Source organism: Pseudoclavibacter sp. AY1H1 (assembly GCF_002931055.1).
In the GTDB taxonomy this organism is placed as follows: domain Bacteria; phylum Actinomycetota; class Actinomycetes; order Actinomycetales; family Microbacteriaceae; genus Pseudoclavibacter.
In genome coordinates this window covers 1-109,538 of the sequence record NZ_PSXX01000013.1, presented here as the reverse complement: position 1 = coordinate 109,538, position 109,538 = coordinate 1, and the positions used below count along the sequence as shown (strand labels likewise).

Here is a 109,538-nt window from a genome sequence, read left to right as displayed (position 1 = left end):
GACGTGCGTGGCGGGGTCGAAGCTCACCTCTGGGGCGGGGGCTAGGCGCTCTCGCGGGCCACGATCTCGAAGCCGAGGTCGACCGTCTCCCCCTGGGGAGCATCCGCGCCACCACGACTCATGCGCGCCAGCAGCAGCTCGCCCGCCTTCGTGCCGATCTCACGGTTCGGCACAGCAACCGTCGTGAGCGTGGGCGTGAGGTGCGATGACAACTCGAAGTCGCCGAACCCCGTCACCGCGAGCTCACCCGGCACGGAGACCCCGCGGCGAGCACACTCCAGCACGGCACCCGCCGCGAAGACATCGCTCGCGAACATGAGCGCATCGGTCTCGGGATGCTCGCGGAGCGCCGCGTCGAGCAGGTCACGGCCAGTCTCGAGGTCCACCGACGCGACCCCGGAGTCGACGACCCGCACCGGCTCGCCCGGGTACAGCTCGGCGACCGAGGCCTCGAAGCTCTCGCGTCTCGCCGCGGCGCGGAAGTCGCCGGACTGGAAGGAGCCCGCGAACGTCGGATGCTCGTACCCCTTGCCCTGCACGTACTCGACGAGCGCGCGGATGGCGTCCTCGTTGGAGAAGCCGATCAGGTTGTCGACGGGGTTCTCGCTCGAATCCCACGCCTCGACGACGGGGATCCCGGATGCACGCAGCAGCGTCGATGCCGCATCCGTGTGCTGGGCGCCGACGATGAACATGCCATCCGGCCGACGCCCCAGGAACGCGCGGACGAGCTCCTCCTCATGCTCGGGGCTGTACCCCGTCGTGCCGATGAACAGCTGATAGCCGAACGGCGAGAGCATCGCCTCCAAGCCGTGCAGCGCATCCGCGAACACGGACGCGGAGATCGACGGGACGATCGCAGCGACGGTCATCGACCGGTTCGACGCGAGGTTCGACGCGGCCAGGTTCGGCACGTAGCCGAGCGCGCCGATCGCCGACTGCACCCGCTCGAGCGTGTCAGCGGACACCAGCTCCGGCGTCCGCAGCACCCGCGACACCGTCTGCGGTGAGACGCCCGCAGACGCGGCGACGTCGGTGAGCGTCACCTTCTGCGTCGACCGCCTGGTCACAGCAGCCTTCTGGCCGCCAGGTTGCGCATGAGCGCTGCGATCCCGAATGTCCACGGCGCACACCCCTCACTGCTCTGTACCTGGCCCACCAGACTACCGAGGGCAGGTGAGGAGATGCGCACGACGTCCCCGGCGTGGTGCGTGAAGCCATGGTCGGGCTGATCGCGGTCGACGATGGGCGCGAACATGGTGCCGAGCATCAGCACGGCCCCGTCCGGGTACTGGTGGTGGGGGCCGAGCAGCTGGGCGGCGAGGTCGGCGGGGTCGCGGGAGATCTGGGCGAGGTCCGACGACCCGTGCAGCGTGAAGCCGTCGAGGCCCACGATGTCGAGCTCCACGGTCATCCCCCGCACCGAGTCGAGGTCGAAGTCGCCGTCGAACAGACGGATGAACGGGCCGAGTCCGCACGACGCGTTGTTGTCCTTCGCCTTCGGCAGCAGCAGCGCCGAACGGCCCTCGATGTCGCGCAGGTTCACGTCGTTCGCGAGCGTCGCGCCCACGATCGCGCCCGTGGATGCGATGAGCAGCGCCACCTCCGGCTCCGGGTTGTTCCACTCAGAGGAGGAGTGCACGCCCACCTGGACGGCCGTGCCCATCGCGGACAGCGTCGGGCCCTTCGTGAAGATCTCCGCGTCGGGTCCGATGCCGACCTCGAGGTACTGGCTCCACAGGTCCTCTCCCACGAGGTACGCCTTGAGGGCCGTCGCCTCCTCCGAACCCGGCTTGAGGCTCGCGAGGTCCGTGCCGATCTCGGCGAGGATCTGCTCGCGCATCCGTGCCGCCGCCTCGATGTCGCCGCGCACCCGCTCCTCGATGACCCGCTCGATCATGGAGACCGCGAACGTCACGCCGGCTGCCTTCAGCACGTGGAGGTCGACGGGGGCGAGGAGCCACGGCTTCGACTCGTCGCGGGTATCGGGCTCCGTGTTCGCGAAGAGCTCCTCGAGCGACCCAAGGCTGGGCACATCCGTTGCCGCAGCCCGCACGGCCGCGGCCGGGTCGGGGGCCTCGGTGATGTCGCTCACCGTCGCGAACGTCCGGCTCAGGTCGAGCACGCCCGCCTCGGTCACGAGAACCGGAGACGGGCCGCCGACAGCGGGGTCCCAGACTCGACCGACGAGGGTGCCGGTCGTGCCGTCGGCCGGGAGCGCCTGGGCTGCGCTGCCCGACCATCCTGCGGCCGCCTGCTGGCCTGCGGCCGTCTGCTGCGATGTCATGTGAGCTCCTGAGGTTCTGGTCGTGAAGATTGTGTCGTGAGGCGTGGGGCGTGGGGCGTGGGGCGTGGGGCGTGAGGCTCGGGTCTCGGGTCTCGGGTCTCGGGTCTGCACCCCACCCGATTCGGGATGGGTTTCACGCTTCGGGATGGTTTGCATCCCATCCCGAAGCGTGAAAGCCATCCCGAATCGAAAGTGGGCGGGTCAAGCGAGGTCCTCGAGTTCGGGCCGGAGGTGGAGTGGCGTGCGGTGGCGCGGCGTGGCGTTCCGTGGCGAGGCGTGCGGTGGCGAGGCGTGCCATGCGCCACCCGATTCGGGATGGGTTTCACGCTTCGAGATGGTTTGCATCCCATCCCGAGGCGAGGAAGCCATCCCGAATCGAAAGTGGGCGGGTCCAGCGAGGTCCTCGAGTTCGGGCCGGAGGTGGCGTGGCGAGGCGTGGCGAGGCGTGCCGTGCGCCACCCGATTCGGGATGGGTTTCACGCTTCGGGATGGTTTGCATCCCATCCCGAGGCGAGGAAGCCATCCCGAATCGAAAGTGGGGCGGGGTCTGGTGGGGTGGACGAGGACTCGGAGACGGGACGGGACGGGACGGGACTGGACGGGACTGGACTGGACTGGACTGGACGGGACGGGACGGGACTGGACGGGACGGGACGGGACGGGATAGACGAGACGAGACGAGACGAGACAGGACGAGACGAGACGAGGTGCGGCGGGGTGGGACAGGACGTGCGGCAGCATGGCGCGAGCCGTGGCTAACGGCGGCGGAAGGTGCCCTGGCGCTTCTCGGCGAAGGCGGCGCGGCCCTCGTCGGCGTCGGCGGTCGCGAAGGTGATGGTCTGGAGGTCGCGTTCGTAGGCGACGGCCGCGTCCTGGCCCATGTTGAACGAGGCGCGGAGGTTGGCCTTCGCCGTCTCGGCGGCGATGGGCGGGCGGGATGCGATGGTCGCGGCGAGCTCACGGGCGCGTGCGAGCAGCTGCTCCCCTGGCAGCACCTCGGACACGATGCCCCAGGCCTGAGCCTGCTGCGCGGAGATGGGGTCCCCGGTGAGGAGCATGAGGGCGGCGTTGCTGGCGCCGGCCGAGTGGGCGAGGAACGAGGCCATGCCGCCTCCGCCGATCCAGCCGAGCTTGATCTCTGGGGCGGCGAGCGACGCGGTGTCGGCGGCGAGGCGGATGTCGCAGATCATGGCCGTCTCGAGTCCGCCGCCGAAGGCGTAGCCGTTGATGGCGGCGATGATCGGCTTGCGCAGCGCTCGGAGTGCGTCGCAGTAGTCCTCGCGGTTGCGGAAGTCCCACGGGGTCGCGTACTTGTCGAGGGAGCGGATGTCGCTGCCCGCACAGAACGAGCGCTCGCCGGCCCCGGTGAGGATCACGACGCGCACGTCGTCGCTCTCGTTGGCCCAGGTCGCGACGCTGACGAGGGCGTCGGACATCTCCTGCGTCACCGAGTTGAGCTTCGCGGGGCGGTTGATGGTGACGGTCGCGGTGAAGCCGTCGAGGTCGACGAGGATCTCGTCGGTCTCCAGCTGGGGAACGCTGCCGGTCATGGGGTGACTCCTGAGGTGGTTGGGGTGGCTGGGTGGATGCGCGTGGCTGGGGCATCGATGCGCGTGGATGCAGCGAAGGCCGCATCCAGCGCGTCGAGGCACCGCTCGGCGGGGGCTGACGAGGCTGCAGCGTCGGTCGACGAGGAGGCATCGCCGAGCAGCGCGTCGCGGAGCAGCGCGGACGCCGCGGTCTGGAAGGCGATGTACCCGTCGTAGCGGGGCCGCACCCAGGACTCTTCGATGGTCGTCGCGGTGTTGGCGTAGAAGTCGTGCGAGGCCTCGTTGACGGCGTCGTCGTGCCAGGCGGAGCGGAGGCCGGGCTGGCCGTCGTGCTCCGGGATGAAGGTGCGTTGCGTCTCTGCGTCGAGCAGCCACGCGAGGTGGGCGGTGAGCTCCGGGGTGACGCGGCAGCGTCTCGAGATGGCGATGCCGGTCCCGCCGATCGTGGAGCCGAGGCGGGCGGAGGTGCCCCAGCGGGGTGCATCCCGGAACTGGAGGGTGGGTGAGGAGGAGGTGACGTAGCCGTAGACGAGCGGCACGTAGGCGAGCGAGTCGGTGCTGCTCATGCGCTCGAGGAGGGCGATGGGGTTCTCGCTGTGCGTCGCCGCGGGTGAGCGGCGGGCGATGGTCGCGAGCAGCTCGAAGGCGTCGCGGGCGAGGCGGCGGGAGGAGAAGAGGGAGCCACAGTCGGGGGCGTCGGCAAGCGGCGCGCCAGCCCCCGCGAGCACGGACGCGAAGGTGAGGAAGGCGTGGGGGCCAGCCAGCGAGAGGGCCACGCTGGTGCGCTCCGAGAGGGCGAGGACGTCGTCCCAGGTGGTCGGAATCTCGCCCGCGAGGAGGTCGGCCCTGGCGGCCGAGACCTGCGTCGCGGCGTCGAGCGGCAGCGCCCACTGCGAGCCCTGGAGCGAGTAGGAGGTGAAGCTCGGGCCGATGGCGTCGGCGGCCACGCGGTCGAGCAAGGCGGCGTCGAAGATCTCCTCGAGCGGCACGAACGAGTCGCTCGCGAGCGCTTCGCCGAGGTGGGGGTGGTCGAGCACGATGAGGTCGTAGCGCTCGGCCAACTCGGCGATGGGGGCCGATTCGAAGCCTTCGAGCGGATGCGCGTCCCACTCGATCAGCGCCTGTCGGCTTCCAGGGGCTGCGGCGGTGAGCGCTGCCGCCGCTTCGAGCGCGTTCCGGCCGCGGGGGTGGTCCCAGGTGAGGCCCCGGTAGCGGGCCCCGCCCGTGCTGGTGTCCGGGGAGGACGGCGAGCTCTCGCTCATGATCGTTCGCCGGCGGCTTCCGCGTGGGCCGGCGCTGGGGCGGCCGCGGGGGCGGCCGCGGCGACGCTCTCCACGGCGACGCTCTCCGGTGCGCCTTCTCCCGGCAGCGCCGCGTCCGATCCGCCCGGCAGGACGGCGCCGTCGGCGAGCACGGCGCCGTCGAGGTGCTCCTGCACGTTCGTCAGGGTGTCGCGCACGGCGATGGCGCCGCGCTCGGCGAGCTCCGTGATGTGCGCGGCGGCGTGACCGAGCTCGCCCAGGATCTCGCGTGTGTGCTCACCGGTGAGGGGCGCGCCACGGTCGATGCGGGCGGGCGTCTTGGAGAACTTGTAGGGGAACCCCGGCGTCTTGACGAGCCCTTCGGTCGGGTGCTCGTATTCGACGAAGGTGCCGTTGTGCGCGATCTGCGGGTCGGCGACGAGGTCGGCGTAGCCGTACACGGGGCCGGCCCAGATCGAGGTCTTCGAGAAGGCGTCGAGCCAGTGCGCGCTCGTGTTGGTCGCGAGGCGGGCGGCGGTCTTGGCGAAGACCTCGTCGCGGAGGCGCCACGAGTCGTCGAGCGTGTGGAGGCCGATGAAGCTGTCCTCCCCGATCGTGCGGCCGAGCTCTTCGAGGTCGGGCATGGCAAGCACGATGAAGCCGTCCGAGGTCGCGAAGGAGCCGTAGGGCGAGCGGATATAGACGTGCGCGTGCGGTTCGGCGCTGCGCTGCTGGGGCACGCCGCCTGCGGTGAACACGGACAGCTCCTGCATCTGCAGGGTCGTGATGGCGTCGAGCATGTTGACGGTCACGAGCTGGCCTTCGCCCGTGCGCTCCCGGTGGAAGAGCGCCGCGAGCACGCCTTCGAAGGCCGTGGATGCGGTGATGGCGTCGACGAGGTACTGGCCGGCGGCCTGCGGGGGTTCGCCGTCGCGGCCCGTGGAGAGCATGGCACCGCTCATGGCCTGGAGCAGAAGGTCCTGGCCCGGGCGCATCTTGTAGGGCCCGTCCTCGCCGTATCCGGAGACGGACACGTAGACGATGCTGGGGTTGATGGCGCGCAGCGTCTCGTAGTCGACGCCGAGGCGGGCGGCGACACCCGGCCGGTAGTTCTGGAGGAAGACGTCGCTCGTGGCGACGAGCTCTCGCAGCACTTCGCGGCCGTCGTCGGACTTGAGGTCGAGCGCGATGGAGCGCTTGTTGCGGTTGAGGGAGAGGAAGGAGACGTTGATCTCGTTGCCCGCCGCGCCTCCGGCCGGTGCGTGGCGCTGCCATTCGCCTGCTGGTGGTTCGACCTTGATGACGTCGGCGCCGAGGTCGCCGAGGCGCTGCGCGGCGAAGGGGCCGGCCATGGCGATCGAGCAGTCCAGCACGCGGATGCCGGAGAGGATCCCACCGCCTGCCCCGGAGTCTGCTTGGTGGGTGTCGCTGGTGCCGTCTGCGCCGCTCATGGTGTTCCTCGTTTCGGTGGATGCGCCGCTGGCAGCGCTAACATGTCAAGTGTAGGACGCCCGGAGCCAACCTCGTCGTCAGCCCCGGGCATGGAGGTTCATTCCGGCTGATCGCCGATAGCGCGAATAGCGGCCTCGGCCGCACTCGTCTCCGCGACACCGTCGAGCACGCGGATCGTCGTCGAGTAGCTGCGCGACTCCCCGTGTTCGAGGAACAGGGCCGTGCCATCCTGGCGCGAAGCCGCATCCCCGGACACGTGGTGCGTGCTCGGCTCGAGCCCGATGCCGTACTGGCCGCTGCGCAGGTTCTGCCACTCGAAGAAGTGGGGCATGCCCGCAGCCTCCCAGCTCAGCTCGATCCCCCGCTCGCCACCGGCCGTGATGAGCGCGACGCGGTGCCTGCCGTCGTCGCCGGCCACGAGCTCATGCTCGGTGACCTGCTCCACGAACCCGTCGATCGGAGCAGGCATGACCCGGTAGCTCGTGCCCTGCTCGGCCACCGAGTCCGACTGCCAGAGGTGCTTCGTGATGGGTGCGACGAACCTCGCACCCTCATCCAGGAAGGGCCAGCCGACGTTGATGTGGTACAGGAACATGTGAGGCGTCGGGTCGAACCCGAGGTTGTCGACGACATCGTCGAAGCGCACCTCGCGACCGTCGAAGTCGAGCTCGATCGTGCGCGTCAGGCGCAGATGCTCGCCGAACGCCGTCGCCTGGATCACCTCGCCGACGACCCGCAGCACCACTCGACCGTCACGCTCGAGCTCACGCGCCTCGAGCAGCCGCGCCGGAATCGCGGTCAGCCGCCCGTGCAGCCCGTGCGTGACGGTCTGCTTCGGCGGGTAGTTGTAGCGGGTCGCATCCACCTCGCCGCCGAAGAGCGTGTGGTCGAGCCCACCGGAGACGAGCAGCCCATCGAGCGCCCGCAGCCAGGAGAGTCCGCCCTCGTCGTTGTGCTCGTGCAGGCCGGGATGCCGGAACCCGTTGCCACTGCGCCACCCGATGGGGGCACCGCGGAAGCGCATCGAGCCGAGGTCGAACGCCCGGTCGACGAGCACCTCGAGCTCGAGGCCGGCGGAGGTGCGCAGGTCGATCGCCCGCACGCCGCGCTCCACGCCGTTGTCGAGCACCACCTGGCGGATGCCCGCCACGGCGGAGAGGTCGCCCGTGCGCCTGCGGAGATCGGCGATCGACAGCTCGGCGCCGAAGACGTCGACCCCGTCCGTGCCACCGGCGCCCGCCGCCCCGGTCCGTGCCGCCGCCCCTGAAGTCTGCTGCTCGCTCACATCATCACCCATCCGCCATCGACGTTGATCGTCTGCCCGGTCACGAAGCTCGAGTCCTTGCCCACCAGGAAGGAGATGACGCTCGCGACCTCGTCAGGGTCACCGCGCCGCTTCAGCGACTGGTGGTCGAGCACGAACTGCGTGTACTGCTCGGGGTTCTCGTGGATCTCCTCGGCCTTCGTCGGGAAGGCCCCCGGAGAGAGGAGGTTCACGCGGATCCCGAACTCGCCGAGCTCACGGGCGAGGGCCCGCGTCATTGCGACGGCGGCGCCCTTCGTCGTGACGTAGCTCGCGAGCTTGTCCCACCCGCCGCTCCACGTGATGGAGCCGATGTTGACGATCGCGCCGGTGCCGCGCTCGCGCATCAGCTCGGCCGCCGCCTGCGCCGCAACGAAGTAGCCGCGCTGGTTCACCGCGACGACGTCGTCGAACTCCTCCACCGTGATGTCGAAGAACGGCGTCGGCGGGTAGATCGCGGCATTGTTGATGAGCGCGTGCACTGGCCCGAACTCGGTTTCCGCCTCGCGCACGGCCGCCTTGATGGCGGCGGCGTCGCGCAGGTCGACCTCGAGCACGTAGGTGGGGATGCCCGCAGCCCGCAGCTCATCCGCCGTCTCCGCCAGCGTCGCGCCGCCTCGCCCGAGCACGGCGACGGCGTAGCCGTCGCGCCCGAGTCGCAGGGCGGTGGCCCGTCCGAGCGATCCGCCAGCACCGGTCACGATCGCGACCGGCTTCTCACCTGTTTCCGTCATGGTTCCTCCGGCCGAAGCCCGTTGTTGTCTGCTGACCCTGCGTGCACCGCCGCCCGCCCCGTCCAATCTCCGTGACAACTCGGCCGGACGCCACCCTCTTCGGGCGATCCGGCTCGAGTCATCACGGAAGCTGGCCGCTGCGCGCCGCGCCCCGACGGGCGCGAGCGCCGGCTAGATCGAGTACTTGCGCAGGATGTCGTCGATGAACTTCTTCGCGCGCGGGATGTCCGACTCATCGAGGTGCTCGATGATGAGCGGCGCGTTCGGGCTGCGCTCCGCGAGTCGCTGCAGGTACAGCTCGTAGTCGAGCGAGCCGAGGCCCGCGGCCGGCAGCTCGATCTCGCCGACGCCGCGGAAGGTGTGCGACGCGAGCGCGTCGTCGTCGCCGATGTCGGCGTGCTTCTCGCTCTTGTCGTCGCCCGCCCGCTTGACGTCCTTGGCGTGGGCGACGCGCACCTTGTCGGCGAGCGTGTCGAAGACCTCGTTGAGCACGCCAGCCTGGTCGTCGATGTTCGACGCGTCGAAGTAGTTGGTCGGGTCCATGAGCAGCTCGATGCCGGGCGAGCGGATGTCGTTGAACACGCGCACCGTCTCGCGGACCGAGCCGATGACGTTGTTGACGTACGTCTCGAGCAGGAAGATCGAGCCGTGGTCGTACGCTTCCTGGGCGAGCTCGGCGAGCACGTCGCGCACCTGCTCGTAGGCGTCCTCGGTCTTGTTGTGCGGGTCGCTGTCCCACTCGCTGTCCGGGTTGAAGGTGCCGGATTCGCTGATGACGTACGGCGTTCCGAAGGAGCGCGCGTTGCGGATGATCTCCTTCAGGTAGTCGACGTTCGCGCGGCGGTGGTCCGGGTCCGGGTGCACGATGTTCGTGTATCCCGAGATCGCCGAGATGGGGAGGTTGTTGTCGCGGAAGGTGTCGGCGACGAGCTTCGCCTTCTCCTTCGTGATCTGGCCCGCCGTGAGGTCGAGGTCCTTGAAGTGCAGGTCGAGCTGGACGGTGTTGAAGCCGAGCTCGCGCGCCTTCTGGGCGGTGGTCTTGAGGTCGTAGGGGAAGTATCCGCTGAAGATGCCGACTTGGATCATGAGCTTCTTTGCTCCTTCGCTTGGGGCCGTTGGCCCGTTGAGGGGTGGTGAGTGGATGCGGGGGTCGAGGTCAGAGGGGGAACTCGTCGAGGCGCACGGGGCGCCGTTCGGCGATGGAGCGGTAGCCGGCCTCGATGAGGGCGACGGTCTTGACGTTGTCTGCGACGGTGAGGGCGGGCTCGCTGCCGGTCTCGACGGCGTGCTGGAGCTGCTCCATGACGCCGATGAACGCGTGCGGGAACCAGTGCGTGTCCCAGGTGGGCGTCACCCACTTGCCGTCGGTCGACGGTCCCCCGTCGGCGCGGGCGGCCGAGGCGTACGTGATGGTCGACGGCGTGCCGCTCGGCCAGCCGATCGTGCCCTTCGCGACGCCGCGTGTCCCCTCCACTCGCCAGGTGATGGAGAAGTCGTCGTCGAACCCCTCTTCGCGCGGGCCGCCCCACACGTCTTCCGTCGAGAGGGCGAGGAGCCCGCCGGGGAAGCGCAGGGTGGAGACGACGATGCCGTCGGTGTGCGGGAACTGGGTGCGCGGGTCGGAGCGGGTGACGGTCATGATCTCGTCGGGGTCGCCGAAGAGGAAGCGGAGGACGTCGAGGTGGTGCACGCTCATGTTGGCGAGCGTGAGGCGGTCGTAGCCCTCGAGGAAGCCCTGCCAGTGGGGCACGGCCTTCATGTCGATCTCGACGAAGACGGGCTCGCCGAGCTCGCCGCGCTCGAGGAGCTGCTTGAGCACGCGGATCGACTGGTCGTAGCGCATGTTCTGGTTGACGGAGAGGATCTTGCCGGCAGCCTCGGCCTCGTCGCGGAGGGCGATGGCCTCGTCGAGCGTGAGGGCGAGGGGTTTCTGGGCCAGCACCGCCTTGACGTGCGGCTGCGCGAGGGCCTTGCGGATGAGCGCGGGCTGCAGGTCGGGCGGGTACGCGATGTCGACGATCTCGACCTCGGGGTCCTCGATGAGCTGCTCTGGGGTGTCGTGCACGGTCGGGATTCCCCACCGCTCGGCGACGCACTGGGCGTTGGCCTTGGTTCTGGAGGCGATCGCGACGACGGGGAAGCCGGCTTCGCCGTAGGCCGCGAGGTGCTGGTCTGCCATGATGGCGCCAGCGCCGATGGCGCCGATCTTGGCGGAGCGGGCCCGCACGGGGCCGTCCGGCAGGAGGGCGGCGCTGTCGGCCTCGGCCTCTCCGGCCTGCGTTTCAAGGGAACTCGTGGACACTGCGACTCCTTCGCGCCGTTGCGTGAGCGTGTGCGAACCGGATGGGAACCCGGTCTATGTGAGCGCTACTGGTAGCGCTGCCATTGCACCCAATGTACCGATGCGAGGACCCCGCCGCAAGTCCTCACGGCAGGTTCTTCGCCCGCCGATGTGATCGCACCCCAAAGGCGCCCCCACCGCGCCGAGTTGTGGCCCGACGCGCTCGTCCTGGCCGCCAGCGACACCTGCCCACAACTCTCGCGCGCCAACCGCAGCGCCCGCCGCCCACCAGGCGCCAGCTCAGCGCTCGACGCCATCGAGCACGACCCGCAGCCCAGCACGAGACGGGCGCATGTGCGGCCCGGCCGGGTCCGCCCAGCCACGCCCCGCATCCACGATCGCAGACTCGTCGATGCTGATGCCGGACCCAACCTGATCCCCGAGCACGATGCCACCGTCGGCGAACTCCTGATCGACGCTCATGCCGTGGGCCCAGTGCAGGGCCTGCACCTCGGTCGTCAGGTGATTCGGCACCGCGGTCATGGCGGCGGCGACGGCCGGATTCGTGTTGTAGCCCACCGGGCTCACGGGGAGGTTCCTGGCATCCGCCGCGTAGGCGAGGCGGAGCACGTGCGTGACCCCCCAGATGGCGCCAGCCTGCACGATGTCGGGCGCCCCCGCGTCGAAGAGCGGACGGAACTGGTCGACGCCCGTCAGGTTCTCTCCCGTCGCGACCGCCGCGCGCACCGCCGCAGACAGGCGCGCGTGACCGAGCGCATCCCAGCGCCGCAGCGGCTCCTCGACCCACAGGAGGTCGATCTCGCTCTCGATCGCGGAGACGTACCTCACCGCCTGCTTCACCTGCCACGACTCATTGGCATCGAGCATGAGGCCCGGACTCGGGGTGTTGCGAGCGAGCACGCCGCGCAGGAGCCGCAGCCGACGCAGATCGGCGACCGGGTCGACGCCGCCCTTGAGCTTGCCGGCGACGTAGCCGCGCTCGGCGAAGTCCTCATAGAAGGAGACGAGCTCGCCGTCGTCGAGTGCGATGTCGAGACCGGATGCATACCCGGGCACGAACCTGTCGCGTCCGCCGAGCAGGCGCCAGAGGGGCTCGCCGGCGAGCTTCGCCTTGAGGTCCCAGAGCGCGGCATCGAGCGTCGCGACCCCGCCGTAGGTGGCACCCGCGTGACCGGACTTGAAGACCTGCGCGAGCATCCGGTCGAAGAGCGCCGAGACACCTCGGGGGTCTTCCCCTTCGAGCGCCGGGAAGAGCCTGGCGACGTCGGCGTGCGAGCCGATGCCGACCCCCTCGACCCCCTCGTCGGTCTCGAGGATCACGATCGGGACGTCGGTGACTGCGGCGCGGATGTGGCCGTTGACGTCGCCGATCGACCGCCCCCAGTCGTGCCGGGTGGTGAGCAAGCGGAAGCCGGTGATCTTCATATCGTCCTTGATCTTCAGATGGGAGATTCAGCATACATCACACGATTTATTCGTCATACGTTTTTCTGGCTTTTGCTCGTGTGCGCGGATTCGCGGGCCACTTCGTGACTACAATCACCGCATGTCCAGCACCACGACGCCCCGGCTCGGCACCCACCGCACGCCCGCCGCGAGGCTCGGCGTGCAGGTCGTGCACGACCTCGTCTCCGCCATCGTCACCGGAGAAGTCGCACCAGGCGACCTCCTCCCCACCGAGACCGAGCTGTGCGAGAACTTCGGCGTCAGCCGCACCGTCATCCGCGAGTCCATGAAGCGCCTCGAGGAGAAGGGGATGGTCTCCGTCGTGCAAGGACGCGGAACGCAGATCGCCCCGCAGTCCGAGTGGAACATCCTCGACAAGGTCGTGCTCGGCACCATGATCGAGAACGACGAGACGCTCGGCATCCTCGACGAGCTCGCCGTCGTGCGTGGGCAGCTCGAGTCGAGCATCGCCGCGGCCGCCGCCACGAGCCGGAGCGACGACGAGCTGCGCGTCATCCACGACCACCTCGAGACCATGCACGCCACCGCCGACGAGCGCGACGCGTTCGCCGCCGCGGACGTCGCCTTCCACTTCTCCGTCATGGACACCGCCGGCGACCGCCTCGCCTCGGGCATCGCCCGCAGCCTGTCGAAGCGCGCCGGCGAGAGCAGCCGCTACTACGGCGCTCCGGGTGCCGACGCCGTGCGCCTCACCCTCGAAGAGCACGAGCGCGTCTACGCCGCCATCGAAGCCGGCGACGGCGAGGCGGCCGCCAGAGAGATGCGCGAGCACATCGCGCTCGCGTGGGAGCGACGCCGCATCCGCGACTAGCGCGGCCGGCCCCTGGGGCTCGCGCGGGCGCCGGCGCGGGCTCTGCGGCGGGCCCTGGCTCGGGCTCCGGCTCGGGCTCGGCGGGCCCTGGCTCGGGCTCCACTGCAGCAGCAGCAGCAGCAGCGGCAGCGGCAGCGGCAGCGCGCCTCGGAGTTGTGGCCAAGTGCTCCCCACCCCGCCCCCGACCGCACCAAGCCACAACTCTGTGGGAGCGGACGCGGTTCCACAGAGCGCGAGCGATCAAAGAGTTGTGGGCAAGCGCTGCCCATCCCGCCCCCAACCGCAACGAGCCACAACTCCGCGGACGCGGATGCGCACACGGACGAACCCCGGCCGCCACGCAGACGCCCCTCCCGCAGAGAGTTGTGGGGAGATGCCGCTTACCCCGGCCCCAACCGCACCAGGCCACAACTCTGGCGGGCCGGCGCGCGCGGCCCGGCACGCAAGACTCGGCACACAACCGCGCGCGGCCCGGCCCGCGAGAATCCGCACGCGAGACCCGGCCCGCCAGGACCGGCCCCGCCAGGCCCCGCACGCGAGACGCTGCCCGCCAGGCCCGGCCCGCGCGACTCAGCAGCCGTGCCCCGTGTGGCCGCGTGCCGCGTGGTGGACGTGCGGCGCGGGGTCGCTGGCGTGCGCCGCGGCGAGGAACTCCGGCAGGTCGACGCGCGCCCCATCCACCCACGTTCCGAGGACCTGCACACGCTCCGCGAGGTAGCGGGGCGTCACCTCGTACGGGTCGGCGCTCAGCTCCACGAAGTCGGCGAGCTTGCCCACCGCGATCGATCCGACGAGATGCTCCCGGTGGAGGGTGCGGGCCGCGTCGATCGTGTGGGCCTTGAGGGCCGCATCCACCGAGATCGCCTGCTGCGGGGCGTGGATGCGCCCGCTGCTCGTGCGCCGGGTCACGGCAGTCTGCACGTTCAGGATGGGTGCCGGCGGGGACACGGAGCCGTCGTTGTGCAGGGACACCACGACCCCCGCCTCGACCGCCTCGGTGAACGCCTGCCAGCGCGCGCCGTGCTCGGGCGCGAACATGTGCCCGTCGAGGAGGTCGCCCCAGAAGTAGTACTGGAACGGCGCGAGCGAGACGTGGACGCCGAGGCGCGCGGCCCGCTCGAACTGCTCGCGGCGCCCAGCCCCCGCGTGCTCGATGCGCCAACGGTGGTCGGTGCCGAGCAGACCGTGCTCGGCGAGCGCGCGCTCGTATGCGTCGAGAGCGAAGTCGATGGCCAGGTCGCCGTTCGCGTGGAACGACATCTGCCAGCCGAGCGGCGCGCAACGGTCGAGGATCGCATCCACCTGTGCTCGCGAGTAGTTCATGGCGGATGCGCCACCCGCCGTCGCGGGGTCGATGCCCGCTCGCTCGGTCGCCTCGCTCGCGACGTAGGGGAAGGAGGTGGCGACGTTGCCGATCCACGGGGACCCATCGGTCCAGAGCTTCACGCCCTGCTTGACGAGTCGCTCCTCCCCCGCGGAAAACGTTGCGGAAGCCCCCGGATCTGCGGCGGTCGACACCTCCCACAGGCTCACGCGCAGAGGCGAAGACGGCATGACGGCGAGCGCCTCGTAGGCGGGGGCGAGGTCGGCGGAGAACGTCATGTCGGACGTCGAGGTGATGCCGGCGCGCGCCATGAGGGCGTAGTACTCGGCTGCGCTGCCGAGAGGGTTGCCGCCGAGCTGCTGCATGACGGGGCCCAGCACGGCCGTGTTGGCGGGGATCTCGTACGAGATGCCGATGAGCGCGCCGTCGGCGTCGCGCGCGAACGATCCCCCGATCGGGTCGGCGGGCGGATGCGCGTCCCAGCCGCGACTGCGAATGAGCGCCGACGTGAACGAGCAGGCGTGCCCCGAGTTGTCGACGACCACAGCGATCCGGTCGCCGAAGATCTCATCGAGGTCGGCGGCCGTCGGGGCCGGGCGACCGTGCAGGAGCGCATCGAAGCCGTTGAAGAGCAGGGGAAGACCCGCGTCGTTCTCCGCCATCGCCTGCGAGAAGATGCTGAGCACGTCGCTCCAGCGCGGCGCCTTCCACGGCGCGATCGACAGCGCCGGGAGCTGCGTGGCGAGTCCGCTCAGGAACGGGTGGCTGTGCGGGTCGATGAAGCCGGGCATGAGCACGGGCGCGCCGCTATCGAGCACCGGGGCGCCCGGCAGAACCTCCGAGCACTCGGCGAGCGTGCCGACGGCGACGATCTTCGCGCCGGCGACCGCGACCGCGGATGCACGCGGCAGCTGCGCATCCATCGTCACGATCGTGCCGGCGGTGAGGATGAACGCGTCAGCGTCAGCGTCAGCGTCAGCGTCAGCGAACGCGGGAACGGGCTGCCCGGGAACGGGCTGCCCGGGAACGGGCTGCCCGGGAACGGGCTGCCCGGGAACGGGCTGCCCGGGAACGGGCTGCCCGGGAACGGGCTGCCCGGAGTCGGGCACCGCGGGAACGTGCTGTCCTAAAACGGGGTGCCCGAGAACCTGCTGCTCCGGAACAGGTTGCCCGGAAACGGGCTGTCCCAGAACAGACTGCCCGGAGTCGGGCACCGATGGTGAGCTGGACGCGGGTGAGGGCACACCCGCGGTCTCGTCGGGGGCTTCTGGCTCGGGCATGCGACTCCTTCGGGCGTCGCCCTTGGTGACGGGCGACGAGTGCGGGGTGGAGCTCGGGGGCGGAGCAGGCGCCTCGCGGCGACGCCACCAGTATGCCGCGCACCGGCATCGCTGCCGCGCGCGTCGCTTCTCCCGAACTCGCGCTGGCGACCGCGCCGTCCGCACCAAGCTGTGCGCACCAAGCAACCCGCACCCCGCCATCCCCCAACCCGCGCCCGGGCATCCGGCGTGCCCGCCAAGCTCGGCGCGCACGCCCAAAGCGCAGTTGTGGTCGTCAAGATCGCGCCAGAACGACCACAACTCAACTCTGGACAAGTGGGGGAAGCACACGAGGCATGGGCAGAAGGGGCCCGCGCAGGGCGGGCGGACCGGGAGGGGCACGCGAAGTCGTGGCGCAGCGGGAGAACTGCGGCGGATGCGGCGGCGGGCCGCGCGCACGCCCAAAGCGGACTTGTGGTCGTCAAGAACGCGCCAGAACGACCACAACTCAACCCTGCGCGGAACGGGGAGGGACGCGCATAGCCAGGAAGCAGCGGAAGGGCACGCGGAACGGGGAGGGACGCGCGAAGGCCGGGCGAAGACGGGCAGGCGCAGCGGGAGAGCGGCGGCGGACGGGGTCAGGCCGCGCGCAGGCGCACCATCTCGGCGTAGCCGTCACGGTAGCCGGGGTAGTCGAGGGCGCCGAGGAATGCAAGCATCCGCTCGCCGCTCAGCAGGGTGCCGCCGGCCTCTTCCGGGTGGATGCGCGGGGGCGCATCCACGCCCAGCTCGCCTGCCACGAAGGTCGCGACCTCGCCGAGGGAAACCGGGCTGGCGTCGGTCGCGTGCAGCAGCTGGGGCGCGTCTGCCCGCTCGAGGAGCGCCTCGATGGCACGCACGAGGTCGGTCTCGTGCACCCGATTCGTCCGACGGGCGTACTGGATCGGGTCGCCAGCGAGCACACGCCGGATGAGGCTGTCCCGCCCCGGGCCGTAGATTCCCGATGGCCGCACGACGGTGGCGCCGAACAGCTCGACCGCGCGTCGCTCGCCGTCGACGAGCGCGCGGCCCCGGTCCGAGGTCGGTTCCGGCGCGTCCGTCTCGCTGATCGAGGAGCCGTCGCCCCTGCCCTCGAACACGCGCGTCGACGACACGAACACGACCCGCTCCGGGATGCTCGGCAGGCCCGCTGCGAGCGTCTCGAGGGAGCGCCGGTAGCCGTCGGGCGCGACGACGCCGTCCACAGAGGGCGGCGGGAGCGTGATGACCAGCGCGTCGACGCCGGGCAGGCTGAGGGGCGCGGCGCCCGAGTCGGCAAGGTCAGCGCGGATGAGCTCGACGCCTGCGCCTGCCACGCGCTCGCCGCGCCGCACGCCGAGCACCTCGGTGCCGCGGGCCGCGTACCGCTCCCCCAGCCGCGCACCGAGCTTGCCGAAGCCGGCGATCAGCAGACGTTCGGGCTTGGACGGGGAGGCTGCGGGGGTGCTCATGCCACGAGCGTAGGTCGCGCCTCCCGCGAGATGCCCCAGAGGGCGCCGAGGCGTATCCTCGGGACGTGACTTCGGAGATCAAGACCCCGTACGAAGACCTGCTGCGCGACGTGCTCGAGACCGGCGCCCGCAAGTCCGACCGCACCGGCACGGGGACGCGCAGCGTGTTCGGCCGCCAGCTTCGGTTCGATCTGTCGGAGAGCTTCCCGCTCATCACGACGAAGCGCGTGCACTTCAAGTCCATCGCGTACGAGCTGCTGTGGTTCCTCCGCGGAGACTCGAACGTGCGCTGGCTGCAGGAGCGCGGCGTGAAGATCTGGGACGAGTGGGCCGACGAGAACGGCGACCTCGGCCCCGTCTACGGCGTGCAGTGGCGCTCCTGGCCGACCCCCGAGGGCGGCCACATCGACCAGATCGAGCAGGTCGTCGCGCAGATCCGCGACAACCCCGACTCCCGCCGCCACATCGTCACGGCCTGGAACCCGGCCGAGATCTCCACCATGGCGCTGCCCCCGTGCCACGCCCTTTTCCAGTTCTACGTCGCCGACGGCAAGCTCTCCTGCCAGCTGTACCAGCGCAGCGCCGACCTGTTCCTCGGCGTGCCGTTCAACATCGCCTCCTACGCCATGCTGACGCTCATGGTGGCGCAGCAGACGGGGCTCGAGCCCGGTGAGTTCGTGTGGACGGGCGGCGACGTGCACATCTACGACAACCACGAGGAGCAGGTGCGGGAGCAGCTGACGCGCGACCCGTACCCGTACCCGCAGCTGCGGGTCCACCGCACCCCCGACACGATCTTCGACTACGAGTTCGAGGACTTCGAGGTCGCGAACTACGAGCACCACCCCACGATCCGCGCGGCGATCGCGGTATGAGCGTCGGGCTCGTCTGGGCGCAGGCGCGCGGCGGCGTGATCGGGGCCGAGGGCGGCATCCCCTGGCACGTGCCCGAGGACCTGGCGCACTTCAAGGCCGTCACGCTCAAGCATCCCGTGATCATGGGCCGCAAGACCTGGGACTCGCTCCCGGAACGCTTCCGTCCGCTGCCGGGGCGTCGGAATATCGTCGTGACACGGCAGGCTGACTGGGCCGCAGAGGGGGCCGAGCGCGCCGGTTCACTCGAGGAGGCGCTCGCCCTCGCGGGCACGAGCACGAATGCAAACGCCGACGCCAATGCAAACGCCGACGCCGACGTGTGGGTCATGGGCGGCGGTGAGCTCTACCGGGAGGCCATCGCGCGCGCCGACCGCCTCGAGGTGACCGAGATCGACCTCGACGTCCCTGGCGACGCGCACGCCCCCGACTGGTCTGGCGAGGAGTGGTCGGTGGACGCCCGCGAGCCGTCGGAGGGCTGGCTCACCTCGCGCACCGGCATCCGGTACAGGTTCCTCAGCCTGTCCCGCTAGGCCAGGCCTGCAGGGTTGCTGGGCACCTCTACCCCGGGGTGAAACCCGGGGTGACTACATGAGTCTGCATGCAACGGCATCTAAACTCATCGCACACCGGAAGCGACGATCCCCGCCACTCCCCCTCCTGATCGATACGCCACCGGTGGGAGAGTGGACGCAGCCATGCTGGGACGAAACCGCGAACTGGCGCTTCTCTCGGCGGTGCGCTCGGAGGACGCGGAGGACTTCCTGCTCTTCACCGGCCCACGGCAGATCGGCAAGACGAGCCTGCTCGAGGCTGGCGCGGCAGATCTCGGCGCGAAGCTCATCCGGCTGAGACGGAGCGAGAGCCAATGGCCGTACTCGGGGCTGTCGGTCATCGCGCTCAGCCTCGGCGGGCCGGCCCAGGAGAGCATCGAGAAGCAGCTCGCGCTGGTCAGAGCCGAGCGACTGCACCCGCTGCACCTCGCCGACGAGTTCGCAGGGCAGCTCCGCGCGAACGCGGCTCCCCTCACCCTCTTCGTCGACGACATCGACCTGCTCGACTCCGACAGCGCTGCAGTGCTCGAGCACCTCGTGCCGCGCCTCCCTGGCACCGGGTTGCGCATCGCCGCGTCAGCGACGCACATCGCTCGCAGCTCGGTCTTCGCCGGGTTCCGCCAGCATCCGCTTCGCGCCCTCTCCCGGGAGGAGTCCGTGGAGGTCGCTGCGACCGCATCCCCCGACGGCACGACCCGGGAGGCGCTCATGCTCCTCGCTGTGGCCTCCGATGGCCGCCCGGGGCTGATCGTCTCGGCCAGGCTCAATCAGCGTGAGCGCGACGGCGTCGACCCGATCCGCATCCCGCTCCGAATTCCCAACGCCGTCGCCCCCGAGGCGGCGTCCCACACCGCTCGCGACTCCGACGACCTCCTGGGGCTCATCGCCCTGGCCCCGTTCTCTTCCCGAACCGCCCTCAGCAGCTCGTCCTGGGCGCAGCAGGACGCACTCGAGGACCTCATCGAGCACGGCATCGTCGATGTCTCGGACGACCGCGTGCACATCGCCGATCCGGTGGAGCGCGCCGCGCTGCACGCCGCGATGGATGCCCGCCAGCGGCGGGAGGTGCACGCGCTCGGCAAGGAGCTTCATAACGAGCGTTCGTCCGGCATCGCCCTCTGGCACGGGAGCTTCCTCGATGGCGGCGAGAACCTCGAGTTGGATCTGCTCGGCTTCGCCGAGGCATCGGCCAGGGCCGGAGAGGTCGCCACGGCGGTGGAGTTCGCGGAGCGGGCGCTCGCGCTGCGCAGCATGCTGCCGGGTCGCGGCGACCTGCTCTCCCTCCTCGCCGAGGCCTTGTTCTTCCAGGGCGAGTTCAGCCTGGCCCGCCGCTACCTGGGGTTCGGGCGTTCCCTGCAGCACTCGCCTGCGGGTGAGCTCCGCGCGGCGAGGGTCAGCATGCTCTGCACGTTCGCGATCGACCACGTCATCGCCGACTCGGCAGGCGCCGCTCTCGTGCAGACCCACCGCGCGAGCGCCCCCGAGGCGTGCTCGATCCTCCTCATCACCCTCGCCCGACTGCACCTCGAGCGGTGGGACGCCCAACCGCTCGAGCTCACCCTCCGACGCACGGTCGAGCTGCAGCTCGTCGACTCCCTGGCTTACCGGCTCCTCGCCACGATCGCAGCTGCCAGCGACGGCGAAGCTCCGGTGCTCGCCGGTGGCGAACCCGAGCAGCAACTGTCCGGTGCAATCCACGACCGCTCGCCCCTCCCCGCAGAAGATGCCTTCCTGCTCTGCCGCATCCTGATCCTCGACGAGCGCTACGTGGAGGCGCGGCGTATCCTCGACGACCTCACCGCGGCTGGGCCGCTGCCGCTCCTCCTCCGCGAATCCGCGCTCGCGCTGCTCACCATGCTCGAGCTGCGACTCGGCAACCTCCTCAAGCTGAGACAGGCCCTCACCCTGTGGACCACGCTCGAGATGCCAGAGCCAGCACCGGATGCACCGCGCAGGTACCTGATCGCGGCGGCCGCCGCGATGCTCGAGCAGAGCCCCTCGACTCGGGTGAACGAGCTCATCGACCGGGCACGCGAGCAGTGCGATCAGGACGACAACAGCACGCTGCGCCCGCACGTCGCGGTGCTCGCCGGCAGCCGGGCCCTCATCGAGGGCAGGTACGACGATGCCATCCGGGAGCTGCGGCTCGCGAAGCGCTCGCAGGCATCGTTCCGGCGGAACCCGTCCATCCTTCGAGCGGATGCGGAACTCATCGAGTCCCTCTGGCTCGCGGGGAGGCACGACGAGGCAGGCGAGGAGCTGCGTCGGCTGGAGGCCGCCTCCAGAGAGCACCCCTCCACGTGGGCGACCGCCGCCGCAGCTCGGTCCGCCGCGGTCTGCGCCCCCACGGACGCACTCGCAGCGCTCGCCTTCGATGTCGCCGGGGCCCTGGTCCCGGATGGAATCACGCACACGCACGAGCACGCGCGAGTCCTCGCGGCGCGCCGCCGACGATTAGAGGAGCCGCCGCCGACCGCTCCGCCAGACGCAGCACGGGCAGCCCAGCCCGCGCCGCAACGCAAGGGAGCCTCAGCGCTCATCTCACAGCTGGACACCCGCGAGCTCGAACTCGCTCAGCTCGTCTGGAGCGGCCACCGCAACCGTGAAATCGCCGGCATCCTGTTCGTGTCGCAGCGCACCGTCGAGCTCCGCCTCACCCGCATCTACCGCAAGCTCGGCGTCGACTCCAGGGCGCGCCTCGTGGCACTCATGTCGCTGCTCGTCTGACGACCTCAGCCACTGCCCGGTCCGGGGCCAGGGCCGAGTCCGGGGTCGGGTCCACGCTGCGAGCCTCGATCGCCGGGATGCTCCGCCTGGTCGGGCTGATCCAGCGGCCGTCGCCGGCCGCCCCGAACGCTCGCACGAAGGTGAGCATGCAGACCGCCGCATCCACGATGCGCAGGAGCGGGAAGCAGAGCGCCGCCGCGTTCGGGAGCCGCCGCGACAGCACCGCGGCGATGAGGGTCACGCACAGGTCGGGGACGAGGAGGCCGAGCAGCACGATCACCGGCGGGACCGCCCCCGCGATGGCCACGGCCCACTCGAACCCTGCACCGCCGAGGCGCGCGACGTCGGCGAGCAGCCAGGCAAGGGTCGACAGCAGCAGCATCGGCAGCGCGAGCACCAGGATGATGCTCGTCACGAGCACCTCCACGATGCTGATCCCGACGGAGAACCAGAACACCCCGACGTGCGCGCCGTGCCGGCGGACCGTCTGCCAGAAGCCGAGACTCCAGCGCCGCATCTGCAGCACGTAGTCCCGCAGCGTGTCCGGATCCTGCGTCTCGGCGACCGCACAGCTCGGATGGAACGCGATGCGCCCGAGCCGCTTCGCGTGCACCTCGAAGGTCATGTTGTAGTCCTCGATCGCCAGCCCCGCCGCATCGATGTCGACGGAGTCGAGGATGCTCGTGCGGTACATGCTCGCGAACCCGGGGACGATGGCGACCGCATTCGCTCGCCTCGACGCCTGGCCGAACTTCTGCATGCACTGCACGAACACGTAGGTGCGTTCCCGGTAGGCGGTGAGCAGGCGCCCCAGCCAGGTCTCCGGGCGCGGATGCAGTGCACTCGTCGCTCTCCCCGCCACCGCGACCGTGCCAGCGTCGTCGAAGAGCGGCAGGCCCGTCAGCAGGTAGTCGGGTCTGAGCCTGCTGTCGGCGTCGAGCAGCAGCACCACCTGGAACCGGTCCCGGAGGGAGAACCTCGAGATGCCCTCGACCAGCGCACCGGCCTTGCCCCGGTTCGGGAAGATGTCGATCACCTGCACCCCCGCGGCTTCCGCGAGCGCGACCGTGCCATCCGTCGAGCCGTCCGAGGCGACGAAGATGTTCGCGGCCGGGACCTGGGCTGCGGCCGAACGGATGGTGTCGCCGATGACCAGCTCCTCGTTGTGGGCGGCGATCAGCACGGCAACGTCGCTCGGCTCCAGCCGCCGGGGGGCGCGGCGCTCACCGCTGCCCACGCTTCCCCCCGCGCTCGAGTGGTGCGCACCGTCGCGCTGCCACACTCGAGCCGCGACGATCCGCAGCAGCCCAGCGCCCGACCACAGCACTGTGGAGAGGCTGAAGCTGGCGGCGATCAGGGCCACGAGCACCACCAGCTTCGGGAGTTCGTCGAGCATCCGCGTCATCACCTCGCTGTGATCGGCCTTGTGGCAGGCGGCTGTTCCGCTGCTCCCCGCGTCCGAATCGCTTCGTCGCCCTCCCGACGGTAGATGCTCATCGCGTTCATGAGACCGCAATGCCGCTTCGGTTTCCCGCAAGAAATGGAGGCCCCTCTCGGAAAGCCGCCAACCTCTCGGTCGGCTGTTGATCGCCGGTGCGGGCGGGGCCATGCTGTTGACGCGGAGCGAGTCAACGCCGACCGCCGCACCCATCTGCAGCGCCCTTTCCCCAGAGGGCGGTGCTCTGTCGATTCTGGAGACTCCCCATGACCACCTTCGAGAGCGGCCCCGCGGTCGCGATCTCCCTCAGTCCGGTGCCCCTCGCTCAGGATGTGCGGCCTCCGGCCACGCAGACGAGCTTCGACTACGACGTGGCCATCGTCGGCCTCGGCTACGTCGGCCTCCCCACCGCTCTCGCCTACCACGCAGCCGGCAGCCGCGTCCTGGCGCTCGATGTCTCGCAGCGCCGGCTCTCCACGATCCGGGCGCAGGATGCGGATCTCCTCGACGGCGATCGTTTGCGACTCGCCACCGCACTCCAGGACGAGGGCTTCGCGCTCACCGACGACCAGGAGCTGCTGAGCAGGGCCGCCGCCATCGTGGTGTGCGTGCCCACCCCAGTCGATGTGCACCTCGTCCCCGACCTGAGCCTCCTCGCCGCCGCAGCCGCGACCGCCGTTGCCGCAGCCGTCGTGGGGCAGCTGCTCATGCTCACCTCGACCACCTACATCGGCTGCACCGAGGACTTCCTCGTCACGCCGCTCCGCAAGCGCGGCCTGGCAGTCGGCAGCGACGTCCACGTCGTGTTCAGCGCCGAGCGCATCAACCCTGGCGTCGACCAGTTCTCCCAGGAGGTCGTGCCCCGCGTCGTCGGCGGCGCCACCCCCGCCTGCGAGGAAGCGGGCGCCACCCTCCTGGGCCGCTACGCGGACGCCGTGCACCGCGTCTCGAGCCTCGAGGTGGCCGAGATGACGAAGATCCTGGAGAACACCTTCAGGGCCGTCAACATCGCCCTCGCCAACGAGTTCGCCGACATCTGCTCCAGTCTCGGAGTACCCGTCACCGAGGTCATCGACGCGGCCGCCACCAAGCCGTACGGCTTCATGCCCTTCTACCCGGGCCCCGGCGTGGGCGGCCACTGCATCCCCTGCGACCCCCACTATCTGCTCTGGCAGCTCAAGGAGGAGCGCGTCGATGCGCCCATGATCGCCCAGGCGATGACGCGGATCGCGGCACGGCCGAGGCAGGTCGTCGACCGCATCCGCCACCTGCTCCTGCAGCTGGGGCTCGGCCTCGAGGGCACCAGAGTGCACGTCGTCGGGATCGCCTACAAGCCCGACGTCGCCGACCTGCGCGAGTCCCCGGCGCTCGAGATCCTCTCGCACCTGGACGCGCTCGGCGTCGACCTCGCCTACACGGACTCGCACATCCCGAGCGCGCTGCTCCACTCGGGCAGGCTCCTCGAATCGGTCGACGACCCCAGCTCGTTCGACGCTGACCTCATCCTCATCCACACGAGGCACACGGGAGAGGACCTGTCCTGGATACGCGCAGACCAGGTCATCCTCGACAGCACCTACCGGGGCACCGACCTGCCCGGCCGCCACCTCCTCTGACCCGCGACGAGAACAGCGAAAGGCAACGACCATGAGAACACTCGTGACGGGAGGCGCCGGCTTCGTCGGCAGCCACCTCGTGGAACATCTGCTGGCTCAGGGCGACGACGTCGTCATCCTCGACGACATGTCGACGGGGTCCGTCGGCAACCTCATCGAAGCGCGCTCCAACCCGCGGCTCACGATCACCTACGGCTCGATCCTCGACTCGAGGAGCGTGCGCGAGGCGATCGACGGCTGCGACCGGGTCTTCCATCTCGCAGCCCTCGTCGGGGTGAAGCTCATCGTCGAGAACCCCCTTCGAGGGCTGCGTGTCAACCTCCACGGCACCGAGAACGTGCTCAACGCCGCCGTGGGAAGCGGCGCCTCGGTTCTCCTCGTGTCCACGAGCGAGATCTACGGCAAGAACACGGCAGACAGCCTCGACGAGAACAGCGACCGGATCCTCGGCTCCCCGCTCGCCAGCCGCTGGAACTACGCGGCCGCGAAGGGGCTCGACGAGTCCTTCGCGAAGGCCTACTCCGACGAGTACAACCTCGACGTGTCCATCGTCCGCCTGTTCAACACCGTCGGCGAGCGGCAGACCGGCAGGTACGGCATGGTTGTCCCCAACCTCATCACGCAGGCGCTTCGAGGAGAGCCGGTCACCGTCTTCGGCGACGGCGCGCAGACCCGCTGCTTCAGCTACGTCGGGGACATCGTGCCAGCTATGGTGCGGATCGCGGAGCTCGCGGAACCCGGATGCGAGGCGTACAACCTCGGCGGGGCGCAGGAGGTGTCCGTGCTCGGGCTCGCGCGGCAGATCATCACGCAGCTCGGCAGCGACAGCACCATCGAGTTCGTGCCGTACGCCCTGGCATACGCGACCGGCTTCGAGGACATGCGCAGGCGCGTCCCGAACAACACCAAGGCCACGAACCGGGTCGGCTACGTGCCCAGCACGACGCTCGCCGAGATCGTCGACCGCGTCGCCGGCTACGTCCGCTCCCAGGGGGCTCGCTCCGCCGACGTCATGCGTCTCGCGAACCGGGAGCCGGCGACCCCCGTCGGTCGATCGTGAGCGCCATCGTCGCCCGCATCGGGGCGGGCCAGGCAGCACCGCGCCTCATCAGCGCCCTGCGTCGGCAGTCGGGGCCAGGGCACTCCCTCGCCGGGTTGACGCTCAGCGACTACCGCGGGGCGAGCACGACGCTCGTCAGGACGGCGATCGGCGCCCACACCAACCGCCCGCTCGAGCGGATCGACGTGCCCCCGGCACTCCAGGAGTGCGGGTCCGGCATCGGCGTCATCGTCGCCGACGCGTCAGAGGCCGCGACCGACTCCCGCCAGCCCGCCACGGACTGCACGGGCGGCATCACGGTCGTCCACACGGGCGGCATCCGCAACGCGAGAGCCCTCGGCGACGAGCTGCTCGCCGCCGGACACCACCCACGCTCGGGCCACGACTCCTGGTCGTGCGCCGAGATCATCGCGCATCTCGTCGAGGAGGGCATCCGACGCCGGCTCTCCGCGCACTCAGCACTCGACCTCGCCGTGGCCCGCCTCGACGGGAACTGCGGCATCATCGTCCTCGAAGCCGGCCGCGGGCACCTTGCCGCTGCCGCCCACGGCTCCCCGCTCGTCCACGCCAGGACCGCCAACGAGGCGTTCATCGCGAGCGACGTGGACGCGCTCCCCGCGCACATCCACGAGTTCCGCATCCTCGGCGACGGCTACAGCATCGAGGCCCGACATCTCGCGGACCGGTGGCGGCGCCGCGGCCGCGAGCTCTCCTCACCCCAGCTGCACAGCAGGATCTCGGAGATGCCGTCTCCCCCGATGCCCCTGAGAGGACCCCAGAGCAGTGCGCGCGTCCCGGCTCCGGCCGCGTGAGGCGGGCGGCAGACGCGCCAAGCTCGCGGACGCCATGTCGGCCGCGGCGGCGCTCTGCGCCGCGCTGCTGCTGAGCTGGGCCGGACCGCCGCCGGCCGAAGCCGCGACCGCTCCGTGGACCATCGTCAGCCTCACCTTCGACGACGGCCGCGACAACCAGATGAACGCCGCCCCCGTGCTCGCCGCGAACGGCGTGCCAGCGACGTTCTTCGTCTCATCCGGACTCATCGATGCGCCCGGCTACTTCACGCGCGCCGAGCTCGACGAGCTGGCCCGTGCCGGCCACGAGATCGGCGGGCACACCGTCGACCATCCCAACCTCGCGGCCCTCCCGCTCGACGAGGCGAAACGCCAGCTGTGCTGGGACAGGAACACGCTCCTCACCTGGGGGTACGACGTGCGCAGCCTCGCGTATCCGTTCGCCTCCACCACCCCGGAGGTCGAAGCGGCGGCCGAGGAATGCGGCTACTCCAGCGCTCGCTCGCTCGGAGAGCTCCGCACCCGATTCGGGTGCGAGCAGTGCGCCGAAGCCGAGAGCATCCCGCCCAGGAACGCCTTCTACACCGAGGCACCCGCGCAGGTCGACAGCAGCTGGACCCTCGAAGACCTGCAGGACAGCGTCACGAGCGCCGAATCCGTCGGCGGATGGGTGCAGCTCACCTTCCACGACCTCTGCGAGACCGGCTGCAGCGAGCTCAACGTCACCCCGAAGCTCCTCGACGACTTCCTCAGATGGCTGACGCCCCGCGCCGAGACGAACGGCACGGTCGTGCAGACCGTCGGCGACACCATCGGCGGCGACGTCCGCCCCCGGGGCGACGCCCCGGAAGCAGCCCCAGCACCGCCCGGCGTCAACGCCATCAAGAACGCGGGCTTCGAAGGCGTCGACGCCGACGGGGTTCCCGCCTGCTGGATGGAGGGCAGCTGGGGAGAGAACGCGACCGACTTCGGCACCAGCCGAGCCGCCAACTCCGGCGAGTACGCCGGCATCGTCGCCACCGTCAGACACGCCTCCGGCGACGCGAAGCTCCTCCCCCAACTCGACCTCGGGACCTGCGCGCCCACCGTCCTGCCTGGCACCTCCTACTCGCTGCGCGCCTGGTACTCCTCGACCGCCAAGACCCAGTTCGTCACCTACCTGCGCACGGCAGAGGGCAGCTGGGAGTACTGGACCGCGAGCCCCTACCTGCACGCCGCATCCGGGTACGAGCGCGCCATCTGGATGACGCCGCCCATCCCGCCCGGCTACACGGGCATGAGCTTCGGCCTGAGCCTCTTCGAAGACGGCGTGCTGCGCGTCGACGACGTCGGCATGTACGCCGCAGGCGGCACCCCGGGGTCGCAGCGGATGCCGCCGGGCGCCGCTCCCGGCGGCATCCGGCCCGGCGCGGCGGTCGCCGTATGAAGCGCGCCCGCCGAAGCGGCATCACGGCAGCCGTGCTCCTGCTCGCGCTCGTCGGCTGCGCGGCCGCGCCCGCCCCTACCGCTACCCCCGCCTCCGCGCCGCGGGAGCTCCCGAGCGGCCAGTACCCGTGGCACACGAACATCATCGCGACGACCTTCTGGGTCGGCGAGCTCTTCGACCCGAACGCGTCCGACGGGAGCCAGATGATCTCCACCTACGACTCCCAGTGGTACGAGTCGTATGGCGGCTGCGATGGCCTCCTCATCAACGGGCCGAACGAGACGAGCACCTGCCAGACCGAGCGACGCAGCGCCGACGACGACTACTTCCCAACGCAGATCACGCCGCTGCAGAACCCCTTCTACCTCGACCTCCCCTTCGACGACGTGCACAACGACGCCGCCTTCGCGATGCGCGGCGACGTCGTCCCCTGGGCGTCGGACCCCGAGTATGCGGGCATCGTCGACGACCGCACGGTGAGCCTCATGAAGAACCGCTGGGTGGTGCTCCACCGCGACGGCCGGTACTGCTACGCGCAGATCCAGGACGCCGGCCCCGCCCTCTACGACGACGCCCGCTATGTCTTCGGCGACGCCGACGAGCGCCCCGCGAACACCCGCTTCAATGGGGCGGGCCTCGACGTCTCCCCCGCCGTCAACGGCTGCCTCGCATTCGACTCTCTGAACGGCACGAACGACCGCGTCGACTGGGCATTCGTCGACGCCGAAGAGGTGCCGGACGGGCCGTGGACCGTCACGGTCACCACCAGCGGCGTGCAGTGAGCGGCGTCCGGTGAGGAGAGCGGGGCGCTCGCCGCTCGCGCCTCACCGAATGCGCCTCACCGGACGCACCGTCCGAGTCACGCCTGCACGGGTCTCACTCGGAGCCCGCCGAAGCCCCCGTCGACCGACAGGACGCTGCCCGTCGTCGACGCGGAGAGCGGCGACGCGAGGTACGCGACCGCCCCTGCCACCTCGGCCGGCGTGACGAGCCTGCCCGTCGGCTGGCGGGCGTTCATGGCGGCGCGTTCCGCTTCCGGATCGGCGACGTTCGCGACCATCCGCTGCACCCAGGGCGTGTCGGTCGTGCCCGGCGAGACGGCGTTGACGCGGATGCCGTCGTGCACGTGGTCGGCCGCCATCGCGAGCGTCAGCGCGTGAACGGCGCCCTTCGTCGCCGAGTACAGCGCGCGCTGCTGGATTCCCGTCGTCGCGGCGATCGAGGTGAGGTTCACGATGGCCGCCGCGTCCGACTCGCGCAACGCCGGCATCGCTGCCGCACACAAGCGGGCGACGCCCCGAACGTTGACGTCGAGCACGCGCGCCCAGTCGTCGTCGCTCGAGTCCTCGACCGTGCCGAAGGCGCCGATGCCCGCGCAGTTCACGACGACGTCGAGTCGCCCGAAGCGGTCGAGCACGGCCGCGACCCCGGCATCCACCGAGGCCCGGTCGGACACGTCGACGCTCACGCCGAGTGCGGGCCCTGCGACCGAGGCCCCGTTGAGGTCGAACACGGCGAGCTGCGCGCCGCGAGCCAGCAGCTCCTCCGCGACGGCGGCACCGATCCCGGATGCGCCGCCCGTGACGATCGCGACCCTCCCGCCGAATTCTCCGTCGCGGTCGGTCCCGCCGCTGCTCCTGCTGTCGCCGCCGCTCACGCCGCCACCCCCGCGCGCGACGAGCATCCCGCTGCCTCCGAGCATCCCGCTGTTTGCGGATGGCTTCCGCGCTTCGGGATGGCGTGCAAGCCATCCCGAAGCGCGAAACCCATCCGCAGACGGCTCGTGACGACAGCGCCGGGGACCGCGGACGCAGACGCCGACGCCGACGCGGACGCGGACGCGATCACGAGGCGTCCTCGAAGCGCTGGCGGGCGGTGCCGAGGCCGTCGATGGACAGCTCGACGACGTCACCGTCGCGCAGGTAGGGGTTGCCCCCGATGCCGAGGGCGACACCGGCGGGAGTGCCCGTGTTGATGAGGTCGCCCGGCTGCAGCACCATGAACTGGCTGAGGTACCAGACGACGTGGTTGACGTCGAAGACCTGGTCGGCGGTCGTGCCGTTCTGCCGCGGGACGCCGTTGACGCTGAGGCGGAGGCCGAGGGACTGCACATCGGCGATCTCGTCCGGCGTCGCGACCCACGGGCCGAGGGGGTTGAAGGTCTCGCAGCTCTTGCCCTTGTCCCACTGGCCGCCGCGTTCGAGCTGGAACTCGCGCTCGCTGACGTCGTGGGAGAGCACGTAGCCGCCGATGACGGCGGCGGCGTCGTCCGGCGAGGCGAGGTAGCGGGCCTCTCGGGCGATGACGATGCCGAGCTCCACTTCCCAGTCGGTCTTGACGGAGGTGCGGGGGATGCGCACGGCGTCGAAGGGGCCGACGATCGTCGACGGGTCCTTCATGAAGATGACGGGTTCCTCTGGGATGGCGGCGCCGGTCTCTTCGGCGTGGTCGCGGTAGTTGAGGCCGATGCAGACGATCTTCCCGGGGCGCGCGATGGGGGCCGCGAGATCGAGGCCCTCGAGCTCACGGCCGACGGTGCCGAGGGCGGCCGCTTCGAGTTCGCCGAGCTCGTCGTCGGAGCGGGCGAGGAGCGCGCCGTCGACCCGGTCGACGCCGGCGAGGTCGTAGACGTGGTCGCCGTCGACGATGCCTGGCACGACTCGGTTGCCGTCACGGCGCTGAACGAATCTCACTTGGGGTCCTCCTGGTGGTCGGTGGTGAAGCTTCTCGGGTCGATGAGCCTGTGGTCGGCGAGGTCGCGCCAGAGTTCGTCCGGCACGGCGACGGATGCGCGTCTGAGGTTGTCGTGCACCTGGGCCTCGTTGCGCATGCCGAGGGCGATGCCGGCGACGGCGGGGTGCTGCAGAGGGAACGCGAGTGCCGCATCCGGGAGCGTGACGCCGTGCCGCTCGCAGAGCTCGGCGATGCGGTGCACCCGCTCGAGCACCTCCGGCGGGGCCGGCAGGTAGTTGTAGACGGCGTCCGGTCCTGGGCGTGGGGTCGAGAGGAGGCCCGAGTTGTAGACGCCGACCGCGATGACGGAGGCGCCGGAGCGCCTGGCGGGTTCGAGGACGGCGTCGAGGCCTGGCTGCTCGAGGAGCGTGTAGCGGCCGGCGAGCATGGCGACGTCGATGAGGCGCTCGTCGAAGAGCTCGCCGAGCTGGTGGGTCTCGTTGGTGCCGACGCCGATGGCACCCACGACGCCTTCGTCGCGCAGCTCGCGGAGCGTCACGAGCGCTTCGCGAGCGGCGCCTTCGCTGAACGCGTCGGGGTCGTGCACGAAGACGATGTCGACGCGGTCGGTGCCGAGCCGTTCGAGGCTGCCCTCGAGGCTCTGGAGCACGCCGTCTCGGCTGAAGTCCCAGGCACGTGTGAGGTCGTCGGGCACGACGAACCCGTCATCGACGCCCGTCGGGTTCGGGTTGGGCACCAGCAGGCGGCCGACCTTCGTCGAGATGACGAGCTCTTCGCGCGGGTAGGCCGCGAGGGCCGCGCCGAGGCGCCGCTCCGAGAGCCCGAGCCCGTAGTGCGGTGCCGTGTCGAAGAAGCGGATGCCCGCTTCCCACGCCGCCGTGACTGCTCCTGCCGCTTCCTCGTCACCCGTCTCGCGGTAGAGGTTGCCGAGGGAGGCGGCGCCGAAGCCGATGCGGCTCACGCGCACGTCGGTCTCGCCGAGGCGTCGCCGTTCGAGGCCTCCGCCGTTTGCTCGCGAGTCGGCGGGGGCGGCTGCGGACTCCAGAGGTCCGACCCCGATCCCGGCAGAGCCGTCGGCGGCGCTCACGACGCCACCCCGCTCATTCCGTAGACACGCTCGGCGGTGCCGGCGTCGATCTGCCGCTGCTCGTCGGCGCTGAGGGCGGACGTGGCGGATCGATACGCGTCGATCCAGCCCCGGTAGCCACCACGCGTGAGGCGCACGAGCGGCCAGTCGGAGCCGAACATGAGGCGGGACGGTCCGAACAGCTCGAGCGCGGGGTCGATCGCGCGCTCGAGCGCCTCCTGCGACCAGTCGCCCCAGTCGTCCTCGATCGTGAGGCCGGAGACCTTGGCGGCGACGTTCGGCAGCGCCGCGAGCTGCCGCAGGCCCGCGTTCCAGGCGTCGAGCTGCCCCGTCGACAGGGGCGGCTTGCCGAGGTGGTCGAGCACGAAGCTCGTGTCAGGCACGCGCGCAGCGAGCCGGGCCGCCTGCTCGAGCTGCCACGGCCGGATCACGAGGTCGAACGCGAGCGACCGCGCGCCCAGCTCGGCGAGACCGTCGGCGACGTCGTCGCGCGAGAGCCAGCGCTCGTCCTCGTCGATGTGCACGGGGTGGCGGATGCCGACCAGCTTCGACGAGCCCGCGTGCCCGCTGAGCGCATCCAGCTGGATGCGCACGCCCGCAGCTCCGGCCCGCAGGTCAACCCAGCCCACGACTCCGGCGAGCTCCGGGGTGCGCTGAGCCTCGTCGAAGAGGTAGTCGTTCTCGATGAGGGCGCGGTCGGACTGCACGACCACGGCGCGCGAGATGCCCGCCTCGCGCAGCTGCTCCGACAGGTGGTCGCCCGAGAAGTCCCGGTCGATGGCCGACATCGAGTCAGGGTCGATCCAGGTCTGCGGCACAAGCGAGCGGTCCCAGAGGTGCACGTGCGTGTCGACGGGGATGCGCGCCGCGAGCTCGCGGACTCCGCCGCCGCCGGGACCCGCATCCACTGCGGAGAGCGTCTCGCCGTTCATCCCTTCGTGCCGCCCGCGGTCATCCCGGAGACGAGGAAGCGCTGCGAGAACAGGAAGATGATGACGATCGGCGCAACCGAGAGCAGCGTCGCGAGGGCCAGCGTCGGCAGCTCGATGACGATGCTCGTGGCCGTCGTGGGGTTGAACTGGGGCACGTTCGAGAGCAGGTTGGCGAGGCCGACCTGCACCGGCACGTTCTTGCCGCCGACCATGAGGAACGGCAGGAAGTAGTTGTTCCAGTTGCCCGTGAAGCTGAAGAACCCGACCAGGGCGATGACGGGCGCCGCGAGCGGCATCGCGACCTGCGCGAAGACCCGCAGCTCGCTCGCACCGTCGATGCGCGCCGCATCCAGCAGGTCACGCGAGACGGCCGTCGAGAAGTAGATGTAGGTCAGGTACACGCCGAAGGGGAAGAACGAGAAGGGCAGGATCACGGCGAGCGGCGACCCGATGAGCTTCACCGCGCTCAGCTCGAGGAAGATCGGCAGCACCAGTGCCGTGTTGGGGATGAGCATGACGATGAGCGTCACGAGCAGCAGCGCCTTGCGGCCAGGGAAGTTGCCGAGCGCGAGCGCGTAGCCGGCGGGAACGCTCACGATGAGCGTGATCACGAGCGCGCCGAACGAGTACAGGGCCGAGTTGCCGATCCACGTGAGGAAGATGCCGTTCTGGAACCTGAAGAGCTGCTCCCAGTTCGCGGCCAGCTGCTCGAACGAGCCGAACGACATGGGGTTCTCGAGCAGCAGCGAACGCGCATCCTTGGTGCCCGCGAGCAGCAGCCACACGATGGGCAGCAGGAAGAACACGACGAACGAGGCGATGACGGCGCCGAGCACGACGCGCATGATCCACTCGCCCGGCGTCAGCTTGCGGGCGAGCGCCTTGGTGACGGGATGCGCCGTGTCCTGGTGCTCGACGTTCCTGGTGTGCACGGTGTCAGTCACGTTCGAACAGCTTTCCCTTGAGGATGAAGACCGTCGAGAGCGCGAGGGCGACGACGAGCAGCGTGATGGAGATGGCGGCCGAGCCGGAGAAGTCGCCCTGCTTGAACGCGTAGAGGTACGCGAGCTGGTTGAGCGAGTAGTCCTCTGGCACGACGCCGCGGCTGGCCTGCGAGAGCACTCGCGGCTCGACGAAGAGCTGCGTTCCCGCGGCGAGCGACATGATGCCCATGTAGGAGATCCACTTGGTCATCATGGGCAGCTGGATGTAGAGGGCGACCTGGAGCGGGTTGGCTCCGTCGACCCTGGCGGCTTCGATGACCTCGTTGCTGATGTTGTTGAGGGCGCCGTACATGATGACGATCCAGCTGCCAGCGCCGGTCCAGAACGCGATGACCGTGAAGACGATGGGCAGGTTGTCGATGGAGACGGTGCGGATGAGCGAGTCGTAGCCCATCGCGCGCAGCAGGCCGGCGACGGGGCTGACGGTCGGGTCGAGCAGGAACAGCCAGAGCATGACGCTCGACGCTCCTGCGATGGCTCCTGGGATGTAGTACAGGAAGCGGATGCTCACGCTCAGCCACTTGGCGCGGATCGAGTGCACGATGATCGCCAGGAACGTCACGAGGATGATGAGGCTGATGAGCCAGAACACGATGTAGAGCGTGACGTGGCCGACGGCGGGCAGGAATCGGTAGTCGCCGAAGACCCGCACGAAGTTGTCGATTCCGACGAAGACGCCGTCCTTGGTGATGGACAGGAAGACCGCGTAGAGGGTCGGGATGATCCCGAAGGCGAGGAGGAGCAGGACGTAGCCGCTGATGAAGACGTAGCCGAAGCGGGTCTCGTTCGCGAGCGGGTTGGCGGCGCGCTTGCGCTTCGCCGTGCGTGGTTTTTTCGGCCCCGCCGGGTCGGCGTCGCTCAGGAGAGCGGCGCCGACCGCGGGTGCAGCCTGGGTGGAGGTCATTCGGCGGCCGTGTACCCGTTCACCTGTGCTTCGTTGAGCACTTCGGTCTGCCAGTCCGGGAGGACCGACTCGATGGTCTTGCCGTCTGCGATCGCCGGCATGACGGTGGTCGCCCAGGCGGTCTCCGGACTGAATCGCGCGGATGCCCAGCCGCTCCAGATGCTGCCGCCGGCGTCGATCATCTGCTGCTCGAAGCCGTCGATGAAGTAGTTGGTCTCGGCGAGCTTGCCGAGCCATCCCTCCGCGGCGGAGGAGTAGGCGGGGTAGCCGCTCGAGAGCTCGACCTGGAACTCGGGGGCGCTCACCGCGAACTCGAGGAACGTCTTGACCGATTCGAGGTTCTGCGTGTGGCTCGAGGCGTACCAGATGCCGCCGCCGACGTTGCCGGTGGCGATCTCCTCGCCCTCCCAGGCGAGGGGAGCTGCCACGCCGAGCTGACCTTCCGGGACCTGAAGGGCGCTCTGGAAGACGGCGCCCGTGTACCAGACCGGCCCGGGCATGACGACGACCTTGTCGGCGTACTTGGACGTGAACTCGGCGCTGAAGACGCTGTCCTGAACGATCGTGCCGTTGGCGATCATCTTGTCGAGGATCTTGCTGATCTCGACGGAGTTCGAGGCCTCCATGTCGGCGACGAAGGTGTCGCCTTCGGTCTGGAAGACGGGTGACTGCGTGCCCTGGTAGTAGACGTAGGGCATGAAGGCGTCGCCGACGCTGCCGAGGATGTAGCCGGGGTGCTCTGCCGCGAGCTTGTCGCCGAGCTCTCCGTACTCCTCCCACGTGGTGGGCACCTCGTAGCCGAACTGGTCGAGCAGCGGCTGGTTGTAGTAGGTGACGACCTGCGCGAGGTCGTTGCGGAGCCCGTAGACGGTGTCATCGATCGTGGAGGGGTCGAGGGCGCCTGCGGAGAAGCCGTCGAGGAACTCCTGGTCGAAGAAGCCCTGGTTGAGGGGAGCCGCGAAGCCCTGCCCGCCACCCGGCGCGGGCTGCGAGGCCCACGAGGCATCGTTCTGCTGGGTGGAGAACACCACGTCGGGCCAGCCCTCGCCGGCCTGGTCCATGAGGGCGATGCGGGTTTGGAAGGTGCCGCTGCCGCCGGCGTTGCCGTCGTAGACCTCGTACTCGATCGGGACGTCGGGGTTGGCTTCCTTGAAGGCGGCGATGGCCGGCTCGCGGGCCGCGTCGACCCAGACCATGATGGGACTGTCAGCGACCTGCTCTGCAGTCGCGAAGCCGTACTCGCTGTTGACTTCGCCGCCGGCTCCCCCGGAGCATCCGGCGAGCAGGAGAGCTGAGGCAGCAGCTGCCGCGATGGTGGCGATGCGCCTGCTGCGGCGCTTCTGGGACGAATCTTGCAACATTGTGCGTCCTTTTCTGGTCGACGTCGTTGACGACTGCTGCCCGCAGGTCGGGGCTGATGCGATTACATCATACGTCTGACGTTAGAGCAAGGGATCCTGGTAGCGCTGCCAACAATTGGTACTATGTATCACCTATTGAAGACTCGACCGGGAGAGCAACGATGCTGTCAGCACATTACGTCGGCCAGAAGACCATCGAGATCCGCACGAGCACGAGCGTGCCACCCGGCGAGGGAGAAGTGCAGATCGCCGTGGCCTACGTCGGGATCTGCGGAACCGACCTCCATATTCTGCACGGCGCGATGGATCAGCGCATCACCCACAGCGGCATCATCGGCCACGAGATGAGCGGCACGATCGCCGCCGTCGGGCCCGGCGTCGATGGCTGGGCCGACGGCGATGCCGTGACCGTCATGCCGCTCGCCTGGGACGGCACGTGCCCCGCCTGCCTCGCGGGCCACAGCCACATCTGCCAGAACCTCGACTTCATCGGCATCGACTCGACGGGCGCACTGCAGGAGTACTGGAACGTGCCGGCATCCACCCTCGTCAGGCTGCCCGAGGGCATGTCGCTTGCGCACGCTGCGCTCGTCGAGCCCGTCGCCGTCGCCGCGCACGACGTCCGGCGCTCTGGCCTCACGGCGGGCGACAAGGCCCTCATCATCGGCGGGGGCCCCATCGGGGTGCTCATCGCCACCGTCGCACGCGAGGCGGGAGCGGAGGTCCGGCTCTTCGAACTCGACCCCCAGCGTCGGGCTGCCGCGGAGGCGCTCGGCATCGAGGTCGCGGACCCCACCTCCCCCGACGCCGCCGACGCCATCGAGACCTGGACCGGCGGGGCCGGCGCCGACGTGGTGTTCGAGGTCTCCGGATCCGCGGCGGCAGTGCTGACCGCGACGAGCTTCGTGAAGGTGCGGGGCACGCTCGTGATCGTCGCCATCCACCCGCAGCCGCGCCCCATCGACCTGCACCGCGTGTTCTGGCGCGAGCTCACCATCGTCGGGGCGCGAGTCTACGAGCGCGAGGACTTCGAGCGGGCCGCGTCGCTGCTCGCACGCGGCGTCATCCCCGCCGACGCGCTCATCACCGAGACGGTGCCCCTGCGCGAGACGGCGAACGCCTTCGCGACGCTCGAGAGCGGCCGGGCCATGAAGGTGCTCGTCGACGTTCGCGCCCCGTCGCTCTCGCGCTCCGGCGGCCCCACCTGCGCCGAACGCCCCGGACCAGCGGCGGGATGATCGGCTGGCCGAGCAGGATCCCGAGGAGCACGAGCCCCATCCCGATGGCCTGCTGACCCTCAAGCACCTCGCCCGCCAGGAGCGTTCCGAGCACGACCCCCGTCACGGGATTGAGGAGGCCGATGAGCCCCGTCGTGCCCGCCGGCAGGTTCTTGAGCCCGCCGAACCAGGCGAGGTAGGCGAGTGCCGTCGAGAAGAGTCCGACGTACGCGAGCGCGGCGATCGCGGGTCCGTCATAGCTGGGCAGGGGCCCTTCGACAAGCAGCGCGACGGGCAGCAGCACGAGGCCACCACCCACCAGCTGCCAGGCGGTCAGGGGCAGGAGGCTGACGTCGCTCCCCCACCGCTTGACGAGCACGAAGCCGAATGAGGCGAGCGCCATTGCCGCGACGGAGGCGAGCACACCCCGCCAGTCGATGGCGGTCGACCCGGCCGCGAGCATGAGCACGACCCCGAGGAGCCCCACCGCGGCGCCGGCGACGGGGAGCGCTCGCAGCCGTTCACCGAGCATCGACGCGGCGAACAGCATCATCACGATGGGCGAGACCGCCATGATCATCGAGGCGATGCTCGACGGCAGCAGCTGGGAGGCGACGTACACGAGCGCGAAGAACGCGCTCATGTTGATGGTGCCGAGCACCAGCGCGCGCCACCACCATGCCCCTTCGGGCAGCTTCCTGCCGACGAGCAGGAGCACCAGCCCCGCTGGGAGCGCCCGGAGCACGGCGCCCCAGAGCGGCGAGTCGGCGGGCAGGAACGCCCCGATCACGGTGTAGTTGCTCCCCCAGGCGATCGGTGCGATCGCGGTGATGAGCATCCAGCGCCATTTAGCTTCCATGGAAGACACTCTAGCTTCCACGGAAGGTATGCTGGCAACATGCGAGCACCCGACGACCGCGTCACCCAGATCCTGGCCGAGTGGGAGCGCGAGCGCCCCGACCTCGATGCCTCCCCCATGGGCGTCATCGGCCGCATCCACCGCATCGGCATCCACCTCACGGAAGAGCTCACACGCGTCTACCGCGAGTACGGACTCGGCGAAGGCGACTTCGACGTGCTCGCGACCCTGCGACGAGCCGGCGCCCCCTTCGAGCGCACCCCGAGCGAGCTCGCCGCGTCGACCATGGTCACGACAGGCGCCATGACGAAGCGCGTCGACCGGCTCGAAGGCGCGGGCCTCGTCACGAGAAGGGTGAGCGATGCGGATGGCCGGGGCCGGGTCGTGCAGCTCACCGAGCGCGGGCTCGAGCTCATCGACGCGGCCTACACACGACACCTCGAGAACGAGGAGCGGCTCCTCGGGGACGTGAGCGCAGACGACCGGGCGGCCCTCGCCCGCATCCTCGGCACCTGGCTCGCCGAGGTCGAGAACCGCGACACCGCCGGAGCGCGCCGCCCCAGCAGCTGACACCCCCTCCACCGCCGCCACGCAGCGACGGCCGGGGCGCGACCTACACTGACGACATGCTCGATCCGCACCGCCCGGACCGCCACCCCCTCGACGACGAGGGCGTCGACGGCATCGCCGCGCGCCTCTCCCGGATGGTCCGCGTGCGCACCGTCGAAGACGCCGACGCCGCCGCCGACCCCCTCGCCCCGTTCGCGGAGTTCCTCGCGCTCCTGCAGGAGCTGTACCCGCTCGCGAACGCCCAACTCGAGCGCGAGCTCGTGACCGAACGGGGCGTGCTCTACCGCTGGCCGGGCAGCGCGAGCCCCGGCGGCGACGGCAGCAGCAGCGACTTCGACGCGACGGCATCCGGCCCGCTTGTCCTCATGGCGCACTTCGACGTCGTCCCCGCCTTCGAAGCCGAGGGCTGGACGCATCCGCCGTTCGACGGCGTCATCGCCGACGGCTCCGTCTGGGGCCGCGGAACGCTCGACGACAAGGGGCCGCTCTGCGTCATCATGGAGGCCGTCGAGGCGCTGCTCGCAGAGGGCCACACGCCCCCGCGCGACGTGTACCTCTGGTTCGGCGGCGACGAGGAGACGCACTCCGGCGCCGCCACCGCGGCCGCCGCACTCTTCCGCGAGCGCCGCCTGACACCGTGGCTCGTGCTCGACGAGGGCGGTGCCGTGGTGGATGCTCCCCTGCCGTTCATCGACGTGCCAGCCGCCATGATCGGAGTCGGCGAGAAGGGCTCGGTCAACGTCATCCTCGAGGCGAGCGGCGACGCGGGGCACGCCTCAGCACCCTCCGGGCTGACACCGACGGCGCGCCTCGCGAGGGCGGTGTCTCGCGTCGAGCGACGCCCGTTCCCCGCCCGCCTGAACCCGGTGGCCCGTGAGATGTTCGCGACGTTCACGCCGCACGCGCACGGCTCCGGCAAGGTCATCCTCGAGACCCTCACCAGGGCACCCCAGCTCGCAGCGCACGCGCTCGCCCGCCTCGGCGGTGACGCCGCCGCGCTCGTCCGGACGACCCTCGCGACGACACGCCTCAGCGGTGGCACCGCCGACAACGTGCTCCCCGCGAGCGCCAGCGCCACTCTCAACTGCCGCATCGCGCCCGGGGAGAGCGTCGCCAGCACCGTACGGCACGTGCGACGCGCCATCCGGGACCGGGAGGTGCGCATCCGCACCACCGACCCGAACGAGCCCACCACGATCGCGCCGACCGACAGCCAGCAGTTCCGCCTTCTGCAAGGCGCAGGGCGAGCCGCGTACCCGAAGGCCATCGCGGCCCCGTACATCACGCTCGCCGCGACCGACGCGAAGCACTTCCAGCGCTTCGCGCCCGCCACCTACCGTTTCGCGCCGCTCGCCATGGACGCGACGCAGCGGGCCGCCATCCACGGGGTCGACGAGCGCGTCTCGATCGCGAGCCTCCAGGCCGGCGTGAAGTTCCACACGACGCTGCTGCGCTCCCTCTGACATCCCGACACCGAGAGCCCCTCGAGGAAAGGCACCACCGTGCACCGTCTCCGCTCCACCGGCTTCGCCTCCATCGCCGGCATCGTCGGGTTCCTGGCCTTCGTGGAGTTCACGAGCGGGATCCTGCAGGGCTACTACACCCCGCTGCTCACCGACATCGCGCGCCACCTCGGCATCCACGACGCCGACGTCAACTGGCTCGAGGGCGCGCAGCTCATGCTGTCGGCGCTCGTCGTGCCGGTGCTCGCGAAGCTCGGCGACATGATCGGCCAGCGCAAGGTGCTGCTCGTCTCGACCGCGGTGACGGCGCTCGCCTCGTTCGGATTGGTCTTCGCGCAGGAGTTCTGGATGTTCCTCGTCGCCTGGGCGCTGCAGGGCTTCTACGTCATCTGGCTGCCCCTCGAGATCGCACTCATCTGGTCGCGGACCCGCGAGCGCCCCAACTCCGCCAGACTCACCCGAACCTCCGCCGGCGTGCTCGTCGCCGCCCTGCAGCTCGGTGCCATCGCGGGCGCGCTCAGCGCCGGAGCGCTCGCCGAGTCGCTGCCGGTGCAGGTTCTCCTGCTGATCCCAGCGATCGCCGTCGCCCTCTGCTTCTTCGTGATCCTCTTCGGCGTCAAGGAATCGCCCAGCCCGGTCGGCGGCAAGCTCGACTACCCGGGCCTCCTGCTCCTCAGCCTCGCCCTCCTCTCGTTCACGGGCGGCCTCAGCCTGCTCCGCGTCACCGGCCCCGGCGACCTCTCCTCGTGGCTCGTCGTCCTGCTCGGCCTCGCCGGGCTCGCGCTCTTCGCGCGCGTCGAGCTCGGACGCCCAGACCCCCTCATCGACGTGCGCCTGTTCCGGTCGTCGGCGCTCTGGCCCGTGTTCCTCACAGCGGGGCTCTTCGGCGTGAGCGTGCTCGGCGCGCAGGCACCCCTCTCGACGTTCGCACGCACCGACCCGAGCGTGTACGGATACGGTCTCGGCGCATCCGCCGGCCAGACGTCGATCCTCATCGGCTCCTACGTGCTCTCGATGGTCGTGGGGGCGCTGCTCTACTCGCAGGTCACGAAGCTGCTCGCACCCCGCGTCGCACTCATCGGCGCGAGCGGTCTCGTCGCGACGGGCTACCTCCTGTTCCTGCCGTTCCACGACGGCTACCTGCAGGCGGTCACCAACATGGTCATCGCCGGCATCGGCTCGGGGGCGCTCGTCGCCGCGCTGCCATCGGCCGCCGCGGCGGCCGCACCCGCGACGCAGACGGGCGTCGCGACGGGCCTCACCAACTCGGTGAAGACGCTGGGCGGCGCGATGGCGTCGTGCGTGTTCGGCATCGCCCTGCTCGGCACGCTCGCGAATGCGCCAGCCGCCGAGGGGACGGCCGGTTCGCTTGCCGGGTACTTCACGGTGTGGACGGTGTGTGGGCTCACGGCCGTCGCCGCCGCGATCGCCCTCTGCTTCGTGCCGAAGGCCGCGTTCCAGGATGCGCCGGAGCGCGCCGACCGGCCTCCCGTCGTCGCGTAGCGCCCGGGCCGCGGGCTCGCGCCGCGGATCCACGCCCGCGCCGCGACCCCACCCGCCCGCGCGACCTCGCCTACCCACCCCTGAAAAGGTCACTTTCACCGCGTGTTGCGCGCCGCCACGGGGCGAAACTGACCCATCTGGCGGCGGGCGGGCGGACCGCGACGGCGGGCGGCAGCAGCGGGCGGGCGGCGGCCATCAGCCCCGCGTCCGCGCATCCGCCCCGCGCCCTCCGCGTCCCACCCCAGCGCCGACTCGCCCGCAATAAGGACACCTTGACCGCGTGTCGCGAGGCATCACGGGGTGAAACCGACCTATTTGGCGGCGGAGAGTGCGCGGGCGGGCGACGGAGAGCGGGCGAGCGACGGACGGGCGGCGGCGGCATCCAGCCCGCCGAGTGCCTCCGTCCCGCACGCCCGACCCGCGTCAGCGCGCATCCGCCCCGCGGACCTCGCGCCCTCCGCGCCGACCCGGCCGGCCGATTGCCCGCAAAAAGGACACTTGAACCGCGTGTTGCACGCCTCCATGGGGCAGAACCGACCCATCTGTCGGCGGGGAACGAGCACACGGCGGGCAGGGGCGAGCGGAGGACGCACGGCGGATGAGGTGCACGGGCTGGGGCCGGGACGCAACGCGCGACCAGGCACGCGAGGCGACGCGAGGCGACGACGCGCGATGCCGGTGGATGGCGGGCGGGCAAGTGGATGCGGGCGGCGGAGAAAGGGCGGCGGAGAGCGTGGGCGCGTGGCCAGATAGTCCAATGGCGGGTATATTCCTGTGCATGGCAACCATGACCGAGTCCACGTTCTGGATCCTCACCGCCCTCGCCGCCGGGCGTCAGCACGGCTACGCGATCATGCGCGACGTGGAACGCCTCAGCGGCGGCACCGCGACGCTGCGCGCGACCACCCTCTACGCGGCGCTCGAGCGCCTCGAACGCGAGCAGCGCATCCAGAAGGCAGGCGACGAGATCGTGGATGGCCGCGCCCGCCGCTCTTACGAGCTCACCCCGCAGGGACACCACGACCTGGTGGCGGAGACCGAGGCTCTTGCGGCTCGCGCGCAGGTCGCCGCGACGGCGCTGAAGCGTGGCCCCTCGCCGGCCGTTCGCCCCTCCCCGGCCCTGCGTCTCGGCCGCGCCTGGTGAGCGCGCCCCTCAGCACGAGGTTCGAGCGCCTGCTTCGCTGGTATCCGCGCGCCTGGCGGGAGGAGAACGGCGACTACCTGCTCGCGGTGCTCCTCGAGGACGCCGTCGAACGTGGCAAGACGAAGCCGACGCACGCGGACGCCTGGTCGATCCGCGTGCATGGCCTCGCCGCCCGGGGCACACCGGGGGCGACGCTCGGTGTCGCGGTCGCAGCGCTGATCGTGAGCCTCATCCCGATGGCCACCATCTTCGTGAGCGCGCTCATGGAGCCGACCTGGCTGCGCCTCGGCATCACCGGGTTCCAGGAGTTCTCAGGCCTGCTGCTGCTCTTCCTGACCGTCATGATGTTCGGCCGCCGCCACGGTGGCAAGCTCACCGCCCCGGCCGCACTCTCGGCACTCGCGCTCTGGGTGCTGCACGCCGCGGCCGCCGCGTGCGCGCGCCTGAGCTGGTCGATCGGATGGGAGGAAGCGGATGACAACCTGCTGCCGGGAACGACGAGCACCTGGTTCGGAGACTCCACCTCCTTCTGGCTCGCGGTTGCCGGCACGCTCGGGATCGCTTCGCTGAGCGTCGTCTTCCGGGGCCTGCTGCGACGGAATCGTTCCGCTTTCGAGGCGTGGATGCTTGCCGGAGTCATCTCCTCAAGCTGCCTCGTCGCCCTGTTCATCACGAGCATGATGCCGTCGATCATGCCGCTCGCAGCGGGAACCATGCTCGTCCTGAGCGCGATCGACGTGAGCAGGGAGACCGCCGGCGCCCGCAGGTCGCAGCTCGCTGCTCGCCCAGACCGCCCCGTGCATGGCCGAGCCCGACAGCGCCGAGCCCGCTTCCTGATCCTGTTGGTCCTCGCGGCCCTGACGGCGCTGGCCGGAGCGTTCTGCGCGGCGCTCGCCATCGGCGGCAGCAGCTGGAGTCTGGCGTTCCGCGACACGACGCACGCCATGAACGTCGGGTTGGCCCTCGGCTGCCTCGTCGTGGTTCCACTCGCAGCCGTCGGAGCGTGGATGCTCTTCCGCCGGTTCGGAAGGCGCTGGCTGGTCGGCGGTGCGTTCCTCGTGGCCGCGCTGCTGCTCGAGGCAGGCTCGCAGCTCGCGGGGGCAGGCCATCCGGCGCAAGAGCCGCTCTGGGTGCTCGCGGCCCTCTGCATCGGCGCGGCACCCACCATCCCGCTCACCGCGCTGATCCCCGCGTCGAGGCCCGTCAGCGCCATCCTCGCGGTCGGCGGGTCGCTTGTGCTCGCCCTGACCGTGGGGCTCGGCGTGCCAGGCCTGCCGTTCATCGCGCCCCTCGCATCCGTCGCCGTCGCGTGCTGGGCCGCGGTTCACCTCATCGTGGATGCGCGGCGCTCGCGAGCCGACGCGCGAACCCCGAGCGCCGGAGGCGGATTCCAGCTGGCAGAGTCGCCCTGAGCAGGCGCTCACCGCAGCCGCATCATCCCCGCGCGCATCTGACCCCCGCGCGTCCTCCCCGCGCACATCCGTCCCCGGCGCACCTCCGCGTCCTCCGCGCGCATCCGCTCCCGGCGCACCTCCGCGCCCGCACCCCAGCGCGGAGCTACCCACGAAAAGGTCACTTTGGCCGCGTGTTGCACGCCGCGATGGGGTGAAAACGCCCCATCTGACGACGGATGGGCGGATGGCGGGCGGGCTCGGCGTCGGGGCGGGCTCGACCTCGCGCGAGGCTCAGCCCCGCGAGGGCTGAGGCTCGGCGAGCGGCAGGCGCACCGTGAAGCGCGTCTCGCCAGGGCGGCTGTCGACGGAGATCGTGCCGCCGTGCGCATCCACCACGCTCTTCACGATCGAGAGGCCGAGGCCCGTGCCGCGGGTGACCGGGATGGAGCTCGCCTCGGTCTCGCCGCGCGTGCGAGACACGTCGCCGCGCACGAACCGCTCGAAGAGGTGCTCGAGCACGCCGGGGTCGATGCCTGGCCCGTCGTCGACGACGCTGAGCACGGCGTTGCTGCCCTCGACGCCGAGCGTCAGGGTGACGTTCGTTCCCGCCGGGGTGTGCGCGTTCGCGTTGGCGAGGAGGTTCGAGACGACTCGGCGCAGCTGCGCGTCGACTCCCGTCACCTCGATGGCGACGCCTGGGATGTCGAGGTTCCACCGATGCTTCGGCCACGCAGCGTGCGCGTCGCCGACCGCCTCGAGGGCGATGAGCGACAGGTCGACCGTCCCGTGCTCGACGTCGACACCCTCATCGAGGCGGGCCAGCAGCAGGAGCTCCTCGACGAGCGCGGTCATGCGGACGGACTCCGAGTCGATCCGCTCGAGCGCGCGAGCAGTGTCCTCCGGCAGGTCTGCGCGGCTGCGGCGCGTGAGCTCGGAGTAGCCGCGGATGGACGCGAGGGGGGTGCGCAGCTCGTGGCTCGCATCCGCCACGAACTGCCGCATCTTCGCTTCGCTCGCCTCCCTCGCGGTGAAGGCGCGGGAGATGTGCCCGAGCATCGTGTTGAAGGCCTGGCCCATGCGCCCGACCTCGGTGCGCGGGTCCGCGTCGCGCGGTTCGACCCGTACGTCGAGGGCGGCGTCGCCCGAGGTGAGGGGCAGCTTCGAGATGCTGGTCGCGAGATGCTCGACCCGCTCGAGCGGTGCCATGGATGCGCGGATCCAACGCGACGTGAAGATCGCGGCGAGCCCCATGCCGAGGAGTCCGATGAGGGCGATCATGAGGCTCAGCGTCGTCGTCGTCGCGTTGACGTCGCCGAGTGGGAGCGCGATGACGACGCCGTATCCGGCCGGCCCTTCGCTCGCCTGCGCCCTGACTTCGCCGATGCCGAGGACGGTGACGGTGTGCGCCTGCCCATCCTGTGGGACGCTCGCAAGTTCCTCGGCGGTGGCCGGGGAGATCAGCACGACCTCGCCGAGACTGTTGAGGGCGCCCGCCGAGATGACGGTGTCGTCGTCGATGACCGCGCCGACGGTGCCCTCTGCCTGGCCGGGGAGCTTCAGCACGAACGTCGCGTTCGGGGTGATGGAGAGGGGTCCACCCGTGTCGCCGGGACCGGACGCGCCTTCGCGCCCGCGGTCGCTCGCGGAGGAGAGCTGCTGGTCGAGCCGGTCGACGAGCACGTTGTGCAGCAGCGTCACGCTCACGGCGCCGATGACGGCGGTCACGATGACGAGCGTCGCGACGAGTCCGAGGACGAGTCGACGCCGGAGGGTCAGCGGCGCACGCTCGCGCCTTGCATCCACGCCCGACGGTGGAGCATTCGGGGGCAGAGCTGCAGGGGATGCGCCTCCCGGCGCGCTCATTCCGTGGCCTTGAGCATGTAGCCGACGCCGCGAACCGTGCTGATCATGGGCTCACGGCCGGCGTCGACCTTCTTGCGCAGGTAGGAGATGTACAGCTCGACGACGGTCTCGCGCCCGCCGAAGTCGTAGCTCCACACGTGGTCGAGGATCTGCGCCTTCGACAGCACGCGGCGGGGGTTGCGCATGAGGAAGCGCAGCAGCTCGAACTCGGTGGCCGTGAGCTCGATGAGGTCGTCGCCGCGGCGCACCTCGTAGCTCTCCTCGTCGAGGCTGAGGTCGCCGACGCGCAGCACGGGGTCGTTGGCGCCGCCCTGCGTGAGCATGGAGCGGCGGACGAGGCCGCGCACGCGCGCGATGACCTCCTCCAAGCTGAAGGGCTTCGTGACGTAGTCGTCGCCGCCGGCTGTGAGCCCCGCGAGTCGGTCGGCGAGCGCGTCCTTCGCGGTCAGGAACAGCACGGGCAGCGTCTCGTCGTCGGCGCGGATGCGGTGCAGCAGCGAGAGCCCGTCCGTGTCGGGAAGCATGATGTCGAGCACGGCAGCGTGCGGCTTGAACTCGCGGGCGACCTTCACCGCGGATGCCCCGTCCGCGGCGGTGCGCACTTCCCAGCCCTCGTAGCGCAACGCCATCCTGAGGAGGTCGGTGAGCGAGGGCTCGTCGTCGACGACGAGCACTCGGATGGCGGACCCGTCGGCCGCCTTGAGCATCGGGCCGAGTCGCGAGCTCGACTGATCGGTGGGAGGCATGCCTCTAGTCTCCTCCTTGATCTATGGAGGAGCTATGAGGCGCCTGAGCGCCGGGTATGGGGTCGGCAACGGGCGCGCAACGTTCTGGGCCGCATCCGCTCGCCCACCCATCGAGTCAGCCGAAGAGCGTCTCCCCGACGTACCCGCCCTCGCGAGCGCCAGGGGGAATCGCCCAGATGCCGCTTCCGGTGTGCTTGATGTACTCGTTGAGGAGGTCGGTGCTGAGCGACTGCTGCACGCGGATGAACTGCTCCGGGTCTCGCTGGTAGGACAGGAAGAAGAGGCCGGCGTTGAGGCGTCCGAGCTCATCGTTGCCGTCGACGAAGTTGTAGCCGCGGCGCAGGAGCCGAGCTCCCGCGTTCTTGGTGGGGTGCGCAAGCGCGACGTGGGAGTTCGCGTCGATCGCCGGCTGCCCGAACGTCGTGCTGCTCTCGGCCGCGAAGTCGGGTTCGGCGAACTCCTCGCCGCCGCTGAGCGGCGCCCCGGCGCGCTTGTCGCGGCCGATGATCTGCTCCTGCTCCTCGAGCCGGACCCGGTCCCAGGACTCGATCATCATGCGGATGCGCCTCGCCACGAGGTAGGAGCCGCCGGCCAGCCAGTCGGCGCCGTCGCCTGGCGCGACCCAGACGTGCTCCGTCGTGGCGCTCGTCTCTTCCGCCTTGACGTTCGCGGTGCCGTCCTTGAAGCCGAAGAGGTTGCGAGGTGTGGCCTGGCTCGTCGAGGTCGACGAGGTGCGCCCGAAGCCCAGCTGCGACCAGCGCAGGATGACGCGGCCGAAGCCGATGCGAGTGAGGTTCCGGATCGCGTGGACCGCGACCTGGGGGTCGTCGGCGCAGGCCTGGATGCAGAGGTCGCCGCCCGAGAGCGCGCTGTCGAGCGCGTCTCCGGAGAAGCGTGGGAGCTGCGTGAGCTTCGCCGGCTGCTTGCTGGCCAGGCCGAAGCGGTCGACCCCGTCGCCGTCGACGAAGAGCGTCGGGCCGAAGCCGAACGTGATGGTGAGTGCCGAGGGCGGCAGTCCGAGGGCCTCCCCGGTGTCGTCGGGTGGGGCGAGCGGCGACCCTCCGACGGCTCCGGAGGCGGAGACGTCGAGGCCCTGCACGAGTCGCGACGACGCGTAGCTCCAGTCCTGCAGCAGCTCCGCGAGGTCCTCCCTCGTCGTTCCCTCGCGGACGTCGAAGGTCGCGAAGTGGATGCGGTCCTGGGCCGGGGTGACGATGCCGGCCTGGTGCTCGCCGTTGAAGGGGTACTGGGTTCCGCTGCCGGCGTGGGAGGTGGCACTGGCACCGGTTGCCGCGGCGATCCCGAAGCCGCCGGCGCCACCTGCGGCGATTCCGGCCGCGCCTGCGCCGAGGAGGCCGAGGAGACCGCGGCGGGACAGGCCGCGGGCGGGTTCTTCGATGTCGTGTTCGTTCGGGGTCTCGCCTGCGCTCACGGGCAGCCCTCCTGGGTTGTTCTGATGAGAGTGGCCAGCTTGCGTGACCGTCCGCGGGTGGTCACCGCGTTCGGGGTGACCACAGGCGGATGCTGACGCAAGCTGGCCGGGTGCGCTGGGAACGCTATGCCGGCAGCCCGAGCACGGTGGTCGTGAGCTGCGAGAGCGGCTCGGCGAGCGCGTCGACCTGGGTCGACAGCTCCTTCACCTGCTCGGGGGTGAGGTCGCGGTAGTTGGTGAAGCCGTCCTCGTAGCTGCCGTAGCTCGCGAGCAGATCGTTGAGCGCGGTGAACTCGGTGCTGATCGAGTCGGCGATCGCGATGCCGTCCTCGCCCTTCGACCGGGCGACGTCCTCGACGATGCCGAACGCGACCTCCGCGCCCTCGACGTTCGCCTTGAAGTCGCTGAGGTCGGTGCCGGACCACCAGTCCTCCTCACCCGAGATCTTGCCGGTCGCGACCTCGTCGAGCAGGCCGATCGCGCCGTTCGTGATGTCCTCGATGGAGATCGAGAACTCGTCGCTGTTCACGAGGTCCGCGAGCTGCTGGATGTCGGCGACGAGCTGGTCCGCGTACTGCGCGCGCTCCGCCGTGGTCGACGGCGCCCAGTCGAGGAACGCGTCGGTGTCGTCGGAGTTCTTGGCGCCGGGCTGCGGCTGCCAGAGGTCCTTCTCGATCCGGTGGAAGCCGGTCCAGTCGAGGCCTTCGGCGACGGCGTCGACCTCACGGTAGTCGATCTTCGGGTCGAGGTCGCCGAAGGCCTCGGCGGTCGGCTCGATGCGCTCGTATGGCACGCGCGCGGCTGCGAAGAGCTCGCGCGCGGCTTCGTCGTCGCCCGACTTGTAGGCGGTGGTGAACTGATCCACGAGGGGGACGAGCTCGGCGACCTGGTTGCGCAGGTAGGCGGTGTAGCTCGTGACGGCTTCGTCGTAGGCCGCCTGGTCGTCGGCGGCGACCGCGACTGCCTCGCCCGAGACAGAGAAGGCGGTCTGGCCGATGCCGGCCCCGAGCATGCCCGGCTTGCACACGGTGAAGTAGCTGCCTGGCTGCGCGACGACCGAGAGCTGGCGGCTCGTGCCTGGCGCGATGTTCTCGACCTCGCCGACGATGCGGAGTCCGTCGTCGGCGAGCAGGTAGAACTCGGTGACGCGTTCGCCGTCGTTGGTGACCTCGAAGGTGATGGGGCCGCTGGCGGCGGAGTCGCCGGAGACCGTGCAGTCGGTGTCCGTGCTCGAGACGGCGAGCGAGGCGGCGGAGTCGGCCGGCGCGTTCGGCACGCAGCCGGTGAGGGAGACGAGCGTGACGGCGGAGAGCAGTCCGACCGTGAGTGGCTTGAGGTGCATGGTTGTCCTTCTGAGAGCGGGTGCTGAAAGCGGGTGCTGAGGTCGGTGCTCAGCGTGCGGCGGTCGCCGCGGGCTGAGGTGATGTGGGGGTCGACTGGCGGCGGCCGGAGCGCGTGCGGATGACGAAGAGCGCGGCTGTCGGGATCAGGTAGGCGAAGTAGGCGAGGATCTCGAGCTTCGTCATCTCGGGCGTGAAGCCGATGGTGCCCTTGAGGAGCGCCCCGAGGAGCCCGTCCGGCGGGATGACCTCCGGGATTCGGAACGCCCACGCGTTCTCCCCGAACCAGGCCTGCACGGCGGCGGATGCGCCCTCCGGCGCCGCGATGAAGGGGCCGGGCAGGACGGCGGCTTCCTGCAGGTCGTGGATGGCGTAGGCGACGATGCCGGCGGCGAAGACGATGAGGATAGCGCCGGTCCACGTGAAGAACGTCGAGAGGTTGATGCGCACGACGCCGCGGAAGAGCCCCCAGGCGAGGCCGACCGCGAGGAGCAGGCCGACGATGGCGCCGAGGAAGCCGAGCACCCAGCCGTCGCCCGAGCGGGTGGTCGACCAGACGAAGAGCGCCGTCTCGAGCCCCTCGCGTGCGACGGAGACGAAGGCGACGGCGACGATGCCCCACCCGCTGCCCCCGAGGTGCCGGTCGACCTGCCCTTCCAGCTCGTGCTTGAGGGTCTTGGAGACTCGGAGCATCCAGAAGACCATCCAGGTGACCATGGCCACGGCGACGAGCGAGAGGCTGCCGCCGATGATCTCCTGCGCCTGGAAGGAGAGCCCGTAGGCGCCGAAGGTGAGGACGGCGCCGAGGATGAGCGACGCGACGACCGCGAAGGCGACGCCGAGCCAGATGCGGCGCACGATGTCGGGGCGCTGGATGCGCCTTGCGTAGGCGATGAGGATGCCGACGACAAGCGCCGCTTCGAGGCCTTCGCGGAGTCCGATGAGCAGAGAGCCGAGCATGTTGGGTTCCTGGGCGTGAGGAGGGTACGGGCTGGCGGGCGTGAGGGCCAGCCATAGCCCAGGCGTCCATGCGCGGTAGGCCAGGTAAGGCTTACCTTTCGCGAAGATACACCCGTCCTCGGCGAATTGCCAAGTCCCCGATACCGAGGATCGCGCACCCGCCACGATCGGGCTGGAACGGGGCGGAAGGTCCCACCGAGACGACTCAAGTACCGTGGGCAGCGGCCCGCGCCACCGTCGGGCATCAGCCAGTTCAGGAGGAGCATTCGTGCAGACCATCGACATCACCCAGCTCGCGGCGCTCGGCGAGCAGGCCACGGTCATCGACGTCCGCGAGCCGGACGAATTCTCGGCCGTGCGCATCCCCTGGGCCAGCAACCTGCCGCTCAGCGAACTCGTGGAGCGCGCAGACGAGGTGCCGGATGACGGCCCGGTCTACCTGATCTGCGCGGCTGGTGTGCGCAGCGAGCGAGCCACTGCCTACCTCGAGCAGCAGGACAAGCCGGTCGTCAACGTGCTCGGCGGCATGTCGGAGTGGGCGGGCGCCGGACACACGGTCGAGCGCGGCTGACGCGAGCAGCGAGGAGCGCTCACCGCCGAGTACCGAACGGCGACGGGGAGTTCTCCCCGTCCTCTCGGGTGTGCCGCGCGACGATTCTCGCTAGCGTGGGGCCACCTCGACTGGGGCGCCACGGCACCCCAGATCCACCGGCGATGGGAGTGGAGCGTGAACAGTCCACGGCGTCCTGCGCGCACCCGCGACGCCCCGAACCGGCTGGCCTCGCAGCCGAACACCGAGGCGCAGCGGCAGGCCGAGCAGCAGCACCGGGCGGCGCAGGCAGATCCCTTCGGCCACACGCTGCCGCGGCGCCAGCCAGCCGTCCAACCGCCTCCGCTCTTCATCCCGGGCTTCCGGTACTACCCGCCCGCGTCCCGCATCCGCGCCGCGGGGTAGCACCGAGTCATCGCTCGCTGCTGAGCGCATGGACCGATCGCGCCTGTGGATGACCGAGCGGATGTCCGAGGTCGCGCCTAGGGTTGCTTGCATGGTCGCAACGCACGAGACAGATGCCCCCGCTCCATCAGGGACCCTGCTCCAGCGCGCGCAGACGGTGCTCAGGGAGGTCTTCGGCTACGACGACTTCCGCGGCGACCAGGCGCAGATCATCGAGCGGCTGTGCGCCGGCGACGATGCCGTCGTGCTCATGCCGACCGGCGGCGGGAAGAGCCTCTGCTACCAGGTGCCCGCGCTGGTCCGCGAGGGTACCGGCGTCGTCATCTCGCCGCTCATCGCGCTCATGCACGACCAGGTCGGGGCACTCGAGCAGCTCGGCGTGCGGGCGGCCTTCCTCAACTCCACGCAGTCCATCGACGAGCGCCGCGACGTCGAGCGTCAGCTGCTGGCGGGCGAGCTCGACCTCATCTACCTGGCGCCGGAACGTCTGCCCGTCGCAGCCGACCTCCTCAGCCGAACGAACATCTCGTTGTTCGCCATCGACGAGGCGCACTGCGTCGCGCAGTGGGGTCACGACTTCCGACCCGACTACCTGAACCTGTCGATGATCGCCGAGCGGTGGCCCGGGGTTCCGCGCATCGCGCTGACGGCGACCGCGACGAGCGAGACGCGGCAGGAGATCGTCGAGCGGCTAGCGCTCGACGACGCGAAGGTGTTCGTCGCGAGCTTCGACCGCCCCAACATCCAGTACCGCGTCTCCCCCAAGCAGACCCCGAAGGCGCAACTGCTGCGCCTCATCCAGGAGGAGCACGCGGGCGATGCGGGCGTCGTCTACTGCCTGAGCCGCAAGTCGGTCGAGAACATCTCGGAGTGGCTGCGTGGGCAGGGCGTGAATGCCCTCGGCTACCACGCCGGCATGCCCGCCGAGACGCGGGCAAGGCACCAGTCGAAGTTCCTGCGCGAGGACGGGGTCGTCATGGTCGCGACGATCGCGTTCGGCATGGGCATCGACAAGCCCGATGTGCGCTTCGTCGCCCACCTCGACCTGCCGAAGAGCATCGAGGGCTACTACCAGGAGACGGGTCGAGCCGGACGCGACGGGCTCCCCTCGACCGCGTGGCTCGCCTACGGGCTCCAAGACGTGGTGCAGCAGCGGCGCATGATCGCCGAAGGCGATGGCGACGCGCAGCGCAAGCGCGCGCAGAGCCAGCACCTCGACGCCATGCTCGCGCTCTGCGAGACGGTCACGTGTCGCCGCGTGCAGCTCCTCGCCTACTTCGGGCAGCTGAGCGAGCCGTGCGGCAACTGCGACACGTGCATCTCACCTCCCGACTCGTGGGACGGCACGATTCCCGCGCAGAAGCTGCTCTCGACGGTGCTGCGGCTCGACAGGGAGCGCAACGGCCAGGCGTTCGGCGCCGGCCAGCTCATCGACATCCTCACGGGGAAGACCACCGACAAGGTCACGCAGTGGAAGCACGACGAGCTCTCCACGTTCGGCATCGGCAAAGACCTGGGCGACACGGAATGGCGCGGGGTCGTGCGCCAGCTGCTCGCGGCGGGCGTGCTCGCGGTGCGCGGCGAGTACGGCGTGCTCGCGCTCACCAGCGAGGCCGCCCCGGTGCTGCGCGGCGAGCGTCAGCTCATGTTCCGCAAGGAGCCCCCGAAGGCGCCCGGCTCGAGCGGGCGACGCTCGCGCGGCGAGTACTCGGGCCGCTCCGGCGGCGGCAGCGCGGCGGCCGCGGCCCTCACCGAATCGCAGCGCGAGGTGTTCGAGCGGCTGCGTGCCTGGCGGGCGGAGACGGCGAAGGAGCAGGGCGTGCCGGCGTACATCGTGTTCACGGATGCGACGCTCGCGGCCATCGCCGAGGTGAAGCCGCGCCAGCACGCGCAGCTCGCGGCGATCTCAGGCGTCGGCGCGGCGAAGCTGGAGCGCTACGCCGACGACGTGCTCGACGCCATCGCGGAGCAGTAGCGCCGCCGACCTCGGACCGTGATGGGTTTCAGTGACCGTGATGGGATAAAACCCATCACCGGTCACCGAAACCCAGCACGAGCGCCCCGAGAACCCATCGGCGTCGCCGGAAGCCAGCCTCCGCAGACGTTGAGCGGGGGCGGGGGCACGGACTGCAGGTCAGTCAGCGTCCTGTTGCCTGGCGGCTAGGAGAGCACTCGGTGCACGCGCAGCGCTTCGACGACCAGCGCGTGGTCCTCGTGCATCTCGAGGCCGCTCACGCCGACGGCACCGGCGAGCGTTCCCCCGATGCGGATGGGGAAGGCGCCGCCGGCAGCGGCGTACTCGCGCGGGTCGAGCAGCGAGTCGGCGGCAAAGTCCTCGCCGTTCGCCTGATAGGTATACCGGACCGCAAGGGTCGAGTGGCCGAAGTGCTCGACAACCCGGAACTTGCGGGCGAGCCACGCGTCGTTGAGCGCCGCGGAGCCGGGGGTCGCCGCGTGGAACGCCCGCTGCCCGCCCAGGACGATGGAGACGGCGACGCTGTGCCCGCGAACGAGCGACTCGTGGCGCAGCCACGTGCCGACCTGCCAGGCATCCTCGAGCGTGAAGCTCGGGAAGTCGAGCTCCCGCTCTTCGGCGCGCAGGAGCTGGAGGATGTCGTCGACGGGCAGGCCGACGTATGGCGGAGTGGGGGCGGAGCTCATGGTTCACCTCGGTGTGCGGAATGAGTGGGGTGCTGGGGCACGCCTACGTGCCTGCAAGCGAGCATAACCCTCGGCGAGCCATTTGTCATGACATAACAACATGATCGATTTCACCCTCCGGTATGACGCGATACATCGCGAGTTCCGGCAGGCTGTTCGCATGCGCACTCTCCTCAACATCATCTGGCTCCTCCTCTCGGGGTTCTGGCTCTTCTGCGGCTACGTCCTCGCGGGCGTGCTGCTGTGCATCCCGATCGTCACCATCCCGTGGGCGATCGCCTCGTTCCGCATCGGCCTCTACGCGCTCTGGCCCTTCGGACGCGACGTCGTCTCGCGACCCGACGCCGGCGCGTTCTCGTTCATCGGCAACATCATCTGGTTCGTCCTCGCGGGCTGGTGGCTCGCGATCGGCCACATCGTCTCTGGCATCGCACTGTGCGTCACGATCATCGGCATCCCGATGGGCATCGCCGACTTCAAGATGATCCCGATCTCCCTCTCGCCCCTCGGCAAGGAGGTCATCGACCGCGACAACGGCCCGTTTGGCCGCCCGCGGCGCTGACGAGTCTCACTCAGCGCAAGGAACGGCCGGCACCCCGCTGAGGGTGCCGGCCGTTCCGCGCGCTGCTCGCGGCGTCTCGCGGTGGATGCTCGCGCCTACTTCACGGGCACGTCCGGGATGTCGTCCTCCACTTCGCGGATGACGGCGATGTCCTGCGTGTAGCCGCCGAGCTGTTCGAGCTCGTGGGCGAGCTCTTCGAGTTCGGCGCCGCCGGCCATCTGCGCGGTGAGCTCGTCGAGCGTGATGTCGGCCTTGTCGTAGTAGCCGATCGACTTGCCGCGCTTGAGGAGCAGGAAGCTGTCGCCGACGGGGAACGCGTGGTGCGGGTTGTGGGTGATGAAGATCACGCCGAGCCCGCGGTCGCGGGCCGCGAGGATGTAGCGCAGCACCACGCCCGACTGCTTCACGCCGAGGGCGGCGGTCGGCTCGTCGAGGATGAGCGCCTTCGCCCCGAAGTACACGGCGCGGGCGATCGCGACGCACTGCCGCTCGCCGCCGGAGAGCTGGCCGATGGGCTGGTCGACGTCGCGAAGGTCGATGCCCATGTCGAGCAGCTCCTTCTTGGTGATGGCCTTCATCTGGTCGACGTCGAGGCTCTTGAAGGGGCCGAAGCCCTTCGTGAGCTCGGAGCCGAGGAAGAAGTTGCGCCAGATGGGCATGAGCGGCACGACCGCGAGGTCCTGGTAGACGGCCGCGATGCCCCGCTCGAGGGCCTCGCGCGGCGACTTGAGGTGCACCGACTCGCCCTCGATGAGGAACTCGCCGTCGGTGTGCTCGTGGCGTCCCGCGATGATCTTGATGAGCGTCGACTTGCCGGCACCGTTGTCGCCGAGCACGCACGTGACGCGACCCGGATCGACGTCCATGTCGACGTTCTGCAGGGCGAGGATGTTGCCGTACCGCTTGCCCGCATCCCGAAGCGAGATGAGGTGCGTACCCTGCTCGACGCGGTCGGGTTGCCGCACGTCCGCTGCTGCTGTCTGGTTGGTTGTCATCACTTCTGCTCCGCTCGCTTCTTGACGACGAGGTTCACGATCGTTGCCATCAGCAGCATGAGGCCGAGGAAGAACTTGAACCAGTCCGGGTTCCACTGGGCGTAGACGATGCCCTTGTTGGCCATGCCGAAGATGAGGGCGCCGATCGCGCCGCCGATCGCCGAGCCGTAGCCGCCGGTGAGGAGGCAGCCGCCAATGACGGCCGCGATGATGTACAGGAACTCGTTGCCGATACCCTCGCCCGACTGGACCACGTTGAAGGCGAACAGGTTGTGCATGCCCAGGATCCAGGCGCAGAACCCGACGCCCATGAAGAGGCCGATCTTGGTCGCCGTGACGGGCACGCCGACCGCGCGGGCCGCGTTCTCGTCGCCGCCGACGGCGAAGATCCAGTTGCCGATCTTGGTGCGCATCAGGATGAACGTGGCGACGAGCACCAGCGCGATCCAGATGAAGACGGTGACGTTCACGTTGACGCCGAAGACGGGGATCTCGCTGGCAAAGATCGCCTTGGCCGATGCGAAGCCGTCCATGTCCGCGATGGCGGGGCTGGAGACACCGCCGCCGACGAGTCGAGTGATGCCGAGGTTGAGCCCCGTCAGCATGAGGAACGACGCGAGCGTCACGATGAACGACGGCAGCTTCGTCTTGATGAGCAGCCAGCCGTTGATGAAGCCGACGACGAGGGCGAAGACGAGGCCCATGAGCACGCCCACCCACACGTTGGTGGCGAAGTACCAGCTGAAGAGGGACGCGGTGAGCGCCGAGGAGATGACGGCGACACCGGCGGAGAGGTCGAACTCGCCGCCGATCATGAGGAGGGAGACGCCGACCGCCATGATGCCGATCGTGGAGGCGCCGTAGAGGACGGTCGCGAGGGAGGTGACCTGGGTGAAGACGGGCGCCGCGATCGCGAAGAAGACGAACACGACGATTGCGCCGACGACGGCGCCCATCTCGGGCCGACCGAGGATGACCGACAGCGGCGAGCGTCTGCCGACACGCTCGTCGGCGCTCGAGGATACGGGGCCGGTGGCGGGTGTTCGGGGCGATGCTGAAGTTGGTGTTGCGGTGTGAACCATGACTGCACTTCCTTGTGAGAGGTCGGGATGGCCGCGGCTCGCAGCCATCCCGACCGTGGCTCGCTGGTTAGCGGATACCCTTCTTGGCCTCTTCGAGGACAACGGCCGCGTTGCTCTCGTCGATGATCGTCGGGCCGGTGAGCACGGGCTTGCCGCCACCGAGGGCGAACTCGCCGTTGTTCTGCAGCCAGAGCGAGTCGACTGCCATGTATCCCTGCAGGTAGGGCTGCTGATCGACGGTGAACGCGACGTCGCCGTCGACGATCGCCTGCGCGAGGTCTGCGTTGAGGTCGAAGGACGCGACCTTGGCGCTGGAGCCGGTCTCGGCGACCGAATCGATCGCCGTGAGCGTGAACGGAGCGCCGAGTCCGATGACGACGTCGGTGTCCGGCGTCGACTGGAGCTTGGCGGAGATGGTCGACTTGACCTGCGTCATGTCCGTGCCGGTCACGTACAGGATCTCGGTGGCTGGCACCTTCTCCTTGATGCCGGCGCAGCGGGCTTCGAGGCCGACGTGGCCCTGCTCCTGGATGATGCAGAGGGGCTTCGTGTAGCCGAGCTCGGTGATCTTGTCGCCAGCGGCCTGACCTGCAACCACTTCGTCCTGGCCGATGTAGGTGAAGGCACCGAATTCGAAGGCCTCCTTGCTTCCGCCGTTGAATGCGACCACGGGGATACCGGCGTCGACGGCGGCCTTGATGGAGTCTTCGAGTGCGTCCCCCTTGGCGATCGTGACGGCGATGCCGTCGACGCCCTGGTCGATCGCCTGTTGGATGAGCTGGGCCTGGTTCGGCGCCTGCGGGTCGGAGGAATAGAGCAGTTCGACGTTGTCCTTCGCCGCCGCGGTCTCGGCGCCCTTCCGAACGATGTCCCAGAAGGTGTCTCCCGGGGCGGCGTGCGTGATCATCGCGATCTTGATGGAGGGCGTGTCTGCGACGCCCGCGACCGCCGGATCTTCGGCCGTTCCGGTGTCGCGGCCACCTGCGGAGGAGCAGGCGGTGAGCGCGAAGACCGGCACCATTGCGAGTGCTGCCAGGCCGAACATGAGACGTTTCTTCTTCACGAAAACTCCTTTGAATGCCGTGATGACGCCAGTTGGACGCTCGACAGGACAGCCGCTGGGGACGGCGTCTTGAGGAACCCACGTGTGCTCGCTCGGTCATCCTTGTCCGAGAGCGACGAGCACGTCACTGACTTGTCATGACAATAGCTCAACAGGTGTATTAAGCAAATACTTTTTTGTGACGCGTCCATCTCAGCTTCGTCACGACGCGAGAAGGTGGGCGATCGCGGAGCGACCGCCCACCCGGAGAGCGGAGGTGACCCCCTACTCCACCGGCTCCTCACGCCCACTCGCGAGCGACCGCGTCGCGGCCTCCGCGATCGCCTGGGCCCGTAGCGCATCCCGCAGCGACGGTGACGGCGCGTGACCACCCTCGAGCGCCGCGACGAACTCCGCGAGCGCGGCCGCGTACGTGGGCTGCACGCGCTCGAACCAGCCGGCGTGCATCCCCGACCCGACGATGACGCCCTTGCCGTACCTCGCGACCTGACCTGCGGGGTGCCGCTTCGCCTCGACGAGCCCCTCCGAGCCGAACACCTCGATGCGCTCGTCGTAGCCGTACCCCGAGCGACGGATGCTGTCGATCTGCACGAGCGCACCATTCGCGAGCCGCACGGTCGCTATCGACGTATCGACGTCGCCGTACTCGGCGACCCTCGGCTCCGCGAGCGCGCTGCCCGTCGCGTACACCGCGACGGCGTCGAGTCCCGTGATCCACGTCGCGAGGTCGAAGAAGTGCACCGTCTGGTCGCGCATCTGCCCGCCCGAGACCGCGATGTACTCGAGCGGCGGCATGGAGGGGCCGCGACTCGAGAGCTGCAGCAGCTCGACGGTACCGATCTCCCCGGCATCCACGGTGCGCTTCAGCTCGGCATAGTCGCGGTCGAAGCGTCGGTTGAAGTCGACCATGGCGGTGATGCCGGATTCCTCGACGTACTCGACCGTCTCGCGAGCGCGCTCCAGATCGAGATCGATGGGCTTCTCGCAGAGCGCCGCGACACCGGCATCGGCCGCGAGCCGCAGATGATCGGCATGCTTGTTCGTGGACGACGCGATGAGCACCGCGTCGACCTCTGACGCATCGACGAGCTGCTCGAGCGAGGACGCCGCGGCGGCACCGTGCGAGGCAGCCAGCTTCTCGGCCCTGGCCCGGTCGACGTCGTAGACGAATCGGAAGTCGACGTCCGGGTTGGCCGCGAGACTCTGGGCGTGGACGGCGCCGATGAACCCGGCGCCGATGAGGGCGAAACGCTGCATGTCACTTCCCTCCGGCTTCCCGGAGCTCGGCGTCGGCCGCAGCCACCTCGGCGTCGCGGTCGGCGACGCTCGCGGGCACGGTCCACGCCCCATCCGCCGCATGCGAGGCCGCGACGGCCTCCACGAACTGCACCCCGATGAGACCATCGATGCCCGTCGGGAACGACAGCTCGCGGACCGTCGAGCCTCGCGCGTCCCGGCGCGCCTCGAGCTCGTCGGCGAGGTCGCGGTAGAAGTTGCCGAACGCCTCGAGGAACCCCTCGGGATGCCCGAGCCCGACCCTCGTGAGCCTCGCGGAATCCTCGGAGAGCGACGCGAGGCCGTGCGTGAAGATCGTCGTCGTCCCCTCCAGATCCTGGAAGGTGAGGTGGTGCGGGTCCTCGTGCCGCCACTCGAGGCTGCCCTCGTCGCCGAACACCCGGATGCGCAGCCCGTGGTTGTGACCCGTCGCGGCCATGCTCGCCCAGAGACGGCCGGGGGTGTCGTCGGCGAGCCTGAGCGCGACCGTCGCGTTGTCGAAGACCCTGCGTCCCGGCACGAGCGTGTGCAGCTGGGCGGAGACCTGCTCGACCTCGAGGCCCGTGATGTAGCGGGCGAGGTGGTAGGCGTGCGTGCCGAGGTCCCCGACCACGCTCGGGAAGCCGGCGATGTCGGGGTCCGTGCGCCAGCTCGCCTGCTTGTGGCCGGTCAGCTCCAGCGGCGTCGTGGCCCACCCGGAGGCGTGCTCGACGTCGACGAAGGTGAGGCGCCCCAGGCGTCCGTCGCTGACCATTCGAGCGGCCTCGCGCACCATCGGGTAAGCCGAGTAGCAATGGGGGACGGCGAGGATCGCTCCGCTCGCGGCCGCCAGCTCGACGAGCTCGCGCGCGGTCGCGGAGTCCTGCGTGAGCGGCTTCTCGCACACGACGTGGATGCCGCGCTCGAGGAACGCCTTGGCCACCTCGAAGTGGGTGTCGTTCGGCGTCGCGACGATGACGACGTCGACACCGTCCGCCCTCGTCGCCTCGACCTCCGCCATCTCCTGGTAGCTCGCGTAGCTGCGTTCCGGAGCGACCCCGAGCGATGCGGCCACCTCGGCCGATTGTCCGCGGTCGCGGCCGAAGACCCCGGCGTCGAGGGCGTATCGGTCGTCCAACCGCATCCCGAATCGATGCGTCTTGCCGATGTCGGCACCGATGCCGCCACCGACCATTCCTGCGCTCAGCCGGCGCGTGTTCTGTCTGCTCATGTCACCCTCGGCGCTCGTCTGCTCTGCCTTGCCGCTATTGGACAAATATGGATCGATGCAAATAGTTCCACACGATGCCGGGAAAGGCCATACGCTGGTGGCGACCAGATGCAGAGCACGGAGGCGACCTCGTGAGCGAGACCCCGAAGTCCCCCGCGGCACCAGTCACGATCCGTGACGTCGCCGAGCAGGCCGGCGTCTCCAAATCCCTCGTCTCGCTGGTCCTTCGCGATGCACCGCACGTGAGCGACGCGAGACGCCAGGCAGTGCTCGCTGCGATCGCCGAGCTCGGCTACCGGCCGAACGCGCACGCGCGAGGCCTCGCCCGCACCAAGACGAAGACCGTCGGACTCATCGTCAACGACCTCCGCAACCCCTGGTTCGTCGAACTCCTCGAAGGGGTCTCCGCCACGCTCCACGCCTCCGGCTACGCGACCCTCCTCGCCGACAGCCGCACCGACCAGCGCGTCGGGCGCAGCTCGCTGCAGACCCTCACGCAGCAGGGCGTCGACGGCATCGTCGTCATCGGCACCACCTCCGAGGCCGATGCCATCGCACGCATCGCCGACGACATCCCCACCGTGCTCGCCGGCACCCTCGACCCCGAGCTGCCCTCCGTCGACGTCGTCACCAACGACGACGAGGCGGGCGCGCACCAGGTGACCCGCCACCTCCTCGACCTCGGCCACACCCGCATCGCGTACCTGCAGGGCCCAGGTCGCATCAGCCGACTGCGCGAGCAGGGGTTCCTGCGCGCCATGACGGAAGCAGGCGTCGCCTCGAGCGCCGTCGTCGACGCAGGAGGCATGAGCGAGGAGAGCGCACATGCCGCAGCAGCCCGCCTCCTCAGCTGCTCGGCCGCCGAACGCGTCACCGCGATCTTCGCCTTCAACGACGCCTCCGCCATCGGCGTGCTCTCGGTCGCCGACACCCTCGGCCTCCGTGTCCCCGCCGACCTCTCCGTCGCGGGCTACGACAACTCCCCGCTCGCGAGGTTCCAGGTCGTCTCCCTCACGTCCGTCGACACAGGCAACTTCGCGATCGGCGTGCAGGCGGGCACGTTCCTGCTCGAACGGATGCAGCACCCCGTGCAGCTCCAGCGGGTGCAGCGGGTGGTCACGAGCCTCGCGGTGCGCGGGTCGACGGGCAGCGCCCCGGCCTGAGCCGCGGAGGCATCGGCATCGAGGCATCGGCCCGGGCTCGCCGAGGCGCGGGGGCGCGGAGGCGCGGGGGTGCGGCCCTGCGGGATACTGGCCGAGTGACCCCGATCATCCGCGATGCCACCGTCGACGACATCCCCGCGATCACCGCGATCTACAACGAGGACGTGCTGACGACGACCGTCAACTGGAACGCCGAGACGGTCGACGACGACGACCGTCGCTCCTGGTTCGCGGGGCGCACCTCAGCCGGCCTGCCCGTGCTCGTCGCCGTCGATGAATCGGATGCGGTGCTCGGCTACGCGAGCTACGGCGACTTCCGCACCTTCTCCGGCTACCGGCACACGGTCGAGCACTCCGTCTACGTGCGCGGCGAGGCCCGCGGGCGCGGACTCGGGAAGGCCCTCACGCTCGCGCTCATCGGCCGCGCCCGAGATGCGGGCAAGCACGTCATGGTGGCCGCCATCGACGCGGCGAACGTGACCTCGATCGGCCTGCACGAGCGTCTCGGCTTCGTGCACGCGGGCCGCCTCGACCAGGTCGGCACGAAGTTCGGCCGCTGGCTCGACGTGGTCTTCCTGCAGCTCATCCTCGACGACGGCACACCGGCCGACGCCGGACGCGCCTGACTCCGAGCCAAGAAGAAACCCCGCCTGAGCAACATCAATGCAAAAACGGCCCCACCACGCGCCCCGGAACCGCTGAGCAGCAATTCCGCACTGAAGTTGGTCACGAGAGCGCCGACCTACTCGCGCCGAACCGCCAGCGCGGCGCTGCCCCGCTACTCGACGACGACGCGGAACGCCGAGACTGCCGAGTCCACGGCACCGCGCACGTGGCTCCCCGCCGCCGCCGAAGCGCGGAGGAACTCGACGACCTCGAGCGTGATCTCCTCACCGGGGAGGACGTTCGGGATCCCTGGCGGGTAGGCGGCGAGCGAGTCGGCGGAGATGCGCCCGACGGCATCCGAGAACGACACCGTCTCTGCGTCAGCGAGATATGCGGCGCGGGGGCGGATGCGCATGGCCCCTGGCCCCGGCATGGGCGGGATCGAGGGGGCCGAGTCGCCCGCCGCGTCCGCGGACCGCGAGTCGGCGGTGCCTGCCGCGATCTCGGTGAGCGCGTCGAGCAGGACGCGCGTATCCGGCGTCTTGCCGATGCCGATGACCGCGACGATGCAGCTGACGGTCGCCATCTCGACCATCACGCCGTATTCGCGGGCGAGCCGCAGCCGCACGGTGTGCCCGTCGAGGCCAGTCGCACGGATGTCGAGCGGGATGCGGAAGGGGTCGATCGCGACGGTCGACGGGAAGCCCCCGAACGCGTCGGAGGCCACCGGGAAGCGGCCGTCGGCACGGAACATCGCCCTGGCGGCGAGCACGGCAGCGTGCGACTCCTCGAGCAGGTCGCGACGCTCGACGAGGTCACGACGGTCGAGGTCGAGCGATGCGAGCAGCAGCGAGCTCTCGCTCGTGGATGCGGTCATGCGGTGGGCGCGCTCGACGTGCGGCTCGAGGGTTCGCGCGATGGGCCCGTGCCCGAGGTGGACGAGCGCGCTCTGCGAGAGCGAGGACGTGAGCTTGTGGGTGCTCGTCACGACGAGGTCGGCGCCGAGCCGAACCGGGGAGTCCGGAAGCTCGGGAAGGAAGCCGAAGTGGGCACCCCAGGCGGCGTCGACGATGAGCGCGGCACCGGCCTCGTGCGCGACCTCGGCGATGCCGGCGACATCGGCGACCGCGCCGAAGTAGCTCGGGGACACGATGTAGATGGCCGCGACGTCACCGCCGCCGGATGCCTGCCGCTCGGCGAGCGCTTCGGCGACCGAGTCGGGGGTGACGCCGTGGGCGATGCCGTGCTCGAGGTCGACCTCCGGCAGCACGAAGCTCGGCGAGGAGCCGCCGAGGATGATGCCGTCGACGAAGCTCGAGTGGGCGCTGCGCTGCATGAGCACCCCCTCGCCAAGCCCCCTGGCCGCGAGCGCGGCCATGCGGTTGCCCATCGAGGAGCCGCCGGTCAGGAACCAGGTCCTGGACGCGCCCCACGCGTCGGCGGCGAGCCGCTCGGCCTGCTCGCGGGGCGAGCCGTCACCGAGGTCGATGCCGTCGAGCAGGGGCGTCACGTCGAGTTCGAGGACGCGCTCGCCGAAGTACTCGGCCTGCCCGAGGCCGAGGCCGCTGGCGTCGGCGCCGTGACCCGGGACCAGGAAGGCCGTCGAGTCGCGGGCAGCGTGCATCGCGAGTGCCGCCGCGTAGGGGGCGCCGGCCGTCTCGCGGCTCGCGCCACTCGCCTCCAGAGGGCTCTGTCCCTGCACGTCCACGCTCGCGTTCGCTGCGGCTCCGCCGAAGGCGCCCGCTGCGTCGTCGAGGGCGAACGTGGGGAACTCAGGTGCGTGCGTCATCCCCCTATCGTGGCACCCCGGCTTCCAAGAGAGAATGGCAGGTTGCCGGAGTCGCTTCAGCCCTAGACTGAAGCTATGTATGATCGCCGATCCGCGGATCTCCCCGACTTCCGCGGACTCGCGGCGTTCGACGCGGTGCTCGCGGCGGGCTCCGTCTCAGCCGCGGCGACGGCACTCGGATGGAGCCACCCGACCGTCGACCACCATCTGAAGCGCCTCGAGCAGCAGGCGGGCACGAAGCTCCTCGAGCGAGGCCCCCGGGGAAGCGTGCCGACCGCGGCCGGCACCGTGTTCGCACCTCGGGCGAGGCAGCTGCTCGAAGGCGGACGCCGGGCTTTCGCCGAGCTCGACGCCTGGCTCGACGACGAGCGACGCCTCGTCCGCTTCGGCATCTTCCCCACGCTCGGCGCCCTGGTCGTGCCCGGCATCCTGAGCCGCGCCGAACGAGAGCAGCTCAGCCTCGAACTGACCCTCGACGAGTGCGAGCGCCTCGGCCGGCAGCTCGAGCAGGGGCGGCTCGACGCGGCGGTCCTGTTCCAGGCGTCGGACCTGCCGACGCCGTTGTCCCCCGAGATCACCACCACGCTCCTCTTCGCCGAGCCGCTCTTCCTGGCCGTGCCCCGCGAGCATCCGCTCGCGACCGCCGAGCGCCGGCAGCCGGTCCGCGAATTCAGCGAGCTGCGCGACGACCGCTGGGCGTTCGGCGCCTCCGGTGGAGACACACTCGACGAGGCGACCCGGGAACACTGCAGGAGGGCCGGGTTCGAAGCCAGCACGGGGATGCGCTCGGACGACTACCCCGCGATCCTCGGGATGATCGCCGCGGGACAGCTCGTCGCCGTGGTCCCTGCCTCGGTGGCGAGCTGGCACGACGACGCGGTGGCATTCGTGCCCATCGATCCCGCGACGCTCACGCGTGAGGTGGTGCTCGCGACGCGCGAGGAGCCGCCGGCCGGCCTGCGCGCGGCAATAACGGAAGCGCTCGCGGACCTCCACTCCCCCACCTCCGCCACCTGACGGCAGCATCGACGCGGCACCGTGCGTCACGGTCGGAAACCTCCCGAGCGCACACCCTAGGCTCGCTTTGTTCTGACAAATGACGGAAGGCGAACAGTGACCAGCAACGTTCCTGCACTCGGGCTCAACGACGGCACCACGATCCCCGCGATCGGCTTCGGCACCTACCCCCACGCGGGCGAGGACTCGGCAGGCCCCACTCGCGAGGCGCTTGCGCTCGGCTACCGGCTGCTCGACACCGCCATCAGCTACGACAACGAGGAAGCCGTCGGGCGCGGCATCCGCGCCTCCGAGGTGCCACGCTCCGAGATCGTCGTGACGAGCAAGATCCCCGGCCGCTTCCACGGCTACGACGAGACCCTCACGGGCTTCGACGAGTCGATCGCGCGCCTCGGGCTCGAGCAGCTCGACCTGCTCCTCATCCACTGGCCGCTGCCCCGCCTCGAGAAGTACGTCGACACCTGGCGGGCCCTGGTGCAGCTGCAGAAGGACGGCCGCGTGCGCTCCATCGGCGTCTCGAACTTCACACCGGAGCACCTCACGAGGATTGTCGACGCGACCGGTGTCACACCCGCCGTCAACCAGATCGAGCTGCACCCGTTCTTCCCGCAGGCCGCGCTCCACGCGTTCCACGCCGAGCACGGCATCGTGACGGAGGCGTGGAGCCCGCTCGGTCGCGGTGAGCTGCTCGAGCACCCGGTCGTCGCCGAGATCGCCGCCGCGCACGAGGTGTCGCCAGCGCAGGCGATTCTCCGCTGGCACGTCGAGCTCGGCTCGGTGCCGATCCCGAAGTCACGATCCACCGAGCGCCAGGCGAAGAACCTCGACATCTTCGGCTTCCAGCTCGACCAGGCCGAGGTGGATGCGCTCACAGCACTCGAGCGCGGACGCATCTGGGACCAGGATCCGGACACGCACGAGGAGTTCTAGGCGGGAGCTCTCGGCGGGACCTCCCGGTGGAGCATCCTGCCGCCGCTGGCCGACTTCCGGGACGAGCCGCGGCCTCGGGCGGCGCCCGGCGGCAGTTGCGCGCCCTCGTCACGCAAGTTGGCCAGCCCGAGGAGCGCGCCGGGTCGCCGGACCGCCTCGCTGCCGGAGACAGGCGTGGCCCGGCGCGGCTCATCTCACGATGGGCAGCACCGGGCCACGATCCTGTGCGCAGCGCCGACGCGTGGTGACGGCGACGCTAGAGCTGGCTGCCGCTGACCGCGAAGGTGTCGCAGGCGCCGGTGCCCTGCTCGTAGCCCGTGACGAACCAGTTCACGCGCTGCTCGCTCGTGCCGTGCGTGAACGACTCCGGGTTCACCTGGCCCTGCTGGCCCTGGATGTGGTCGTCGCCGACGGCGGATGCTGCCGACAGGGCGACATCGACCTGCTCGCGCGTCGGCGGCTCGAGGAGCGTCACGCCGTCGGCAGTCTCGGTGGTCGCCGCGGCGCCCAGCCAGGAGCCGGCGAAGCAGTCGGCCTGCAGCTCGATGCGCACGCCGTCAGAGGTCGGCCCCGTGTCCGTACGGTTCGTGGTGTCGAAGACACCCATCTGGTGCTGGATGTGGTGGCCCCACTCGTGCGCGACGACGTACATCTCCGCGAGCGGGCCCTCCTTGGCACCCAGCTGCGAGGTGAGCAGCTGGAAGAACGACGTGTCGACGTACATCGACGAGTCGCCGGGGCAGTAGAACGGGCCGACCGCGTTGGACGCGGTGCCGCAGGCCGAGCTCGTCTGGCCTTCGTAGAGGATGAACCCGGGCCGCTCGTACGTGACGCCGACGGCCGCGCTCTCGGTCTCCCAGAAGTCGGCCAGCGAGTTCTGCACGCCGACCATGCGGCACTCGATCTGCGCGTTCGCGTCAGCGCCGGTCTGGCAGGCTTCGAGGCCGGTGCCCTCGACCTGCTCCTGCGACTGCTGGCCCGTGTCGACGCCGCTGACGAGCCCCGTCAGGTCGACTCCGAGGAACTGCGAGGCGAGGAACGCCACGATGAGCAGGCCGATCGAGCCGCCGCCGATCGCGGCGGTCTTGGCCCCCCGGCCGCGCTTCTGCACGCCGCTCGTGTCGAGCTTCGCGTTCTCGTTGAAAGTCATGCGCGCAATCTACTCCGCTGGGCGGCCGGTCGGGGCGCTGATCGGCGAGCGTTCCCAAACCGAGGCCGAGCGGCGAGCGGATGCACACGCCGACTGCATCCGCTCGCCCTCGTTCACGGCGCCCGTGTGATGCGGGTCACTCCAGGATGCCGACGACCTTGGTCTGCGTCATGTCCTCGTAGGCGAACCGGACGCCTTCGCGCCCCATGCTCCCGTACTTGGCACCACCGAACGGCATCGCGTCGAAGCGGTAGTCGGAGGAGTCGTTGACCATGACGGCTCCGGCGTCGAGTTCGCGAGTCGCTCGCATCGCCGTCGCGAGACTGCCCGTGAAGACCGCAGCGTGCAGCGCGTACTCGGGCTCGTTGGCGAGATCGACGGCCTCCTCGAAGGTGGAGAAGGCCTCGATGACGACGATCGGCGCGAAGGCCTCCTCCGCCCACACGCATTGCTCGCGAGGGACGTCGGTGAGGACGGTCGGCGGGAAGATGTGCCCTTCGGCGCGACCGCCGAGAAGCAGCTCGGCCCCCGCGCGAACGGCGGCCTCGACCGCTTCCTCCGCCGATCGGGCGGCGGCGGTGCTGATCATCGGGCCCACGTCGGTCGTCTCCTGCCTGGGGTCGCCGACGGTGAGCTCGGAGGCGGCGGCGACGAACGCCGTTCGGAAGCGCTCGACGATCGATTCGTGCACGATGATGCGCTGCGTGCCGATGCAGTTCTGCCCCGCAGCCCAGAACGATCCAGAGACGCAGCGCCCGATGGCGGCCTCGAGGTCGGCGTCAGCGAAGACGAGCACGGGCGCGTTGCCTCCCAGCTCCATGGCGACCTTCTTGATGCCGGCGGAGGCGGCGATCGCCTCACCCGTCCGGAACCCTCCCGTGAAGGACACCATGCGGACCTCCCTGGCCGAGACGAGCGCCTGCGACAGGCGACGGTCGCCGTGCACGGTGGTGATCACCTCCGCTGGGAGGCCCGCTTCGACGAGGAGGTCGACGAGGAGCCTGGCGGTCAGCGGCGTGAGCTGCGACGGCTTGAGGATGATGGAGTTCCCCCCGGCGATGGCGGGGCCGACCTTGTGCGCGACGAGGTTGAGCGCGTCGTTGTACGGCGTGATGGCGACGATGATGCCGAGCGGCTCCCGTGTGAACCATCCCGTTCGGGTCTCCTCGCCTTCGTAGGCGTCGAACGGGATCACCTCGCCCGCGTTGCTGCGGGCCTGGGCAGCCGAGAGCTTGAGGGTGTTCTGGCAGCGCGAGACCTCCTTGCGCGCCTGGCGAATGGTCTTCCCGGCCTCCGCGACGATGAGGTCGGCGACGGCTTCCGACCGGTCACGGAGGAGGTCGGCGGCGCGCTCGAGGACGCTCGCTCGGTCATGCCGCGACAGGCACTTGGCGACGAGGCTGCCCGCCCGCGCTCGGGCCAGGATCTCGGGGAGGTCTTCTGCGAGGTGCTGCCTGACCCCGCCGACGACGGCTCCATCGGCGGGGCTCGTGACGACGAGCTCCTCCCCCCGGGCCGCGAGCGTGCGGTGCTCCCTCGAAAGCGACGACAGGGCGGTCACAGCGTCGCCCCGAACAGCCCGACGAGCTCATCGTCGGGGGCGACGCGCTGCGATGCCGCCCTGTCGATGGCGACGAGGTCGGAGATCAGCGCGTACGCCGTTTCCACTCGACCTGCTCCTGGCCCGGCCACGGTGACCTGGCCGAGCAGGTCCGTCGTGAACGTCACGGCGTTGGTCGGGCCGGCGACGCCGGCGAGTGGATGCTCCGCGCTGAGCGCGACGGGCCGCACGCGCGCCTCCACCCCGCCCTCTGCGGTGCGCGTCGCCGAGCCGACGAGCTTCCACCTGAGACCCTGCGCCGCGGCTTCCACGATGTTCGCATCGGTGATGCCGGAGATCCCCTCCGTGACGACCTCGGTCGTCGGCACGTCGACGCCCAGGACCTGCTGCGCGAGGATGGCGACCTTGAGCCGCACATCCGACCCTTCGATGTCCGCGGTCGGGTCGGCTTCCGCGTACCCGAGCTGCTGCGCTTCAGCGATCGCGGCTTCGAGCGAGACGCCCGCCTCGCGGCGTCCGAGGACGTAGTTGCTCGTGCCGTTGAGGATGCCCTCGACGGAGGTCACGGTGAGCGCAGGGAGCATCTGCTGCGCGAACCGGAGGATCGGGGTTCCGCTGAGCACGGAGCCCTCGAACTCGAACGCCAGCCCTCGCGTCGCCGCGAGCGCACTGAGCGACGCGGCGTGGAGGGCCACCGGCCCCTTGTTCGTCGTCGTGACGTGCTTGCCGGATTCCAGTGCCCACCTGACGTGGGAGGCCGCGGGCTCTCCGTCGCTCGGGTTCGTGAAGGTGGCCTCGACGACGATGTCCGCCGTGCATCCCTGGATGACCTCTCGGTTGTTCGGTTCTGCCGACCCGCCTGGCAGTCCCCCGAAATCGGAGCCGCGGGGCAGCGCGAGGACATGTTCGAGGTCGATTCCGCCCGGCTGCACCAGCGATCCGAAGGCGAGGTCAGTGATGGCGACGACTCTGAGGGTGAAGCCGAGCTGGGCGGTCAGGCGTGCAGCGTCGTTGCTGATGATCTCTGCGAGGGCTCGGCTGACGCCGCCGAACCCGATGAGGGCCAGATCGTAATTTCTCACGGTGTCTCCTTGTGTGTTCTAGGTGCCCTCAGCCTGGGTTGCAGTGGCGGCAGCGCGATGCTGTCTTTTCGCTGCTCGTGGCTGCCGTTCTGCTCGCCTCGCTGCCCATGTGCCTGACGCGGGTTCGGACTCTTGCGTCGGCGCAGTTCGTCGGGATACTTGGGAATTACCTCCAGAGGATGCAATATAGGCATCAACGCGTGGCTATGTTGCACACTGCTCCTCGACCGCGACACAGAACTCAAAGGTGAGCCCATGTCCCCCTCAACGCACGAAGAGCTGCCCAACTCGCTCCCGCACACGACGTCGACCCAAGTTCCCCTGCGCAAGCTGCAGCGATCCATGGGCGCGCGTCACCTCGTCATGATCGCGCTCGGCGGAGTCATCGGCTCTGGCCTGTTCCTGAGCTCCGGCTACACGATCTCGCAGGCTGGCCCCCTCGGCGCCGTCCTCGCCTACGGCATCGGCGCCGTCGTCGTCTACCTCGTGATGACCTGCCTGGGCGAGCTGGCCGTCGCCTACCCGGTCTCGGGCGCCTTCCACATCTACGCGGCCCGGAGCATCAACCCCGCGACCGGGTTCACGACAGCATGGCTCTACTGGCTCTGCTGGGCCGTCGCCCTCGGCTCCGAGTTCACCGCCGCCGGGATCCTCATGCAGCGGTGGTTCCCGGGCGTCGACGTCTGGATCTGGTGCCTGGTGTTCGCCGCCGCGCTCTTCGGCATGAACGCCATCTCGGCGCGCGTGTTCGGAGAGTCGGAGTTCTGGTTCTCGATCGTCAAGGTCGCAGCCATCGTCGTGCTCATCATCCTCGGCGGCGCGGCCATCGTCGGCTTCGCCCCGTTCGGTGGCCCAGCCGCCGAGCACGGCCCAGTGTTCTTCACGAACTTCGAGACGCCGGATGGCCTCTTCCCGACCGGGATCTCCGGGGTGCTGGTGACCGCCCTCGCCGTCTTCTACGCCTTCAGCGGCTCCGAGCTGATCGGCGTCGCGGCCGGCGAGACGAAGGACCCGGCGAAGAACATCCCGCGTGCGCTCAAGTCGACCGTGCTGCGCCTCGTCATCTTCTTCATCGGCGCCATCACGGTCATCGCGGCCATCGTCCCGTACGAGGAGACCGGCGTGACCGACAGCCCGTTCGTGACCGTCTTCGAGTACATCGGCATCCCGTTCGCCGCCGACATCATGAACTTCGTCATCATCACGGCGCTGCTCTCCGCCGGCAACAGCGGACTCTTCTCCTGCGCGCGGATGCTCTTCTCCCTCGCCGAGGAGGGGCACGCCCCACGCGCATTCACGAAGCTCACCCGGCGAGGCATCCCCCTCACGGCCCTCAGCGTCAGCATGCTCGGCGGGCTCGCCTCGCTCATCTCGAGCGTCATGGCGCCCGAGACGGTCTATCTCGTCCTCGTCTCCGTCGCAGGCTTCGCCGTCGTCGCCGTCTGGATGTCGATCGTCGCGTCCCAGTTCTTCCACAGGAGGAAGTTCGTCCGGGCCGGCGGCGACGTCAGCACCCTGGCCTACCGGACCCCGCTCTACCCGTTCGTCCCGATCCTCGCGTTCGCGCTCCTCAGCATCTCGATCGTGGCGATCGCGTTCGACCCGAACCAGATCGCCGCACTGTACTTCGGCGTGCCCTTCGTCATCGCCTGCTACGTCGTCTTCTGGTGGCGGTACACGCGCCGGGGCGCGAAGCCGGCGCTCCTCGTCGACGAGGAAGCTGCGTCCGCCCCAGCTGAGCAGCTGGACGCACCGAGGAGCCACACGTCATGACCACCGCGATGACGGCGGAGCCGGTCTGGGTTGAGATCAACCTCGACGCCATCCACCACAACCTTCGGGAGATCAAGCGAGAGCTCGCCGGCAACAGCACGCTCTGCGTCGTGCTGAAGTCCGACGCCTACGGGCACGGCATCGATCTCGTCGGCCCCGTAGTCATCGCCCACGACATCGAGATGCTCGGCATCTCGAGGAACCGTGAAGCCGCCCAACTCCGCGCCCTTGGCTTCACGGGGCGTCTCCTGCGGCTGCGTTCAGCGCAGCCGCAGGAGATGCAGGCGGGCACGGCGTGGATGATCGAGGAATGGATCGGCGGGTTCCCCCACGCGACCGCCGCGTCGGCCGTCGCCGTCGCCGCTGGACGGAGCATCCCGGTGCACCTCTCCATCAACTCATCCGGGATCTCACGTGACGGCGTCGACGTCTCCCGGGACGCGGGACTGGCTGAGCTGCGCGCGCTCGCCTCGCTCCCAGGGCTCGACGTGCGCGGCGTCGCGACGCACTTCCCTCAAGAGGATGCGGACGACGTCCGGGCTGGCACGGCACGGTTCGTCGCCGAATCCGAGGTCATCCGCGCGACCCTCGCGCAGCGAGGCGCGCGTTCGCCGATCGACCGGCACTGCGCCACCTCCTTCGCCGCGTTCACGGTCCCGGAGTCGAGACTCGACCTCGTGCGGATCGGCGCGGCACTCTACGGCGACACGGCCGCCGACCCGAAGCGGTTCCGGACGGCGATGGCGCTCAAGTCGCGCGTCGCGGCCGTCAACGGCTACTCGCGCGGCGAGAGCGTGGGCTACAACCGCGCACATGCACTCGCGAGGGACTCCGTCCTCGCCACGGTTCCGGTGGGATACGGCGACGGCTACCCCCGCGACCTGAGCGGTCGAGCCGAAGTCCTCATCCGCGGCAAGCGGGCTCCCGTCATCGACCTGCTCGCCATGAACTGCCTCACCATCGACGTCACGGAGGTGCACGGCGTGTTCCCCGGTGACGAGGTGGTCCTCTACGGCAGACAGGGCGGTGAGGAAGTGACCGGCGCCGACCTGGAGCTCGCGCACGGGCACCTCGCCGCCGACCTCTACACGGCGTGGGGAAGAATGCTCCCGCGGAAGGCAACGGGTGCGCACGCCCTGGAGCGTGCCACGACGCTAGGCTGAAACGTCACGATCACCGAGTTGCCCAGCAGCCCCACGAGACGGGAGCCTCGCATGCACCAGCAGTCGTCGCTCTCCCAGGGCCTGCAGCTGCTCGCCGCAGCGACGCAGCGCGAGGCGACGGGACGCAGCGCGTTCACCGTCTCGAGGCTGGCTGACCACACGGGGCTCGAACGCAGCCGGGTGTCGCGGCTCACTCAGGAGCTCGTCCAGCTGGGCATGCTCGAGAAGAACAGGGACCTCGCCTTCCGGCCGGGCCCCCGCCACTTCGAAGTGGCCGCAGCACGCCAGATGCCGTGGCTCCGGGAGGCACGTCGAGAGCTCCGTGGGCTCGTCTCCGCGTTCCAGGTGGATGCCCGCATCTCGGCGTCGCTCGGTGACCGGGCCCTGCTCCTCAGGTTCGAGTCGCCCGCGTCCGGCGCCAGCACCTCCGTCCGCCCGGGGATGGTGACGCCGATCTGGTGCACGGGGGCCGGCAGGGCGCTGCTCTGGGATGCGTCGACGGATCAGCTCCAGGCGCTGCTCGGAAACGCACAGTTCGTCGGCGTCGGCGGCCCGAGAGCCCCCTACTCGGTCACGGAGCTCTCCGAACGACTGACTCGCGATCGCGCGACCGGACACATCGACGCGTTCGAGGAGTTCGAGCACGGGACCTCCGACCTGGCTGCTCCGATTCGCGGCGAGGAAGGGGCCATCGTCGCCGCCCTGAGCTGTGTGTCGCGGGCGCTCCCGGAGACGGCCCAGCCGCGTCTCATCGCGGCCATGGCGGCGGCGGCCGATCGCCTCAGCGCGCTCGCCGACTCCTGAGCAGCGAGCGGATGCGCGCGGGAGCGCGCGGGAGCGCGCGACGCTCAGTGCGCTGGAGCGGCGAGAATCGTGGACAGCGTCAGGGCGGAGTCCCGAACGGCCGCACCCAGCTCTGCCGTCTTCGGGCGCAGCCGTTCGCGCGTGCCGACGATCTGCACGGCGGCGACCACCTCGCCCCGGAAGTCGTACACCGGAGCACCCACGGAGTACAGGCCCGGTTCGGCCTCCTCATCCACGATCGAGTAGCCGCGCTCGCGCGCAGCCGCGAGCCTCGCCAGGAACTCCTCGAGGCTGGCCGCGGCGTTCGGGCCCGCGGCCCGGAACTCGGTCGCGGCGAGCACCGCGGCGATCTCGTCGTCGGTGGCATCCCACAGCACCCCCTGCCCCGCGTCCGAGCAGAACGCGGGGTAGGGGCGCCCCAGCCATGACCCGATCATGCGCGCGGCCGTCGGGAGCGCCTCCACGATCGTCACCGTGCTGTCACCGCTCAGCACGCCGATGAAGCAGGCCTCGCGCGTCCTCTCGGCGAGCTCCTCGAGCAGCGTGAGTCCGTCGGTCTGGAGGCGACGATCGGTGAGCTCCTGAGCGGTGGCGTAGCCCCGCCAGCCGAGCTGGTAGCTCCGGTCCTCGAGCCTCGTGACCGCCCCTTCCTCCGTGAGGAACTTGAGCGTCCGAGACACCTGCGAGCGGTCACGCTCGAGCATCGCCGCGACCTGCGCGACGGTCGCCCGGTGCGGCGCCACGCTCGTGAGGTCGGCGAGGGTCGTGAGCACGTCCAGCGCACGCCCCATGCTCGAGTTGGAGTCCACGCGGCCAGCCTAGCGACGCTCAGTGGATGGCGAAGACGCGCGCCGGGAATCCGCTGCCGCCCAGGGGCTTGGGCCACGTCGCGACCACAGCCGCCCCCGCCGCTGGGACGCGGTCGAGGTGCGCCATGAGCTCGATCTGCCAGCGGTCCTGCTCCAGCAGATACCGCTCAAGGCTGAAGTCGCCCACCGAGGTCGCGGAGCCCGGGTCGGTGTCGGTCTGCTCGTGGCCGACCGCCGCGACATCACGCTGGGTGACCAGGAACGTCAGCACCTCGCGACTCCATCCAGGCACGTGGCTGACCCCGTCGGCGCTCGCGTTCGCCATGGCCGACGCGTCAGGCCACCGCGTACTCCAGTCGGTGCGCAGCGCGACGAAGGATCGAGCGGGGATCCTCCCGTGCTCGCTCTCCCAGAGCTCGATGTCCTGCAGCGTCGGGGTCGCATCGGGGTCGACTGCGGCACGCGCGCTGATATCGAGCACGACCAGCGGAAGGATCATCTCCGCGACGGGCAGCTCATCGAGGCTGCGTCCGTCCTGCGCGAAGTGCGAGGGCGGGTCGATGTGCGTGCCCCACTGGCCGATGATCGAGTACCGGTGGGCCGTGAAGCCATCGCCGCGATCGAGGGAGAAGATCTCCGTCCGCTCCTCGTCGGGGAATGCAGGGAAGCGCGGCTGGCCGGCATGGAAGGCGTGCGTGAGGTCCGTGAACGTGCGGCCGAGCATGGCCGAACGCAGCTGGGGCCACAGATCGCTGCGGGCGGCAGGAGGCTCGTCTCTGGCGCGCGAGACGAGCGTCACGCCCTCGGTGACCTCGATGACCGGAACCTCCCACGGATGGACCTCGACGAGGCGCTCGAGGATCTCCGTGAGCCGGTGAGAGCCCAGCTCGCTCTCGACGTGGGTCGTCACGGCGAGCGTCGGTGAGATGGTGCGCTCTCCGGCGGATCCGAGCGTCGGCTGAGCCCCTGGGCCGACGGTGAAGCCCTCGAAGCCGATCGAGACCTCCGTCACCGTCTTGTAGTCGCCGAAGTCCCCGACCTCGGGGAACGATGAGAGGGCCTCTCTCAGGGGCCGTACGTCTGGGCTGTCTGCGAAGACCGCGGCGTTGCCAGCGACGACCTCGGCGAACGTCTCCGGCTGCACGGGCCAGTAGATCCGGATCCTGCTTCGAACCGTCGTGCTGAGAACCATGGTGTTCCTCTCCTGTGACGCGCCATCGCGTCATTCTCGTCCCGCGCCCATGCCATATAACCACGCGAGGGTGCTAATGTCACACTCAAAGAGGGAGCAGACAATGACGATGCGACCACGCGACGACATCGACGCGCAGCTGCTGCGCGAACTCACGAAGAACGCGCGAACCCCGCTGGTGACCCTCGGCAACAAGGTGCGGCTCTCCAGGAACGCCGTCAAGCAGCGCATCGAGCGACTCGAGCGCGACGGCGTCATCGAGGGCTACACGCTGGTCCGGGGACATGACGCCGGCAGCCAGGACACCCCGATCTCGGCGGTGCTGTTCGTGTACCGCTCCGACCGCATGCGCGGCTCCGACGTGCTCGCTGCCCTCGCCCAGGTCCCCGAGGTCACCAGGTGCGACATCCTGACGGGCGACTACGACCTGTTCGTCCTGCTCGAAGCGCGATCGGTCGAGCGCATCAAAGAGGTCTGGGAGAGCATCGCCGCGATTCCCGGAGTCTCGGACACCGTCACGTCGCTCTCGCTCTCCACCGCCATCCGCCGCCCTCCCCCAGCACCTGCCGGACACACGCCGCCGCCCATCGCTGATGCGTGATGGGCGGCGGAAGGCCAGTCGGACGGGCGCTACGCGTCGATGCCGGCCGCTTCGAGCGCCGCGAGCAGCGTCGGAAGCCAGGCGAGCGCCGCGTCGCTCGCCGTCTGGCGCGAGCTGGCGTCGTGGCGACCGTACTCGCCGACGCGCTGCGCGCCGAGCTCCGTCATGAGCCGGTCGATGTGCTCGCTCCCCTGGCTGTAGGTGTCCGAGTAGGTGGTGTCACCCATCCCGAACATGCCGTAGCGGTACCCGTCGAGCGCGGGACGGATGGCGTCGAGCTCCTCCCAGAAGGGCAGGGCACCGCTCGGGAGCTCCCCGTCGCCGTGCGTCGAGCAGACGAAGAGGTAGAAGGTGCCTTCCTCGAGCTCTTCCGGCTCGAAGACCGACATGTCCTCGACCATGACGTCGCGGTCCGGCATGGCGTCGGCGAGGTCGCCGGCCACGAGCTCGGCGTTGCCCGACTCGGTGCCGTAGAGGATGACAATGCTCATGTGCTGCTCCTAGGTGTTGCTTGCGGGGTGGGGGTCTTGGACACTCGCACGACCGGCCTCGGCGTGCGCATCGGAGGAGTCGACCTCGGCTCGGCCGCGTGCGATGCGCAGCAGCGTCTCGGTGTTCTGCTCCTTCGCTCGCACGCGCCCCGGGCCAGCCCGGCGCTGCTCGTGCTCATCGATCGTGCTCCACTCGGCGAAGCTCACGGCGCTCTCCTCGAGCCGCTCGAGCAGTGCGGCCCGCTCATCGTGCGGCTCGTGCGCCGCGGATGCGAGCCACGCGTCGACCTCTCGCGCGACCGTCTGACCCTCGGCGCGACTCTCGGCGATGGTGCCCTTGGGGCCCCGTCTCGCCCAGCCCGCCGCGAAGACATCGTCCTCGTGACCGAGGAGCGCGTGCAGGAGGTGCGCGTCGCCGCGGTGGAAGCCGACGGCCGTGATGACGGAGTCGACGTCGATGGATGCGGGCTCGGCGCTCGTCGAGGCGGCGAGCACCTCGGACGCGCCCGGTCCGGCGAGCGACAGGCGGAGGGTCTCGCCGTCCTGCGCGAGCGCCACCGGCGCGACGCCGAGTCGAAGGCGCACCGTGACCCGCGGGTTCTCCGGCTGCGGTCGGTCCAGGAGGCCTGCCAGGGCGACGGCCTGAGCGGACCGAGTCGACGTGTCCGCCAGAGAGCTGTCGTCGACGCCGAAGGCCTCGACGCGGACATCGTCGATGCGCCCGAGCTCGGCGAGCAGCGACGGCGTGAACTTGGCGTCGTCGATGCCTGCCCGCCCGAGCACCTCGATGACCTGCAGCCCGCCAGCTGCGGCGTCGAGCAGGGGCGAGTGCACGTCAGAGCCCTCGAAGTCGGTCTCGTGCTTGGCGAGCAGGCGCACGACGTCGATCGCGACGTTGCCGTTCCCGACGACCGCGACCCGACTCCCCAGCTGCGGGAGCGAGATCTCGTCGCCGGGATGCTGGTTGAGGATACGCATGAACCGACCAGCGCCGATGACCCGCTCGTCGTCGAAGCCGGGAAGCGGCAGCTCCGCATCGGCGTGGAGCCCCGTGGCGACGACCGTCGCGTCGAACGCGCTGCGGACGGCATCGAACTCGACGTCCCGCCCCACCTCCACGTTGCCGAGGAAGCGCACACCCGAGCGGGTGAACAGGCGATCGAACTGCCGAGTCACGGCCTTCGTGCCGACGTGGTCCGGGGCGACGCCGTAGCGGATGAGCCCATACGGCACGGGCAGTCGCTCGAACATGACGATCTCGACGTCGCGGCGCAGCTTGAGCAGCGCCTGCGCCGTGTAGCAGGCCGACGGGCCGCTGCCGATGATCGCGACGGCACGTCGGGGTTCAACGGTCATGCGGTGATGCTCTCCTCGACTCACGGGGCGCGGGAAACGCTCCGCCGAGTATCGCACCTCGACCCAGGCCGCCGCTTCAGGTTGGCGGCCGGCCGCGGCTCGGCGCGCGAGCGTCAGGCGTTGGCACCCGCCTTCTGCTGCTTGAGCTTCTCCTCAGCGCGCATCGCCTTCTCTTCCACCGGGGCAGTGCCCGACTCCCGCTGCGCGCGCATGTAGGCGCGGGCTTCGTCTTGCCGCTCGCGCTCAGCGCCGGAGGCGATGGAGGCGCGGATGTGCTCCGGCCCGTAGCCGAAGGCATCGACGAGGTCAGCGGCATGCGGGCGCAGGCGCGCGATGAGGCGCTCCCTGTAGGCGGAGACGGCCTGAGCGCGGGGCACGGAGAGCCGACCCGACATGAGGTACCAGGCGAGGTTCTCCTCGATGAGGCCCAGACCGAAGAGATCGCGCAGCCACGTGAGGACCTGGCGGGTCTTGCCTTCCGGCATGGTGGTGATCGCGTCGGTAAACGCCTCCCACTGCAGGAGCTGGCCGTGCGCGCGGGCCGCTTCGATGAGCGTCGGCTGGTTGCGGTTGAAGAGCGCGGCCGCCTCGGCCTTGGACAGCTTCTTGGCGTTGCGCAGCTTGGCGGCGATCTCGGAGACGAGGGTCTCGACGCGCGCCGTCAGCAGCTCGTGCTGCGTGGCAGGCTGGCGCAGCCAGCCGACGGACCGCGCGCGGCTGCCGCGGTCGAGGACGATCTGGCCGATGCCCCGGAGCCCGGAGCCCGAGTAGACGCGCTCGGCGGTCTGCTCGGCGATGATGCGCGTCACCTGCCCCCGGTCAGCACCCTTGAACTGCTCGGCGTAGTCGCTGAGCAGGCGCTTGCCGACAAGCTGCAGCAGCACGTGGTTGTCGCCCTCGAAGGTCGTGTAGATGTCGAGGTCGTGGCGCAGCTGCGCGACTCGGTTCTCGGCGAGGAAGCCGGCACCGCCGCAGGCCTCGCGGGCCTCCTGGAGGGTATCGATGCCGTGCCAGGTCGAGAGGGGCTTGAGCGCCGCCGCGAGGGTCTCGAGGTCTTCCCGGTTCTCGGGGGTGTCGAGCTCGCCGGAGAAGACGCCGTGGAACTGCTTGAGGAGGTTCTCGTGCGCGAAGCTGAGCGCATACGTCGTCGCGAGACGCGGGATGAGCCGCTTCTGGTGCATGCCGTAGTCGAGCAGCACCGTCTCCTCGCCATCGCCGCCCGCGAACTGCCTGCGCTCGTTCGCGTAGGTGACCGCGATCTTGAGCGCGACCTTCGAGGCGGCCACCGAGGCGCCATCGAGCGAGACGCGACCCTGCACGAGCGTGCCGAGCATCGTGAAGAAGCGACGCCCAGGGCTCTCGATCGGCGAGCTGTACGTGCCGTCCTCCGCGACGTCGCCGTAGCGGTTGAGGAGATTGCGCCGAGGCACCCGCACCTCGGTGAAGTGCAGTCGGCCGTTGTCGATGCCGTTGAGGCCGCCCTTGACGCCGTCGTCCTCGCCACCGACGCCGGGCAGGAAGCCGCCGTCGTCGTCGCGGATGGGCACGTAGAAGGCGTGCACGCCGTGCTTGACGTTCTTCGTGATGAGCTGCGCGAAGACGACCGCGGCCTTGCCGTGCAGCGCCGCGTTGCCGAGGTAGTCCTTCCAGGCCCCGCGGAACGGGGTGTTGATGACCCACTCCTGCGTGCCCTCGTCGTAGCTCGCGGTCGTTCCGATCGAGGCGACATCCGAGCCGTGGCCCGTCTCGGTCATGGCGTAGACGCCCGGCACCTCGAGGCTCATGATGCCGGGAAGGAACGTGTCGTGGTGGTACTCGGTTCCGAGGTGCATGACGGCCGAGCCGAACAGGCCCCACTGGACGCCCGCCTTGATCTGCAGGCTCGGGTCTGCCACGACGAGCTCCTCGAACGCGGCGATGTTGCCGCCGTGGTTCTCGCCGCCGCCGAGCCGCTTCGGGAAGGCCAGGTTGACGGCCCCCTCCTCGACCAGGATGCGCAGCTGACCCATGACGCGGTCACGATGCTCCGGCATAGCCAGAGCCGGATCGCGCCAGAGCTCGGGCCGGGCCGAGTTCGCTCGCGCGCGCAGCCGCTCCTCCGGCCAGGTGCCGAGCAGCTGCTGCGACAGCCAGCCGACATCGATGCGGCTCTGCTCGAGAGCTACAGGCTCGTCGAGTTCCGGATCGTTGATGCTGATGTCAGACACGGATGCTCCTTTGCAACGTTCGGGGGTGCATCCACGCTAAGACGGGCCACCGACACTCGCCATTTCCCAGTGGGAGGGCACGAGAATCACGCGCCACTCGAGCCCCCGAATTGCACACTTCATACAACTCAGCGGGCCAAGCGTTAGCTTGACCCGCCAGAGATGTCGGTGAAACCGGTGCGATTCAGACCGCGGCTACCCCTTGAGGGCGTCGCTGAGCTTCACGCGCCCACCGATGCGCAGGATCGAGTTCTCGTAGATCCGAGCACCGATCATGATCGACACGGCGCTCGTCGCAATGAGGATCACGAGCGCCAGGATCGGCTCCCACCACTCAGCCTGGCCGAGCACCACCCGGAGCGGCATCGCGATGGTCGCCGAGAAGGGGATGTAGCTGAGGATCGTCATGAGCAGCGCGTTGCTGTTGAACAGGATCACGAGCATGTACGGGATGAGCATGAGCATCATGAGCGGCGTCGTGACGCTGCCCACCTCCTCCTGCCTCGAGACCATCGCGGAGGCGCCGGCGTAGAGGGTCGCGATGAGCACGAACCCGAACACGAACAGCACGAGGAACCAGATGAAGCCGGGCCCGATGAGCGAGAACAACGCGCCCTGCCCCGTCGCGGCGAGCGCTATCGCCGCAGCTGCCAGGATCGCGGCGACCTGGATGAGCGCGAGCACGCTGTTGCCGATGACCTTGCCCGCCATGATGACGCGGGGCGTGACCGTCGAGAGCAGGATCTCTACGATGCGCGACTGTTTCTCCTCGACGACGCTCTGCGCGATCGTGTATGCGTAGCCCATGGCGGCCATGAAGTAGAGCACACCGAACGCGACAGCCATGATGTAGCCGAGCGCGGGGTTCACCTCGGGCGCCTGCAGCGAGAACGACGCCGGTACCTGGGCGAGCGCCATGGAGTCCTCGGTCGGAACGCCGTCGAGACCGACGAGCACGAAGGCCCCGTCGCCGAGGTCGCCTGCCGGCTGCCCGTCGCCCGTGAAGAGCTCGAGGCTGCGCGCATCCGTCGGCGTCAGCACCGCGTACTCCACATCGCCGTCCGTCACGAGTCGGGCCGCCTCCTCAGCGGATGCGACCTCCGTCGTCTCGAGTCCGGCCGCGGCGGCCACGGACTGCGTTCCCGAGACGGTCGCCACCTTGGTCGCACCGCCCCCGATGGCGTCGCCGAAGAGCGCGACGGCGACGATGCCGCCCGCGACGAGCAGCAGCGTGACGAGGAACGAGATCTGCTGGGCGCGCGAGCGCGCCTGCACGAGGATCTCGCGCTTCGCGATGAGCTGGATGCCCTTCGCCGAGCTCAGGCCGAACTGTCGCGGCGGCGTGGAGTCGCCCCGCTGCGGTGCCTTGGTGTCCTGTGTTGTTGTCATGCGACGACCTCCCGGTAGATGTCGGAGAGCTTCACGATGTGGCGGCCGAAGCCGAAGACGGGGCCCCGGTCGAGTGCGGTGCGGAGAATGCGCTGCGCGGTCTCGCCGGAGTCGGCGACGAAGATCGCGTCCCCTCGGTCGAACTCGAGCACCGTGATGCCCGGCTCGTCGCGCAGCCAGCCGGCGTCGCCCGCGAGCGAGATGCGGTGCATGCCCTCGGAGTGCCGCTCCTGCAGCTCGTTCCGGTCGCCGCTCGCCCTGATGGCGCCGCCCGAGATGATGACGAGGTTGTCGCTGAGTCGCTCCACCACGTCGAGCTGGTGGCTCGAGAAGAGCACGGGCACTCCGCGCGCTGCGAAGCCCTGCAGCGTCTCGAGGACCACCTCGACGGCAAGCGGGTCGAGTCCTGAGAACGGCTCGTCGAGGATGAGGATCTCGGGCTCATGCGCGAGGGACGCCGCGATCTGCGCGCGCTGCTGGTTGCCCAGCGAGAGGTCTTCGACGTTGTCGCCCGCCCGCTCCGTGAGGCCCAGATCCTCCAGGAATCGGTCTGCGTTGCTCGCCGCCTCCCTGGCGCTCAGGCCGTGCAGCTCCGCGAAGTACGTGACCTGCTCCTTGACCTTCATCTTCGGGTAGAGGCCGCGCTCCTCTGGCATGTACCCGAAGCGGGCACGGTCGGTGACGGCGACGGGCCTGCCGCTGATCGTGACGACGCCCGAGTCCGGCTTGACGACGCCGAGGATCGTGCGCATCGTCGTGGTCTTCCCCGCCCCGTTGCCGCCGACGAAGCCCGTGAGCTTGCCCGGCTCGACCGTGAAGCTCACGTCATCGAGCACCTTGCGGTCTCCGTAGGTCTTGGAGATGTTCTGGATCTCGAGCATCACCCCTCCTGTCTCGCGCGACGTCCGCCGCACCGTCTCTCGGCCCGTCCACCTCTGGGCCTGATGGAAACGCTACGGAGATCGGTCAGAGGAGGGATCGGCCGCGCGACGGAACTGCCCTCGCTCGGCGTTCATCCGCTCGGGTGAGGAGGTGCCGACCACGACGGAACCGCCGGGCCCGGCTGCACGATGCCACGCACCCGGCCGCGCGCACCCGGCCGCTACTCGACGGGGGCGACGACTCCCACGTTGTACGCGAAGATCACCGCGTGGATGCGGTCGCGCACGCCGATCTTCGCGAGCAGGTTCGAGACGTGCGTCTTCACGGTCGCCTCGGACACGAAGAGCCGCTGCGCGATGTCCGCGTTGCTGAGGCCCTCCGCGATGAGGGCGAGCACCTCCCCCTCCCGGTCGGTGAGGCTCGCGAGAGTGGGATGCTCGGCAGCGGACTGCGAGACGGGCACGGCCTGGAGCGCGTCCGCAGGCTGGGACGGCGCTCCCTCCGCGGGGTCCTGCAGCATGCCGGCGATCACGCCGCGAGTCACCTGGGGGTCGAGCAGCGCGTCACCGGAGTGCACGACCCGCACCGCCTCCACCAGGGTCTCCGGCGGGGAGTTCTTGAGCACGAAGCCGCTGGCCCCCGCGCGAAGCGAATCGCGGACGGCGGCCTCGTCGCGGAAGGTCGTCAGCATGAGCACTCGCGGCACGGCCCCTCCGAGCTGCATGATCTCGCGGGTCGCTGCGATGCCGTCGAGGACCGGCATCTGCACGTCCATGCAGACGAGGTCGGGGCGGAGCTCGGCGACGACGGAGACTGCTTCGCGGCCGTCGGTCGCCTCGCCGACGACGACGATATCGGGTTCCGACTCGAGAATGAGCTTGAACCCCATGCGAACGAGCTGGTGATCGTCGACCAGCACGACGCGGATCTTCTCAGACACTTGGCCTCCTTTGGCACCCGCCGGAGCGGTGTCGTTCTCGTGACCGTATCGGGGCGAGGTTACCGGGAGCTTGCCGATCGGTGCTGGGACACGGGCGCATGCCGTCAGCTCTGCCGCTCGTAGGGGACGCGGAGGAGCACGCGGAAGCCGCCACCGCCCCGCTTGCTCGTCGTGAGGTCGCCGCCGGCGGCCCTGGCGCGCTCTCGCATGCCCACGAGGCCCAGGCCGCCGGAGCCGTTCGCTTGCTTCGACGCCGCGGCATGCGCGAGGGAGGCTGGCCCGTCGTCGGTCACGTCGAGCTCGACGCCGCGCTCGAGGTAGCGGAGTCGCACATCGGCGGGGGCATCCGGGCCTGCGTGCTTCCGCGTGTTTGTGAGGGATTCCTGCAGCACCCGGTAGACCGCGATGCCCGTCAGGGGCGACACCGGCCGAGGCTCGCCGAGGGTGCTGAACTCCACCCGCATGCCTGCCCCGCGCAGTTCCTCGATGAGCGCTGGCACCTGCTCGATCGTGTGCGTCGAGGGGGCGGATGCGCCGGATTGCGCTCCGAAGGCACCGTCGTTCTCGCGCTGGCCGCCGTCGGCGGACTCCGAGTCAGCATCAGCGTCTGCGCTGCGCAGCGTCGTCAGCAGCGAGTGCAGCTCGTCGATCGCGACTCGAGCGCTCTGCTCGACGCCGAGGAGCGCCTGCTGGGACTTCTCCGGCGAGGTCTCCGCCGTCCGGCGCGCGGCGGCTGCCTGCAGGCCCATGAGCGAGACGTGATGTGCCACCACGTCGTGGAGCTCCCGCGCGATGCGGACGCGGTCGAGGCGGATGGCCTGCTCCTCGACGAGGCGACGCTCGTCGGCGAGCGCCGCCGTGTACTCCTCGAGCTCGCGGGTGCGCTCCTCGAGCGCCGCCCGCTGGCCGGCCCTCCTGAAGTCGGAGTTCCCGAACCAGAACGCGCCGATGAAGTACAGCACGTTGATGAGCAGGGTGTAGGCGCCGAAGACGCTCGTGATCCAGTTCTCGCTGTCGCTGCCATCCGAGAACGTGAACACGAGCGTGGCGCGTGTGAGGGAGTCGACGAGCGCCCACACGGTCATGCCGATCGTGATCCCGATGCGGAGCAGCGTTACCAGCGCACGCTGGTTGCTCCACGCTCCCGCGGTGAAGAGCACCAGGAAGTAGCCGATCTGGGTGACGATCGTGTCGAGGTACGTGAAAGCGAATGCCGAGACGAACGCCACCGAGCAGAGCACGAGCATCCACAGCGGGAAGCGACGCCGAAGCGCGATGGCGACCCCGTACATGGCGGGGACGAGGAACATGCCGACCAGCGCCGAGGCGGGGTCGGTGTCGTGGAGGATCGCGCCGACCTCTGCCGGGTCTGCGCCCTTGCGCAGCTCGAGCACTGCCCAGTTCGAGAAGGCCATGAGCGCGACGGCGACCAGCGCCACGACGATGTCGGTGCGCAGTGCGCGAGGCGACGGCCCCGGACGCTTCCAGTCGGCGGGATGCTCGGCATCGATGCCCTGCAGCCGCTGCCACAGCTCGCTGCCACGTGCTGACGTGATCATGTGGCCAAGCGTAGGCGGGGCCTCCGACATCCGGCGCGCGAGCGCATCAGTCGAGGAGCCCCGTCGGCTCGGCGGGGAGGCGGCGCCAGGCGGCGTGCAGCCAGATCGCGCCGACGACGCCCGTGCCGAGCCCCACGATCAGCTGCACCGTGCCCGTCGGGCTCGCACCGGTGATGGCGAGCACTCCGGTGAGGAGCAGGCCTGTGACGGCAAGGACCGACAGGATGCTGCCCGCCGTGCGGGCACCCTCCGCGCGCTTCCGCTTGGGCGAGCCGAGCAGCTTCCAGATCGCACCGTAGCCGACCACGACGACGACGAGCATGACCGCGAAGCTCAGCACGCTCGCCGAGCGGAACTCGGCCTCCTGCTGCCAGTTGGCGAACGCGCCGGCTGCGATCATCACGGCGAGCAGGATCGTGAGCTTGCGCAGCCTCGAGACCCGGGACGGCGTGAGCGCGCGCTCTGGCTCAGCGTCGCGCGCGACGTCGTAGCCCGGGCGTGGTTCTTCGAACGGGGTGGAATCAGGCATGACCCAAGCCTCCCACGTCGAGCCCCCGCGGCCGTCTCCGTCCCGTCACAGAACGGATTCGAACACCTGGATGCGCGTCCAGCTTCGCCAGCGGTCAACGTGAAGCGAGTGCCGCCCCCTGCCCAGATGAGCTCAGGCGTCGAGGCTCGGCGCCGCTCCTGTGGTCCGAGTGCGGAGCCTCCGCGCGCGCTGCACGAGCACGTCGTCCTCGGCGCCTGCGCCCGCGAGCGCCTGGAGCGCCCCGGCGAGGGCATCCGCCCCGACCTCGTTCGCGGCCGCATCGTCGGCGATGAGCTCGATGAGCAGCGACGTCGCACGCGACAGGTTCTTCGCGCCGGCGTACCGCGGCAGGCAGGCCTCGTTGACTTCCGCGAGGCGCTGCGCGAGCGCGTGGAAGCGCATCAGGTGGCAGCGCTCGTGCGCCACGACAGCCTCGAGCTGCTCCCGCGTCAGCAGCTCCACGAGTCCGCTCGACACGATGACGACCGGCGCGCGCCCCGCGGCAGCGAGGGCGTGGGGCACTGGCGAGTCGACGAAGCGCACGAGCGCTCCGCCGATTCGCTCGTCCCGGTAGGACAGCACGCGCGCGGCGTCTCGGAGCTCGTCGTTCGCGCGGCGTCCGTCGGCGAAGGCGCGGCCCGACCGGCGCGTCACGATGAAGCCCCAGCCGAACATCGCGATCAGGCCGGCGCTCGCGAAGACGGAGGCGAGCGCGATCTCGAATCCGCTCAGCCAGCTTCCCTCGTCATGCTCCCAGGTGAGCACCGCGACGACAGAGAGGGCGACGGCCGCGAGCAGGGCGAGCGACCCGCCGACGACTGCGCCGTGCCAGAGGCCGAGGGCGAGCTGCGGGTGTCGCACCTGCCAGGTGCCGCGGGTCAGCAGCGAGGGCGCGGCGAGCATCGTGAACACCGCGAACGCGAGGCACACGAGGGCAGGGATGATCCACATCGGAGATCACTCGCGCTCGGGCAGCATGCCCGAACGCCCTCTCGGAGCCATGGTGAAGGCCAGTCCGGCTCCGGCTAGCTCGCCGTGGCGGCCTCGGAGGCCGCGGCAGGCGCGTGCTGGAGGGCGGCACGCAGCAGGTCGGCGTCGCGGGCGTCGAGGTTGCCGGCGAACTTCAGCAGTGCGGCCTCGCGGCCGTCGATCGTCTTGAGGGCGTTCAGCATGGCCCGGGAGGCGTGCTCTGCCTCGCTCTGCGTGGCGGCGAAGCGGATGCCCCGCTGCTCGTGGCCGACACGGGCGACATCGCCCTTGGCCCTGAGCCGGTCGAGGGCGGTGAGGATGGTCGTGGAGGCGGGAACCCGGCCCGGGAAGCGGTCCTGGATCTCGCGCGCCGTGAGGGGCTCCGCCGCCGCCCAGAGGAGTCGCAGCACGACGAGTTCGAGCTCACCCCGCGCTCGAGTGCGAGTTCCTGGCATTGTGTTGCTCCAATTCTTGTCGCGGAGGTGCCGTGGGGAACGTCACCCAGGCATCCGCGAATACCCAGGCTATCAAGCCCGGAGCCCCGTCGCGCGACTCGCTCTACATTTTGTAGACTTGGGTCAGCCCGTGACCCCAGCGGGACCGTATCCCGCTGAGGGAAGGCGTGGAGCCCAATGAGAACCGTCAGCACTCGTCTGCTCATGAGCTGTGCCGCGATCGGCGTCGCCGGCGGCGTGGTGTTCACCGTCAACGCCTACATCGGCGGCGCGGTCTCGAACCTGCTCCCGCTGGTCTACGGGCTCACGATCGGCCTCTACTTCATTCCCGGAGCCCTGGCCCAGGCGCTCTTCCGTCGGCCTTGGGTCGGCCTCATCACCTCTGCCCTCGCCGGGCTCGTCGCGAGCCCGTTCCAGCCGATCGCCTTCGGGGCGTTCCTCATCGGCGTCGGCATCGGCGTCCTGCAGGAGCTGCCGTTCCTCATCACCCGCTATCGGCGCTGGCAGGCGTGGCTGTTCCTCGCGGGCGCGGCCTTCGCCGGCCTCATCATGACCGCGGCCGCGTTCCGCATCCTCGGTGGCGGCGAGTACGACGTGCTCGGCACGGTGCTGCTCATCGGCAGCTTCTTCATCTCGCCCCCGCTCTGCACCATGCTCGCGGTGTGGCTCGCGAAGCAGCTCGAGCGAGCGGGCATCGGCCGCGACCTGCGCCTCGCCGAAGACCGCAGAGCAGCCAGGTGACGACCCCGCTGCTGCGAGTCGAGCACCTCTCCGTCACCCACTTCGACGCTTCGGCCGCGCGCCCCCACGACGTCTCGTTCTCGATCTCGCGCGGCGAGGCGGTCCTGCTGCTCGGCCCGTCCGGCTGCGGGAAGTCGACCCTCGCGAGAGCCCTCAACGGGCTCATCCCCCAGTCGCTGGGAGCCGAGGTGACCGGGCGCGTCCTGCTCGCCGACTCCGAACCCGGCGCCGGGTGGCACGATGTCGCCGAGCTCGGCGTCGCGGCCGCCAGCCAGCAGGTCGCCATGGTGTTCCAGGATGCGGACGCCCAGATCGTCACCGGGCAGGTCTTCGACGAGGTCGCCTTCGGCCCGGAGAACCTGCGACTGCCCGTTCCGGACATCGAGGAGCGCGTCGAGCGGGCGCTCCGCCAGCTCGGCCTCTGGGACCGCCGCGAGGACTCCCCAGACATCCTGTCCGGCGGAGGACGGCAACGGCTGGCCATCGCGAGCGCCCTCGCCATGGGCTCGCCCCTGCTTGTCCTCGACGAGCCGACCGCGAACCTCGACCAGACCGCGAAGCACTCCATCTACCTCGCCCTCGGCGAGCTCGTGCGCGCGGGCACGCACGGTCTGCTGCTCATCGAGCACGACCTCGACGAAGCCCTCACCATCGCGACGCGCGTCATCGTCCTCGACGCCGAGGGGCGGCTCGCCTTCGACGGCACACCACGCGAGGTCTTCGGGCAGAACGCCGCACGGCTGCGCGAGCTCGGCGTGTGGTTCCCGGTCGCGCACGAGGCCGCGGCGTGCTTCACGGCGGCGGGCTGGGATCTCGGCACCGGCCCCCTGCCCCTGCTCGGCAGCGAGCTCGCGCGGCGTCTCGAGCGGGTGGATCGCGCATTGCTGCCCGACTCCAGCGGCAGCGGCGCGCATCGGCGCGAGCTGCCGCCTCCTGCGGAGGCTGAAGCGGGTGCCGGCGCCAGCGAGCTGCCGCAGCAGTCGGACGCCCTGCCGATCACGGGCCTGGCCGGGAAGCGGGCTCCCGGGGAGCCAGCTCCCCGGCTCGAGACCCGTGCGCTCACGGTGACGCGGGGCCGCACACGCGTGCTCGGCCCCGTCTCCCTGAGCATCCAGCCGGGCTCGATCACGGCCGTCGTCGGCCACAACGGAGCAGGCAAGTCGACCCTGCTCCAGGCGCTCGCCGGAGTCCGCCGGGCACCGCGCGGCACGGTCCTCCTCGACGGACAGGACACGGCGCGCATGCGGGCGGGCGCGCTGCGCACGCGCGTCGGCTACGTCTTCCAGAACCCGGAGCACCAGTTCCTCACGCACACGGTGCGCGACGAGCTCGCCTTCGAGATCGAGCGCGGGGCGGCGGATGCCCAGACCCGCGTCGACGACATGCTCGAGCGCTTCGGCCTCGCCGAGCATGCGGACCGGCACCCCTTCCTCCTCTCCGGGGGACAGAAGCGGAGGCTCACGGTGGCCGCCGCGCTCCTCGACGGTGCCGACGTGCTGGTGTTGGATGAGCCGACGTTCGGACAGGACCGGGCGCGCGCGGAAGAGCTCGTCGCCCTCCTGCGGGAGCTGCCCCGGGACGGGGCGACGCTGGTGCTCGCGACCCACGACCTGCAGCTCGTCACGGAGCTCGCCACGCACCTGCTTGTCCTCGACGGTGGGGTGGTGGCGGCGCACGGCGAGGTGAACCGGGTCGTGGCCTCCGGGGCGCTCGAGGCCGCGGGGCTCGGCCTGCCGCCTCTGCCCCGAGCGCTCGCCGGGGTGCACCGGCACTCCTACCTGCGCGAGATCACGTCGGTCTCGCAGCTGGAAGCCGCGCTCGCTCGCCACCCGGACATCCACGACGGCGGCGCCTCGTGAGTGGCGCCGGGAACGCCCTCGTCTCGCGCCCGAGCGTCGATCGCTCCCGTCGTGAGCACCTGCCGTGGCTGCACCGGCGCACGCCGCTCGTGAAGATCGCGGCGACGCTGCCCGCCATCGTCGCGATGTTCGTCGTACGGGACGCGTTCAGCCCGGCCCTCCTGATCCTGCTCTGCGCGCTGGTCATCCTCAGCGGCACTCGCCTGTCGGCACGCGGCACACTGCTGCTGATCGTGGGCGTTCCGGTCGTGCTGGCCGTGCTCTCGGTGACGCTCGGCGTCTGGGTCGACCCGAGCGTTGCGGCGGAGACGTCGAGTGCCGCTCCCCTGCTCGCGGCGGTCGGGCTCGACGGGGCATCCACGATCTTCGAGATCGTGGGGCGCCCGTTCACGGTCGCCGCCTGGGCGACGGGTCTCGGCACGGCGCTGCGCCTCGTCGCGATCGTGCTGCTGTCGCTCGTGGGCGGCATCGCCACCGCCGGGGACGACTTCGTGCGCTCCCTGGTGCAGCACCTCCGTGTGCCCTACCGCTTCGGCTACGCGGCGATGGCGGCGTTCCGGTTCGTGCCGAGGTTCCAGTCGGAACTCGACGTGATCCGGGCAGCTCGCCGCGTGCGCGGCATCGACCGCGGACGCGGGCCAATCGCGTGGCTGCGCTCCCAGCTGGACGTCGCCATCCCGCTGCTCGCGGGCGCGCTGCGGCACGCCGACCGGGTTGCCCTGTCGATGGACGCGCGCGCCTTCGGGTTCGCAAGCACACGCACCGAGCGTCACGTGCTGCAGACGGACACGGGCGATTGGGTGCTCCTGCCCATCGCCTGGGCGGCCACGACCCTCGCGCTCATCACGCCGAGCCTGCTGAGCTGACGCCGCGCGCCGAAGCGCAGCAGCGCCCGCGCTACTCGGCGGTGTTCTGACCGAAGTTGCTCTCGGCCACACCCGACTCGTCCGGGCCGGTTGCGAAGCGCGTGTCGTGCGCCTCCGCCTCCTCGACCTCCGCCTCGAGCTGCTCCGGGGTGTCGACCTGCTCCGGCTCGAAGAGCGAGCCGGCGTCGGGGAAGAGGTTCCCGTCGCCGTGTGCGCGCTCGTTCTCGAGCTGCTCCGTGCTCATGCGGGCCGAGCTCGCCTGCGCCGCACGCTCGCCGGCAGAGCCTTCGCCGTTCGCCGCGACGTCTTCGCCTGCACTCGCCTGGTCTGCCCGCGCCTGCGGGTCGTTCGCCTGCTGTTCGCTCATGTGCGCAACGCTACGCGGGCTTCATCAACGTTCCGCGTGCGCCGCGAAGACGGATGCCCCTCGGGCTGGAGCAACGTCCATCCCGAGGGGCATCTGTCATCTGCGTTCGGCAGGTCAGTCGGCGTAGGCCATGAAGGCGTCGAGCTCGGCGCCACCCGGGCGTGCCGGGATCATGGGCGCCTCGATCTCGGCGCGCTCGAGCAGCTCCGACATCCGTCGACGGCGCTGCTTCGGGATGACCGTGACGACGGTGCCGCGCTGACCCGCGCGGCCCGTGCGGCCCGAACGGTGCAGGTACGACTTGTACTCCTCGGGCATGTCCGACTGGATGACCAGGCGGATGTCGTCGACGTGGATGCCTCGCGCGGCGACGTCGGTCGCGACGAGCACGTTGACCTTGCCGCTCGTGAGGAGTCGCAGGTTGTGCGTGCGGCGACCCTGCGTGAGGTCTCCGTGGAGGGCGGCCGCGGGAACGCCGGCCATCGAGAGCTCGGTCGCGAGGCCTTCTGCGGCCACGCGGGTCTTCGTGAAGATGAGGACCCGTCCGCCCGAGCCGGCGAGCTGCTCGATCACGGCACGCTTGTCGTCGCGTTCGACGACGAGCACGCTGTGGTCGATGTCGGTGTGCTGCTCTTCCTCACCGGCCACCTCGTGCACCGATGGCTTCTTGAGGAACTCCGTGACGAGCCGCTGCACGGCGGCGTCGAGCGTCGCCGAGAACAGCAGTCGTTGACCACCCGGCATCGTCATGCGGAGGATGCGCTGCACCGGCTCCAGGAACCCGAGGTCGCACATCTGGTCGGCTTCGTCCAGCACCGTGATCTCGACCTGGTCGAGGCGCAGGAAGCCCTGGCGCTCGAGGTCCTCGATGCGGCCGGGCGTGCCGATGACGATGTCGACGCCGCGCCCAAGGGCCGTGACCTGCCGCTGCTGCGGCACGCCGCCGTAGACCTGGGTCGTGAAGAGGCCGACGCTGCGGGCGATGGGCTGGATCGTCCGGTCGATCTGCAGGGCGAGCTCGCGAGTAGGCGCGACGATGAGGGCGCGGGGTGCGCGCCCGATCTTGCGCTTGCTCGCGTCGGCGTCGCGTCCGCGGGCCACGCTGAGGCGCTGCACGAGTGCGGCGCCGAACGCGATCGTCTTGCCGCTGCCCGTGCGGCCACGGCCGAGGACATCTCGACCGTGGATCGCATCCGGGATCGTGGAGGCCTGGATGGGGAACGGGCTCGGTGCGCCGAGTTCGGCCAGCGCGTCGACGATGTTCGCGTCGAGACCGAGGTCGCCGAAGCTCAGGCCGTCGGCGTTCTTCGCGCCGACCGCGGTCGGGGCGAGGCGCTCGAGCACGCGGTCCTCGTCGTGGGAGGGGGCGCGGCCGGCAGCTGACTGGCTGTGACTGCGGTAGTCCTGGATGGCCCCGCGCTGCGGCTGGTTCGCGCCTGGCGCCGTCGGGTCGAAGTGCTTCGCGCTGCGATCACCGCGGGAACCAGCGGCCGGCTGGCGGCCGTGCGACTGGCGCAGCGCGTCGTGGTGGTGCCGGTCGATGCGCTCGTTGCGGTCCGAGAACTGGCCGTCGCGACCGCGAGCGCCGCCACGGGCGGGAGCTCCACCGCGAGTGGGTGCGCCTCCGCGAGCGGATGCTGCCCCCTTGCGAGTGCTGTAGCGGTCTTCGCCGCGGGGACGGCTCTGGTCGGAGCTGCGCGAGCTGTCGCGCGAGCGATCGAAGGACTCGGCCCGTCCTGCACCGTCGTAGCCGCCGCGGCGGTCGTCGCCGCCTGCACGGTAGCCACCCCGCCGCTCGTCAGCGCCCGCACCTCGGCCCGTGCCGCGACGGTCATCGCCGGCGGCCGGCCGCGAAGCGCGTCCGTAGCCACCCTGTCGGTCGTCGCTGCGTCCGCCGTAGCCGCCACGGCGGTCATCGCCGCCTGCGCGCGCGCCGGGGCGCCGGTCGTCGCCGCCCGACGAGCCGCCTCGGCGATCGTCACCGCGGTACGAGCCGCGCTCGCCGCCGCCCGTTGAGCCGGAGCCGCGTCGGTCGTCGCGGCCGCCTCGGCGGTCGTCTCCGCCGGCACCGTCGCGGCGGCTCTCGCTCGCCCAGCGCGGGTTTCCGTTGGCGCCAGCGCCGCCACCGGCACGCGCCGGTCGCTCGCCACGACCCGAGGAGTCCTTGGGGATGTAGTTGCTCGCGGGCTTGAACCCGCCCTTTGCTTTGCGCTTGGGCATGTGTGCCTTCTCCAGTCCGGCACGCTGCTCACACAGAATTCGGCGCATGCCCAACTTGCCAGGATACGCGACAATCGGCGGGCTGGCCAGGGTGGCACTCGCGGGCAGGTTCGGCCCGGTGGCCCGTCGCTATCGCGAGGTCGTCACGAGCAGCGACCATGGGCCGTCAGGGACGTCACCCTCGTCCACGAATCGCCAGGAGACGCCGCCCTCCACCCCGTTGGTCGCGGCAAACCCGAGGCAGGAGTTGAGGGCGGGTGAGACGTCCATGCCGGCGCCGCCGTACCGCTCGTTCGCGGGCCTCGCGTCGTGCGCCCCGAAGACGTACTCGGCGTCGTCGTACTCGCCGGGCCCCGCGTCCTGGATCTGGCCGTAGCAGGTCCGTCCGTCGTGCTCGAGCTGCACCCACCGGTTCTTCATGAGGCTGAACGACGGATCCTCGAGCCCGCGGGAGTACGCGGCGTCCCCGGCCCACGGCACGACTCGCTGCCGCATCCCGGCCGCCGACGCGTTGTTCACGTCATCGAACGGCAGGTCGAGGTAGAACGGGTTCTCCTCGGCCGTCATCCGTGTCGGGAAGTAGCCGTTCGCCGCGGAGCGAGGCTCGGTCTGGCACACGCCGCCGACCACGGCCCCGTCGCAGCCGCCGTAGCTCGCGTACCAGTCCTTGTCGTAGGTCGAGTACACCTGGCTGCCGTCAGGTGCGTCGGCATCGAAGACCTCCCCGACCCAGAAGGTCGTCGCGGTGATGTCCGTGTGCAGCGGATACTCCCGACCCTGCCCCGCTCCCCACGGGGTGCCCTGGCCCCCGGCGCAAGCGGCGCTGCTGAGGAGGATCAGCAGCGCCGCCGAGATACCGGAAGCTCTCGCGATGCGCCTCCTCGTCACCACCAGCGCGGTGGCTTGCACTTGGACGGCGAGCCGTGCTTGGTGGACCCTCCGTCAGAGAAGGAGTGCTTCGGGTACGGATCGTAGGAGGACGTGCCCGCTGGGTTGAGGTAGGAGCCCCAGCTTGTGTGGTGGTGGTGGTGGTGGTGGTGGCCCGCGTCGTGGACGGGCCAGGGCTTGGTGCACTTCGGGTCCACCGGCGGTTTGGGCTTCACCGGCGGCTTCGGCGGCTTCGGCGGCTTCGGCGTCACGGTCGGCGTGGATGTCGCCGATGTCGACGGAGTTGCCGTGGGCGTCGGCGTCGCGGTCGCAGCCGGCGTGGCGGTCGGCGTGGCGGTCGCGGTCGGCGTCGCAGTCGCAACCGGCGTGGCGGTCGCGGTCGGCGTCGCAGTCGCAGTCGCACTCGGCGTCGCAGTCGCAACCGGGGTAGGCGTCGTCGTCGGCGTGGGCGTCGGCGTCGGCGTCGGCGTCGCGGCCGGGGTCGGCTCGACGGCCGCGGGCCCGACCATCGATGCGGCATCGAGGGTGAGCGAGCCGTTCGAGAACACGGTGAGGCCGAACGACAGGGCCGTCGCATCTGCCGGCATGGGCGGCGTCGTCCAGGTGGCGGTGGACGCGGACGCGCTCGGATCGAACCACGGGCTGGAGTCCCAGTAGCGCCACGCGCCACGTGCGTCACGGAGATAGACCGCGAACTGCGTGGCGGTGGTCGAGGCGTACGTCGCGCTCAAGTCGTACACGGCTCCGGGTTCGGCCGCTGGCGCGCATTCGCCGAGGTCGAGGTTCGGCATGAGCGACGAAGAACCGCTCTCGTAGTCGCTGACCGCGACGGTCAGGCCGCCGCCGTCCGCGGTGCGCGTGAACTTGGCGGTGTGCGCGCCCCAGGTGTTCGGTGTCCAGCAGGTCGGTGCGGGTGCACCTGTCGCCCAGTCGTCGAGCTGGGCGTTCACCACCCGGTTCCCGTCCTTCGCGGTCTGGCCGACAGGCCAGTCGCCCTGCCGAACGGGCTTCGCCTCGCCTCCGATGACTTCGTCGACGGTCTTCACCGCGACTCGACCCGCGGCGGCTTCGTCCCGGAGGTAGCTCGCGAACTGCTCGAGGGTCTGGGTCGTCACCCCGATGCTGGAGCAGCCGGCTGCCTCGCACACCCGGTGGAAGGTGATCGGCATCCAGCCACCCGCGGCCTGCGCCTGGACGACCAGCGACTTCAGGTTGTCGAAAGACCACGTCTCCGTGACCTGGGCCGGCGCGAGCAGCGCGAAGGCGTCGAGAGGCGGGATGCTCTCGACCGGCGGGCAGCCGTTGCACCCTTCGTGCGACTCCACGCCGCCGAGGAGTCTCGCGCTGGAGAAGCCGCACTCCTGCACGGCGGCCTTCGCCGACTCGCTGAAGCCCGCGAACGGGTAGGCGAAGCTCGTCGTGACGAAGCCCAGGTCGGCGAGGTTCGCGCGGTCTGTGCACACCTGCCGGACGGCCTCGTCCCTGCTGATGGTCGATAGGTCCACGTGCCCCGTCGTGTGCGAGCCGATCTCGTGTCCCGCGGCGCTGAGGCGCGTGAGGTCGCCGGTGGAGAAGTAGCCATCGGTGTTGAGCGCGCCGCTCTGCACGAAGAACGTGCCGTCCAGGTCGTAGCGGTCGAGGATGTCCACGCCGAGCAGCTGGTCGATGTTGCCGTCGTCGAAGGTGAGCGAGACCACGGGAAGCGCATCCGCAGCCGGTGCTGACGGGCTGATGGGTGCCGCCCCGGCCCCCGTCGCGAGCACGAGCGAGACCACGATCGCGACGGGCACCGCGAGATGCTCCGCGAGACGGAGCGGCATCGGGCGCCGGCGGGCGACGTTCAGCGTGCGCGTCATGCGCGACTCCCCGCCCGCTGCAGGCGGCCACGCACCCCGTCGACGACCGCGTCGACGATCCGCTCCAGCGGAAGACGCGGTTCGTAGCCGATGAGCTCAGCCGCGAGCTGGTTGTTCGGGACTCGCCGCTGCATGTCCTCGTACCCTTCGCCGTACGCCTCCGAGTAGGGCACGAGCGTCACCTCGCTCTCGCTCTCCGTGCGGTCGCGGATGATGCCGGCGAGCTCGAGGATGGACACCTCGCGAGCGCCGCCGAGGTTGACGGCGCGCCCGTGGGCATGCGGTTCCTCGAGCAGGGCGACGAGGGCGGGGGCCACTTCACCCACGTAGCCGAAGCACCGGGTCTGCGTGCCGTCACCGTGGACGGTGAGCGGGGCGCCGGCGATCGCCTGCCTGACCAGGTTCGGCACGACCATGCCGTACCGGCCCGTCTGTCTGGGGCCCACCGTGTTGAACGGGCGCGCGATGGCGACCCGGAGTCCGTGCTCGCGAGCGTAGGCGTGGGCGAACGACTCGTCGAGCCCCTTCGCGGCGGCGTACGTCCACCGCGCGGTGAGCGGAGACCCGAGGATCCGGTCGGCGTCCTCGCTGAGCGCATCCGCCGTGTTCTTGCCGTAGATCTCGCTCGTCGACGCGATCAGGATCTCGGCATCGTGCGTGAGCGACGCCTCCAGCACGTTCTCCGTGCCGTGCAGGTTCGTGCGCAGGCTCCTGAGCGGTTCCCCGAGGATCGTGTGGACGCCCACCGCGGCGGCGAGATGGAACACCCGGTCTGCACGAGCGACCAGGGAGTCGACGAGGTCCTCGTCGAGCACGCTGCCCTCGACGAACTGCAGCGAGTCGATCGAGGTCGCCAGATTGTCGACGCTGCCGGTCGAGAGGTCGTCGAGGACGACGACCTCGTCGCCGCGCGCGACGAGGAGGTCGGTGAGGTGGCTGCCGATGAACCCGGCCCCGCCCGTGATGAGAGTTCTCATGTTCTGGTGTGTCCTTCGTTCTGCTAGATGAGCGCTTGCCCGGTGCGGGCAGGCAGGGTGTAGGTGGCGTCGAGGACGCACTGGTGCTCGCCGAGCCAGGCGAGATCCGTGTCTTCGTGGCGCGTGTGGAGCAGCACGAGATCGGCGTCGAGGAGCTCCTCCTGGCTGCTCGCCGCGAGCAGCTGCCCGTCCGCCAGGCGGATGGACGGCACGTGCGAGTCGATGAACGAGACATGCATCCCCTGCTTGCTCAGGAGCTGGATGATCTCGATCGCCGTCGATTCGCGGACGTCGGCGACATTCGGCTTGTAGGCGACGCCGAGGACAACCACACGGGCACGGCTCGCGACGACGCCGGCGGTGGCGAGCATCGACCCGACTCGAGCCGCGACGCGCTGCGGCCGGTGCGCGAGAGAGTTCATCGCCTCCTCGAGGATCGGCGACGACACCCGATCGGCCCGCAGCTGCCACAGCAGGTAGTGCGGGTCGCACGGGATGCAGTGCCCGCCGACGCCGGGTCCCGGCCGGAACGGCATGAAGCCGTACGGCTTCGTCGCGGCGGCGTCGATGACCTCGGTGACCGGGACGCCCAGCTCTCGGCAGACGCTCGCGAACTCGTTGATGAAGGCGATGTTCACGGCCCTGAAGGAGTTCTCGAGGAGCTTCGACGCCTCGGCGATCTCCAGCGTCTCGACGAGGTGCGGCGAGTCGACGTACTGGCCGAGCGTGGCGGCGGCCAGCTCCGTGCAGCTCGCGGTGAACCCGCCGACGACGCGTGGCACCTCCTCGTGGCCGAACGCCTCGTCGGCGGGGTTGATGCGCTCGGGGCTGAAGGCGACGTGCACGTCGACCCCCGGCTGGAGCCCCCTGGCGATGAGCGGATGCACGAGCAGGTCCCTGGTGCAGCCCACGTACGACGTCGAGGTCAGGATGAGGAGCTGACCTGGCACGGCGGCGTCGAGCACCGCCGAGCAGGCGGACGTCAGCGCGTGGAGGTCTGGCACCGCGTGCGCGTCGATGGGAGTCGGAACGCACACGATGACGGCGCGCGCCCGACTGATCGATGCGACGTCGGAGGTCAGCCACCAGCCCTCGGGCTCGGCGTTCGCGGTTCCGAGTCGAAGCTGATCTCCGGGCACGAGGTCGACGCTCCCCGTTCGCACCGAGGCGAGCCTCGACTCGTCGACGTCGACGCCGAGCACCCTGGAGCCCGCTGCCCGGAAGGCGAGCGCGGTGGGCAGGCCGACATAGCCGAGGCCCACGATGGCGATATCGAAGTCCCAGACCTGGGACACGGACGGTGGATCGGTGAGCACTGTGTTGACGCGCGACAATTGACGCCCCTTTCGCGACGATGTGAACAGAGACTGGCAGGCTACGAATCCCCCGGCCATCCACCAGCTCTACAACCGAGGCTACCGTCGGAACGGGGTGCGCAAAGGGGCAACTTCTCCGTGAACACCCGCACAATGAGCGGAATGTGGGCCACCTGTCTGGGTTTCCGAACCACCGCATCGAGTGCGGGAGTATTCCGATGCGCACGCATCGACATGGGGAGAAGTCCCCGGTAAGTGATCTTGGAATCCCACCCGAGAAGCGCTCAGCTCGATACACTTCTGCAGTGTCGAACCCAGCGATCCTCCTCGTGGCGCTCGTCGTCTTCCTCTTCGTCGGGGCCAACGCATCGTTCTGGACCGCGGTCTCCGCGGTGCGCGCCCTTCGCGAGCGACGGCTTCGCCTGCACGAGGTGCCGCAGACCCTCACGAGCACAGCCCTCCGACCGAGGGACGTCGCCATCCTCATCGCCGCGCACGACGAGGAACGCGGCATCCAGCGCACCGTGCGCTCGGCGGGTCAGCACGTCCCGCGCTCCAACGTGTTCGTCGCCTCGGACGGCTCCCGCGATTCGACCGCCGCCATCGCGAGAGCCGAAGGCGCGAACGTCGTCGACATCTCACCGAACCGCGGCAAGGCGGGGGCACTCGAGCACGCCATCCGATGGTTCAGGCTGGCCGATCGGTTCGAGGTGGTGATGCTGCTCGACGCCGACACCGTCCTCGGCCCGGACTACCTCGACTCCGCGCTGCCGCTCTTCGCCGACGAGCGTGTCGTCGCCGTCGCGGGGACGGCGAGGACCGCACTCTTCCCAGGACCGACCTCGCGTCTCGGCGACCTCCTCATCACCCACCGCGACCGCATGTACGTCGTCATGCAGTACCTGCTCAAGTTCGGTCAGGCCGCGAGCTTCGCCAACGCCGTGATGATCGTGCCCGGCTTCGCGTCGCTGTACCGCACGCGCATCCTCGCCGAGCTCGACATCGCCGCACCCGGCCTCGTGATCGAGGACTTCAACATGACCTTCGAGGTGCACGCGAAGCGGCTCGGCCGGATCGCCTTCGACCCACGCGTGGCCACGGCGTACACGCAGGACCCGGACACGCTTCGAAGCTACATCGCGCAGGTGCGTCGCTGGAATCTCGGCTTCTGGCAGACCCTCCGGCGCCATTCGCGGATGCAGCCGCGCTTCGGCACCCTGGCCGCGGCGTCGGTGGTCGAGATCACGATCAGCTCGCTGCTCATCGCCCTGGCTCCCCTCCTGGTGCTGGCGTCGTTCACGGTCGGCCTCCCCGAAGTGGTCGCGTGCCCGTCGCTCGAGGAAGCCGCCGCACGTTTCCCCGCGCTCCTGCTGCTCGCCGCGTTCTTCGCAGCGGACCTGGCGCTGACGCTCGTCGCCCTGTGCATCTCACGGCGACTCGCATTCCTGAGATGGGCGCCCCTTCTGCCCGTTCTCCGCTGGCTGGACGCGCTGCTGTGCCTGCAGGCCGCCCTGCTCAGCCTGCGCCGGAGCGGCGACGGCCGCTGGCGGAGTCCCGTTCGCCGCTAGGTGCGCTCCAGCTGGGGTGGCGCGGCGCTCCGCTCCTCGTCGTGTTCGGCGGAGGCGAGCTCCTGCTCGATGCGCTCCTCGCGGCGAGCTCGTCGGCGTTCGAGCGGCCCTTCGACAACGGAGTAGAGGGCTGGCAGGACGAGCAGCGTCAGCACCGTGGAGGAGAGCAGCCCGCCGATCACGACGAGCGCGAGCGGCTGCGAGATGAAGCCGCCGTGCCCCGTGATGCCGAGCGCCATCGGGGTGAGGGCCAGCATCGTCGCGAGCGCGGTCATGACGATGGGCCGGACACGTCGGGCGCCTCCGGCGAGCATGGCCTCATGCACGGCGAGGCCCCGCTCCCTGAACTGGTTGACGAGGTCGATGAGCACGATGGCGTTGGTCACGACGACGCCGATGAGCATGAGCACGCCGATGAGGGAGGCGACGCCGAGGGGCACGCCGCTCGCGAGCTGCAGCAGGATCGCGCCCGTCGCCGCGAACGGCACGGACACGAGCAGGAGCAGCGGCTGCAGGAGGCTCTTGAAGGTGGCCACCATGACGATGTAGACGATGAGGATCGCAGCCAGCAGCGCGAGCCCGAGCTGCTGGAAGGCGGCCGCCTGGTCGGAGCTGACGCCGCCGAGGGCGGCGGTGGCGCCCTCTGGCAGGGTGATCGTGTCGAGCTGCTCGGTGATGAGCGCATTCGCCGAGCTGAGGTTGTCGTCGGTGGGCACGACCGTGACGGAGGCGAGTGGCACCCCGCGCTCGGACGAGATGGAGACGGGCCCGTCGACGATCTCGACGCTCGCGAGCGTCGTGAGCGGGACGGGGCCGAGGGCCGTTGGGATGCTCGTGGCTCGGAGCGCATCGATATTCGCCGGCGGTTCCGACCCGACGAGCACGACCTGGACGCTGGACCCGTCGACGGTGAGCGAGCCGACGGGGGTCGGCTGGAGCTGCTGGGCGACGATCGCCCCGATGGCCGTCTGGCTGAGCCCGTACTGGGCGGCCGTAGCCTGGTCGATGTCCATCTCGACGAACGGTCGGGTCTCGTCGAGGTCGCTCGTGACCTCGCCGAGCTGCTCGACTCCCGCGAGCACGGCGACGACCTGGTCACTGGCCTGGCGGAGGGTCTCGGCATCCGGTGCGGTCAGGTCGACACTGATCGCGCTCGAGAATCCGGCGCTGCCGCCGCCGCCGACGGAGATCTCGCCTGCCCCCTCGAGGCCGTCGAGCTCCTCGCGGAGCTCGGCCTGGATGGCGTCGGAGTCGGCGTCGGTTGAGGTGGTCACGGAGAAGCTCGCGCGGGAGGCTCCGCCGCCGGTGAAGAGCGATGCCGCTCCCCCTCCGCCGATCGTGAGCTGCACCGTCTCGACGCCTTCCTTGGCCCTGATGAGGTCTTCCACCTGGGAGGCGGCCTCGCCGGAGGCGGCGAGCGTGAGGTTGGGTTCGAGGGTCTGCGTCACCGTGAAGCTGTTGCTGCCGGTGTTGCCGAGGAAGTTGGTCTTCATGAGCGGCGCGAGTGCGCCCGTGAGGATGAGGATGAGCAGCGCCGCGCCGAGCGTGATGAAGGGGCGGCGCAGGGTCCAACCGAGGACCGGCTCGTAGCCGCGCTGCAGCCAGCTGCTCTCTTCGCTCGACGAGGCGAGTTCGGAGTCGGGGCCGTTCTCCGCGCGGCCGACTGCGGTGGCCTCCTGCTCCGCCTGGCGGCGGAGCGCACGGCGGGGGTGCAGGTCCCCGTCGTCGCTGCGCAGTCCGAGCGGCGCGAACCGACCGGCGTCGCGCTTGGCACGCTCTCGACGCGGGCGCACGCGGACCGGCTCGATGGGAGCCTCACCGCCGCCCGCAGCGGGGAGCGGCTCCTGCGCGGTGACGCTGCCCGAGGTGCGTGTGGCCTCGCTCGCGAGGACCGCCTCGCGGTCTCGGGCGGTCTCGCCTGCGGGGGTGCTGCCTCCGGCCCAGGTCTCCGCCGTGCCGACGCGGGCGCGGCGCTTGCGATGCCGCCCTCCGAGCATCCAGTAGGCGAGCACGGGGACGATCGTGAGCGAGACGAGGAGCGACGCGAGGAGCGCGATGACGCTCGTGAGGGCGAACGGACGGAAGAGCTCTCCGGAGATGTCGCCGACGAATGCGATGGGCAGGTAGACGGCGACGGTTGCGATCGTGGCGCTCGTGACGGCCGTCGCGACTTCGCGGACCGCCTCCGTGATGACGCGCACCCGCTCGGTGCCGCGCAGGCTCGCATCCGGGTGCATCGACATGTGCCGCTTGATGTTCTCGATGACGACGATGGAGTCGTCGACAACTCGCCCGATCGCGATGGTGAGGGCGCCGAGCGTGAGGATGTTGAGCGAGTACTCGGCGGCCTGCAGGCCGATGAAGGTCACGAGCAGCGAGGTCGGTATGGAGATCGCCGTGACGAGCGTGGCGCGGAAGGACAGCAGGAAGACGAAGATGACGATGACCGCGAAGACAAGGCCGAGGAGGCCTTCCACGACGAGGGTGTCGATGGACTGCTGGATGAACGGGGCCTGGTCGAAGACGATCTGCAGGGTCGCTCCCCCGCCGATGGATGCCTGCAGCGCCGGGAGCGCGTCCCGGACCGCCTGCGACACCTCGACGGTGTTGGCGTTCGCGAGCTTCGTGACGGACACCGTGAGGGCGTCCTCGCCGTTGACGCGGGAGATGGAGGTCGCGGGCTCCGGCCCGAGTTGGAGGGCCGCGACGTCGCCGAGGGTCGTCGTGGCGGGGGTGGCCCCGCTGAGGGGCAGAGCGGCGATGGCGTCGACGTTGTCGAGCAGCGTTCCGGCCTGCACGGTGAGGGCGTCGTCACCCTCGGTGATCTGTCCGATGGGGATCAGCGTGCCTGCCGCGTCGAGCGTGTCGCGGATGCTCTGGACGCTGGCTCCCGCCCCCGCGAGCGCCGCCTGGTCTGGCGTGATCTCGATGCGGGAGACCGGTGCACCGCTGACGGCCGCCTCTCGGACGCCATCGAGCTCGGTCAGCCCTGGCACGGTCGAGCTCTCGAGGCTGGCCGCGAGCTCCTCCGTGCTCGTGCCGCCCGTCGCCGCGATCTGGATGACCGGGAAGTCGTCGATCGAGCCGCTCAGCACGGTCGTCTCCGTACCTTCCGGCAGCTGGCTCTCGATGCGGTTGAGCGCCTGCTGGATGCGCTGCTCGGCGTAGACGGTGTCGGTGCCGTACTCGAACTCGACCGTCACCGACGAGAGGTTCGCGCTGGAGGTGACCTGCGTCGAGGAGAGCCCCTGCAGCCCCTGAAGGGAGGTCTCGACGAGCCTGGACACGTCCTCGTCGACGATCTCCGGCGATGCGCCCGGGTAGCTCGTCACGACCGACACGATCGGCAGGGAGACCGAGGGAATGAGCTCCTGCTTGAGCGAGGTCATGGACAGTCCGCCGAAGAGGAGCACGGAGAGCGTCACGAGGGCGATCAGCGCGCGGTTCTTCAAGCTCATCTCAGCGAGTTTGTGCACTCCGTCAGTGTCGCACGCACCACCGACACAGCCCGGGACCCTGACTGAGTGCGTCCCGAATCCGCGGTTCGGGTCGCGCTCGCCGATCAGCCGCGCCGACCGATGGCGGGATCAGCCGTTGCCGAGCGCGACCCAGAGGCTGAGTGCGGGGATGGGGAACGCGAAGAGCACCCCGGCGACGAGGTTGAGCAGCCAGTAGCGCCTGAGGATCGCCGCGAACTCACGCAGGATCGCGCTCGGCCAGTAGTAGCGGGCGACGGGTGCCTGCACAGCCTGCGCATCGATGCCGAGCTCCCTCGCGAGCATCGCGGCGCGCATGGCGTGGTAGTTGCTCGTCGCGATGATGCCGGGGCCGGTGACGCCCTCGCGCTCGAGGATCCGCGTCGTGAAGCGGAGGTTCTCCTCGGTGTTGACCGATTCCTCCTCGCTCAGAATGCGCGGCTCGGCGGCGTTCCCCGCCATCCGCACGGCCCCCTGGCGCCCGTCGGTGCCGGCGTTGGCGGAGTCGGCGTTGGCGGGGTCGAGCGCCCACTCGCGCATGGCGCGCCCCTCCGCGAGCGCCTCGTCGCCGCCCTGCCCGCCGGACATGACGACGACGGAGGCCCCGACCCGGTGCGCCGCATCCAGGCCCGCCCGGATGCGCGCGGCGAGCAGCGGCGGCACGCGTCGCCCTCCGCTGAGGCCGGAGCCGAGCACGACGACCCAGGTGCCGACGGCACCGCGAACGAGTCGCGAGTAGAGCCACGAGTAGGCGAGGAACAGGGCGAACGCCGCCCCGAGGTAGGCGGCTCCGGCCGCGAGGAGGAGCGCGATGGAGATGAAGACGTCGTCGCCGACGAGGATGGCCGCGAACGGCAGCGCCGCCAGCGCCGTCAGGATGACAGCCAAGACGAGGGACAGCAGGTTCCCCAGCGAGCGCCCCTCGCGTCGGATCATGCGGGCCCCATTCACGTACAGCAGCACGATGAGCGCCAGCAGCAGAGCGGGCGAGAGCACGAAGGGCAGCCACGTCAGCGTGCTGACGAGCATCGACACCTGACCGTCGAAGCTGGAGACGGCGCTGATGAGGACGACGGCCGCGGCGACGATCCACACGCCGTTGCTGAGGCGTCGAGGCTCGTTCCTCGTGCGCCGCACGGCGATGAAGGCCAGTCCCGCGCCGACGACGAGGGTGAGCAGCACCGACACCCATGACAGTTCCTGCGTGATGATGTCCTGCTCCCTCGCGACACACCCGCCGGGGGCCGCCGACGGTGCGCCCAGTATGCCGCACGCCAGAAGCCAGCTGAGAGAGTCGCGAGCGCACGCGAATCCCCAGACTCGCGATATAACGTGACTTGCAGTCGTCGGGCGTGAAGCCCGACGCGCATCAAGAACCCTTTCCCGAGGAGCAGCAGTGGCTATTGAACAGTGGATCGTGGACGGACCCCGCGTCATCGACGTGCAGACCGTCCGCAGCGTTCGCGCGAGACTCGCAGGCGGCGCCATCAGCGTGCTCGCGCACGACGAGCCGAGCACCCGCATCGAGGTGTCCGGCATCACCGGCCGCGATCTCAAGATCGCCATCGACGGAGACCAGCTCCTCATCGACCATCCGCAGCTGTCCTGGACCGACGTGCAGACTTCGGCGAAGACCATCTGGAACCAGCCGAACGTCGTCGTGAGTGTGCTCGTCCCCGCCGGCGTCGACGTCGATGTGCTCGGCGTCAGCGCGGAGGTGCTCGTCGCCGGGATCAGCGGACGCGTCGACATCAACACGGTGGGCGGAGAGCAGTTCCTCGACGCGACCCGCGGCGAGCTGCACCTCAACTCCATCGGCGGCGAGATCAGCGTCCGCGGCCACGCTGGGACGGCCGTCGTGAAGACCGCGTCGGGGGACGTCACCGCCACCGGATCTCTCGTGAGCTTCGACGGCAGCACCGTCTCGGGTGCCACGATCGTCGACGTCACCTCTGGCGCCCCCAGCCTCATCGCGAACAGGTCCGTCAGCGGCGCCACCACGGTGCGCCTCCCCGGCGGCACCCACCCCAGCTACCAGGTCTCCACGGTCGGCTCCTCAGTGCAGCTCGACGGCCTCCACCTCGAACCGCTGCGCGGGACCACGTACCGCTCCGAACCCACCGAGGGCGCCGTCACCGACGTGCGCATCAGCACCGTCACCGGTCGAGTCTCCGTGCTCCTCTCCGCCCGCACTCCGCGGGCAGGAGATGCGCCAGCGGACTTCGACGAGCGCATCGACGCCCGCATCGCGACCAGCCCCGTTCCCGACGGCGTCCCCGCCGGGGATGGCGACCGCGAGGCCGCGGCCCCTGCATCCGAGAACGCGGGCGACGAGCCCGAGAACGACACCACACAGCCGGGAGGCACCGCGTGACCCCGCCAGTCTTCGCCCACGGACACCTTCGCCTCTACCTGCTGAGCCTGCTCGAAGACCAGCCGCGCCACGGCTACGAGCTCATCCAAGCGCTCTCCGAGCGCTTCGACGGCACGTACTCGCCAAGCGCCGGCACCATCTACCCGCGCCTCGCGAAGCTCGAGGAGGAAGGGCTCGTCACCAAGCACAACGACGGCCGCAAGAGCGTCTACCGCATCACGGAAGCCGGCCGGCGTGAGCTCGATTCGCGCCGAGAGGAACTCGCCTCCATCGAGCAGGACGTCGACTCGTCGGTCCGCCGTCTCGCCGCCGACGTCCGCCACGGGCTCGCGAGTGCCCGCGAGGAGCTGCGTGCCGAGTTCGCGCGACTCGCCCAGGAGCTCGGGCCGGATGCACGTGCCGGGTTCGAGAAGGCCGCGAGCGCGGGAGCAGCGGGAGCCGCATCCGCTCGTGGCTTCTTCTCCGGCGCAGGCAAGGGATGGGATGCGCCGCGCGAGAACCCGATCACGACGCCAGGCGACACACCGCCCGGCTTCGTGCCACCGGGATTCACGCGCGGCTCGAGCGCCGCGGGCGAACCGCGCCCGCAGGACCCGCCCCGGCCCCCAGCGGGACCAGACGCACCTGGAGCCCCCGAGGCGCCGCAGACGCCGCAGGCTCCGACGGCTCCGACGGAAGCGGGCGACGGTCACCGAACGCATGGGCGCTACGACACGTGGTCCTCCGCGAGCAGCTCGCACGTCTGGAGCAGCGGCACGGCAGACGACGGGGCCTCAAGATCCGAGCCAGGTGGCGACAGCCGGCCGCCGCGAGACGCCCTGCGCGCGCAGCTCGAGGCTCTGTCTCAGGCCGACCTGGTGCTCAACCGGTTCCGACACGAGCTGCGGCAGGAGCTGCGTGCCGCGCAGAGCGAGCAGCGGCTCTCCCCCGGAATCGTGACGTTCCTCGACCAGGAGCTGGAGCGAGTGCGAGAGCGCATCTCGCACGCCCTCGGCTCGCGTGACGACAAGGGCGGCAACGGCGGGGGCACCGCCGACGCCTGAGCTGTCGCACAGGCGCACGCCAGGCGCCGGGCAAGGGGCGCTCTCCACCACGGGGAGCGCCCCTCGCGATGGGCGCGCCGCAGGATCGCCGCCGCCGCGGGCTGCTGGCGCCCAACCCAGCCCGGGAGTACGGTTGCCGCGTGCGTTCGCCTGCCCGCCTCCTCCTCGCCGTGTTCCTCGGCGGCACCCTCGGGACGCTCGCGCGCGTCTGGCTGACGTCCCTGACGACGACGTCGATGCTCGATGGCGACCAGACGCTGTACGTGCCACTCTCCGCGAACCTGCACGTCCTCGACTCCGACATCGTCGCGGCGCTCATCGCCAACGTGGCCGGGTCCCTCGCGCTCGGCATCGTCGCGGGAGCGCACTGGCCGGAGCGGCTGGCCACGTTGCGCGCGGCCCTCGGCCCCGGCTTCTGCGGCGGCTTCACCACGTTCTCCCTCATCGCCCTGGCGCTCGCCCTCGTCTTCTCGAACTCCGGCTGGGCGGTCGTCGCGTTCGCGGCCGGCACCGTCGGCGGCATCCTCGCCATCGTCGCGGGGCGAGCCATCGGCCGTCGCGTCTCCCCTCCGCCAGGTGCGGGCCGAGGCCCGGTCGCGCCGAGCCACGACACGTTCGGCCCCGACGGCGGAGCGCCAGCTGGCGGGGTGCGCTGATGGACGTCCTCGTGCTCCTGGCGGTCGGGCTCGCAGGAGGCCTCGGCGCCTGCATCCGGTACGTCGCCGTCGAAGGGTGGCCGCGGATACGCCAACCGGCATCGGCGATCTCCACCGCCCACCCATCGAGCCCGCAGGGCGCAGCCGCACCGCGCCGTATCGCCCCGGAGTGGCGGCTCATGATCGTGAACGTCGTCGCGTCGCTCATCGCCGGCCTCGCGGCAGGGCTGCTCCCACTTCCAACCGTCGCGTCGATGCTCGTCATCTCCGGCTTCTGCGGGGGCATGAGCTCGTGGAGCTCCGTCATGCTCGACGCGACGAACGCGTTGGGCGCCCGCAAGATCGGCAAGGCCGCGATCATCGTGATCATCCAGATGCTCTGGGGAGTGCTCGCGGCGCTGATCGGCGTGACCGTCGGCCAGCTGCTCGGCGAGAGCCTCGGGCTCGGGATGCTCGGCTGGTAGACCCCGGCCGCGGCACCAGCGGTCATCCTCCCGGATGACGCCGGCCCGCGAATACCCTCCCAGAGTCGGGGGCGGATGAGCCCGCAGGCGGTCGAGGCGCGCACCCCCAGACGGGCACCTTGGAAGCATGACTTCCCACCCAGGCTTCCAGACACCGGCCGCGGCACAACCGCACGCGGCAGCAGCACCCGCACCACGCTTCGCCCCGCACCCGAACGATGCGGCGGGCCGCGCATCCACAGCCCTGCCAGCTGCCGGCGGGGTGCTCACGGCGCATTCACTCAGCAAGGCCTACGGACCGACGACCGCCCTCGCGGGCGTCAGCATCGCGGTGCAGGCAGGCGAGGCGCTCGCCATCATGGGCGCCTCCGGGTCGGGCAAGACCACGCTCCTCCACTGCCTGGCCGGCATCGTCACGCCGGACGCGGGCCGCATCGATCTGCACGGCGCTGCCGGCACCCGCGAGATCACCGGAATGTCCGACGCGGAGCGCACCGAGCTGCGCCGCACCGAATTCGGCTTCGTGTTCCAGGAGGGGATGCTCCTGCCGGAGCTCACCGCACTCGAGAACGTCGCCATCGCGGCGATGCTCTGCGGCGTCGACCGCACGCGCGCCGAGCAGGCCGCTGCGCAGTGGCTCGCGGCGATGGGGCTCGCCGGCATGGAGGCCCGCCGCATCGGAGAGCTCTCCGGTGGGCAGGCGCAGCGCGTCGCCATCGCCCGCGCCCAGGTCACCGGCGCCCGCGTCGTCTTCGCGGACGAGCCGACGGGCGCCCTCGACTCAGCGACGAGCGCCGACGTCATGACGGCGCTGCTGGCCGCGACCGCACGGGCCGGCCGCAGCCTCGTCGTCGTCACCCACGACCCCGAGGTCGCGGCGCGCTGCGACCGCACGGTTCGGATGCGCGACGGGTACCTCCTCGAGGACACGGCGGCCCGCGCATGAACGGCAGCCACGACGCCGGGCCCCTCGGCCTCGCAGCGGATACCCGACCGACCGCGAAGGTCAGGGCCGCCGCCCCGTCGTCCGCAGTCGGCACCGTGAGCGTCCCGAGCCCCGCGCCCCGCGGCTCCAGCCGCATCCCGCTCCTCACGATCCTGCGGATGCTCACCCGGCCCGACACCGTCGGCCGCGCCGCCGTCGCCCTGCCGGCCGTGGCCTTCGCCGTCGTGACGGCCCTCACGCTCGTCGTGGTCGGCGGCACCATGATGCTCTTCAACCCACCGCCCGGCATGCCATCCCACGGCTTCTTCGCCGTCTTCGCGCTGACCCTGCTCGCGGTCCCGCTGCTGACCCTCGGCGTCGCGGCGGCACGCCTCTCCGCCCGCCGCCGCGACGATCGCCTCGCGACGCTCAGGCTGCTCGGCGCATCCACCAGAGTCGTGACGCTGCTCGCCGTCGCCGAGGCGACGCTCGTCGCCATCGCGGGCATCCTCGCCGGCATGGTGCTCTACGCCGCACTCCTCCCCCTCGTGGGACTCCTGCACTTCTACGGCGCCCCCATCGGGGCGGCGTCCGTCTGGGTGGGGTTCCCTGTGCTCCTCGCGACCGCGGCCGGCATCACCCTGCTGGCGGCCCTCAGCTCGTTCGCCGGGCTGGCAGCCGTGCGCCTCACGCCCCTCGGCGTGCGCAAGCGCGGCACGCAGCCGCGGGTCAAGTGGTTCGCGCTCGCCTCCGGCGTCGTCATCCTGCTCATCAGCCTCGGCCTCGTCGGCATGATGCAGGGACTCGCGTCGGCCTTCGGCATGATCGGAATCGTCATCGCCGTGCTCGTCCCCCTTGCGGCAGGGATGCTCGCCCTCAACCTCATCGGCAGCCCCCTGGTCGGCCTCATCGGCCGGCAGATGGCGAAGCGCGCAAAGTCACCCGCACGCCTCATCGGCGGGCGCCGGCTCGCCGAGACGCCCGGCGTCGCGTGGCGCAGCGTCTCGGGCATCGCGATGATCGCGTTCGTCGCCGTCATCGGCGGCAGCGGCCTCGCCCTCCTCGACATGGTCGGCACGTCGGGGATGCAGGCAGAGGATCTCATCCTCATGACCGACCTGCGCACCGGCGTCTTCCTGACGCTCTTCATCGCGTTCCTCATGCTGGCGTGCACGGTCGGCGTCTCGCAGGCGGCCGCGATCCTCGACGAGCGCAAGCTGCTCATCTCCCTCGACAGGGCCGGCATGCCGCGCAAGGTCTTCGAGCAGGCGCAGCGCGTGCAGGTCTGGGCGCCGCTGCTGCTCGCCGCACTCGGAGGAGCCGGAGCCGCGGCAGCCATCATCCTGCCGATCGTCGGCGCCTCACTGATCATCGCGCCCCTCGCGATGCTCACGATGGCCCTCTGCTTCGCGCTCGGATTCGGTGCCGTCTGGCTGGCGCTCCTCGGCACGCGCCCCGTCGTCACCTCGGTGCTCGCCTCCGCGCACCGCGGCTAGCGCTCCTGCCGTGCGCCTCGCCCCCTGGCCCCTCTGCCCCCGTTCCCTC

The 109,538-nt window shown here is 70.3% G+C and carries 92 protein-coding genes and 1 pseudogene; 37 read left to right on the top strand and 56 right to left on the bottom strand.

The window, feature by feature from the left end:
* Window positions 1-41: 41 nt before the first annotated feature.
* From C5E05_RS16980 to C5E05_RS16930, 10 genes are all read right to left on the bottom strand, one after another.
* The gene (locus C5E05_RS16980; protein ID WP_219819572.1) at window positions 42-1,070 is read right to left on the bottom strand and encodes a LacI family DNA-binding transcriptional regulator; all 1,029 of its coding nucleotides are present in this window, start codon (window positions 1,068-1,070) and stop codon (window positions 42-44) included.
* Window positions 1,067-2,287, bottom strand: a complete 1,221-nt coding sequence (locus C5E05_RS16975; protein ID WP_104342577.1) for a fumarylacetoacetate hydrolase family protein — start codon at window positions 2,285-2,287, stop codon at window positions 1,067-1,069. The genes C5E05_RS16980 and C5E05_RS16975 overlap by 4 nt, the downstream gene beginning before the upstream one ends.
* Before the next feature lie 755 nt (window positions 2,288-3,042).
* Window positions 3,043-3,837: an enoyl-CoA hydratase/isomerase family protein gene (locus tag C5E05_RS16965; protein WP_104298179.1), complete on the bottom strand. Its 795-nt coding sequence runs from the start codon at window positions 3,835-3,837 to the stop codon at window positions 3,043-3,045.
* Window positions 3,834-5,099 carry an extracellular solute-binding protein gene (locus C5E05_RS16960; protein WP_146081157.1) on the bottom strand — a complete coding sequence of 422 codons (1,266 nt, stop codon included), beginning with the start codon at window positions 5,097-5,099 and terminating at the stop codon, window positions 3,834-3,836. Before C5E05_RS16960 ends, C5E05_RS16965 begins: the two co-directional genes overlap by 4 nt.
* A complete protein-coding gene (locus C5E05_RS16955; protein ID WP_104342576.1) occupies window positions 5,096-6,529 on the bottom strand; it encodes a CaiB/BaiF CoA-transferase family protein in 1,434 nt (477 codons plus the stop codon). The genes C5E05_RS16960 and C5E05_RS16955 overlap by 4 nt, the downstream gene beginning before the upstream one ends.
* A 98-nt stretch (window positions 6,530-6,627) precedes the next feature.
* Window positions 6,628-7,815: an aldose 1-epimerase family protein gene (locus C5E05_RS16950; RefSeq protein WP_219819571.1), complete on the bottom strand. Its 1,188-nt coding sequence runs from the start codon at window positions 7,813-7,815 to the stop codon at window positions 6,628-6,630.
* Window positions 7,812-8,567, bottom strand: a complete 756-nt coding sequence (locus C5E05_RS16945; protein WP_104244933.1) for an SDR family NAD(P)-dependent oxidoreductase — start codon at window positions 8,565-8,567, stop codon at window positions 7,812-7,814. The genes C5E05_RS16950 and C5E05_RS16945 overlap by 4 nt, the downstream gene beginning before the upstream one ends.
* Before the next feature lie 171 nt (window positions 8,568-8,738).
* Window positions 8,739-9,653 carry a sugar phosphate isomerase/epimerase gene (locus C5E05_RS16940; protein ID WP_104298177.1) on the bottom strand — a complete coding sequence of 305 codons (915 nt, stop codon included), beginning with the start codon at window positions 9,651-9,653 and terminating at the stop codon, window positions 8,739-8,741.
* Window positions 9,654-9,723: 70 nt separating this feature from the next.
* Window positions 9,724-10,869 (bottom strand): Gfo/Idh/MocA family protein, encoded by a 1,146-nt coding sequence (locus C5E05_RS16935; RefSeq protein WP_219819570.1) that lies wholly within the window; start codon window positions 10,867-10,869, stop codon window positions 9,724-9,726.
* 279 nt (window positions 10,870-11,148) lie between these two features.
* A complete protein-coding gene (locus tag C5E05_RS16930; RefSeq protein WP_104244937.1) occupies window positions 11,149-12,294 on the bottom strand; it encodes a mandelate racemase/muconate lactonizing enzyme family protein in 1,146 nt (381 codons plus the stop codon).
* Window positions 12,295-12,415: 121 nt separating this feature from the next.
* Here C5E05_RS16930 and C5E05_RS16925 point away from each other — a divergent pair, with 121 nt between their 5' ends.
* Window positions 12,416-13,147 carry a FadR/GntR family transcriptional regulator gene (locus C5E05_RS16925; RefSeq protein ID WP_104342575.1) on the top strand — a complete coding sequence of 244 codons (732 nt, stop codon included), beginning with the start codon at window positions 12,416-12,418 and terminating at the stop codon, window positions 13,145-13,147.
* A gap of 570 nt (window positions 13,148-13,717) precedes the next feature.
* Here the strand turns inward: C5E05_RS16925 and C5E05_RS16920 are convergent.
* Both C5E05_RS16920 and C5E05_RS16915 read right to left on the bottom strand, forming a co-directional pair.
* Window positions 13,718-15,751, bottom strand: a complete 2,034-nt coding sequence (locus tag C5E05_RS16920) for an amidohydrolase (protein WP_219819569.1) — start codon at window positions 15,749-15,751, stop codon at window positions 13,718-13,720.
* 617 nt (window positions 15,752-16,368) lie between these two features.
* Complete coding sequence (locus C5E05_RS16915) at window positions 16,369-17,220, bottom strand: sugar nucleotide-binding protein (protein WP_104342574.1); 852 nt, start codon at window positions 17,218-17,220, stop codon at window positions 16,369-16,371.
* Window positions 17,221-17,285: 65 nt separating this feature from the next.
* Here C5E05_RS16915 and C5E05_RS16910 point away from each other — a divergent pair, with 65 nt between their 5' ends.
* The 3 genes from C5E05_RS16910 to C5E05_RS16900 all read left to right on the top strand — a co-directional run bounded on the left by C5E05_RS16910 (window position 17,286) and on the right by C5E05_RS16900 (window position 21,373).
* Window positions 17,286-18,095, top strand: coding sequence for a thymidylate synthase (locus tag C5E05_RS16910; protein ID WP_104244913.1), 810 nt, complete (start codon window positions 17,286-17,288; stop codon window positions 18,093-18,095).
* Window positions 18,092-18,625 carry a dihydrofolate reductase gene (locus tag C5E05_RS16905; RefSeq protein ID WP_104244911.1) on the top strand — a complete coding sequence of 178 codons (534 nt, stop codon included), beginning with the start codon at window positions 18,092-18,094 and terminating at the stop codon, window positions 18,623-18,625. The genes C5E05_RS16910 and C5E05_RS16905 overlap by 4 nt, the downstream gene beginning before the upstream one ends.
* A 165-nt stretch (window positions 18,626-18,790) precedes the next feature.
* Complete coding sequence (locus C5E05_RS16900) at window positions 18,791-21,373, top strand: helix-turn-helix transcriptional regulator (protein ID WP_146081156.1); 2,583 nt, start codon at window positions 18,791-18,793, stop codon at window positions 21,371-21,373.
* Here the strand turns inward: C5E05_RS16900 and C5E05_RS16895 are convergent.
* On the bottom strand, window positions 21,354-22,769 hold the full coding sequence (locus C5E05_RS16895; protein WP_104342585.1) for a glycosyltransferase family 2 protein: 1,416 nt from the start codon (window positions 22,767-22,769) through the stop codon (window positions 21,354-21,356). The genes C5E05_RS16900 and C5E05_RS16895 overlap by 20 nt on opposite strands.
* Window positions 22,770-23,077: 308 nt before the next feature.
* Between C5E05_RS16895 and C5E05_RS16890 the strand changes: the two genes are divergently transcribed.
* Genes C5E05_RS16890 through C5E05_RS16870 form a run of 5 tightly spaced genes read left to right on the top strand, consistent with a single transcriptional unit; the run spans window position 23,078 to window position 28,486 of the window.
* On the top strand, window positions 23,078-24,427 hold the full coding sequence (locus C5E05_RS16890; protein ID WP_104342572.1) for a nucleotide sugar dehydrogenase: 1,350 nt from the start codon (window positions 23,078-23,080) through the stop codon (window positions 24,425-24,427).
* A gap of 31 nt (window positions 24,428-24,458) precedes the next feature.
* A complete protein-coding gene (locus C5E05_RS16885) occupies window positions 24,459-25,487 on the top strand; it encodes an NAD(P)-dependent oxidoreductase (protein ID WP_104342571.1) in 1,029 nt (342 codons plus the stop codon).
* Complete coding sequence (locus C5E05_RS16880; protein ID WP_181059703.1) at window positions 25,484-26,299, top strand: hypothetical protein; 816 nt, start codon at window positions 25,484-25,486, stop codon at window positions 26,297-26,299. The genes C5E05_RS16885 and C5E05_RS16880 overlap by 4 nt, the downstream gene beginning before the upstream one ends.
* Window positions 26,271-27,704 carry a polysaccharide deacetylase family protein gene (locus tag C5E05_RS16875; RefSeq protein ID WP_104342569.1) on the top strand — a complete coding sequence of 478 codons (1,434 nt, stop codon included), beginning with the start codon at window positions 26,271-26,273 and terminating at the stop codon, window positions 27,702-27,704. The genes C5E05_RS16880 and C5E05_RS16875 overlap by 29 nt, the downstream gene beginning before the upstream one ends.
* Complete coding sequence (locus C5E05_RS16870) at window positions 27,701-28,486, top strand: hypothetical protein (RefSeq protein WP_104342568.1); 786 nt, start codon at window positions 27,701-27,703, stop codon at window positions 28,484-28,486. Before C5E05_RS16875 ends, C5E05_RS16870 begins: the two co-directional genes overlap by 4 nt.
* A gap of 77 nt (window positions 28,487-28,563) precedes the next feature.
* Here the strand turns inward: C5E05_RS16870 and C5E05_RS16865 are convergent, their stop codons facing one another.
* The 7 genes from C5E05_RS16865 to C5E05_RS16835 form a co-directional block, all read right to left on the bottom strand.
* Window positions 28,564-29,388: an SDR family NAD(P)-dependent oxidoreductase gene (locus C5E05_RS16865; RefSeq protein WP_104342584.1), complete on the bottom strand. Its 825-nt coding sequence runs from the start codon at window positions 29,386-29,388 to the stop codon at window positions 28,564-28,566.
* A 160-nt stretch (window positions 29,389-29,548) separates the two neighbouring features.
* Window positions 29,549-30,397 carry a fumarylacetoacetate hydrolase family protein gene (locus C5E05_RS16860; protein WP_104342567.1) on the bottom strand — a complete coding sequence of 283 codons (849 nt, stop codon included), beginning with the start codon at window positions 30,395-30,397 and terminating at the stop codon, window positions 29,549-29,551.
* Entirely contained in the window at window positions 30,394-31,485 is a 1,092-nt protein-coding gene (locus C5E05_RS16855; protein WP_258064906.1) for an aldo/keto reductase, read from the bottom strand. Before C5E05_RS16855 ends, C5E05_RS16860 begins: the two co-directional genes overlap by 4 nt.
* A complete protein-coding gene (locus C5E05_RS16850) occupies window positions 31,482-32,417 on the bottom strand; it encodes an amidohydrolase (RefSeq protein ID WP_104244895.1) in 936 nt (311 codons plus the stop codon). The genes C5E05_RS16855 and C5E05_RS16850 overlap by 4 nt, the downstream gene beginning before the upstream one ends.
* On the bottom strand, window positions 32,414-33,361 hold the full coding sequence (locus C5E05_RS16845) for a carbohydrate ABC transporter permease (RefSeq protein ID WP_258064905.1): 948 nt from the start codon (window positions 33,359-33,361) through the stop codon (window positions 32,414-32,416). Before C5E05_RS16845 ends, C5E05_RS16850 begins: the two co-directional genes overlap by 4 nt.
* On the bottom strand, window positions 33,354-34,325 hold the full coding sequence (locus C5E05_RS16840) for a carbohydrate ABC transporter permease (protein WP_228496640.1): 972 nt from the start codon (window positions 34,323-34,325) through the stop codon (window positions 33,354-33,356). The genes C5E05_RS16845 and C5E05_RS16840 overlap by 8 nt, the downstream gene beginning before the upstream one ends.
* A complete protein-coding gene (locus C5E05_RS16835; RefSeq protein WP_104244893.1) occupies window positions 34,322-35,686 on the bottom strand; it encodes an ABC transporter substrate-binding protein in 1,365 nt (454 codons plus the stop codon). Before C5E05_RS16835 ends, C5E05_RS16840 begins: the two co-directional genes overlap by 4 nt.
* Before the next feature lie 56 nt (window positions 35,687-35,742).
* On the opposite strand from C5E05_RS16835, the pseudogene C5E05_RS16830 reads away from it, so the two are divergent.
* Window positions 35,743-36,789 (top strand): annotated as a pseudogene (locus C5E05_RS16830) (zinc-binding dehydrogenase); the annotation flags it as partial.
* Here C5E05_RS16830 and C5E05_RS20605 read toward each other — a convergent pair.
* Entirely contained in the window at window positions 36,770-37,762 is a 993-nt protein-coding gene (locus tag C5E05_RS20605; protein WP_104342565.1) for a DMT family transporter, read from the bottom strand. The pseudogene C5E05_RS16830 and the gene C5E05_RS20605 overlap by 20 nt on opposite strands.
* 39 nt (window positions 37,763-37,801) lie before the next feature.
* Here C5E05_RS20605 and C5E05_RS16820 point away from each other — a divergent pair, with 39 nt between their 5' ends.
* From C5E05_RS16820 to C5E05_RS16800, 5 genes are all read left to right on the top strand, one after another.
* The gene (locus C5E05_RS16820; RefSeq protein ID WP_104342564.1) at window positions 37,802-38,332 is read left to right on the top strand and encodes a MarR family winged helix-turn-helix transcriptional regulator; all 531 of its coding nucleotides are present in this window, start codon (window positions 37,802-37,804) and stop codon (window positions 38,330-38,332) included.
* A gap of 56 nt (window positions 38,333-38,388) precedes the next feature.
* Complete coding sequence (locus C5E05_RS16815; RefSeq protein ID WP_104342563.1) at window positions 38,389-39,795, top strand: M20/M25/M40 family metallo-hydrolase; 1,407 nt, start codon at window positions 38,389-38,391, stop codon at window positions 39,793-39,795.
* Window positions 39,796-39,834: 39 nt separating this feature from the next.
* The gene (locus tag C5E05_RS16810; RefSeq protein ID WP_104342562.1) at window positions 39,835-41,298 is read left to right on the top strand and encodes an MFS transporter; all 1,464 of its coding nucleotides are present in this window, start codon (window positions 39,835-39,837) and stop codon (window positions 41,296-41,298) included.
* A gap of 778 nt (window positions 41,299-42,076) precedes the next feature.
* The gene (locus C5E05_RS16805) at window positions 42,077-42,442 is read left to right on the top strand and encodes a PadR family transcriptional regulator (RefSeq protein WP_104298163.1); all 366 of its coding nucleotides are present in this window, start codon (window positions 42,077-42,079) and stop codon (window positions 42,440-42,442) included.
* Window positions 42,439-43,854 (top strand): hypothetical protein, encoded by a 1,416-nt coding sequence (locus C5E05_RS16800; RefSeq protein WP_104342561.1) that lies wholly within the window; start codon window positions 42,439-42,441, stop codon window positions 43,852-43,854. The genes C5E05_RS16805 and C5E05_RS16800 overlap by 4 nt, the downstream gene beginning before the upstream one ends.
* A gap of 273 nt (window positions 43,855-44,127) precedes the next feature.
* On the opposite strand, the gene C5E05_RS16795 is transcribed toward C5E05_RS16800, so the two are convergent.
* From C5E05_RS16795 to efeU, 5 genes are all read right to left on the bottom strand, one after another.
* On the bottom strand, window positions 44,128-45,639 hold the full coding sequence (locus C5E05_RS16795) for a cell wall metabolism sensor histidine kinase WalK (protein WP_181057703.1): 1,512 nt from the start codon (window positions 45,637-45,639) through the stop codon (window positions 44,128-44,130).
* Window positions 45,640-45,695: 56 nt separating this feature from the next.
* Entirely contained in the window at window positions 45,696-46,445 is a 750-nt protein-coding gene (locus tag C5E05_RS16790) for a response regulator transcription factor (RefSeq protein WP_104240221.1), read from the bottom strand.
* 115 nt (window positions 46,446-46,560) lie between these two features.
* Window positions 46,561-47,877, bottom strand: coding sequence for an iron uptake transporter deferrochelatase/peroxidase subunit (gene efeB / locus C5E05_RS16785; protein WP_104342560.1), 1,317 nt, complete (start codon window positions 47,875-47,877; stop codon window positions 46,561-46,563).
* Window positions 47,878-48,001: 124 nt separating this feature from the next.
* Window positions 48,002-49,219, bottom strand: a complete 1,218-nt coding sequence (gene efeO, locus C5E05_RS16780; RefSeq protein ID WP_104240219.1) for an iron uptake system protein EfeO — start codon at window positions 49,217-49,219, stop codon at window positions 48,002-48,004.
* A gap of 49 nt (window positions 49,220-49,268) precedes the next feature.
* Window positions 49,269-50,177 (bottom strand): iron uptake transporter permease EfeU, encoded by a 909-nt coding sequence (efeU, locus tag C5E05_RS16775; protein ID WP_104307766.1) that lies wholly within the window; start codon window positions 50,175-50,177, stop codon window positions 49,269-49,271.
* A 268-nt stretch (window positions 50,178-50,445) separates the two neighbouring features.
* Here efeU and C5E05_RS16770 point away from each other — a divergent pair, with 268 nt between their 5' ends.
* The 3 genes from C5E05_RS16770 to recQ all read left to right on the top strand — a co-directional run bounded on the left by C5E05_RS16770 (window position 50,446) and on the right by recQ (window position 53,107).
* The gene (locus C5E05_RS16770; RefSeq protein ID WP_104342559.1) at window positions 50,446-50,748 is read left to right on the top strand and encodes a rhodanese-like domain-containing protein; all 303 of its coding nucleotides are present in this window, start codon (window positions 50,446-50,448) and stop codon (window positions 50,746-50,748) included.
* Window positions 50,749-50,904: 156 nt separating this feature from the next.
* A complete protein-coding gene (locus C5E05_RS16765) occupies window positions 50,905-51,132 on the top strand; it encodes a hypothetical protein (RefSeq protein WP_104342558.1) in 228 nt (75 codons plus the stop codon).
* A gap of 61 nt (window positions 51,133-51,193) precedes the next feature.
* Window positions 51,194-53,107 carry a DNA helicase RecQ gene (gene recQ / locus C5E05_RS16760; RefSeq protein WP_104298271.1) on the top strand — a complete coding sequence of 638 codons (1,914 nt, stop codon included), beginning with the start codon at window positions 51,194-51,196 and terminating at the stop codon, window positions 53,105-53,107.
* A 185-nt stretch (window positions 53,108-53,292) separates the two neighbouring features.
* Here the strand turns inward: recQ and C5E05_RS16755 are convergent, their stop codons facing one another.
* Window positions 53,293-53,793, bottom strand: coding sequence for a heme-degrading domain-containing protein (locus tag C5E05_RS16755; protein ID WP_104298157.1), 501 nt, complete (start codon window positions 53,791-53,793; stop codon window positions 53,293-53,295).
* Window positions 53,794-53,953: 160 nt separating this feature from the next.
* On the opposite strand from C5E05_RS16755, the gene C5E05_RS16750 reads away from it, so the two are divergent.
* Entirely contained in the window at window positions 53,954-54,355 is a 402-nt protein-coding gene (locus C5E05_RS16750) for a YccF domain-containing protein (protein WP_104342581.1), read from the top strand.
* 95 nt (window positions 54,356-54,450) lie between these two features.
* Here C5E05_RS16750 and C5E05_RS16745 read toward each other — a convergent pair whose 3' ends face one another.
* The 5 genes from C5E05_RS16745 to C5E05_RS16725 form a co-directional block, all read right to left on the bottom strand.
* Window positions 54,451-55,350 (bottom strand): ATP-binding cassette domain-containing protein, encoded by a 900-nt coding sequence (locus tag C5E05_RS16745; protein ID WP_104240214.1) that lies wholly within the window; start codon window positions 55,348-55,350, stop codon window positions 54,451-54,453.
* A complete protein-coding gene (locus tag C5E05_RS16740) occupies window positions 55,350-56,432 on the bottom strand; it encodes an ABC transporter permease (RefSeq protein ID WP_104298154.1) in 1,083 nt (360 codons plus the stop codon). Before C5E05_RS16740 ends, C5E05_RS16745 begins: the two co-directional genes overlap by 1 nt.
* Before the next feature lie 67 nt (window positions 56,433-56,499).
* Window positions 56,500-57,477 (bottom strand): substrate-binding domain-containing protein, encoded by a 978-nt coding sequence (locus C5E05_RS16735; RefSeq protein ID WP_104298270.1) that lies wholly within the window; start codon window positions 57,475-57,477, stop codon window positions 56,500-56,502.
* A gap of 282 nt (window positions 57,478-57,759) precedes the next feature.
* Complete coding sequence (locus C5E05_RS16730) at window positions 57,760-58,752, bottom strand: Gfo/Idh/MocA family oxidoreductase (RefSeq protein WP_104342557.1); 993 nt, start codon at window positions 58,750-58,752, stop codon at window positions 57,760-57,762.
* A 1-nt stretch (window position 58,753) separates the two neighbouring features.
* Window positions 58,754-59,980 (bottom strand): Gfo/Idh/MocA family protein, encoded by a 1,227-nt coding sequence (locus C5E05_RS16725; protein ID WP_104342580.1) that lies wholly within the window; start codon window positions 59,978-59,980, stop codon window positions 58,754-58,756.
* A 131-nt stretch (window positions 59,981-60,111) separates the two neighbouring features.
* On the opposite strand from C5E05_RS16725, the gene C5E05_RS16720 reads away from it, so the two are divergent.
* Entirely contained in the window at window positions 60,112-61,143 is a 1,032-nt protein-coding gene (locus tag C5E05_RS16720) for a LacI family DNA-binding transcriptional regulator (protein WP_258064904.1), read from the top strand.
* Window positions 61,144-61,238: 95 nt separating this feature from the next.
* Window positions 61,239-61,769, top strand: a complete 531-nt coding sequence (locus tag C5E05_RS16715) for a GNAT family N-acetyltransferase (protein WP_104342555.1) — start codon at window positions 61,239-61,241, stop codon at window positions 61,767-61,769.
* Window positions 61,770-61,921: 152 nt separating this feature from the next.
* Here C5E05_RS16715 and C5E05_RS16710 read toward each other — a convergent pair whose 3' ends face one another.
* Window positions 61,922-63,538, bottom strand: coding sequence for an aminotransferase class I/II-fold pyridoxal phosphate-dependent enzyme (locus tag C5E05_RS16710; protein WP_104342554.1), 1,617 nt, complete (start codon window positions 63,536-63,538; stop codon window positions 61,922-61,924).
* A 75-nt stretch (window positions 63,539-63,613) separates the two neighbouring features.
* Here C5E05_RS16710 and C5E05_RS16705 point away from each other — a divergent pair, with 75 nt between their 5' ends.
* Window positions 63,614-64,555: a LysR family transcriptional regulator gene (locus C5E05_RS16705; RefSeq protein ID WP_104342553.1), complete on the top strand. Its 942-nt coding sequence runs from the start codon at window positions 63,614-63,616 to the stop codon at window positions 64,553-64,555.
* A gap of 96 nt (window positions 64,556-64,651) precedes the next feature.
* On the top strand, window positions 64,652-65,485 hold the full coding sequence (locus C5E05_RS16700; RefSeq protein WP_104342552.1) for an aldo/keto reductase: 834 nt from the start codon (window positions 64,652-64,654) through the stop codon (window positions 65,483-65,485).
* A gap of 256 nt (window positions 65,486-65,741) precedes the next feature.
* Here the strand turns inward: C5E05_RS16700 and C5E05_RS16695 are convergent, their stop codons facing one another.
* The 3 genes from C5E05_RS16695 to C5E05_RS16685 all read right to left on the bottom strand — a co-directional run bounded on the left by C5E05_RS16695 (window position 65,742) and on the right by C5E05_RS16685 (window position 69,278).
* Window positions 65,742-66,635: a neutral zinc metallopeptidase gene (locus C5E05_RS16695; protein WP_104240207.1), complete on the bottom strand. Its 894-nt coding sequence runs from the start codon at window positions 66,633-66,635 to the stop codon at window positions 65,742-65,744.
* A 136-nt stretch (window positions 66,636-66,771) separates the two neighbouring features.
* Window positions 66,772-68,196 (bottom strand): aldehyde dehydrogenase family protein, encoded by a 1,425-nt coding sequence (locus C5E05_RS16690; protein ID WP_308471907.1) that lies wholly within the window; start codon window positions 68,194-68,196, stop codon window positions 66,772-66,774.
* Complete coding sequence (locus C5E05_RS16685; RefSeq protein ID WP_104342551.1) at window positions 68,193-69,278, bottom strand: homoserine dehydrogenase; 1,086 nt, start codon at window positions 69,276-69,278, stop codon at window positions 68,193-68,195. Before C5E05_RS16685 ends, C5E05_RS16690 begins: the two co-directional genes overlap by 4 nt.
* A gap of 255 nt (window positions 69,279-69,533) precedes the next feature.
* Here C5E05_RS16685 and C5E05_RS16680 point away from each other — a divergent pair, with 255 nt between their 5' ends.
* The 3 genes from C5E05_RS16680 to C5E05_RS16670 are packed head-to-tail and all read left to right on the top strand — an operon-like array spanning window position 69,534 to window position 73,018.
* On the top strand, window positions 69,534-71,051 hold the full coding sequence (locus C5E05_RS16680; protein ID WP_374953248.1) for an amino acid permease: 1,518 nt from the start codon (window positions 69,534-69,536) through the stop codon (window positions 71,049-71,051).
* Entirely contained in the window at window positions 71,048-72,214 is a 1,167-nt protein-coding gene (gene alr / locus C5E05_RS16675) for an alanine racemase (RefSeq protein WP_104342550.1), read from the top strand. Before C5E05_RS16680 ends, alr begins: the two co-directional genes overlap by 4 nt.
* Window positions 72,215-72,265: 51 nt before the next feature.
* Complete coding sequence (locus C5E05_RS16670; RefSeq protein ID WP_104342549.1) at window positions 72,266-73,018, top strand: IclR family transcriptional regulator; 753 nt, start codon at window positions 72,266-72,268, stop codon at window positions 73,016-73,018.
* Between the two features lie 44 nt (window positions 73,019-73,062).
* Here C5E05_RS16670 and C5E05_RS16665 read toward each other — a convergent pair whose 3' ends face one another.
* Together C5E05_RS16665 and C5E05_RS16660 are read right to left on the bottom strand one after the other, a co-directional pair.
* A complete protein-coding gene (locus C5E05_RS16665; RefSeq protein ID WP_258064903.1) occupies window positions 73,063-73,827 on the bottom strand; it encodes an IclR family transcriptional regulator in 765 nt (254 codons plus the stop codon).
* 19 nt (window positions 73,828-73,846) lie between these two features.
* A complete protein-coding gene (locus tag C5E05_RS16660) occupies window positions 73,847-74,551 on the bottom strand; it encodes a cyclase family protein (protein WP_104342578.1) in 705 nt (234 codons plus the stop codon).
* Between the two features lie 571 nt (window positions 74,552-75,122).
* Here C5E05_RS16660 and C5E05_RS16655 point away from each other — a divergent pair.
* Window positions 75,123-75,620, top strand: a complete 498-nt coding sequence (locus C5E05_RS16655; RefSeq protein ID WP_104240203.1) for an Lrp/AsnC family transcriptional regulator — start codon at window positions 75,123-75,125, stop codon at window positions 75,618-75,620.
* 29 nt (window positions 75,621-75,649) lie between these two features.
* Here C5E05_RS16655 and C5E05_RS16650 read toward each other — a convergent pair whose 3' ends face one another.
* The 10 genes from C5E05_RS16650 to C5E05_RS16605 form a co-directional block, all read right to left on the bottom strand.
* Window positions 75,650-76,111: a flavodoxin domain-containing protein gene (locus C5E05_RS16650; protein ID WP_104240202.1), complete on the bottom strand. Its 462-nt coding sequence runs from the start codon at window positions 76,109-76,111 to the stop codon at window positions 75,650-75,652.
* Between the two features lie 9 nt (window positions 76,112-76,120).
* Window positions 76,121-77,467 (bottom strand): FAD-dependent oxidoreductase, encoded by a 1,347-nt coding sequence (locus C5E05_RS16645; protein ID WP_104342548.1) that lies wholly within the window; start codon window positions 77,465-77,467, stop codon window positions 76,121-76,123.
* 113 nt (window positions 77,468-77,580) lie between these two features.
* Window positions 77,581-79,674 (bottom strand): acyl-CoA dehydrogenase, encoded by a 2,094-nt coding sequence (locus tag C5E05_RS16640; RefSeq protein WP_104298143.1) that lies wholly within the window; start codon window positions 79,672-79,674, stop codon window positions 77,581-77,583.
* A gap of 195 nt (window positions 79,675-79,869) precedes the next feature.
* Complete coding sequence (locus C5E05_RS16635) at window positions 79,870-81,063, bottom strand: ABC transporter permease (RefSeq protein ID WP_104307778.1); 1,194 nt, start codon at window positions 81,061-81,063, stop codon at window positions 79,870-79,872.
* Window positions 81,060-81,944 carry an ABC transporter ATP-binding protein gene (locus C5E05_RS16630; RefSeq protein ID WP_104240198.1) on the bottom strand — a complete coding sequence of 295 codons (885 nt, stop codon included), beginning with the start codon at window positions 81,942-81,944 and terminating at the stop codon, window positions 81,060-81,062. Before C5E05_RS16630 ends, C5E05_RS16635 begins: the two co-directional genes overlap by 4 nt.
* Window positions 81,945-82,165: 221 nt before the next feature.
* Window positions 82,166-82,885, bottom strand: coding sequence for a response regulator transcription factor (locus C5E05_RS16625; protein WP_104342547.1), 720 nt, complete (start codon window positions 82,883-82,885; stop codon window positions 82,166-82,168).
* Between the two features lie 104 nt (window positions 82,886-82,989).
* Complete coding sequence (locus C5E05_RS16620; RefSeq protein ID WP_181059702.1) at window positions 82,990-84,444, bottom strand: sensor histidine kinase; 1,455 nt, start codon at window positions 84,442-84,444, stop codon at window positions 82,990-82,992.
* Between the two features lie 46 nt (window positions 84,445-84,490).
* Window positions 84,491-84,973 carry a hypothetical protein gene (locus C5E05_RS16615; protein WP_104298138.1) on the bottom strand — a complete coding sequence of 161 codons (483 nt, stop codon included), beginning with the start codon at window positions 84,971-84,973 and terminating at the stop codon, window positions 84,491-84,493.
* 132 nt (window positions 84,974-85,105) lie between these two features.
* Window positions 85,106-85,924, bottom strand: coding sequence for a M56 family metallopeptidase (locus tag C5E05_RS16610; RefSeq protein WP_104298137.1), 819 nt, complete (start codon window positions 85,922-85,924; stop codon window positions 85,106-85,108).
* Window positions 85,925-85,998: 74 nt separating this feature from the next.
* Window positions 85,999-86,397 (bottom strand): BlaI/MecI/CopY family transcriptional regulator, encoded by a 399-nt coding sequence (locus tag C5E05_RS16605; protein ID WP_104240193.1) that lies wholly within the window; start codon window positions 86,395-86,397, stop codon window positions 85,999-86,001.
* Between the two features lie 177 nt (window positions 86,398-86,574).
* Here C5E05_RS16605 and C5E05_RS16600 point away from each other — a divergent pair, with 177 nt between their 5' ends.
* The 3 genes from C5E05_RS16600 to C5E05_RS16590 are packed head-to-tail and all read left to right on the top strand — an operon-like array spanning window position 86,575 to window position 89,863.
* Window positions 86,575-87,138: an ECF transporter S component gene (locus C5E05_RS16600; RefSeq protein ID WP_104240192.1), complete on the top strand. Its 564-nt coding sequence runs from the start codon at window positions 86,575-86,577 to the stop codon at window positions 87,136-87,138.
* Window positions 87,135-88,997, top strand: a complete 1,863-nt coding sequence (locus C5E05_RS16595) for an ABC transporter ATP-binding protein (protein ID WP_104342545.1) — start codon at window positions 87,135-87,137, stop codon at window positions 88,995-88,997. Before C5E05_RS16600 ends, C5E05_RS16595 begins: the two co-directional genes overlap by 4 nt.
* On the top strand, window positions 88,994-89,863 hold the full coding sequence (locus C5E05_RS16590; protein WP_104342544.1) for an energy-coupling factor transporter transmembrane component T: 870 nt from the start codon (window positions 88,994-88,996) through the stop codon (window positions 89,861-89,863). Before C5E05_RS16595 ends, C5E05_RS16590 begins: the two co-directional genes overlap by 4 nt.
* A 31-nt stretch (window positions 89,864-89,894) precedes the next feature.
* On the opposite strand, the gene C5E05_RS16585 is transcribed toward C5E05_RS16590, so the two are convergent.
* The 6 genes from C5E05_RS16585 to C5E05_RS16555 all read right to left on the bottom strand — a co-directional run bounded on the left by C5E05_RS16585 (window position 89,895) and on the right by C5E05_RS16555 (window position 97,505).
* Window positions 89,895-90,230, bottom strand: coding sequence for a hypothetical protein (locus tag C5E05_RS16585; RefSeq protein WP_104342543.1), 336 nt, complete (start codon window positions 90,228-90,230; stop codon window positions 89,895-89,897).
* Between the two features lie 114 nt (window positions 90,231-90,344).
* A complete protein-coding gene (locus C5E05_RS16580; RefSeq protein ID WP_104342542.1) occupies window positions 90,345-92,450 on the bottom strand; it encodes a DEAD/DEAH box helicase in 2,106 nt (701 codons plus the stop codon).
* Window positions 92,451-92,579: 129 nt separating this feature from the next.
* The gene (locus C5E05_RS16575; protein ID WP_258063008.1) at window positions 92,580-93,359 is read right to left on the bottom strand and encodes a hypothetical protein; all 780 of its coding nucleotides are present in this window, start codon (window positions 93,357-93,359) and stop codon (window positions 92,580-92,582) included.
* Entirely contained in the window at window positions 93,335-95,194 is a 1,860-nt protein-coding gene (locus C5E05_RS20285; RefSeq protein ID WP_181059700.1) for a polysaccharide deacetylase family protein, read from the bottom strand. The genes C5E05_RS16575 and C5E05_RS20285 overlap by 25 nt, the downstream gene beginning before the upstream one ends.
* Window positions 95,191-96,171: an NAD-dependent epimerase/dehydratase family protein gene (locus C5E05_RS16560; protein WP_104342541.1), complete on the bottom strand. Its 981-nt coding sequence runs from the start codon at window positions 96,169-96,171 to the stop codon at window positions 95,191-95,193. The genes C5E05_RS20285 and C5E05_RS16560 overlap by 4 nt, the downstream gene beginning before the upstream one ends.
* 23 nt (window positions 96,172-96,194) lie before the next feature.
* The gene (locus tag C5E05_RS16555) at window positions 96,195-97,505 is read right to left on the bottom strand and encodes a nucleotide sugar dehydrogenase (RefSeq protein WP_219819567.1); all 1,311 of its coding nucleotides are present in this window, start codon (window positions 97,503-97,505) and stop codon (window positions 96,195-96,197) included.
* A gap of 287 nt (window positions 97,506-97,792) precedes the next feature.
* Between C5E05_RS16555 and C5E05_RS16550 the strand changes: the two genes are divergently transcribed.
* Entirely contained in the window at window positions 97,793-99,055 is a 1,263-nt protein-coding gene (locus tag C5E05_RS16550) for a glycosyltransferase family 2 protein (RefSeq protein ID WP_181059699.1), read from the top strand.
* Here C5E05_RS16550 and C5E05_RS20280 read toward each other — a convergent pair.
* Together C5E05_RS20280 and C5E05_RS20275 are read right to left on the bottom strand one after the other, a co-directional pair.
* Window positions 99,052-102,513: an efflux RND transporter permease subunit gene (locus C5E05_RS20280; protein WP_258064902.1), complete on the bottom strand. Its 3,462-nt coding sequence runs from the start codon at window positions 102,511-102,513 to the stop codon at window positions 99,052-99,054. The genes C5E05_RS16550 and C5E05_RS20280 overlap by 4 nt on opposite strands.
* A gap of 129 nt (window positions 102,514-102,642) precedes the next feature.
* The gene (locus C5E05_RS20275) at window positions 102,643-103,719 is read right to left on the bottom strand and encodes a YdcF family protein (protein ID WP_181059696.1); all 1,077 of its coding nucleotides are present in this window, start codon (window positions 103,717-103,719) and stop codon (window positions 102,643-102,645) included.
* Window positions 103,720-103,927: 208 nt separating this feature from the next.
* On the opposite strand from C5E05_RS20275, the gene C5E05_RS20270 reads away from it, so the two are divergent.
* The 6 genes from C5E05_RS20270 (at window position 103,928) to C5E05_RS16510 (ending at window position 109,489) form a co-directional block, all read left to right on the top strand.
* The gene (locus C5E05_RS20270) at window positions 103,928-104,905 is read left to right on the top strand and encodes a hypothetical protein (RefSeq protein ID WP_181059694.1); all 978 of its coding nucleotides are present in this window, start codon (window positions 103,928-103,930) and stop codon (window positions 104,903-104,905) included.
* The gene (locus tag C5E05_RS20735) at window positions 104,902-105,948 is read left to right on the top strand and encodes a PadR family transcriptional regulator (RefSeq protein ID WP_219819566.1); all 1,047 of its coding nucleotides are present in this window, start codon (window positions 104,902-104,904) and stop codon (window positions 105,946-105,948) included. Before C5E05_RS20270 ends, C5E05_RS20735 begins: the two co-directional genes overlap by 4 nt.
* Before the next feature lie 140 nt (window positions 105,949-106,088).
* A complete protein-coding gene (locus C5E05_RS16525; protein ID WP_181059693.1) occupies window positions 106,089-106,604 on the top strand; it encodes a CrcB family protein in 516 nt (171 codons plus the stop codon).
* Window positions 106,604-107,068, top strand: coding sequence for a CrcB family protein (locus C5E05_RS16520; protein WP_104307793.1), 465 nt, complete (start codon window positions 106,604-106,606; stop codon window positions 107,066-107,068). The genes C5E05_RS16525 and C5E05_RS16520 overlap by 1 nt, the downstream gene beginning before the upstream one ends.
* A gap of 127 nt (window positions 107,069-107,195) precedes the next feature.
* On the top strand, window positions 107,196-108,014 hold the full coding sequence (locus C5E05_RS16515; RefSeq protein WP_104307794.1) for an ABC transporter ATP-binding protein: 819 nt from the start codon (window positions 107,196-107,198) through the stop codon (window positions 108,012-108,014).
* Window positions 108,011-109,489 carry a permease gene (locus C5E05_RS16510; RefSeq protein WP_104342535.1) on the top strand — a complete coding sequence of 493 codons (1,479 nt, stop codon included), beginning with the start codon at window positions 108,011-108,013 and terminating at the stop codon, window positions 109,487-109,489. Before C5E05_RS16515 ends, C5E05_RS16510 begins: the two co-directional genes overlap by 4 nt.
* Window positions 109,490-109,538 lie beyond the last annotated feature (49 nt).

Coding starts and splice junctions, on each gene's coding strand:
- C5E05_RS16975 (WP_104342577.1), bottom strand. CDS start 2,287: ATGACATCGCAGCAGACGGCCGCAGGCCAGCAGGCGGCCGCAGGATGG.
- C5E05_RS16965 (WP_104298179.1), bottom strand. CDS start 3,837: ATGACCGGCAGCGTTCCCCAGCTGGAGACCGACGAGATCCTCGTCGAC.
- C5E05_RS16960 (WP_146081157.1), bottom strand. CDS start 5,099: ATGAGCGAGAGCTCGCCGTCCTCCCCGGACACCAGCACGGGCGGGGCC.
- C5E05_RS16955 (WP_104342576.1), bottom strand. CDS start 6,529: ATGAGCGGCGCAGACGGCACCAGCGACACCCACCAAGCAGACTCCGGG.
- C5E05_RS16945 (WP_104244933.1), bottom strand. CDS start 8,567: ATGACGGAAACAGGTGAGAAGCCGGTCGCGATCGTGACCGGTGCTGGC.
- C5E05_RS16940 (WP_104298177.1), bottom strand. CDS start 9,653: ATGATCCAAGTCGGCATCTTCAGCGGATACTTCCCCTACGACCTCAAG.
- C5E05_RS16930 (WP_104244937.1), bottom strand. CDS start 12,294: ATGAAGATCACCGGCTTCCGCTTGCTCACCACCCGGCACGACTGGGGG.
- C5E05_RS16925 (WP_104342575.1), top strand. CDS start 12,416: ATGTCCAGCACCACGACGCCCCGGCTCGGCACCCACCGCACGCCCGCC.
- C5E05_RS16920 (WP_219819569.1), bottom strand. CDS start 15,751: ATGCCCGAGCCAGAAGCCCCCGACGAGACCGCGGGTGTGCCCTCACCC.
- C5E05_RS16915 (WP_104342574.1), bottom strand. CDS start 17,220: ATGAGCACCCCCGCAGCCTCCCCGTCCAAGCCCGAACGTCTGCTGATC.
- C5E05_RS16905 (WP_104244911.1), top strand. CDS start 18,092: ATGAGCGTCGGGCTCGTCTGGGCGCAGGCGCGCGGCGGCGTGATCGGG.
- C5E05_RS16900 (WP_146081156.1), top strand. CDS start 18,791: ATGCTGGGACGAAACCGCGAACTGGCGCTTCTCTCGGCGGTGCGCTCG.
- C5E05_RS16895 (WP_104342585.1), bottom strand. CDS start 22,769: ATGCTCGACGAACTCCCGAAGCTGGTGGTGCTCGTGGCCCTGATCGCC.
- C5E05_RS16890 (WP_104342572.1), top strand. CDS start 23,078: ATGACCACCTTCGAGAGCGGCCCCGCGGTCGCGATCTCCCTCAGTCCG.
- C5E05_RS16885 (WP_104342571.1), top strand. CDS start 24,459: ATGAGAACACTCGTGACGGGAGGCGCCGGCTTCGTCGGCAGCCACCTC.
- C5E05_RS16870 (WP_104342568.1), top strand. CDS start 27,701: ATGAAGCGCGCCCGCCGAAGCGGCATCACGGCAGCCGTGCTCCTGCTC.
- C5E05_RS16865 (WP_104342584.1), bottom strand. CDS start 29,388: ATGCTCGTCGCGCGCGGGGGTGGCGGCGTGAGCGGCGGCGACAGCAGG.
- C5E05_RS16850 (WP_104244895.1), bottom strand. CDS start 32,417: ATGAACGGCGAGACGCTCTCCGCAGTGGATGCGGGTCCCGGCGGCGGC.
- C5E05_RS16840 (WP_228496640.1), bottom strand. CDS start 34,325: ATGACCTCCACCCAGGCTGCACCCGCGGTCGGCGCCGCTCTCCTGAGC.
- C5E05_RS16835 (WP_104244893.1), bottom strand. CDS start 35,686: ATGTTGCAAGATTCGTCCCAGAAGCGCCGCAGCAGGCGCATCGCCACC.
- C5E05_RS20605 (WP_104342565.1), bottom strand. CDS start 37,762: ATGGAAGCTAAATGGCGCTGGATGCTCATCACCGCGATCGCACCGATC.
- C5E05_RS16820 (WP_104342564.1), top strand. CDS start 37,802: ATGCGAGCACCCGACGACCGCGTCACCCAGATCCTGGCCGAGTGGGAG.
- C5E05_RS16815 (WP_104342563.1), top strand. CDS start 38,389: ATGCTCGATCCGCACCGCCCGGACCGCCACCCCCTCGACGACGAGGGC.
- C5E05_RS16805 (WP_104298163.1), top strand. CDS start 42,077: ATGGCAACCATGACCGAGTCCACGTTCTGGATCCTCACCGCCCTCGCC.
- C5E05_RS16790 (WP_104240221.1), bottom strand. CDS start 46,445: ATGCCTCCCACCGATCAGTCGAGCTCGCGACTCGGCCCGATGCTCAAG.
- efeO (WP_104240219.1), bottom strand. CDS start 49,219: ATGCACCTCAAGCCACTCACGGTCGGACTGCTCTCCGCCGTCACGCTC.
- efeU (WP_104307766.1), bottom strand. CDS start 50,177: ATGCTCGGCTCTCTGCTCATCGGACTCCGCGAAGGCCTCGAAGCGGCG.
- recQ (WP_104298271.1), top strand. CDS start 51,194: ATGTCCGAGGTCGCGCCTAGGGTTGCTTGCATGGTCGCAACGCACGAG.
- C5E05_RS16755 (WP_104298157.1), bottom strand. CDS start 53,793: ATGAGCTCCGCCCCCACTCCGCCATACGTCGGCCTGCCCGTCGACGAC.
- C5E05_RS16750 (WP_104342581.1), top strand. CDS start 53,954: ATGCGCACTCTCCTCAACATCATCTGGCTCCTCCTCTCGGGGTTCTGG.
- C5E05_RS16745 (WP_104240214.1), bottom strand. CDS start 55,350: ATGACAACCAACCAGACAGCAGCAGCGGACGTGCGGCAACCCGACCGC.
- C5E05_RS16740 (WP_104298154.1), bottom strand. CDS start 56,432: ATGGTTCACACCGCAACACCAACTTCAGCATCGCCCCGAACACCCGCC.
- C5E05_RS16735 (WP_104298270.1), bottom strand. CDS start 57,477: ATGTTCGGCCTGGCAGCACTCGCAATGGTGCCGGTCTTCGCGCTCACC.
- C5E05_RS16730 (WP_104342557.1), bottom strand. CDS start 58,752: ATGCAGCGTTTCGCCCTCATCGGCGCCGGGTTCATCGGCGCCGTCCAC.
- C5E05_RS16725 (WP_104342580.1), bottom strand. CDS start 59,980: ATGAGCAGACAGAACACGCGCCGGCTGAGCGCAGGAATGGTCGGTGGC.
- C5E05_RS16710 (WP_104342554.1), bottom strand. CDS start 63,538: ATGACGCACGCACCTGAGTTCCCCACGTTCGCCCTCGACGACGCAGCG.
- C5E05_RS16705 (WP_104342553.1), top strand. CDS start 63,614: ATGTATGATCGCCGATCCGCGGATCTCCCCGACTTCCGCGGACTCGCG.
- C5E05_RS16695 (WP_104240207.1), bottom strand. CDS start 66,635: ATGACTTTCAACGAGAACGCGAAGCTCGACACGAGCGGCGTGCAGAAG.
- C5E05_RS16680 (WP_374953248.1), top strand. CDS start 69,534: ATGTCCCCCTCAACGCACGAAGAGCTGCCCAACTCGCTCCCGCACACG.
- alr (WP_104342550.1), top strand. CDS start 71,048: ATGACCACCGCGATGACGGCGGAGCCGGTCTGGGTTGAGATCAACCTC.
- C5E05_RS16670 (WP_104342549.1), top strand. CDS start 72,266: ATGCACCAGCAGTCGTCGCTCTCCCAGGGCCTGCAGCTGCTCGCCGCA.
- C5E05_RS16660 (WP_104342578.1), bottom strand. CDS start 74,551: ATGCTCGGCCGCACGTTCACGGACCTCACGCACGCCTTCCATGCCGGC.
- C5E05_RS16655 (WP_104240203.1), top strand. CDS start 75,123: ATGACGATGCGACCACGCGACGACATCGACGCGCAGCTGCTGCGCGAA.
- C5E05_RS16650 (WP_104240202.1), bottom strand. CDS start 76,111: ATGAGCATTGTCATCCTCTACGGCACCGAGTCGGGCAACGCCGAGCTC.
- C5E05_RS16645 (WP_104342548.1), bottom strand. CDS start 77,467: ATGACCGTTGAACCCCGACGTGCCGTCGCGATCATCGGCAGCGGCCCG.
- C5E05_RS16635 (WP_104307778.1), bottom strand. CDS start 81,063: ATGACAACAACACAGGACACCAAGGCACCGCAGCGGGGCGACTCCACG.
- C5E05_RS16630 (WP_104240198.1), bottom strand. CDS start 81,944: ATGCTCGAGATCCAGAACATCTCCAAGACCTACGGAGACCGCAAGGTG.
- C5E05_RS16620 (WP_181059702.1), bottom strand. CDS start 84,444: ATGATCACGTCAGCACGTGGCAGCGAGCTGTGGCAGCGGCTGCAGGGC.
- C5E05_RS16615 (WP_104298138.1), bottom strand. CDS start 84,973: ATGCCTGATTCCACCCCGTTCGAAGAACCACGCCCGGGCTACGACGTC.
- C5E05_RS16610 (WP_104298137.1), bottom strand. CDS start 85,924: ATGTGGATCATCCCTGCCCTCGTGTGCCTCGCGTTCGCGGTGTTCACG.
- C5E05_RS16605 (WP_104240193.1), bottom strand. CDS start 86,397: ATGCCAGGAACTCGCACTCGAGCGCGGGGTGAGCTCGAACTCGTCGTG.
- C5E05_RS16600 (WP_104240192.1), top strand. CDS start 86,575: ATGAGAACCGTCAGCACTCGTCTGCTCATGAGCTGTGCCGCGATCGGC.
- C5E05_RS16585 (WP_104342543.1), bottom strand. CDS start 90,230: ATGAGCGAACAGCAGGCGAACGACCCGCAGGCGCGGGCAGACCAGGCG.
- C5E05_RS16580 (WP_104342542.1), bottom strand. CDS start 92,450: ATGCCCAAGCGCAAAGCAAAGGGCGGGTTCAAGCCCGCGAGCAACTAC.
- C5E05_RS20285 (WP_181059700.1), bottom strand. CDS start 95,194: ATGACGCGCACGCTGAACGTCGCCCGCCGGCGCCCGATGCCGCTCCGT.
- C5E05_RS16560 (WP_104342541.1), bottom strand. CDS start 96,171: ATGAGAACTCTCATCACGGGCGGGGCCGGGTTCATCGGCAGCCACCTC.
- C5E05_RS20280 (WP_258064902.1), bottom strand. CDS start 102,513: ATGAGCTTGAAGAACCGCGCGCTGATCGCCCTCGTGACGCTCTCCGTG.
- C5E05_RS16520 (WP_104307793.1), top strand. CDS start 106,604: ATGGACGTCCTCGTGCTCCTGGCGGTCGGGCTCGCAGGAGGCCTCGGC.
- C5E05_RS16515 (WP_104307794.1), top strand. CDS start 107,196: ATGACTTCCCACCCAGGCTTCCAGACACCGGCCGCGGCACAACCGCAC.
- C5E05_RS16510 (WP_104342535.1), top strand. CDS start 108,011: ATGAACGGCAGCCACGACGCCGGGCCCCTCGGCCTCGCAGCGGATACC.